Annotated in this window: 109 protein-coding genes (2 of these 109 only partly in view); 60 read left to right on the plus strand and 49 right to left on the minus strand. The window is 74.5% G+C overall.

The window, feature by feature from the left end:
• The 5 genes from ACIO9K_RS24015 to ACIO9K_RS24035 all read left to right on the plus strand — a co-directional run.
• Positions 1-197 carry the 3' portion of an STM4014 family protein gene (locus ACIO9K_RS24015; RefSeq protein ID WP_363617101.1) on the plus strand. Its footprint begins 943 nt before the window's first position, so 197 of the gene's 1,140 nt are visible here — the last part of the coding sequence; its start codon lies off the left edge, out of view; it ends in the stop codon at positions 195-197.
• Between the two features lie 47 nt (positions 198-244).
• Positions 245-1,138 (plus strand): STM4013/SEN3800 family hydrolase, encoded by an 894-nt coding sequence (locus ACIO9K_RS24020; protein ID WP_400333132.1) that lies wholly within the window; start codon positions 245-247, stop codon positions 1,136-1,138.
• The gene (locus ACIO9K_RS24025; RefSeq protein ID WP_400332877.1) at positions 1,135-2,466 is read left to right on the plus strand and encodes an STM4012 family radical SAM protein; all 1,332 of its coding nucleotides are present in this window, start codon (positions 1,135-1,137) and stop codon (positions 2,464-2,466) included. The genes ACIO9K_RS24020 and ACIO9K_RS24025 overlap by 4 nt, the downstream gene beginning before the upstream one ends.
• Positions 2,463-3,416, plus strand: a complete 954-nt coding sequence (locus tag ACIO9K_RS24030; protein ID WP_400332880.1) for an STM4011 family radical SAM protein — start codon at positions 2,463-2,465, stop codon at positions 3,414-3,416. Before ACIO9K_RS24025 ends, ACIO9K_RS24030 begins: the two co-directional genes overlap by 4 nt.
• Before the next feature lie 279 nt (positions 3,417-3,695).
• Positions 3,696-4,076, plus strand: coding sequence for a VOC family protein (locus ACIO9K_RS24035; protein WP_363582641.1), 381 nt, complete (start codon positions 3,696-3,698; stop codon positions 4,074-4,076).
• Positions 4,077-4,238: 162 nt separating this feature from the next.
• On the opposite strand, the gene ACIO9K_RS24040 is transcribed toward ACIO9K_RS24035, so the two are convergent.
• Entirely contained in the window at positions 4,239-5,858 is a 1,620-nt protein-coding gene (locus tag ACIO9K_RS24040; RefSeq protein WP_400332883.1) for a YDG/SRA domain-containing protein, read from the minus strand.
• A 285-nt stretch (positions 5,859-6,143) separates the two neighbouring features.
• On the opposite strand from ACIO9K_RS24040, the gene ACIO9K_RS24045 reads away from it, so the two are divergent.
• Both ACIO9K_RS24045 and ACIO9K_RS24050 read left to right on the plus strand, forming a co-directional pair.
• The gene (locus ACIO9K_RS24045; RefSeq protein ID WP_400332886.1) at positions 6,144-6,449 is read left to right on the plus strand and encodes a hypothetical protein; all 306 of its coding nucleotides are present in this window, start codon (positions 6,144-6,146) and stop codon (positions 6,447-6,449) included.
• Positions 6,450-6,622: 173 nt separating this feature from the next.
• On the plus strand, positions 6,623-7,513 hold the full coding sequence (locus ACIO9K_RS24050) for a YhjD/YihY/BrkB family envelope integrity protein (RefSeq protein WP_363582637.1): 891 nt from the start codon (positions 6,623-6,625) through the stop codon (positions 7,511-7,513).
• 67 nt (positions 7,514-7,580) lie between these two features.
• Here ACIO9K_RS24050 and ACIO9K_RS24055 read toward each other — a convergent pair whose 3' ends face one another.
• Positions 7,581-8,288: a rhomboid-like protein gene (locus ACIO9K_RS24055; protein WP_400332889.1), complete on the minus strand. Its 708-nt coding sequence runs from the start codon at positions 8,286-8,288 to the stop codon at positions 7,581-7,583.
• Here ACIO9K_RS24055 and ACIO9K_RS24060 point away from each other — a divergent pair.
• The 5 genes from ACIO9K_RS24060 (at position 8,275) to ACIO9K_RS24080 (ending at position 12,754) form a co-directional block, all read left to right on the plus strand.
• Entirely contained in the window at positions 8,275-8,673 is a 399-nt protein-coding gene (locus ACIO9K_RS24060; RefSeq protein ID WP_363617115.1) for a hypothetical protein, read from the plus strand. The two genes, ACIO9K_RS24055 and ACIO9K_RS24060, sit on opposite strands and share 14 nt — an antisense overlap.
• Positions 8,674-8,833: 160 nt before the next feature.
• Positions 8,834-9,517, plus strand: a complete 684-nt coding sequence (locus tag ACIO9K_RS24065; protein WP_363617117.1) for a rhomboid-like protein — start codon at positions 8,834-8,836, stop codon at positions 9,515-9,517.
• A gap of 74 nt (positions 9,518-9,591) precedes the next feature.
• Positions 9,592-10,122: a hypothetical protein gene (locus tag ACIO9K_RS24070; RefSeq protein WP_400332893.1), complete on the plus strand. Its 531-nt coding sequence runs from the start codon at positions 9,592-9,594 to the stop codon at positions 10,120-10,122.
• A gap of 238 nt (positions 10,123-10,360) precedes the next feature.
• Positions 10,361-11,785 (plus strand): argininosuccinate synthase, encoded by a 1,425-nt coding sequence (argG, locus tag ACIO9K_RS24075; protein WP_063350707.1) that lies wholly within the window; start codon positions 10,361-10,363, stop codon positions 11,783-11,785.
• Between the two features lie 300 nt (positions 11,786-12,085).
• Entirely contained in the window at positions 12,086-12,754 is a 669-nt protein-coding gene (locus ACIO9K_RS24080; protein ID WP_400332897.1) for a GAP family protein, read from the plus strand.
• Between the two features lie 108 nt (positions 12,755-12,862).
• Here the strand turns inward: ACIO9K_RS24080 and ACIO9K_RS24085 are convergent, their stop codons facing one another.
• The 3 genes from ACIO9K_RS24085 to ACIO9K_RS24095 form a co-directional block, all read right to left on the minus strand.
• Positions 12,863-13,552 carry a hypothetical protein gene (locus ACIO9K_RS24085; protein WP_400332900.1) on the minus strand — a complete coding sequence of 230 codons (690 nt, stop codon included), beginning with the start codon at positions 13,550-13,552 and terminating at the stop codon, positions 12,863-12,865.
• Positions 13,549-14,121 (minus strand): sigma-70 family RNA polymerase sigma factor, encoded by a 573-nt coding sequence (locus ACIO9K_RS24090; RefSeq protein ID WP_350882705.1) that lies wholly within the window; start codon positions 14,119-14,121, stop codon positions 13,549-13,551. Before ACIO9K_RS24090 ends, ACIO9K_RS24085 begins: the two co-directional genes overlap by 4 nt.
• Before the next feature lie 256 nt (positions 14,122-14,377).
• Complete coding sequence (locus ACIO9K_RS24095) at positions 14,378-14,851, minus strand: MarR family transcriptional regulator (RefSeq protein ID WP_363582623.1); 474 nt, start codon at positions 14,849-14,851, stop codon at positions 14,378-14,380.
• A gap of 117 nt (positions 14,852-14,968) precedes the next feature.
• On the opposite strand from ACIO9K_RS24095, the gene ACIO9K_RS24100 reads away from it, so the two are divergent.
• A complete protein-coding gene (locus tag ACIO9K_RS24100; RefSeq protein ID WP_363582621.1) occupies positions 14,969-15,379 on the plus strand; it encodes an organic hydroperoxide resistance protein in 411 nt (136 codons plus the stop codon).
• 119 nt (positions 15,380-15,498) lie between these two features.
• Here ACIO9K_RS24100 and ACIO9K_RS24105 read toward each other — a convergent pair whose 3' ends face one another.
• Entirely contained in the window at positions 15,499-15,861 is a 363-nt protein-coding gene (locus ACIO9K_RS24105) for a hypothetical protein (RefSeq protein WP_400332905.1), read from the minus strand.
• 156 nt (positions 15,862-16,017) lie between these two features.
• Here ACIO9K_RS24105 and ACIO9K_RS24110 point away from each other — a divergent pair, with 156 nt between their 5' ends.
• Positions 16,018-16,389, plus strand: a complete 372-nt coding sequence (locus ACIO9K_RS24110; protein ID WP_400332908.1) for a hypothetical protein — start codon at positions 16,018-16,020, stop codon at positions 16,387-16,389.
• Positions 16,390-16,399: 10 nt separating this feature from the next.
• Here ACIO9K_RS24110 and ACIO9K_RS24115 read toward each other — a convergent pair whose 3' ends face one another.
• Both ACIO9K_RS24115 and ACIO9K_RS24120 read right to left on the minus strand, forming a co-directional pair.
• The gene (locus ACIO9K_RS24115; RefSeq protein WP_363617127.1) at positions 16,400-17,050 is read right to left on the minus strand and encodes a beta-glucanase; all 651 of its coding nucleotides are present in this window, start codon (positions 17,048-17,050) and stop codon (positions 16,400-16,402) included.
• Positions 17,051-17,224: 174 nt separating this feature from the next.
• Positions 17,225-17,854, minus strand: coding sequence for a CBS domain-containing protein (locus ACIO9K_RS24120; RefSeq protein WP_400332911.1), 630 nt, complete (start codon positions 17,852-17,854; stop codon positions 17,225-17,227).
• Positions 17,855-18,204: 350 nt separating this feature from the next.
• On the opposite strand from ACIO9K_RS24120, the gene ACIO9K_RS24125 reads away from it, so the two are divergent.
• Positions 18,205-20,055 (plus strand): hypothetical protein, encoded by a 1,851-nt coding sequence (locus ACIO9K_RS24125; RefSeq protein WP_363617131.1) that lies wholly within the window; start codon positions 18,205-18,207, stop codon positions 20,053-20,055.
• Here ACIO9K_RS24125 and ACIO9K_RS24130 read toward each other — a convergent pair.
• Positions 20,039-21,298, minus strand: coding sequence for an FAD-dependent monooxygenase (locus ACIO9K_RS24130; RefSeq protein WP_400332914.1), 1,260 nt, complete (start codon positions 21,296-21,298; stop codon positions 20,039-20,041). The genes ACIO9K_RS24125 and ACIO9K_RS24130 overlap by 17 nt on opposite strands.
• A gap of 135 nt (positions 21,299-21,433) precedes the next feature.
• Here ACIO9K_RS24130 and ACIO9K_RS24135 point away from each other — a divergent pair, with 135 nt between their 5' ends.
• The 3 genes from ACIO9K_RS24135 to ACIO9K_RS24145 all read left to right on the plus strand — a co-directional run bounded on the left by ACIO9K_RS24135 (position 21,434) and on the right by ACIO9K_RS24145 (position 23,460).
• Positions 21,434-22,123, plus strand: coding sequence for a TetR/AcrR family transcriptional regulator (locus tag ACIO9K_RS24135; protein ID WP_400333135.1), 690 nt, complete (start codon positions 21,434-21,436; stop codon positions 22,121-22,123).
• A 75-nt stretch (positions 22,124-22,198) separates the two neighbouring features.
• Complete coding sequence (locus ACIO9K_RS24140; protein WP_363617137.1) at positions 22,199-22,999, plus strand: HEAT repeat domain-containing protein; 801 nt, start codon at positions 22,199-22,201, stop codon at positions 22,997-22,999.
• A gap of 191 nt (positions 23,000-23,190) precedes the next feature.
• Positions 23,191-23,460 carry a GlsB/YeaQ/YmgE family stress response membrane protein gene (locus ACIO9K_RS24145; protein ID WP_363582603.1) on the plus strand — a complete coding sequence of 90 codons (270 nt, stop codon included), beginning with the start codon at positions 23,191-23,193 and terminating at the stop codon, positions 23,458-23,460.
• A gap of 92 nt (positions 23,461-23,552) precedes the next feature.
• On the opposite strand, the gene ACIO9K_RS24150 is transcribed toward ACIO9K_RS24145, so the two are convergent.
• Positions 23,553-25,454 carry an amino acid transporter gene (locus ACIO9K_RS24150; protein ID WP_363617139.1) on the minus strand — a complete coding sequence of 634 codons (1,902 nt, stop codon included), beginning with the start codon at positions 25,452-25,454 and terminating at the stop codon, positions 23,553-23,555.
• Positions 25,455-25,769: 315 nt separating this feature from the next.
• Between ACIO9K_RS24150 and ACIO9K_RS24155 the strand changes: the two genes are divergently transcribed.
• From ACIO9K_RS24155 to ACIO9K_RS24165, 3 genes are all read left to right on the plus strand, one after another.
• Complete coding sequence (locus ACIO9K_RS24155) at positions 25,770-27,386, plus strand: N,N-dimethylformamidase beta subunit family domain-containing protein (RefSeq protein WP_400332919.1); 1,617 nt, start codon at positions 25,770-25,772, stop codon at positions 27,384-27,386.
• Positions 27,387-27,656: 270 nt separating this feature from the next.
• Positions 27,657-28,397: a polyprenol monophosphomannose synthase gene (locus ACIO9K_RS24160; protein ID WP_363617143.1), complete on the plus strand. Its 741-nt coding sequence runs from the start codon at positions 27,657-27,659 to the stop codon at positions 28,395-28,397.
• A 109-nt stretch (positions 28,398-28,506) separates the two neighbouring features.
• Positions 28,507-29,742: an aromatic acid exporter family protein gene (locus ACIO9K_RS24165; RefSeq protein WP_363617145.1), complete on the plus strand. Its 1,236-nt coding sequence runs from the start codon at positions 28,507-28,509 to the stop codon at positions 29,740-29,742.
• A gap of 53 nt (positions 29,743-29,795) precedes the next feature.
• On the opposite strand, the gene ACIO9K_RS24170 is transcribed toward ACIO9K_RS24165, so the two are convergent.
• From ACIO9K_RS24170 to ACIO9K_RS24195, 6 genes are all read right to left on the minus strand, one after another.
• Positions 29,796-30,245 (minus strand): SRPBCC family protein, encoded by a 450-nt coding sequence (locus tag ACIO9K_RS24170; protein WP_400332923.1) that lies wholly within the window; start codon positions 30,243-30,245, stop codon positions 29,796-29,798.
• A gap of 4 nt (positions 30,246-30,249) precedes the next feature.
• On the minus strand, positions 30,250-30,723 hold the full coding sequence (locus tag ACIO9K_RS24175; RefSeq protein ID WP_400332926.1) for a VOC family protein: 474 nt from the start codon (positions 30,721-30,723) through the stop codon (positions 30,250-30,252).
• 97 nt (positions 30,724-30,820) lie between these two features.
• Positions 30,821-32,812 carry a phosphocholine-specific phospholipase C gene (locus ACIO9K_RS24180; RefSeq protein WP_363582593.1) on the minus strand — a complete coding sequence of 664 codons (1,992 nt, stop codon included), beginning with the start codon at positions 32,810-32,812 and terminating at the stop codon, positions 30,821-30,823.
• 14 nt (positions 32,813-32,826) lie between these two features.
• Positions 32,827-34,260, minus strand: a complete 1,434-nt coding sequence (locus ACIO9K_RS24185) for an endonuclease/exonuclease/phosphatase family protein (RefSeq protein ID WP_400332930.1) — start codon at positions 34,258-34,260, stop codon at positions 32,827-32,829.
• Between the two features lie 324 nt (positions 34,261-34,584).
• Entirely contained in the window at positions 34,585-34,851 is a 267-nt protein-coding gene (locus ACIO9K_RS24190) for a metal-sensitive transcriptional regulator (protein WP_363582589.1), read from the minus strand.
• A 209-nt stretch (positions 34,852-35,060) separates the two neighbouring features.
• The gene (locus tag ACIO9K_RS24195; protein WP_363617605.1) at positions 35,061-35,417 is read right to left on the minus strand and encodes a PRC-barrel domain-containing protein; all 357 of its coding nucleotides are present in this window, start codon (positions 35,415-35,417) and stop codon (positions 35,061-35,063) included.
• Between the two features lie 235 nt (positions 35,418-35,652).
• On the opposite strand from ACIO9K_RS24195, the gene ACIO9K_RS24200 reads away from it, so the two are divergent.
• On the plus strand, positions 35,653-36,483 hold the full coding sequence (locus ACIO9K_RS24200; RefSeq protein WP_363617153.1) for an SAM-dependent methyltransferase: 831 nt from the start codon (positions 35,653-35,655) through the stop codon (positions 36,481-36,483).
• A 255-nt stretch (positions 36,484-36,738) separates the two neighbouring features.
• The gene (locus ACIO9K_RS24205; RefSeq protein ID WP_363582585.1) at positions 36,739-37,464 is read left to right on the plus strand and encodes a DUF4097 family beta strand repeat-containing protein; all 726 of its coding nucleotides are present in this window, start codon (positions 36,739-36,741) and stop codon (positions 37,462-37,464) included.
• Between the two features lie 60 nt (positions 37,465-37,524).
• Here the strand turns inward: ACIO9K_RS24205 and ACIO9K_RS24210 are convergent, their stop codons facing one another.
• The 4 genes from ACIO9K_RS24210 to ACIO9K_RS24225 form a co-directional block, all read right to left on the minus strand.
• Positions 37,525-38,175, minus strand: a complete 651-nt coding sequence (locus ACIO9K_RS24210; RefSeq protein WP_363582583.1) for a hypothetical protein — start codon at positions 38,173-38,175, stop codon at positions 37,525-37,527.
• Positions 38,176-38,383: 208 nt separating this feature from the next.
• Positions 38,384-39,058, minus strand: a complete 675-nt coding sequence (locus ACIO9K_RS24215) for a response regulator transcription factor (RefSeq protein WP_350885603.1) — start codon at positions 39,056-39,058, stop codon at positions 38,384-38,386.
• Complete coding sequence (locus ACIO9K_RS24220; protein ID WP_363617156.1) at positions 39,055-40,344, minus strand: histidine kinase; 1,290 nt, start codon at positions 40,342-40,344, stop codon at positions 39,055-39,057. Before ACIO9K_RS24220 ends, ACIO9K_RS24215 begins: the two co-directional genes overlap by 4 nt.
• A 244-nt stretch (positions 40,345-40,588) precedes the next feature.
• Entirely contained in the window at positions 40,589-42,778 is a 2,190-nt protein-coding gene (locus ACIO9K_RS24225; protein WP_400332937.1) for an MMPL family transporter, read from the minus strand.
• 403 nt (positions 42,779-43,181) lie between these two features.
• Between ACIO9K_RS24225 and ACIO9K_RS24230 the strand changes: the two genes are divergently transcribed.
• The 3 genes from ACIO9K_RS24230 (at position 43,182) to ACIO9K_RS24240 (ending at position 46,438) form a co-directional block, all read left to right on the plus strand.
• Complete coding sequence (locus tag ACIO9K_RS24230) at positions 43,182-44,306, plus strand: DegT/DnrJ/EryC1/StrS family aminotransferase (protein ID WP_363617160.1); 1,125 nt, start codon at positions 43,182-43,184, stop codon at positions 44,304-44,306.
• A gap of 95 nt (positions 44,307-44,401) precedes the next feature.
• The gene (locus ACIO9K_RS24235; protein ID WP_400332941.1) at positions 44,402-45,346 is read left to right on the plus strand and encodes an NAD-dependent epimerase/dehydratase family protein; all 945 of its coding nucleotides are present in this window, start codon (positions 44,402-44,404) and stop codon (positions 45,344-45,346) included.
• A gap of 12 nt (positions 45,347-45,358) precedes the next feature.
• The gene (locus tag ACIO9K_RS24240; protein ID WP_400332945.1) at positions 45,359-46,438 is read left to right on the plus strand and encodes a hypothetical protein; all 1,080 of its coding nucleotides are present in this window, start codon (positions 45,359-45,361) and stop codon (positions 46,436-46,438) included.
• 107 nt (positions 46,439-46,545) lie between these two features.
• On the opposite strand, the gene ACIO9K_RS24245 is transcribed toward ACIO9K_RS24240, so the two are convergent.
• The 4 genes from ACIO9K_RS24245 to ACIO9K_RS24260 all read right to left on the minus strand — a co-directional run bounded on the left by ACIO9K_RS24245 (position 46,546) and on the right by ACIO9K_RS24260 (position 50,016).
• On the minus strand, positions 46,546-47,304 hold the full coding sequence (locus ACIO9K_RS24245; protein WP_400332948.1) for a polysaccharide deacetylase family protein: 759 nt from the start codon (positions 47,302-47,304) through the stop codon (positions 46,546-46,548).
• Positions 47,301-48,032, minus strand: a complete 732-nt coding sequence (locus tag ACIO9K_RS24250; protein ID WP_363617168.1) for an SDR family NAD(P)-dependent oxidoreductase — start codon at positions 48,030-48,032, stop codon at positions 47,301-47,303. The genes ACIO9K_RS24245 and ACIO9K_RS24250 overlap by 4 nt, the downstream gene beginning before the upstream one ends.
• Before the next feature lie 135 nt (positions 48,033-48,167).
• Entirely contained in the window at positions 48,168-49,094 is a 927-nt protein-coding gene (locus ACIO9K_RS24255) for a hypothetical protein (protein ID WP_400332951.1), read from the minus strand.
• A gap of 118 nt (positions 49,095-49,212) precedes the next feature.
• Positions 49,213-50,016, minus strand: a complete 804-nt coding sequence (locus ACIO9K_RS24260) for an SAM-dependent methyltransferase (RefSeq protein WP_363617172.1) — start codon at positions 50,014-50,016, stop codon at positions 49,213-49,215.
• Positions 50,017-50,240: 224 nt separating this feature from the next.
• Between ACIO9K_RS24260 and ACIO9K_RS24265 the strand changes: the two genes are divergently transcribed.
• Both ACIO9K_RS24265 and ACIO9K_RS24270 read left to right on the plus strand, forming a co-directional pair.
• A complete protein-coding gene (locus tag ACIO9K_RS24265) occupies positions 50,241-50,915 on the plus strand; it encodes an RNA polymerase sigma factor (protein ID WP_400332954.1) in 675 nt (224 codons plus the stop codon).
• Positions 50,916-51,010: 95 nt separating this feature from the next.
• The gene (locus ACIO9K_RS24270; RefSeq protein WP_363617176.1) at positions 51,011-51,667 is read left to right on the plus strand and encodes a hypothetical protein; all 657 of its coding nucleotides are present in this window, start codon (positions 51,011-51,013) and stop codon (positions 51,665-51,667) included.
• Between the two features lie 30 nt (positions 51,668-51,697).
• Here the strand turns inward: ACIO9K_RS24270 and ACIO9K_RS24275 are convergent, their stop codons facing one another.
• The 4 genes from ACIO9K_RS24275 to ACIO9K_RS24290 form a co-directional block, all read right to left on the minus strand.
• Entirely contained in the window at positions 51,698-53,440 is a 1,743-nt protein-coding gene (locus ACIO9K_RS24275) for a condensation domain-containing protein (RefSeq protein WP_400332957.1), read from the minus strand.
• Between the two features lie 159 nt (positions 53,441-53,599).
• Positions 53,600-54,379 carry a hypothetical protein gene (locus tag ACIO9K_RS24280; protein ID WP_400332960.1) on the minus strand — a complete coding sequence of 260 codons (780 nt, stop codon included), beginning with the start codon at positions 54,377-54,379 and terminating at the stop codon, positions 53,600-53,602.
• A gap of 4 nt (positions 54,380-54,383) precedes the next feature.
• A complete protein-coding gene (locus tag ACIO9K_RS24285) occupies positions 54,384-54,674 on the minus strand; it encodes a phosphopantetheine-binding protein (RefSeq protein WP_079136143.1) in 291 nt (96 codons plus the stop codon).
• A 69-nt stretch (positions 54,675-54,743) separates the two neighbouring features.
• Complete coding sequence (locus tag ACIO9K_RS24290) at positions 54,744-55,676, minus strand: 3-oxoacyl-[acyl-carrier-protein] synthase III C-terminal domain-containing protein (RefSeq protein ID WP_363582555.1); 933 nt, start codon at positions 55,674-55,676, stop codon at positions 54,744-54,746.
• Positions 55,677-55,819: 143 nt separating this feature from the next.
• Here ACIO9K_RS24290 and ACIO9K_RS24295 point away from each other — a divergent pair, with 143 nt between their 5' ends.
• The 4 genes from ACIO9K_RS24295 to ACIO9K_RS24310 all read left to right on the plus strand — a co-directional run bounded on the left by ACIO9K_RS24295 (position 55,820) and on the right by ACIO9K_RS24310 (position 59,241).
• A complete protein-coding gene (locus tag ACIO9K_RS24295) occupies positions 55,820-56,143 on the plus strand; it encodes a hypothetical protein (RefSeq protein ID WP_400332964.1) in 324 nt (107 codons plus the stop codon).
• Positions 56,140-57,333 (plus strand): glycosyltransferase, encoded by a 1,194-nt coding sequence (locus ACIO9K_RS24300; protein WP_363617187.1) that lies wholly within the window; start codon positions 56,140-56,142, stop codon positions 57,331-57,333. Before ACIO9K_RS24295 ends, ACIO9K_RS24300 begins: the two co-directional genes overlap by 4 nt.
• Positions 57,334-57,479: 146 nt before the next feature.
• Complete coding sequence (locus ACIO9K_RS24305; RefSeq protein WP_063350668.1) at positions 57,480-58,454, plus strand: ATP-binding cassette domain-containing protein; 975 nt, start codon at positions 57,480-57,482, stop codon at positions 58,452-58,454.
• Positions 58,455-58,476: 22 nt separating this feature from the next.
• Positions 58,477-59,241, plus strand: a complete 765-nt coding sequence (locus tag ACIO9K_RS24310; protein WP_400332969.1) for an ABC transporter permease — start codon at positions 58,477-58,479, stop codon at positions 59,239-59,241.
• An 84-nt stretch (positions 59,242-59,325) separates the two neighbouring features.
• On the opposite strand, the gene ACIO9K_RS24315 is transcribed toward ACIO9K_RS24310, so the two are convergent.
• From ACIO9K_RS24315 to ACIO9K_RS24330, 4 genes are all read right to left on the minus strand, one after another.
• Positions 59,326-60,624 (minus strand): PLP-dependent aminotransferase family protein, encoded by a 1,299-nt coding sequence (locus ACIO9K_RS24315; protein ID WP_400332972.1) that lies wholly within the window; start codon positions 60,622-60,624, stop codon positions 59,326-59,328.
• A complete protein-coding gene (locus tag ACIO9K_RS24320) occupies positions 60,621-61,556 on the minus strand; it encodes an alpha/beta hydrolase (protein ID WP_400332975.1) in 936 nt (311 codons plus the stop codon). Before ACIO9K_RS24320 ends, ACIO9K_RS24315 begins: the two co-directional genes overlap by 4 nt.
• A gap of 105 nt (positions 61,557-61,661) precedes the next feature.
• On the minus strand, positions 61,662-62,456 hold the full coding sequence (locus ACIO9K_RS24325; protein ID WP_400332978.1) for a class I SAM-dependent methyltransferase: 795 nt from the start codon (positions 62,454-62,456) through the stop codon (positions 61,662-61,664).
• A gap of 49 nt (positions 62,457-62,505) precedes the next feature.
• Positions 62,506-63,606: an alpha-hydroxy acid oxidase gene (locus ACIO9K_RS24330; protein WP_400332981.1), complete on the minus strand. Its 1,101-nt coding sequence runs from the start codon at positions 63,604-63,606 to the stop codon at positions 62,506-62,508.
• 174 nt (positions 63,607-63,780) lie between these two features.
• On the opposite strand from ACIO9K_RS24330, the gene ACIO9K_RS24335 reads away from it, so the two are divergent.
• The 12 genes from ACIO9K_RS24335 (at position 63,781) to ACIO9K_RS24390 (ending at position 75,500) form a co-directional block, all read left to right on the plus strand.
• Complete coding sequence (locus ACIO9K_RS24335; protein ID WP_363632644.1) at positions 63,781-65,217, plus strand: AMP-binding protein; 1,437 nt, start codon at positions 63,781-63,783, stop codon at positions 65,215-65,217.
• 33 nt (positions 65,218-65,250) lie between these two features.
• On the plus strand, positions 65,251-65,544 hold the full coding sequence (locus tag ACIO9K_RS24340; RefSeq protein WP_400332985.1) for a phosphopantetheine-binding protein: 294 nt from the start codon (positions 65,251-65,253) through the stop codon (positions 65,542-65,544).
• A complete protein-coding gene (locus ACIO9K_RS24345) occupies positions 65,541-65,795 on the plus strand; it encodes an acyl carrier protein (RefSeq protein WP_363617203.1) in 255 nt (84 codons plus the stop codon). Before ACIO9K_RS24340 ends, ACIO9K_RS24345 begins: the two co-directional genes overlap by 4 nt.
• Positions 65,792-66,940 (plus strand): beta-ketoacyl synthase N-terminal-like domain-containing protein, encoded by a 1,149-nt coding sequence (locus ACIO9K_RS24350; protein WP_400332989.1) that lies wholly within the window; start codon positions 65,792-65,794, stop codon positions 66,938-66,940. The genes ACIO9K_RS24345 and ACIO9K_RS24350 overlap by 4 nt, the downstream gene beginning before the upstream one ends.
• Positions 66,941-67,001: 61 nt before the next feature.
• Positions 67,002-67,589, plus strand: a complete 588-nt coding sequence (locus ACIO9K_RS24355; RefSeq protein WP_400332992.1) for a hypothetical protein — start codon at positions 67,002-67,004, stop codon at positions 67,587-67,589.
• Positions 67,590-67,856: 267 nt separating this feature from the next.
• The gene (locus tag ACIO9K_RS24360) at positions 67,857-69,479 is read left to right on the plus strand and encodes a class I adenylate-forming enzyme family protein (protein ID WP_400332995.1); all 1,623 of its coding nucleotides are present in this window, start codon (positions 67,857-67,859) and stop codon (positions 69,477-69,479) included.
• Entirely contained in the window at positions 69,476-70,732 is a 1,257-nt protein-coding gene (locus ACIO9K_RS24365; RefSeq protein ID WP_363617211.1) for a beta-ketoacyl-[acyl-carrier-protein] synthase family protein, read from the plus strand. Before ACIO9K_RS24360 ends, ACIO9K_RS24365 begins: the two co-directional genes overlap by 4 nt.
• Positions 70,733-70,774: 42 nt before the next feature.
• A complete protein-coding gene (gene hppD, locus ACIO9K_RS24370; RefSeq protein ID WP_400332998.1) occupies positions 70,775-71,761 on the plus strand; it encodes a 4-hydroxyphenylpyruvate dioxygenase in 987 nt (328 codons plus the stop codon).
• Positions 71,762-71,794: 33 nt separating this feature from the next.
• On the plus strand, positions 71,795-72,709 hold the full coding sequence (locus ACIO9K_RS24375; RefSeq protein WP_400333001.1) for a phytanoyl-CoA dioxygenase family protein: 915 nt from the start codon (positions 71,795-71,797) through the stop codon (positions 72,707-72,709).
• Positions 72,706-73,731, plus strand: a complete 1,026-nt coding sequence (locus ACIO9K_RS24380; RefSeq protein ID WP_400333004.1) for a thiamine pyrophosphate-dependent dehydrogenase E1 component subunit alpha — start codon at positions 72,706-72,708, stop codon at positions 73,729-73,731. The genes ACIO9K_RS24375 and ACIO9K_RS24380 overlap by 4 nt, the downstream gene beginning before the upstream one ends.
• Positions 73,728-74,696 carry a transketolase C-terminal domain-containing protein gene (locus tag ACIO9K_RS24385; RefSeq protein WP_363617221.1) on the plus strand — a complete coding sequence of 323 codons (969 nt, stop codon included), beginning with the start codon at positions 73,728-73,730 and terminating at the stop codon, positions 74,694-74,696. The genes ACIO9K_RS24380 and ACIO9K_RS24385 overlap by 4 nt, the downstream gene beginning before the upstream one ends.
• Positions 74,697-74,711: 15 nt before the next feature.
• A complete protein-coding gene (locus ACIO9K_RS24390) occupies positions 74,712-75,500 on the plus strand; it encodes a DUF3050 domain-containing protein (RefSeq protein ID WP_363582518.1) in 789 nt (262 codons plus the stop codon).
• 74 nt (positions 75,501-75,574) lie between these two features.
• Here ACIO9K_RS24390 and ACIO9K_RS24395 read toward each other — a convergent pair whose 3' ends face one another.
• On the minus strand, positions 75,575-76,846 hold the full coding sequence (locus ACIO9K_RS24395) for an acyltransferase (protein WP_400333008.1): 1,272 nt from the start codon (positions 76,844-76,846) through the stop codon (positions 75,575-75,577).
• A 214-nt stretch (positions 76,847-77,060) separates the two neighbouring features.
• On the opposite strand from ACIO9K_RS24395, the gene ACIO9K_RS24400 reads away from it, so the two are divergent.
• The 4 genes from ACIO9K_RS24400 (at position 77,061) to ACIO9K_RS24415 (ending at position 81,781) form a co-directional block, all read left to right on the plus strand.
• The gene (locus ACIO9K_RS24400) at positions 77,061-79,454 is read left to right on the plus strand and encodes an FHA domain-containing protein (RefSeq protein WP_400333011.1); all 2,394 of its coding nucleotides are present in this window, start codon (positions 77,061-77,063) and stop codon (positions 79,452-79,454) included.
• Positions 79,455-79,583: 129 nt separating this feature from the next.
• A complete protein-coding gene (locus ACIO9K_RS24405; RefSeq protein ID WP_400333013.1) occupies positions 79,584-80,174 on the plus strand; it encodes a hypothetical protein in 591 nt (196 codons plus the stop codon).
• A gap of 179 nt (positions 80,175-80,353) precedes the next feature.
• Positions 80,354-81,346, plus strand: coding sequence for a serine/threonine-protein kinase (locus ACIO9K_RS24410; RefSeq protein WP_363617607.1), 993 nt, complete (start codon positions 80,354-80,356; stop codon positions 81,344-81,346).
• A 60-nt stretch (positions 81,347-81,406) separates the two neighbouring features.
• Entirely contained in the window at positions 81,407-81,781 is a 375-nt protein-coding gene (locus ACIO9K_RS24415) for a DUF1304 family protein (RefSeq protein ID WP_363617229.1), read from the plus strand.
• 21 nt (positions 81,782-81,802) lie between these two features.
• Here ACIO9K_RS24415 and ACIO9K_RS24420 read toward each other — a convergent pair whose 3' ends face one another.
• The gene (locus ACIO9K_RS24420) at positions 81,803-83,203 is read right to left on the minus strand and encodes a streptophobe family protein (protein ID WP_400333017.1); all 1,401 of its coding nucleotides are present in this window, start codon (positions 83,201-83,203) and stop codon (positions 81,803-81,805) included.
• A 422-nt stretch (positions 83,204-83,625) separates the two neighbouring features.
• Between ACIO9K_RS24420 and ACIO9K_RS24425 the strand changes: the two genes are divergently transcribed.
• The gene (locus tag ACIO9K_RS24425; RefSeq protein WP_400333019.1) at positions 83,626-84,879 is read left to right on the plus strand and encodes a DUF6777 domain-containing protein; all 1,254 of its coding nucleotides are present in this window, start codon (positions 83,626-83,628) and stop codon (positions 84,877-84,879) included.
• A gap of 56 nt (positions 84,880-84,935) precedes the next feature.
• Here the strand turns inward: ACIO9K_RS24425 and ACIO9K_RS24430 are convergent, their stop codons facing one another.
• Entirely contained in the window at positions 84,936-85,379 is a 444-nt protein-coding gene (locus tag ACIO9K_RS24430; RefSeq protein WP_400333021.1) for a winged helix-turn-helix transcriptional regulator, read from the minus strand.
• Positions 85,380-85,515: 136 nt separating this feature from the next.
• Between ACIO9K_RS24430 and ACIO9K_RS24435 the strand changes: the two genes are divergently transcribed.
• Together ACIO9K_RS24435 and ACIO9K_RS24440 are read left to right on the plus strand one after the other, a co-directional pair.
• Entirely contained in the window at positions 85,516-86,754 is a 1,239-nt protein-coding gene (locus tag ACIO9K_RS24435; RefSeq protein WP_400333024.1) for an MFS transporter, read from the plus strand.
• A 66-nt stretch (positions 86,755-86,820) separates the two neighbouring features.
• Positions 86,821-87,273, plus strand: a complete 453-nt coding sequence (locus ACIO9K_RS24440) for a hypothetical protein (RefSeq protein ID WP_400333026.1) — start codon at positions 86,821-86,823, stop codon at positions 87,271-87,273.
• 73 nt (positions 87,274-87,346) lie between these two features.
• On the opposite strand, the gene ACIO9K_RS24445 is transcribed toward ACIO9K_RS24440, so the two are convergent.
• A complete protein-coding gene (locus ACIO9K_RS24445) occupies positions 87,347-88,939 on the minus strand; it encodes an LCP family protein (RefSeq protein WP_400333028.1) in 1,593 nt (530 codons plus the stop codon).
• Complete coding sequence (locus tag ACIO9K_RS24450; protein WP_400333030.1) at positions 88,932-89,507, minus strand: DUF6542 domain-containing protein; 576 nt, start codon at positions 89,505-89,507, stop codon at positions 88,932-88,934. The genes ACIO9K_RS24445 and ACIO9K_RS24450 overlap by 8 nt, the downstream gene beginning before the upstream one ends.
• 259 nt (positions 89,508-89,766) lie before the next feature.
• Here ACIO9K_RS24450 and ACIO9K_RS24455 point away from each other — a divergent pair, with 259 nt between their 5' ends.
• Positions 89,767-89,973, plus strand: coding sequence for an antitoxin (locus tag ACIO9K_RS24455; RefSeq protein WP_280680643.1), 207 nt, complete (start codon positions 89,767-89,769; stop codon positions 89,971-89,973).
• A gap of 84 nt (positions 89,974-90,057) precedes the next feature.
• A complete protein-coding gene (locus ACIO9K_RS24460; protein WP_400333033.1) occupies positions 90,058-90,768 on the plus strand; it encodes a lytic transglycosylase domain-containing protein in 711 nt (236 codons plus the stop codon).
• A 33-nt stretch (positions 90,769-90,801) separates the two neighbouring features.
• On the opposite strand, the gene galE is transcribed toward ACIO9K_RS24460, so the two are convergent.
• The 4 genes from galE to ACIO9K_RS24480 all read right to left on the minus strand — a co-directional run bounded on the left by galE (position 90,802) and on the right by ACIO9K_RS24480 (position 94,580).
• Positions 90,802-91,818 (minus strand): UDP-glucose 4-epimerase GalE, encoded by a 1,017-nt coding sequence (gene galE / locus ACIO9K_RS24465; protein WP_363617247.1) that lies wholly within the window; start codon positions 91,816-91,818, stop codon positions 90,802-90,804.
• Positions 91,819-91,910: 92 nt separating this feature from the next.
• The gene (locus ACIO9K_RS24470; RefSeq protein ID WP_363617249.1) at positions 91,911-92,549 is read right to left on the minus strand and encodes a hypothetical protein; all 639 of its coding nucleotides are present in this window, start codon (positions 92,547-92,549) and stop codon (positions 91,911-91,913) included.
• 770 nt (positions 92,550-93,319) lie between these two features.
• On the minus strand, positions 93,320-93,751 hold the full coding sequence (locus ACIO9K_RS24475) for a hypothetical protein (RefSeq protein ID WP_063350641.1): 432 nt from the start codon (positions 93,749-93,751) through the stop codon (positions 93,320-93,322).
• Between the two features lie 91 nt (positions 93,752-93,842).
• Positions 93,843-94,580: a sigma 54 modulation/S30EA ribosomal C-terminal domain-containing protein gene (locus ACIO9K_RS24480; protein WP_400333038.1), complete on the minus strand. Its 738-nt coding sequence runs from the start codon at positions 94,578-94,580 to the stop codon at positions 93,843-93,845.
• A gap of 340 nt (positions 94,581-94,920) precedes the next feature.
• Between ACIO9K_RS24480 and ACIO9K_RS24485 the strand changes: the two genes are divergently transcribed.
• On the plus strand, positions 94,921-97,446 hold the full coding sequence (locus tag ACIO9K_RS24485; RefSeq protein WP_400333041.1) for a cytochrome P450: 2,526 nt from the start codon (positions 94,921-94,923) through the stop codon (positions 97,444-97,446).
• Between the two features lie 7 nt (positions 97,447-97,453).
• Here ACIO9K_RS24485 and ACIO9K_RS24490 read toward each other — a convergent pair whose 3' ends face one another.
• The 5 genes from ACIO9K_RS24490 to ACIO9K_RS24510 form a co-directional block, all read right to left on the minus strand.
• On the minus strand, positions 97,454-97,597 hold the full coding sequence (locus ACIO9K_RS24490) for a DUF6126 family protein (RefSeq protein WP_159398578.1): 144 nt from the start codon (positions 97,595-97,597) through the stop codon (positions 97,454-97,456).
• Between the two features lie 125 nt (positions 97,598-97,722).
• Positions 97,723-98,067 (minus strand): helix-turn-helix transcriptional regulator, encoded by a 345-nt coding sequence (locus ACIO9K_RS24495; RefSeq protein WP_063350638.1) that lies wholly within the window; start codon positions 98,065-98,067, stop codon positions 97,723-97,725.
• Between the two features lie 257 nt (positions 98,068-98,324).
• Positions 98,325-98,795, minus strand: a complete 471-nt coding sequence (locus ACIO9K_RS24500) for a hypothetical protein (RefSeq protein WP_400333045.1) — start codon at positions 98,793-98,795, stop codon at positions 98,325-98,327.
• 344 nt (positions 98,796-99,139) lie between these two features.
• Complete coding sequence (locus tag ACIO9K_RS24505; RefSeq protein ID WP_400333048.1) at positions 99,140-100,153, minus strand: glycoside hydrolase family 3 N-terminal domain-containing protein; 1,014 nt, start codon at positions 100,151-100,153, stop codon at positions 99,140-99,142.
• A 347-nt stretch (positions 100,154-100,500) separates the two neighbouring features.
• Positions 100,501-102,057 carry a PLP-dependent aminotransferase family protein gene (locus tag ACIO9K_RS24510; protein ID WP_400333051.1) on the minus strand — a complete coding sequence of 519 codons (1,557 nt, stop codon included), beginning with the start codon at positions 102,055-102,057 and terminating at the stop codon, positions 100,501-100,503.
• On the opposite strand from ACIO9K_RS24510, the gene ACIO9K_RS24515 reads away from it, so the two are divergent.
• Complete coding sequence (locus ACIO9K_RS24515; RefSeq protein WP_363617261.1) at positions 102,056-102,931, plus strand: L-histidine N(alpha)-methyltransferase; 876 nt, start codon at positions 102,056-102,058, stop codon at positions 102,929-102,931. The two genes, ACIO9K_RS24510 and ACIO9K_RS24515, sit on opposite strands and share 2 nt — an antisense overlap.
• Before the next feature lie 39 nt (positions 102,932-102,970).
• Here the strand turns inward: ACIO9K_RS24515 and ACIO9K_RS24520 are convergent, their stop codons facing one another.
• A complete protein-coding gene (locus ACIO9K_RS24520; RefSeq protein ID WP_400333054.1) occupies positions 102,971-103,474 on the minus strand; it encodes a MarR family winged helix-turn-helix transcriptional regulator in 504 nt (167 codons plus the stop codon).
• Positions 103,475-103,585: 111 nt separating this feature from the next.
• Between ACIO9K_RS24520 and ACIO9K_RS24525 the strand changes: the two genes are divergently transcribed.
• The 4 genes from ACIO9K_RS24525 to ACIO9K_RS24540 all read left to right on the plus strand — a co-directional run bounded on the left by ACIO9K_RS24525 (position 103,586) and on the right by ACIO9K_RS24540 (position 107,935).
• Positions 103,586-104,515 (plus strand): EamA family transporter, encoded by a 930-nt coding sequence (locus ACIO9K_RS24525; protein WP_400333057.1) that lies wholly within the window; start codon positions 103,586-103,588, stop codon positions 104,513-104,515.
• A gap of 87 nt (positions 104,516-104,602) precedes the next feature.
• On the plus strand, positions 104,603-105,244 hold the full coding sequence (locus ACIO9K_RS24530) for an NAD(P)-dependent oxidoreductase (protein WP_400333060.1): 642 nt from the start codon (positions 104,603-104,605) through the stop codon (positions 105,242-105,244).
• A gap of 100 nt (positions 105,245-105,344) precedes the next feature.
• Positions 105,345-106,994 (plus strand): alpha/beta hydrolase, encoded by a 1,650-nt coding sequence (locus tag ACIO9K_RS24535; protein WP_400333063.1) that lies wholly within the window; start codon positions 105,345-105,347, stop codon positions 106,992-106,994.
• A 242-nt stretch (positions 106,995-107,236) separates the two neighbouring features.
• On the plus strand, positions 107,237-107,935 hold the full coding sequence (locus ACIO9K_RS24540) for a DUF6585 family protein (RefSeq protein ID WP_363617270.1): 699 nt from the start codon (positions 107,237-107,239) through the stop codon (positions 107,933-107,935).
• Between the two features lie 34 nt (positions 107,936-107,969).
• Here the strand turns inward: ACIO9K_RS24540 and ACIO9K_RS24545 are convergent, their stop codons facing one another.
• Positions 107,970-108,266: a hypothetical protein gene (locus ACIO9K_RS24545; RefSeq protein ID WP_363587482.1), complete on the minus strand. Its 297-nt coding sequence runs from the start codon at positions 108,264-108,266 to the stop codon at positions 107,970-107,972.
• Positions 108,267-108,287: 21 nt separating this feature from the next.
• Positions 108,288-108,671 carry a hypothetical protein gene (locus ACIO9K_RS24550; protein WP_363587480.1) on the minus strand — a complete coding sequence of 128 codons (384 nt, stop codon included), beginning with the start codon at positions 108,669-108,671 and terminating at the stop codon, positions 108,288-108,290.
• Between the two features lie 673 nt (positions 108,672-109,344).
• Here ACIO9K_RS24550 and ACIO9K_RS24555 point away from each other — a divergent pair.
• Positions 109,345-110,656, plus strand: the 5' portion of a protein-coding gene (locus ACIO9K_RS24555) for a lytic murein transglycosylase (RefSeq protein WP_400333068.1). It continues 164 nt past the right edge of the window; the window shows 1,312 of its 1,476 coding nt (coding positions 1-1,312); its start codon is at positions 109,345-109,347; the stop codon falls past the right edge of the window.

Genomic DNA, 110,656 nt, shown 5'->3' on the forward strand with positions numbered 1-110,656 from the left:
GGCGGCGCGCCCTGGTCGGCGAGGTCAACGCCTTCGGCGACCTGCTCCCCAACCTCACCGGCCTGCCCGGCGGCCCCGCCGAGGGCCTCGACACCTACGGCGCCCAGCTCGCCGCCCTCACCGGGGCCACCGGCCGCACCACCGGAACGCCCCTCCCCACCCCGACGGACCACCAGATCACGGAACCCTCCCGATGAACCACCAGACCTCCCCCCACACCCAGGCTCCCGCTCCGACCCCCGACATGAACGCGGTCGTCGGCACGCACGACCTGCTGCTCGTCACGCTCGACACGCTCCGCTTCGACGTCGCCGAGGAGCTGGCCGCCGCAGGCCGGATCCCGCACCTCGCCGCCTTCCTCCCCGGCGGCCGCTGGGAGCGCCGGCACGCGCCCGGCAGCTTCACCTACGCCTCCCACCAGGCGATCCTGGCCGGTTTCCTGCCCACCCCGGCCTCCCCCGACGGCCCCCACCCGCGCCTGTTCGCGGCCCGCTTCGCCGGCTCCGAGAGCGCCGCCCCGCGCACCTGGGTGTTCGACGCACCGGATCTGCCGACCGCCCTCGCCGCCGCCGGGTACCGGACGGTCTGCATCGGCGGCGTGGGCTTCTTCAACAAGCAGGGCCCGCTCGGCTCGGTACTGCCCGGCCTGTTCCAGGAGAGCCACTGGGATCCCGGGATGGGCGTGCCGTCCCCGACGTCCTTCGAGGAGCAGGTCGCCCGGGCGGAGCGGGTCGCCGCCGAACAGCCCGCCGGGCAACCGCTGTTCCTGTTCCTGAACGTCTCGGCGCTGCACCAGCCCAACTGGTTCCACCTGCCCGGCGCCACCCGTGAGCACGGCGACTCCCGGGCCAGCCACGCCGCCGCCCTGGAGTACGTGGACGCCCACATCGGCCGGCTCTTCGCGGCGATGAGCTCCCGCCGCCCCTGCTTCGCGATCGTCTGCTCCGACCACGGCACGGCGTACGGCGAGGACGGCTACACCGGGCACCGGATCGGCCACGAGGTGGTCTGGACCGTCCCGTACGCCCACTTCACCATCCCCGCGGCCGTCCCCGATGCCGCCCCCGCAGCTCCCGCTGCCGTCCCTGCCACCGCCACCGCCACCGCCACCACCACCACCACCGAGGAGCGCGCATGACCACCGCACCCCCGCGCCCCGACTCGCCCTACCAGTCCTACGTCTACGCCTACCCGCACAAGACCGCCTACCGCCCGCTGCCCGAGCGCCCAGGGCTGCGCGAGCTGTGGGCCGGCGAGGCGCAGGACGCGCTCTCGCTCTACCTGCACATCCCGTTCTGCGAGGTCCGCTGCGGCTTCTGCAACCTGTTCACCAGGATCGGCAGCCCCGAGGGCCTGACCACCGCGTACCTGGACGCCCTGGAGCGCCAGGCGGTGGCCGTCCGCACCGCGCTGGACGAAGGCGCGCGCTTCGCGCTGGCCGCCTTCGGCGGCGGCACCCCCACCTACCTGACGGCCCTCGAGCTGGAGCGGCTGTGCGACATCGCCGAGCGGCGGATGGGCGCCGACCTGCGGGCGATACCGCTCTCGGTGGAGGCCTCCCCCGCCACCTCGACCGCCGACCGGCTGGAGGTCCTGGCCGCCCGGGGCACCACCCGGCTGAGCCTGGGCGTACAGTCCTTCGTCGACGCCGAGGCCCGCTCCGCCGTGCGCCCGCAGAAGCGGGCCGAGGTGGAGGCCGCCCTCGACCGGATCCGTGCCGCCGGGTTCCCGGTGCTCAACATCGACCTCATCTACGGCATCGACGGCCAGTCCGAGGCCAGTTGGCTGCACTCGCTGGACGCCGCGCTCGCCTGGCAGCCCGAGGAGCTGTACCTCTACCCGCTCTACGTGCGCCCGCTCACCGGCCTGGCCCGACGCGGCGAGCAGGAGAGCCACTCCGCCTGGGACACCCGCCGGCTCGCGCTCTACCGCACCGGCCGCGACCACCTGCTGGCCCGGGGCTATCAGCAGGTGTCGATGCGGATGTTCCGCCGCGCCGCTTCCCCGCAGGCCGGGGCGAGCGAGTACGCCTGCCAGACGGACGGCATGGTCGGCCTGGGCTGCGGCGCCCGCTCCTACACCTCGCGGCTGCACTACTCCTTCGACTACGCGGTGAACGCCACCGAGGTGCGCGGAATCATCGACGACTTCGTCGCCACCGAGGACTTCCACCACGCCGAGGTGGGGCACCGGATGAGCGGCGGGGAACCACGCCGGCGGCACCTGGTGCAGTCGCTGCTCCAGGCCGAGGGCATGCCGCTGGCCGACTACCGGGCCCGGTTCGGCAGCACACCGGCCGCCGACTTCCCGGCGGAGCTGGCCGAGTTCACCGCGCGCGGCTGGCTCGCCGATGACCGGGACCGCCTGGTGCTCAGCCCGGAGGGCCTGGCGCACTCGGACGCGGCCGGGCCGATGCTGTTCTCGCCCGAGGTCCGGGCCCTGATGACGGCCTACGAGGCGAAATGACCTTCCTCGGCCTGCCGTCCGCCACCCCGCCCGCACCGCGCACACCGAGCGCCGAGAGCGCACCGACCGACGCGGCCGACCGCGGGCGCGACCTCACCCTGCTCTACCGTGGCCCGCTCGCCTCCTGCGACTACGACTGCCCCTACTGCCCGTTCGCCAAGCGCCGCGACACACCCGATCAACTGCGCGCCGACCGCGCGGCCTTGGAGCGGTTCACCGGCTGGGCGGCCGGCCGGACGGGCAGCGGTGACACCCTCGCCCTGCTGTTCACGCCCTGGGGCGAGGGCCTGGTGCGGTCCTGGTACCGACGGGCGCTGGTCGAGCTGAGTCGGCTCCCGCACGTACGCCGGGTGGCGATCCAGACCAACCTCAGCTGCCGGACCGACTGGCTCGCCGAGGCCGATCCCGACACCCTCGCGCTCTGGGTGACGTACCACCCCGGCCAGGTCACCCGGGAGCGTTTCCTCGCCAAGTGCCGGGAGCTGAACGCCATGGGCGTGCGCTACAGCGTCGGCGTGGTCGGCCAGCCCGAGCACCTGGCCGAGGCCCGCCGGCTGCGCGCCGAACTCGCCGCAGGCGTCTACCTCTGGGTCAACGCCGCCGAGGGCCGCACCTACACCGACGCCGAGGCCGCAGACTGGGCGGCCGTCGACCCGCACTTCGGCTACAGCCGGCACGCCCACCCCAGCGCCGACCGCCCCTGCCGAACCGGCGAGTCCGTGCTCTCCGTGGACGGCGACGGCACCGTCCGCCGCTGCCACTTCGTCCGGGACGTCCTCGGCAACCTGTACGACGGCTCCTACCGCACCCAGCTGCGGGCGCGCGGCTGCCCGTTGCCGGTCTGCGACTGCCACATCGGCTACGTCCACCTGGAGACCCTGCCGCTGTACGAGCTGTTCGGCGCCGGCGTGCTGGAGCGGGTGCCACACGACTGGCCACAGCGCGGCTGAGACCGGGCGGCGGGACGCGACAACCCGATTGCCGGACGGGGCCGCCACCCGCGAAAGCACACGAACGACCGTGCAGGACCCTCCGCGCCCCGCTCGTCCCGCTCGACCGCACCTCTCCGAGCGCGGCGACACCCGGCGACCGCCCGCACACGCCCCGGCTCCGCCGGCTCCAGCCCGGCCCGCCCCGCCGGCGCCCACCGCCACCCATCGCCGCCCCCGCCCCCGTGGGCGCCCGCCCGCCAACATCCCTAGCCTGGAAGCAGGAGGAGGCGAAGCACCATGCTTGGAGACGCACCACTGCAGGCCGTCATCCCCGCCGCCGACCTCGCCCGCGCGAGGAGTTTCTACACCGACACCCTCGGCCTCAAGCTCGCCGAGGAGACCGACGAGGAACTGGTCTGCGACTGCGGCGGCACCCAGTTCACGATCTACCACACCCCCAGCGGCGGACAGGCCGCCCACACCCTCGCCAGCTTCAAGGTCGCCGACCTCGACGGCGCGATGTCCGCCCTGCGTGAGCGCGGCATCACGTTCGAGGAGTACGACTTCCCCGGACTGAAGACCGTCAACGGCATCGCCGAACGCGACAACCTGCGCGCCGCCTGGTTCAAGGACAGCGAGGGCAACATCCTCTGCCTGGCCCAGTCCGTCAGCCGGTAGCGCAACCCCCCATCCCCACCCCCCCCCGGGCCGAACCCGCTGCCCCGCCCGCTCACCACGAGCAGACGGGGCAGCAGCCTCGCGACCGCCGGACGACCGGCCCCCACCCGCAACGGCTGGGCCAGCACAACCGGTTCTGCTCCTGCCCGGCCCGGACAGGGGTCAGCGCATGCCCTCGTGCCGGGGAACCCCGTGCCGTAGCCGGTGCTCCGCGAGGCGCTTCCGGTCGACGACGTGATCCGCCGCCTCTCGCAGCCGGCCCAGCACGGAGCTGTCGTCGCGGCTCACCACCGTGAGGTCGTCGTTGACGATCAGCATGCCGAAGTCGAACAGCACGTGGTGGTTGGCACACAGGCAGAGAACGTTGTCGACGGTGTCCGACCCGTGGTGCGGTCTCCCCAGGGGTGTGATGTGTGCGGCCTCGGCGTAGGCGCCGCCCGGGACCACCATGCGGACACCGCACACCTGACAGGTGTAGTCGTGCGCACGTTTCACATGGGTGGCGATCGCGGTGTTCCGGACGACGCGCTCGATCGATGTCGCGGATCGGACCGGCCCCGTCTCCCGGCCGTCCTCATCCGTCGGAGCCGTCACCCGATCCGATACCCGATCCGTCACCCGATCCGTCACCGGAGCCGCTACCTGAGCCGTCACCCGATCCGATACCCGGGCGACTGCCGCAGCCTGTTCGGCCGGGGGAAGGGCGACCAGGCGGAACCGCCACACGAGGAAACCGTCGGAGGAGGTCTCGGACCAGAGGTCCTCGACCCGGAAGAGCCCGTCGTAGCGGTAGAAGGAGCGGGTCGCGGTGGTGACTCCCCGGACCACGCGAACCGGGGCCCCGGTCGCCGCGCTCGTCGCCAGGGCCGCGTTGCCGCGCGTCAGCTGCTGGTTCCGGGCCGGCTGCCCCGTCTGCGGGCTTCGCCCGCCCTCCCCGGTGTAGAGGATCACATCACCGAGGTCCTCGTCCTCCTCGTACCCACCGGAGACCACGATCGATTCCGCGCCGAGCTCTCGCAGACCGCAGATACCGGCCTGGAGCGGCCGGTGCACACCGGCCAGCGAGAGCGTCCGCCGGTTGTCGAACTCCTGGCCCAGTCGTACGCCCGGCACCGGCCCGATGCCGTCGGGGAACGGGCCGAACTCGACGGGAGCCTGCCCTTCCGGGAGGGCCGTGGCCAGTTCCCTGACCCTCGCCCGCTCCTCCTGCCGCGCCGTCTGGGCGCGGAAGAGCACCTCCCCGATGAAGGTGTCCCGGGTGGCCGCCAGCCAGGCACTGTCATCGGCGCGCAGCGCGGACAGCCCGTCGAAGAGTTCGCGAAGCCGCGACTCCGTCGGAATGGTCCGTCCGTCCAGGTAGGAGTCGAGGGTTCGCGCGCTCAGGTCGCAGTGGCGCGCCACCCGTTCGGTCGACGGGTCGCCGACCTTGCTCCACAGTCCGCGCAGCGCGCGGGTGAAGTCCTCCTCCTCGGGTGTGCGGCCGGCCGTCGCCGCGCCCTGCCGCCGGGCCGCCTCCGCGAGGCCTTCCTCGGCGGAACGTCGCCGGTCGTGCCACTGCCGCCGTTCGAGCTCGCTGCCGCTGCCCCACGCCTCGACCATGGCGTCCAGGTTCTTGGCGCTCGGCAGGCGGGATCCGTTCAGGGCGGCGTAGACCGCCGTCCGCGAGGCGCCTCGCGCGACGACCGTCTCGACCGTGCCCCGGGAGCGTTCCTTGAGTTCGCGGAGCTCGCGGGCGAAGGAGACCAGCGGGCCCGTTCCACTCAGCGGGAGCCTGCGCGCCATATCCCCACCGTGAGATTCCTCACAGTTCCTCTCCCATTTCCTGTGATGCGAGTCACATCGATGACGCCAGTGCGCCTCTAACCTGGACCAACATCAACTTTCCCAAGTCCCGCGATGTTTTCTGCGGTTTTTCTGCCTTCCACGGCTCTGTCATCGTAGCCACTGTCGGTACGAGCCGTACGCCCCACAACGGAGCGACGGCTCCCTGCGTCAACAGGAAGCCGTCATCACTCGTAGCCCCATCAACACCCGGAGAACTACATGCACGAGGGTACGGGGATTCCCGTGTCGGGCGGAAGCGTCCAGGCCACGGGCACCGCACCGCCCGCACCGGGCCCCCGCTGGCTCGCTCCGGCCGGAGTCGCCGCGACCGGCGCAGGCCCGGTCGCGGCCGGATTCCAGAGCAACAACACCATCGCGATCATCTCGGCGACCCCGAGCCTCGTCGTGGTGCTGCTGTTCTTCTTCGGGGTCGTCTGCCCGGCGGTCTGGTCGCGCAAGGCCCAGCGCAAGAAGGCGGCCCTCAACGTGCTCAACACGCTCATCGGGCGGAGTCCCACGAGCCCCATGAGCCCGCCGCCCCGACGGTAGACCCACGACCACGCCACGCCACACCCGTTCCCCGTCCCCGTTCCCGATCCCCACACCCGATGCCGCCGCCCGACGCCGCCCACCCGCCTACGGACGGACACCTCCGGTGGCGGGACGGGCCGGACTGGCCTTGACTGGGGCGGATCGTTGCCCCGCTGCGGGAGGACCGAGGGATGAGGTCGGTGAGGGAGGCCGCCGGCCGTTGGGGGGAGCGGCTGGCCCGGGGCCGCGGGCAGTGGGAGCGGGCACGGGTCGAGGCCGAGCGGCGCTTCCCGGTCATCACCGAGCTGACGGCCCGGCTGCTCTCCCCCGGACTGCTGGACGCCGCCACCCGAATGGCCTCCCAGATCTTCCTGACCTCCGTACCACTGCTGTTCGCGGTGGCCGCGTTCGCCCCGCCCGATGTGCGGGACCAACTGGTGGCCTCGCTCCGCGCGCTGTTCGGCGTCTCCGGCGCCTCGGATCAGGAGCTGCGCCAGGCGCTGTACGGCACCGGGGACCTGCGAGGCACCACCGGAATCATCGGCGTGCTGATGGCACTGCTGTCGGCGACCAGTTGCAGCCGCGCGGTGGCCCGGGTCTGCGAGCACGCCTGGCGGCTGCCGAAGGCCGGTACCCGGGCGGCGGCCTGGCGGTGGCTGCTGTGGATCGTGGCCTGGCTGACGGTGCTGCTCTTCCAGGGCTCGCTGCGGGACGGTTTCGGTGTCGGCTTCTGGCTGGGCCTGCCGCTCACCTTCGCGGCGTCCTTGGTGGTCTGGTGGTGGACCACCCACCTGCTGTTGAGCGCCCGGGTCGGCTGGCTGCCGCTGCTGCCCGGCGCGCTGCTGACGGCCGCCGCGGCCACCGCGATGTCACTGACCGCCCGGGTCTACATGCCGGGCGCGCTGAACCGCAGTCTGGCCCAGTACGGTTCGCTGGGGCTGGTGCTGATACTGCTGTCCTGGCTGATCGCGCTCTGCGCCGCCGTCACCTTCTCCGTCACGGCGGGGGCGGTGCTGGCCCAGGGGCCCCCGCTGAACGTCTACCTGGGCACGCCCGCCCCGGACCCCCCGCGCACCGGCTGATCCGTCGACGCCGCCACCACCACGGAGCAGCCACCAAGCACCACCGCCGCCGCCACCACCACCACCGTCAACGCCGGCGCAGCCGCCGTCGGACGAGCCGGCCCGTGGCAACCGGGTCCCAGGAGCCCGGGCGGTCCCGGGTCAGCGGGTAGCAGGCCAGGCCGATCAGCACGGCGCTGAAGTGGCCGATGCTGGTGTAGTCCCGGCTCTGCGCGACGCCCAGGCCGTAGAAGACCAGCACACCGGCCACGTACAGGCACCGCCAGGGCCGCACGATCAGGTAGGTGAGCACCGCAACCACCCCGGCGAGCGCGTAGCTGACGCCGTAGTCGAGGGTGTAGACGGCCCTCGGCGGGGCGATGCCGCGGTGGATCGCCCACCCGAGCAGGCCCTCGCTGAGGTAGGTCGCGCCGACGTGCGCGACCATCGCCACCGAGATCCAGCGCAGGGTGCCGAGCCAGCGTTCGGCGGGCACGTGGAAGAGGTTGTAGAGCAGGAAGTAGCTCAGCCACCCGCCGCCCGCGATCCACAGCGCACTGGTGATCAGCACGCGCACCGGTGAGACCTGGAGGTGGTGCAGGTTGGTCGAGCGCCGCTCCAGGATCCGGTCGGCGGTCGCGCTGTCGACGTGGCGGATCACCTGTGTGGTGGCGAGCAGGATCGCCAGCCAGACGTAGGTACCCGGGGCCCGGCGGACGTAGGTCCGGACCGCGTGCGCGAGGCGTGCCCACCAGGGGCGCCGGTGTCCGGGCGCGTTGGTGGTGCCACCGGTCATCGGCGCCTCCTCGACGGTTCCCTTCACCCTCACCCGGGGCGGCCCCCGGCGCGTCTACGCGGTGCGCCCTTCGAGTGACCGGGTCTCGCGGACGGTCTACGCACCGGCCGCCGGGGCCCAGCAACCCCCGGCGCACGTCCCGACCCAGGCCGACCCGGCGCACGTCCCGACCCAGGCCGACCCGGCGCACGGCCCCAGCCCGTTCGCGGCGACCAGCACGGGCGCGGTGATCCGGCGGATCGTGGACACCGGGCCCGAGCCCGCCGCGCCGGCCGCCGTCCACGCCCTGGACCCGGCGCCGGCCGCCGTGGTGGTCCGCGCGCTGAACGCCGACCCGACCCGGCCCGGCGCCCGGCGGGCGGCGCGGCGCTGCTGGAGCTGCTGACGGCCGCTCCGGCCCCGGGCGTCCCGGCGCCGAACGCGAGTTCGGTCCGCGAGGAGATCACCCGGGGCTGGCGTACGCTGGCGCTCTGACCGCCCGGAACGGGCCGCCGGGGGCTGCCGGGCGGCACCACCGGGACCGCACAGCGAGGGCGACGGGCACGATGAGCGAGCGCGGCACGACGACCGCACCTGCGGGTATCGACGCCGGCCCCGGAGCGCGGCACCCGGCGCTGCGCGTGGCGGACCGACTGCGGCTGACCACGGCGTACGTGCTGCTGCTGACCGCGACGGCCTGCTGGCTGGCCGGCCAGAGCCACGGCGCCCGGGCCCGGTTCGTCCGGCACAACAGCAGCAACGTCCACCACATGGAGGTCGGCAAGTGGTGGACGATGTTCACCAGCGGGCTGGTGGTCGACGGGGTGCCCGCCTGGGCGGGCATCGCGGCGGTGGCCGTGGTGCTGGGCCTGGCCGAGTGGCGCTGGGGCCCGGCCCGGGCCGGCGCGGTCTTCGTCTTCGGCCACCTGGGCGCCACCCTGCTCACCGAGGGCGCCATGTGGGTGATGCTCACCGCCCGGATCCCGGGGGCGCTGTCCCGGGCGCGTGACGTCGGGATCAGCTACGGGCTGGTCGGCACCGCCGGCTGCCTGCTGGCCCTGGGCCCGGCCCCGCTGCGCCGGTTCGGGCTGCCCGCGCTCGGGCTGGGGCTGGCCGTGACCTGGGCGCTGGACCAGCAACTGGCCGACGCCGGGCACCTGGTGGCGCTAGGCCTCGGCGCACTGGCCGCCCGGACGCCCTGGCTGCGCATCCGGGCCCGGGCCCGGATGCCGGTCTCCGCCGCGCGCTGACGGCCCTCCGACAGTCCCCCGACGTTCCTCCCCGGGGTCTTGCGATCACCCCCACCCCGAGTAATGCTGATTACATGATTACAACCTCACCCGAAGAGCTCCGGGGGTGGTTCACCGGCCGCCTCCCCGCCGACCTGTTCACCGATCTCGTCGAGATCACCGCGGACCGCGAAGAGATCACCGTCGTCGGCCGCATCACCGAGCCCACCCTCGACCGGACGGCCTCGGACGCCGAGCGCGGAGCGGCGTTCGAGGGCCGGATCGCCGAGTTCCGCGACCGGACCAGGGACGCCCGGATCGCCGTCGCCCGGGAGGCCGAGCGTCGCTACGGCCGCAAGGTCTCCTGGGGCGCCGAGTGCGGCGACCTGAGGGGCATGTTCACCACCGTCTCCGCCCCCGTCATGACCCGGCTGCGCCAGCCCGAGCGGCAGGTGCTCGACACCCTGGTGGAGGCGGGCGTCGCCCGCAGCCGCAGCGAGGCGCTCGCCTGGTGCGTCCGCCTGGTGCAGCGCCACTCCGACACCTGGCTCACCGAACTGCGCGAGTCGCTGGAGAACGTCCGCCGCCTGCGCGCCCAGGGGCCGGACGCCGACAGCGCCTCCTGACTCCTCTCCCCGGCATCCGGCCACCCAACGCGCCTGGAAGAAAGCCGGGTTGAGGCCAGGCGACCACCGATCGGCCACGGCGAGTGGCGGCAACAGGAGCGGCCACCCCTCGCCGAGCCGATCGTATGCTCTTGCGATACTCTGCAAACCTATGCCAGAGTGCGGGCATCGGATACGCCGAATCCCCTCACACGTCGCTAAGTCAGGAGCCCGCGCCTCGCGGGTCAAGGGTGCATGCATGTCGAAGGTCTTGAGCAAGCTGCCGGTCGGTGAACGGATCGGCATCGCATTCTCCGGTGGATTGGACACCTCCGTCGCCGTCGCGTGGATGCGCGAGCACGGCGCCGTCCCCTATGCCTACACGGCCGACATCGGCCAGTACGACGAGCCGAACCTCGCCGACGTCCCGGCCCGCGGCCGCGCCTACGGCGCCGAGCAGGCCCGGCTGGTCGACTGCCGGGCGGCGCTGGTCGAGGAGGGCCTGGCCGCCCTCGCCTGCGGTGCCTTCCACATCCGCTCCGCCGGGCAGACGTACTTCAACACCACCCCGCTCGGCCGCGCCGTGACCGGCACCCTGCTGGTCCGCGCGATGCGCGAGGACGAGGTCTCCATCTGGGGCGACGGCTCCACCTACAAGGGCAACGACATCGAGCGGTTCTACCGCTACGGCCTGCTCGCCAACCCCAGCCTGCGGATCTACAAGCCGTGGCTGGACCAGCGGTTCGTCACCGAACTCGGCGGCCGCAAGGAGATGTCCGCCTGGCTCTCCGAGCGCGACCTGCCGTACCGAGACTCCGCCGAGAAGGCCTACTCCACCGACGCCAACATCTGGGGCGCCACCCACGAGGCCAAGCGGCTGGAGTACCTGGACACCTCGATGGAGATCGTCAGCCCGATCATGGGCGTGGCCTTCTGGGACCCGGCGGTCGAGATCCAGACCGAGGACGTGACGATCGAGTTCGAGTTCGGCCGTCCGGTCCGCATCAACGGCCGGGCGTTCGCCGACGCCGTCGAGCTGGTGCACGAGGCCAACCGGATCGGCGGGCGCCACGGCCTGGGCATGTCGGACCAGATCGAGAACCGCATCATCGAGGCCAAGAGCCGCGGCATCTACGAGGCCCCCGGCATGGCGCTGCTGCACACCGCCTACGAGCGGCTGCTCAACGCGATCCACAACGAGGACACCGTCGCCACCTACCACACCCAGGGCCGCCGGCTCGGGCGGCTGCTGTACGAGGGCCGCTGGTTCGACCCCCAGTCGCTGATGCTCCGCGACAGCCTCCAGCGCTGGGTCGGCCAGCCGGTCACCGGCAGCGTCACGCTGCGACTGCGCCGCGGCCAGGACTACTCGGTGCTCGACACCCAGGGCCCGAACCTCAGCTACCACCCCGAGAAGCTGTCCATGGAGCGCAGCGTCGACGCCGCGTTCGTCCCGGACGACCGCATCGGCCAGCTGACCATGCGCAACCTCGACATCGCCGACTCGCGCAGCAAGCTGGAGCAGTACGCGGTGCACGGCCAGCTGGCACCGTGGAGCGGCCTGATCGGCGAGCTGGCGCCCGGCGGGGCGGCACCGATCGCCGCCGCCGGCCCCGACGCCGAGGCGCTGGCGGCCAAGTCCACCGCGCTCGACAGCGCCGCGATCGAGTCGGGCAACGACTGATCCGCTGCCGTGACCACGTCCGAGGGCCGCCGCACCACACCGGTGCGGCGGCCCTCGGCGGTTCCGGGCGAGCTGCGGCCGTTCCGGGCCCGAGCCCTCCGGTCCGGACTCACCCGCACAGCGGCCCCGGCCGTGCACGGCGGCCCCGGGCGTAGCTGAATGGGGCAGACGTGTGTCCGGCGGGAGCAGGGCCCAGGCGACGGCTTCACCGGACGCCCCGGGCAGCGGCTCCACCGGAGGCGGGCCCGGGCGACGGCCCCGCCGGGCGAGCCCGGGCGACGGCGAGGAGGCGGGAGCGGGATGGGCGAGGCGGTCGGTTCGATGCTGGCGTCGGCGGTGGGAATCGCGATCAGCCCGCAGGCGCTGGTCGCGGTGGTCCTGATGCTGGCCGCACCGCGCGGGCGGACCATCGGGCTCGCCTTCGCGGCCGGCTGGGCGGCCGGCCTGGCGGCGGTGGTGGCGGTCGTGGTGGCGGCGGGCAGAGCACTGGTTTCGGGTGGCGGCCGGCCGGCGTGGCCGTACTGGCTGGAGCTCGCGCTGGGCGTCCTGTTCGTCCTGATGACCTGGAAGCGGTGGCGCGACCGGCCCCGCGCGGGGCACGTCACCGCGCCGCCGAGGTGGATGCGGGAGGTGGGCCGCTTCAGCGCGGGCCGGGCGGCCGGTCTCGCGCTGGCCCTGGTCACGACCGGCCCGAAGAACCTGGCGCTGGCCGTCGGCGGCGCGGCCTCGATCGCCGCCAGTACGGCCGGGATCGGCGGCACGGTGGTGGCCGCCGCGCTGATGGTGCTGATCGGCTCGCTGTGCACGCTGCTTCCGCTCGGGGTCCACCTGGTCCGCGGGGACCGCTCGGCGCGGACCCTCGGGGAGTGGAAGGCCTGGCTGGCCACCCACAGCACGGCGATCACGACCACCGTGCTGGCCGTGATCGGGGCCGAGTACGTCGGCGACGCCATCACCGGGCTCGCGTGAACCCGCCCCCATCACCGGGCTCGCGTGAGCCCGCCCCTCGGCGGCCGGCCCGCCGTCAGAGCCGCCGGGCCCCGCGCCACCACAGCCCTCCACCCACCAGCGCCCGGCTCACCGGATGCGCACCACCCCCCTCCCCCGCACCGACCGCAGGCCCAGCCGTCCGCCGTCCGCCGCCGGGCGCACCGCCAGCACGTCCCTGAGCGTCAGCAGGATCTCGCCGTCGTAGCGCTCGGCCAGCTCCCGCGCCAGCTGCGCGGCGCCGCCCGGCCCGGCGTCCGGGGCCAGGGCGGGCAGGTGGCCGGGGGCGCTGAGGTCCTCGGCCTGGGCGGCCCAGCGGGCCGCGTCCCGGGTCTCGCCCTCGGCCGCGTAGTGGACGGCCAGGCAGTGCACGGCCAGCCGGTCGCCGTACTGCGTCGCGATCCGCCACCAGAAGACGCCGTCCGCGGTGCGGCCCATCCCGTAGAGCAGGCAGCCGAGGGTGCGGAAGGCCGTCTTCTCGGCGAGTTCGAGGTCCAGCGCCAGTTCGCCCGGTTCCACCGCGCCCGCCACGGTGGCGCACAGGTGCCGCAGGTCGCGTCGGAGCTCCGTCCGGCCGCCGGCCCACGGGGGCTCGCCGAAGGCGTGCGGCGGCCGGGCGTTCGCGGGCGGGCGGGCCGGGCGTTCGCGGGCGGGCGGCGCGGGCCGGCGGGCGGCGGCGAGCCGCTCGGCCAGCCGACGGGTGAAGGCGGCCGGGTCGTGGTCGCGGAACTCGCGTTCCAGCAGGGCGGCGTCCGCCCGCAGCAGTTCGGTGACCTTCACGGCGCCTGCCCGTCGTCCGGCTGCTCCAGCAGGTACTCCAGGTGGCGCCGCCCGAGGCTGTAGTAGGTGCGGGCGGTGGTGTGCGCGATGCCGAGGCTGCGGCCGATGTCCGGGTAGGACAGGCCCGCCTGGCGCAGCCGGACGACGTCGGCCTGGACCGGGGCGGCGCGCGCGAGTTCCTCCATCGCCCAGTCCAGCGCATCGAGTTCGGCGAGCTGGTCCAGTTCGTCCTGGCTGGTGTCGGGCCGGCGCTGCGCGATGACGCGCAGCCGTTTGCGTTCGGCGCGGCGGCGCTCGCGCAGGAGGTCCACCACCGCGTCCTTGACGACCTTGAAGGCGAAGGCCTGCGGGTCGGCGCTGGCCAGGGCGCGGCGCCAGTTCTTGTAGAGCGTGGCGCCCGCGTTCTGGACGGCGTCCTGCGCGTCCTCGCGATGTCGCAGGCGCTGCTGGGCGTACCGGAGGTAGCCCGGGTGCTCGCGGGTGAAGAAGGCCTCGAAGTCGGCCGGCAGCGCGCCGAGCGGGTCCGCCCGCAGGTCCCGCTTCTCGCCCGGCCCGGGGGTGTTCAGCACACGCGCCCCCCTTTCGTGGGTCAGCTGGCCGGCCCACCGGGTGGCACGCCGACGGCCCCTGGGGGCTCGTGGTGTAACCGTCCGGGCGGCCCGGGTTGTTGACCGGATCGGGCGGACAATTGGCGACCGTTTCCGTTCACTTTCGAACACCGGCGCTGACCTGCCGGTTCGGCCCCGGCAGGAGCCCGGGACCCAGGCGCACGTGACCCACGTCACAGGCTGCGGGCCGTCCGATTTGACAGGGCGAATGCCGCGACTACGGCGCCGGCTCCACCACCGCCGAGTCGAGCGCGGCGGTCACCCGCTCCAGCAGCACGCGCAGCGCGGCCAGGTCCTCGACCGGCAGCCCGGTCGCGTCGAACAGCCGGCGCGGCACCTGTCCGGCCCGCTCGCGCAGGGCGGAGCCCTCGGCGGTGAGGCTGACGGTGACCGACCGCTCGTCCTCCGGGCTGCGCTCGCGCCGTACCAGCCCGGCCGCCTCCAGCCGCTTGAGCAGCGGGGAGAGCGTGCCGGAGTCGAGCCGCAGGCGCTCGCCGATCCGCTTGACGGGCAGGTCGCCGTCCTCCCAGAGCACGAGCAGGACGAGGTACTGGGGGTAGGTGAGCCCGAGGTCGCGCAGCAGCACCCGGTAGACGCCGCCGAAGGCGCGGGAGGCCGCGTTCAGCGAGAAGCAGATCTGCTGGTCGAGGCGGAGCAGTTCCTCGTCCGCCATGCCGGGGAGCGTGGTCATGGCTCCATGGTACCGATCACCCTCACACCATTTAGTTGTGCGCAATTGAATTGCGTGCTCTACTTATCTCCGGAGGGCGGCCCAGGCGGCCGCCGGAACACACGAAGGGAACCGACCATGGACGCGCTCTACACCGCAGCCGCCACCGCCAACGGCCGGGAGGGCCGCGCCGTCAGCTCCGACGGGCAGCTGGACCTCGCGCTGGCGATGCCGCCCGCGCTCGGCGGCAGCGGCCAGGGCACCAACCCGGAGCAGCTGTTCGCGGCCGGCTACGCGGCCTGCTTCGCCAGCGCCCTCGGCCTGGTCGGCCGCCAGGCCCGGGTCGACACCAGCGAGGTCTCGGTCACCGCCGAGGTGTCCATCGGCAAGGACGGCGCCGGTTTCGGCCTGGCCGTCGTGCTGCGCGTCGAACTGCCCGAGGCACTCGCGGACGGGACCGGCGAGCAGCTGGTCAAGCAGGCGCACGACGTCTGCCCGTACTCGCGCGCCACCCGCGGCAACATCCCGGTCGAGCTGGTCGTCGAATAGGCCCAGCAGGCCACGCACGCCGAGTAGGCCGAACGGGCTGCTCAAACGCCGGCCAGGCCGCCACCGCAGACGGGCCCGCCACACGCACCACCGTGTGGCGGGCCCGCCCGCGCCCCGGCTCAGCCGTCACCCGGCCCGTTCACCGAGCGCAGCGTGTCGAGCCTGTGCCGGTACTCCTCGGTGTCGATCTCGCCACGCGCGAACCGCTCCGCGAGCAGTTGCTCGGGCGTCGGCCCGGCCACCGCGCCGTGCGGCGCGCCCCACCCCGGCCCCGCCGCACCCGAAGCCGCCGAGCCCGAGCCCGGACCCGCCGCACCCGGACCCGCCGGGCCGTGCGGCAGCGGCCTGCGCGACCGCGACACGTACCGGAACAGGGCGATGGCGGCGAGCACCAGCACCAGCAGGACCAGCAGAGTCAAGATCGCCATCACGCCGATGCCCCAGCCACCCAGGACGTGGCCGTGTCCGTGCCAGTACCTCATCGGGACCTCCTCCTCCGGCCCCGTAGCCGGGGCCCGCCGAGGTGACCAGCGCCTCACCACCATCGTGCGCCCGCACCGGACCGAAGCGCCCTGAAGAAAGCCTGAGAAAACGTTCCGGCGCTCAGCGCCCGGCCCACCGGGGTAGCGTTGCCGCCCATGAACCACCACCCGCCGGCCGACGACCGCTCGCCCGAGCAACTCGTCGCGGCCGGGGTGCTGCGGCGCCACGGGGACCACCGCCCCCACCCCGCGCTCGGCCACTCCCCGATCAGCTACGTCTCCACCACGCTCTGGGCCGAACTCACCGCGCTCGCCATCGCACCGCCCGCGGCCGAAGCGACCGCCACCGCCCTGCTGCACGCCATCGCCGCACGCGCCGTGGACGCGGCCCTGGCCCCCGGCAACGAACGCGCCCCGCGCGACGACCTGTACGTGGCCCACCCCGCGCACATCGGTGCGCACCGCCGGACGGTCTGGTTCCAGCGCTCCGGCCCGCGCGGCCCGGTCACCGCCGCCTTCGCCCCGTGAGACGGGACGCTCAGCGCTCGACCTGAAGGCTGTGGCAGACCCAGCTGAGCCGGTCCGGCCCCTGAAGCGGCGGCCGGTCGTGGTACGTGCCGTCCGCGACCGACAGGTTGACGATCAGGTACGCCTGCCAGGCGGGACCGACCCCGTGCAGGTCCGCGTAGACCAGCTCGTCCTCGACGTACCAGTCCACCGAGTTCGCGCCGAGCACGACCCGCAGGTCGAAGGTCGCCCCGGGCGCGATCCCCGAACCGGCGCCGTGCCAGTACCGGTACCCGCCCCGGACGTGGTTGGAGAACTCCAACAGGTCCGGATGGTCGGGGTGGTACTCGAAGAGGTCGACCTCGTTGCCGCCGCCCCGCCAGGTCCAGACGGCCGGCCAGGCACCCAGCCCGACGGGCAGCGTGATGCGCGCCGACAGCTGGTCGCCGGTGCGTGCCTGGAAGCCGTCCGGACTGCCCTCGGTGGTGAGCAGGTTGCACGTCCAGAGCCCGCCGACGAGCCGCCGGGTGGCGCTGAACACGCCGCCCGGGCAGTAGCCGCGGCCGAGGTAGTCGAGTTTGTGGTCGCTCCGGTTGGTCGGCCCCATCCGGGGGTAGGCACTGCTGCGCCCGGCGGTCCACTGTCTCGCCGAAGTGAAGTCCGCGTCGAACACGACCGCCACGGCCGCCTCCCCTGTGCTCCGGCGCCCCGGCAGTTCGGCCCGCCAGGCACACAGGGTGAGTTACCCGATACGATCCGCAGTATGCGGAGCTGAGCGCCCGGGCCGGAGCAGCGCGCAACGGTCGGATCGCAGGATCTCGGGATCGACGGATCGACGGATCGACGGATCGACGGATCAGCCCACCGGAGCGGCCGTCCCGCCCGCACCGAGCCGGTCGGTGACCGAGACCACGCCATCCACCGAGCGGCACAGGTTGAGCACGATCGGGACCAGGTGCGGCTCGGGCACCGTACCGCTGAGCACCACCCGGCCCTGATCGACCTCGACGCCGATCTCCGCCGGGCTCACCCCGTCGATCCGGCCGAGCACCTCCTCGACGATCTCCCGCCGGATCACCACGTCCTCGCGCAGGAAGACCCGCAGCAGGTCCCCGCGGCTGACCATGCCGGTCACCCGCCCGTCCTCGTCCAGCACCGGCAGCCGCTTCAGCCCGTGCCGGCTCATCAACCGGGCCGCCGCGACCACGCTGGTCCCGGGGGTCGTGCAGACCGGCTGCCCGGTCATCAGGTCGGCCGCGGTCACGGCACCGCCCGGGCCGGCCTGCGCCGCCTCGGGGGCGGGCAGCAGCGCGCCCGGATCCTCCTGCGCGGCCAGCGTGCGCAGCAGGTCGGCCTCGGAGACGATCCCGAGCGGCCGCCCCTCCTCGTCCACCACCGGCACCCCGGTGATGTCGTACTCGGTCAGCAGCGCGACGATCTCCCGGAAGCCGGTCTCGGGCGCGACCCGGACCACGGGGCTGGTCATCACAGATTCGACGGTGGCATGCCGCACGCCGGTTCACCTCGTCCACGACACTCTTGCGGCCGGGCGCGGATCGTCCCGGCCGGTACCGGCAGCATCGCGCCCGGCGGCACGGGCCGCCAGGGGCCAAGGGGCTGAACGGGTGGGACCTTGGGCCCGCCCGCCGAACGCGGATCCGACACCGTGCCGAACCACCGCCAGCCCGGCGCCTCGCCGAAACCACCGACCCTGCGATCCGGCGATCCAGCGACCCGGTGACCCGGACGGCGCAACCATCACATGATCGACTCGTTGGACCGTCCACCACGACAGCACGCACGGCATCCGGGGAGGGCACGTTGGCAGGACGGACGATGGGCGCGGCATCGTCGGCGCAGGGCGCCGCGGCGCGCCCGGTGGCCCAGGCCGAAGCCGCGCTGGTGCGCCACTACCGCAGGCTGGCCCGGCTGGCGTACCTCGCGCTGCCCGCCGACCGGGACCGGCACAGCCGGGTGCTGGCCGCGCACGCGACCGTCCAGCGCGCCCTGCCCTCCCGCTGGACCCGCCCGGCCGGTCCGCCGGCGGCGGACGAGGACCCGGTGTACGCCGCACTGCGCCTGCGGGTGCTGCGCGCCGCGCTGCGGCCGCACCCCGCGCGGCGGCTACCCGCTCCCCGGATCTGGGGACTGCGACTGTTCACCCCGCACGGCGGCGAGGAGGACGCGGCGCTGGACCGCGCACTCGCGGCCCTCGACGCCCCCGCCCGGGCGGCCTTCGCCCTGCGCGCGGTGGAGGGGCTGACGCCGGAGCAGACGGCCGGGGCGCTGCGACGGGCCGGGGTCGAGCACCCCGAGGAGGCCGTCGCGGCGGCGGCCGGCGTGACCGCCGGGGCGGACCCGGAGCCCCCCGCCTTCGACCCGTGCGCGGTGCGGGTCCAGCCCACCGACCTGCTGCGCCGCCGCCGGACCTGGAGCGCCGCGCTGCTGGTCGGCCTGCTCGGACTCAGCACGACGGCGGCCGTGGTGGCCGACTCCGGGCCGGCCGCGCCCGCGGCCCGCCCCGCGCCCACCCCGTCCGGCACCGCGGCCGACCCGGCCCGCCTGACCCGGGTCGAGCCGGACCGGTGGCAGCACACCGCGCGGGTCGACTTCACCGCCTGGCCCGCCCGCGGCGACCGCCGCGACGACGGCGCGCTGCTCGGCCGCGCCCTGGCCGCCTGGGAGCGGCCCGGCCCGCAGACCCGCGCCGAGCCGGGCGTGGACGCCACGCCGCCCGTCGCCCCGCCGGCCCTGCTGTTCGCCGGGACGGTCGACGGCACCGCCCTGGTGGTGCTGTTCGACGGCCGGCGGCTCGCCCGCTACACCGACGGGCGCGACGGCGGCCTGGACCTCGCCCGGGCCGACGACTCGGACGTGACCACGGCGGGCGCGGTGGTGCTGCGCCGCCAGGGCACCGCCGTGCGCTATCTGCTGGCCCCCTGGGTGGACGCCGCCGAGACCCGCCGGATCGACCAACCCGACTCCCCCGCACGGCCGTTGGACCACCCTGACGGGGTCACGGCGGCGGTCCCGGGCGGCGGGCTCGCGGACTGCCACGGCGCCACGGTGCTCCAGCTGCGCTCCTCCCCCGCCATCGCCGAGAAGCACGCCTTCCTGCTGACCGACCTCGGCGGGCTCGTCCCCGCGCACCTCACCTACTCCCCGCCGCCGGACCGCGCCCAGCCGGCCCGCGAGCCGCGCGAGGCCACCGGCCAGGACGCGCTGCTGGCCTGGGCCCGCGCGGGCTGCGCCGTCCCGGACGGCACGCCGGGCGTCAAGCAGCTCAACCTGTGGGCCTTCGCGGTGCAGCCGCTGCCGCAGAACGCGGGCTCGGCGTCCTGGGTCTGCCTGCGCGCCGACCGCTGGACCGGTGAGGGCAGCGCCACCACCGCCGTCCTGCTGCCGACCGCCCGCGGCCCGCAGCGCACCGGCGGCGGCCCGGGGCGGGCGTGCAGCCGCTTCGAGCAGGACGTCGTCGGCTGGGCCTGGTGGCGCTCCCCGCAGGGAGCGGAGTTCCTGCTCGCGGCGGGCAGCCGGCGGGTCACCCGGCTCGCCGTCAAGGGCCCGGACTGGTCCGCCGACCGGCCCGTCCCGGACCACACGCTGGCCGTCGAGCGGCCGGCCCGGGCGACCGTCCAGGTGGAGGCGGCCCTGGACGGCGGCACCCGGATCAGCCCGCCGCGCTGAACCGGCCGGCCGACTCGCGCGCGTACTCCGGCAGCTCGTTGCCCGGCAGCTCACTCTTCGGCAGCTCGTAGTCCGGCAGCTCGTAGTCCGGCAGCTCGACGCTGGAGACCTGCTTGCCGAGCTCCAGCATCCGGTTCAGCACCCAGCGCCGGTTCAGCAGCCCGTTGCGCACGCGCAGGCCGGTGGCGGTGCGCGGCGCCAGGAACGGTCCGGTGCGGTCCCCGCCCTTCTGGCAGCCCTCGGCGTAGCCGCGCAGCAGCCGCTCGTACCGGGCGAAGGCGGTGCGGTGGTCGCCGCGGGCCCGGGCCAGTTCGCCGGCCAGGACGTACGCGGCCACCACGGCGGTGCCGGTGCCCATGCCGCCGATGGTGGCGCCGCAGGCCGCGTCGCCGAGCAGGGCGATCCGGCCGCTGGACCAGGTGGGGACGTCGGCGCGGCTGATCGAGTCGAAGTAGAGCTCGGGGGCGTGCCGCAGGCTCTCCAGCAGGCGCGGCACCTCCCAGCCGAGGCCCGCGAAGGCGTCCCGCACCAGGGCCTTCTGCTGCTCCGGGTCATGGCGGTCGTAGCGCAGTTCGGGCGAGGCGAAGAGGCAGAAGGCGCCCGCGCGGGCCGGGTCGCGGTGGTCGGCGCCGATCGAGGCGAGCCGGCCGGGGACGTTGAGGCCGACCGAACCGGGCGCCAGGCCGAGGTCGTCGGGGAACTGCCAGGTGGCCGCGTAGTAGCCGAGGTGGCGGACGTAGCGCTGCTCGGGGCCGAAGGCGAGCCGGCGGACGTTGGAGTGCAGCCCGTCGGCGCCGATCACCAGGTCGAACTCGCGCGGCGCGCCGTGCCGGAAGGCGGCCCGCACACCGCTCGGGGTCTCCTCCAGGGCGGTGATGGAGTCGCCGAAGACGTACTCGGCGCGGGCGCGGCTGTGCCGGTACAGCAGCTGGGCGAGTTCGCCGCGCGGGATCTCCAGCTCGCCGCCCGCGAACTCGGCGGGCAGGTGCAGGAGTCGACGGCCGTCTGCGCCGAGGAAGGTCATCGGGCTGCCGCCGGTGTCGAGCGCGCGCAGTTCGTCGAGGACGCCCATCCGCTCCAGCACCGTCAGGTGGGTGCGGCCGCGGAAGTCGACGTTCTGGCCGCCGCCGCGCAGCGCCGGGGCGAGTTCGACGACGGTGGCCTCGAAGCCGTACCGGCCGAGCCAGTGGGCCAGGGCGGGGCCGGCGATGCTCGCGCCCGAGATCAGGACCTTGGTGCTCATGGGAACCACTCCGTCCGAGAGGGTCGAGAAACTGTGTCCGGTGGATACTGTTTGCTGCTGTGTACGGTAGACGCAGTTAGGTCGGACGAGCAACCCCCAGAACGGGAGCGGACTGTGAGCGAGGCGGCGAACGACATGGTGCGGCTGCTCTGGGGCCCCCCGACCAAGCCCACCCGCGGGCCGAAACCGGCCCTCAGCCTGGAGCGGATCGCGGCGGCGGGCGTCGAGATCGCGGACGCCGAAGGCCTGGGCGCGGTCTCGATGCAGAAGGTCGCCGGACTGCTCGACTTCACCAAGATGTCGCTCTACCGCTACGTGCCCGGCAAGGCCGAACTCGTCGCCCTGATGGTCGAGGCCGCCGTCGGCGAGCCCCCGCAGGACCGGCACGCCCACGACTGGCGGGCCCAACTCACCGCCTGGGCACACCACTTGACCGAGTCGTTCGGCCGCCACCCGTGGCTGCTCGATGCCACCGTCGGCCCCCGGGTGATGGGCCCGAAGGAACTCACCTGGCTGGAACGGGTGGTGACCGCCCTCGACGGCCACGGACTGACCGGCCCCGAGCGGATGGACGCCGCCGTCCTGCTCGCCGGACACGTCCGCAGCATCGCTCAGCAGTCCCGCGCCGCCGGGCCCGACGGCTCCCCCGAAGCCGAACTCCTCACCACCCTCGGCACACTGGTGCACCAGCACGCCGACCGCTACCCCGCCCTGGCCGCCGCCATGACCGGGGAGGACGGGCGCGACCAGGCCCTGGACTTCGGCCTGGACCGCATCCTGGACGGCCTCGCCGCCCTGATCACCCGCCGCACGGGCACCGCCTGACGCCACCTGCCCCGCCGCGCCTCGCGAGGGAAATCCGATGGGCCCGCGTTCGGTCAGCCGCTAGCATCCCGGGCCATGGCGATGTTCGTGCACCTGACCACCGCGGCGAACGCGCCGCGGATCCGCCGCGCCGGGATCCGGGCCGACAGCCGGGGGCAGGGCGGGGTGCGCGGGCTGTACTGCTTCCCGGTACTGCCCTCGTACCCGCTGACCCACCAGTGGCTGCGCGAACTGGCCCGGTTCGGCACCGGGGGCTCCCTGGTCGCGGTGCACCTCCGGCTGGACGACGCACAGCAGGTGCTGGCCGGGCACTACCGGGACCGCGCGAGGGACGCCCAGCAGTGGGTGCCCGCCGCCGAGGCGGTGCGGCGGGTCGCCGAGCTGGCGGACCCGCGCGGCTGGGAGGTGTTCGTGCCGCGCGCGGTGGGCGCCCGCGAGGTCCACCGGATCCGCGGCGTGCCGCAGGTCTCCGGCTGGCGCTACCAGCCGAACGCCCACGGCACCCGGCCGTGCCCCTGCATGGGCTGCCAGCCCGTCGGCGGGTACGGCAGCCGTCGGCTGCGCGAGCGCCACCAGCACCCGCTGGACGCCCCGCCGCCGCCCGTGCCCGTCCTGCTCGCCCGGATCGAGGCCGCCGGCGAGCCGGGCGACCCCGCCGAACTGCTCGCCGCCCTGCAGAGCTTCGGGCGCCGCCGCCGCGGCCCACTGGACCGCCTCGCCCGGTTGGCCGCCCACCCGGACCCGGCCGTGCGCGAGGAACTGGTGTGGGCCGTCGCCGGCTGGTCCACCCCGGGCGTCGCCGCCCTGCTCGACGGCCTCGCGAACGACCCGCACCCGGACGTCCGCGAGGCCGTCGAGGCGGCGCTGGAGCGCTGAGGGCCGGCCGTCAGGAGACGCGCTTCGCGGCCAGGAGTCGTCGATGAAGCTCGGGACCGAGCAGGTGCGGCCGGAGCCGTAGAAGCTCCCGACGTGCCCGTTCGGCCGATCCGGGCGATCATGGGACGAACCGCGTCTCGGCGATTCGGCGCACCGGTGTCAGTCCGGCCGCGCCCGGAAGGTGGACTGCGATGTTCCAGCTCCTGTGGATTCTGCTCATCGGCTTCGTGCTGGGCGTACTGGCCAAGCTGATCCTGCGCGGGCCGCAGTCGATCCCCTGGTGGCTGACGATGCTGCTCGGCGCCGCCGGGGCCTGGCTCGGCAACGCCGTCTCCGGATGGATCGGCGTCCGCCACACCTCGGGCATCGACTGGATCCGGCACCTACTCCAACTCGGCTTCGCCGTCGCCCTGGTGGCCTTCGTCGCCCCGGCCTGGAGCAAGTCCCACCCGAGCCGCTGACCCGGACGACCCGGACGACCCGGGCTGCCGCCGCCCCGGACCGCCGGTGGCAGGAGGCGGAGGCGGCCGACCCGTTCGGCGGGGAGGCGCCGTCAGCCGACGTGGACGGCCGGGCGGCGGCTGCGGTCCGGTTCCGCCTCGCGCAGGACCTCGCGGGTGACGGGGGCGATCTCGCCCTGGCCGAAGAGGAAGAACCTGAGGAACTGGGCGAAGGGATTGCCCTCGGTCCACTCGAAGTAGATGTGCGGCTGCTGCCCGGTGAGGTCCCGCACCCGCAGCAGCAGGGCGGCCAGCGCGTTCGGCACGCTGGAGCTCTGTAGCGTCAGCACCCGGTAGCGGTCGTGCAGCACCTCGCCGCGCACGGTCAGTTCGGCCTCGAAGTCGGACGGGTCGAGCACGGTGACCTCGACGAAGACCAGGTCGTCCTCGGTCGGGATGTCGTTGTCGGCGCGGATCTGGCGGATCTTGTCGCGGTACTCGGCGAGGTCCCGGCTGTTCGGCTCGTTGGCGATCAGCCGCAGCGGGCGGTACGTGTAGTCCCGGACGAAGCGTTCCGCGACGACGTCGAGCACCACGTCGGTGACGCGCAGTTCGAAGGCCCGCTTGAGCCGGGAGAGGAACGAGACCAGCATGATGCCGGCGATGAAGCAGCCGCCGATCTTGACGCCGTCCGGCCGCTCGGCGATGTTCACGGCCGTGGTGTAGAGGAAGACGCCGGCGATCGCGGCGAAGCCGACCGTCCTGCGACGCTGCCCCGACTTGTGGGCGGCGATGGTGACGGCGATGGCGGCCGAGCTGATCAGCACCAGCACGCCGGTCGCGTACGCGCCGCCCTGGGCGTCCACGTTGGCGTCGAACAGCCAGGTGACCAGGAAGGCGATCAGGGTGAGGACGATCACGGTGGGCCGCACCGCGCGGGCCCAGTGCGGGGCCATGCCGTAACGGGGAAGGTAGCGCGGCATCAGGTTGAGCAGTCCGGCCATCGCGGAGGCGCCGGCGAACCAGAGGATGGCGATCGTGGACAGGTCGTAGACGCTGCCGAAGGTGTTGCCGAGGTTCTGGTGGGCGAGGTAGGCGAGCGCCCGCCCGTTGGCCTGGCCGCCGGCCTTGAAGGCGTCCGCGGGGATCAGCAGGGTGGTGATGAGGCTGGTGGTGATCAGGAAGCAGCTCATGATCGCGGCCGCGGTGGTGAGCAGCTTGCGGGCGCCGCGGATCCGGCCGGTGGGCTTCTCCTCGGTGTCGTCCGGGTCCCCCTCGATGTGCGGCATCACGGCGACGCCGGTCTCGAAGCCGGACAGGCCGAGTGCCAGCTTCGGGAAGACGATCAGCGCGACGCCGATCATCGCGATCACGTTGCCGTGCTCGGCGGTGAGCGCGTCGGTCCAGTCGCCGACGACGTGCGGGGCCTTCAGCACGTGCCAGAGCCCGTTGGTCACCACCACGACGTTCAGCGCGAGGTAGACCGCGACCAGGACGACGGCGATGCCGATCGCCTCGCTGAAGCCCTTGAGGAAGACCCCGCCGAGCAGGGCCACCATGATGAGGGTGATCGTCACCTGCTTGCCGGTCAGCAGGCTGTGCAGATGCGGGTTCTCCACCAGGTGCGCGGTCGCGTCGGCAGCCGACAGGGTGATGGTGATCATGAAGTCGGTGGCCGCGAAGCCGAGCAGCGTGAGCACGAAGAGCTTGCCCTGCCAGAACGACAGCAGCCGCTCCAGCATCGCGATCGAGCCCTGGCCGTGCGGGCTCTCCTGGGCGACCCGCCGGTAGACGGGCAGGGCGCCGAGCAGGGTGACGACCACCAGCACGATGGTCGCCAGCGGCGAGAGCAGGCCGGCGGCGAGGGCGGCGATGCCGGGCTGGTAGCCGAGCGTGGAGAAGTAGTCCAGGCCGGTCAGGCACATCACCCGCCACCAGCGCTGGCCCTTGACGTGCGGCGCCTCGGCGTGCGGGCCGGGGTGCTGCTTGGCCATGTCCGACAGGCCTTCCAGCATCCACGCCCGGAACCTCGCGCCGCGGGTCGCGGGTGCCACCCCCGGATCGGCCGAACCCGACGACACCACGTGCACCCCTGTCCACCAGTCGGCCGGCCGCGCTCGGCTCCGGCCCCCCAAAGGCCGCCGGACGGCGGGCCTGGTCAGGCTAGGGGACCGGACCGGTGCCGCCGGGGAGCAGCGCGTCCGGACACGCCAGGGGTGCCCCGGACGGCCCTCAGCGGTGGCGGACGGCGCCCCGTCGTGCCGGCCGTCCCGGCGCGGCGGGCCGCACGCACTGCCCGGAACGGGCGAGGATATCCGCGCGATCGACGGATGCGTGCAGGTTTGCCGAGAACGGACACCAGGGAGGCAGCGGTGGCGGAACCGAGTCGGCGGGGCATTCTGGGCCTGGGCCTGCTGGCGGCGGCCACCGCCTCCTGCGGCACCCACCGCCCGGACCCCGCCCCGCGCTCCTCGTCCGACGGCCCCGCCCCGCGCCCCTCCCCCGACGACGCCGCCCCGACCGCCGCCCAGCGCGTGGGCGTCCCGCCGGAGCAGTCCCTACCCGGCGCGCCCGACTGGGAGATCACCGACCCCGGCCCCGCCGACGCCATCGAGGGCTTCGCCGACCGGGTCAGCGTGCTGCCCGGTGAGCAGTTCGGCCTGCACGTCTCCACCCCGGCCGCCGCCTTCACCGTCTCCGCCTACCGCACCGGCTGGTACGACGGCGCCCGCGCCCGCCTGGTCTGGCGCCGTGAGCACGTCCCGGGCGGCCGGCAGCCCGCCCCGCGCGTGGACCCCGCGACCAGGACCGTGCTGACCGGCTGGCAGCGCACCCTCGCCGTGGACACCACCGGCTGGCCCGAGGGCGCCTACCTGCTGCGCCTGGACGCCGAGGACGGCTCCGGCCAGCGCTACGTCCCGCTCACCGTCCGCTCCGCCGTCACCGCCGGGCGGACGGTCGTGATGAGCGCCCCCGCCACCTGGCAGGCGTACAACGAGTGGGGCGGGTACAGCCTCTACAACGGCCCCACCGGCGGTCTGGCCACCCGCTCGCTGCGGGTGGTCTTCGACCGGCCCTACGACTACGACCACGGCGCCGGGCTGTTCCTGGTGTACGAGGCGCCGCTGGTCGCGCTCGCCGAGCGGCTCGGGCTGCCGCTCGCCTACACCACCGGGATCGACGTGGCCCGGGAGCCCGGGCTGCTGCACGGCGCGAGCGCCGTCCTCTCCCTCGGCCACGACGAGTACTGGTCCCCCGAGCAGCGCGCCCAGGTGGTCGCGGCCCGGGACGCCGGCACCAACCTGGCGGTCCTGGGTGCCAATTGCTGCTTCCGCCGGGTCCGCTTCGAGCCCTCGGAGCTGGGCCCGGACCGGACGGTGGTCTGCTACAAGGACGCGTGGGCGCAGGACCCGGGCCACCAGGCCGGCGCCCCGGCGACCACCGACTTCCGGGCCGGCCCGGGCGCCGACCCGGAGAGCTCGATGCTCGGCGTGATCTACGACGGCTACCCGGTGGACGCCCCGTACGTGGTCGGCTCTCCGGAGCACTGGGCGTTCGAGGGCACCGGCGTCGCCGCCGGGGCGTCGTTCCCGCACCTGGTCGGCGTCGAGTACGACCGGGTGGACACCGCCTTCCCCACCCCGCGTCCGATCGAGGTGATCGCGCACTCCCCCGTGGTCTGCGAGGGCCGCCGCTCGCACTCCGACACCGCGTACTACACCGTGCCGGGCGGCGCCGGGGTGTTCGCCTCCGGGACGATGCGCTGGGTGGAGGCCCTGGACGCGCACGGGCCCGGGGGCGGCAGCGCCGACCACGGGATCGACGCCCGGGCCGGGGACCTGGTCCGCCGGGTCACCGAGAACGTCCTGCGCACCTTCGCCGCCGGCCCGGCCGGCCTGACCCACCCGGCCCGGGACAACCTCGCGACCGTCTACGGCGGGGCGTAGCCCGCCGGGGGCTGCGAGGGGCCGCCTGCGAGGGGCCGTCGAGGAAATTTCCCGGAACGACGGATCGGGGCGGTGACGCGGTGCCCCGGGCACGCATCGCGGTCGAACGGATTTCCGGGCCGTGGCCGGCCGTGCCCAGCCCGTCACCCGGGGCGAGGAACCGTCCGCCGCACCGATACACTCACACGGTCTCATCCACAGCAGGTCGTCAAGGACAACCGTCCGGCGTGGCACGGGTGCCGGCCGGAAAGGGCACGAGGGAAACAGAACATGGTCGAGGCCTCCCCGAAGGTCGTTGTCGTCGTCCCCACGTACAACGAGCGGGAGAACCTTCCGGTCCTCGCGGGTCTTCTCGCGGACCTCCCGGTACCGGGCCTGCACCTGCTGGTGGTCGACGACAACTCGCCGGACGGCACCGGCGAGATCGCGGACAAGCTCGCCGCGGAGTCCGGCGGCACCGTCGGCGTCCTGCACCGCACCGAGAAGGACGGCCTCGGCCGCGCCTACCTGGCCGGCATGGCCCGGGCCCTGGACGAGGACGCCGACGTCGTGGTCCAGATGGACGCCGACCTCTCGCACCCGGCCTCGGCGATACCCGCGATGGTCCAGGCCCTGCTGGCCGACGACACCGCCGTGGTGCTCGGCTCCCGCTACGTGCCCGGCGGTTCGACCGCCGCGGAGTGGCCCTGGCACCGCAAGGCCCTCTCCGCCTGGGCCAACCTCTACGTCAACACCATCCTCGGCCTGGGCGTCCGGGACGCCACCGCCGGTTTCAAGGCCTGGCGGGCGAGCACCCTGCGGGCGATCGACCTGCCGAGCGTGCAGAGCAGCGGGTACTCGTTCCAGGTCGAGATGAACTACCGGGTCGTCCAGCGCGGCCTGACGATCCGCGAGGTGCCGATCCGCTTCGAGGAGCGGATCGAGGGCGCGTCGAAGATGAGCATCGGGGTGCAGGTCGAGTCGGCGCTGGCGCCCTGGAAGCTGCGGCTGAACCGCCAGGACCCGCGGTAGGCCGTAGCCCGCCGGGCCGTGCCCCTCGCCCGGGTCAGGGCCAGGGCATACGGGTGCCGGTCGGACGGCTCGGCGGTGTGAAGGGCGACCACGGGGAAAGAAGGGCGACATGGCCCTTCTCCCGGAGTCCCTCACGGCCCTGATCCGCCGCGGTGCCCGAGAACCCTTCGTCGTCCAGACCGTGCGGGCCACCGTGGCCGCCACCCTCGCCTTCGCGGTGGCCACCCGGCTCAGCAGCGAGCCGGCCCCGCTGACGGCCCCGCTCACCGCGCTGCTGGTGGTGCAGGTCACCGTCTACTCGACGCTCAAGACCAGCATCCGCCGGGTCAACTCGGTGGTGGTCGGCGTGCTGATCGCGACCGGGTTCAGCGCCGTGGTGGGGCTCTCCTGGTGGAGCCTCGGGCTGATCATCCTGGCCTCGCTGGTCGTCGGCCGGTTCGTCCGGGTCGAGGAGTTCGTCCAGGAGGTCGCGATCAGCGCCATGCTGATCCTCGGCGTCAGCGGGCTCGCCTCGCAGGCCTGGGACCGGGTGCTGGAGACGCTGATCGGCGCCGCCGTCGGCCTGCTGTTCAACCTGCTGTTCGCCCCGCCGGTCTGGGTGGACACCGCCGGGGAATCGATCGAGGACCTCGCCCGGCGGGCCCGCCAGCTGCTGCTGGACATCGCCGAGCAGTTGGGCCGTCCGACCCCGGTCGCCCGGGCCGCCGAGCAGCTGCACGAGGCCCGCCGGCTCGACCACGCCATCGCCGACGTGGACGTGGCACTGCGCCAGGCGGAGGACAGCCTGCGGCTCAATCCACGGATCAACGACGGGCTGCTGTCCCGGCTGGTGCTGCGCACCGGGCTGGACACCCTGGAGATCTGCGTGGTGGTGATCCGGGTGCTGGCGCGCTCGCTGACCGACCTGGCCAAGCGGCGCGCGCCCGGCGAGCGGCTGTTCCCGCCGGACGTCGCGGTGGGCCTGGAGGAACTGCTGGCGCACGTCGGCGGGGCCATGGTCAGCTTCGCGGTGCTGGTCACCACCCAGGTGAGCCGCAGTGCCGAGGAGGCGGAGCGGCGGCTGACCGCCGAGCTGGCCGCGGCCTGGACCTGCCGGGAGAACGTCGCCCAGGTGCTGCTGCGGAAGGTGCGGGAGCACCCCGAGGCGTGGCAGTTGCACGGTTCGATACTGGCCGAGGTGGACCGGATCCTGGACGAACTGGACCTGGAGCACCGCAGCCGGCGACTGATGGAGGAGCTGGACCGGGCCTCGGTGGCGAGCCGGGAGCGGTTCTCGCGGTTCGCCGGGCTGCGCCGGTTCGTCCGGGGCGAGCGGGCGCGCCCGGCGGTGCGGGCCGGGCGCTGAGCCTGCGTCGGACTCCGGGGGCGGGGGTTTGGGGGCTTGGGGGGCTTGGGGGCTCAGGGCATCGACCAGGGTTCCTGCGGGAGCGGGTGGCCGGTCTCCAGGTAGGTCTTCAGGTTGGACAGCACCGCCGACCAGCCCCGCTCGACGTCCGCCCGCTCGGCCTCGTCGGCCAGCTGGTCGTGGGTGACGGTGAGCCGGGTGAGGTCGTGCCAGCCCCGGAGCTCGAAGGTGACCTTGGAGGGACCGCCCGGGCGCCGCTCCCCGGGCGCCGCCCAGGTGGTGACCAGCCGGTGCGGGCGGTCGGCGGCCTCGACGACGCCGATCACCTCGGCCGTCCCGGAGCCGTCGGCGCGCTGGTGCTCCCAGGGCGCGCCGGGCAGCCAGGTGGAGACGTTGCGGTGGCCCCAGTAGAGGCCGGACTCGTCGGCGTTGGTGAGGGCGTGCCAGACCCGCTCGGGGGTGGCGCGCAGGTAGAGGGTGCTGTGGAGGGCGGGCGCGGCCATCGCGTCAGCCCCTGGCCGCGTCGAGCAGCGGCTGGACCTCGATCTTCTGCATCCGCATCATCGTCGCCATCACCCGGCCGGCCTTGGCCCGGTCCTCGTCGGCGATCAGGTCGAGCAGGACGCGCGGGGTGATCTGCCAGGAGAGGCCGAAGCGGTCCTTGAGCCAGCCGCACGGGCCCGCCTGGCCGCCGTCGGCGGTGAGCTTGGCCCAGAGCTCGTCGACCTCCTGCTGGCCGTCGCACTCCACCTGTAGCGACATGGCCTCGGAGAAGTGGAACTCGGGGCCGCCGTTGAGGGCCGCGTACTCCCGCCCGGCGAGTTCGAAGGCGACGGTCATGACCGAGCCGGCTCCGCCGGGGCCGGTCTCGGGGTAGCGGGTGACCTGCGTGATGCGGGAGTTGGGGAAGAGCGAGGTGTAGAAGGTGGCGGCCGCTTCGGCCTGGTCGTCGAACCAGAGGAAGGTGGTGATCTTCTGCATGCGCCCGACGGTAGCCCCGGGCCCCGCCCGGACGGCCGAGCCACGGCCGGGGGTCACCGGTTCGGCGCCCCCGGCCCGCGGCCCGCCCGCCACCGGGTCAGTGCACCCAGCCCGCGTAGCGCTGTACGAAGCGCAGGCCGGTGTGGGCGGTGACGACGACGTCGTAGCGGCCCTGCTTGTCCAGCGGCCAGGACAGGTTCGCCTGTTGCCCGGGCTTGACCCGGACGGTCTGCGCGGTGCCCGCGAAGTCGTTGGGCGCGGCGGTGAAGGAGACGTCGGTCATGCCGTCGTTGGCCACCTGCAAGGTGAGCCGCACGCTGCCGTGCAGGTCGGCGGTGACGATCGGCACGCCGATGTCGTTCTGGCCGTCCTGCCCGTCCCGGACCACGGTGCCGGCGAAGCGGCGGACGAAGCCGTCCGGGCCGTGGACGGTGAAGTCGTAGCGGCCGTTGGTGGCGGCGGCGTCCCAGACGTACCGGGCGGTGGCGCCGGGGGCGACGGTGTACGGGGTGCCCGCGAAGGGCAGCGCGATGTTCGGGTAGACGGTGTACGGGAAGGCCACCGAACCGTCGTTGCTCATCGTGCAGGTGACCTTGCCGGTCTTGCGGTCCACCTCCACGTCGGCCCACGGCTGGTAGGGCAGCGGGCGGTGCGGGCGCTCGCCGCGCTCCTGGACGGGCATCGCCTGGGCTCCGACCGCCGGGAGGGCGACGCCGGGCAGCTTGGTGCCCGCGTCGGCCCTGGCCATCAGGGCCGTGGTGTCGGGCAGCGACGGGACGGACGGGTTCGGCGCGGCGAAGTCGAAGCAACTGGTGAGGTCGCCGCAGACGGACCGGCGCCAGGCCGAGATGTTCGGCTCGGCGACGCCCGTGACCAGCTCCATGAAGCGCAGCACGGAAGTGTGGTCGAAGACCTGGGAGTTGACCCAACCGCCGCGCGACCAGGGCGAGACGACCCACAGCGGGACGCGGTTGCCGAGGCCGATGGCGCGGCCCTGGGTGAACTCCTCGGGGGTGCCGGGCTCGGGGGTGGGCGGGACCATGTGGTCGAAGTAGCCGTCGTTCTCGTCGTACATGACCAGGAAGACGGTGTGCTGCCACACGGCCGGGTTGGACATCAGCGACTGGAGGGCCTGGTCGACCCAGTGCGCCCCGTACGCCGGGCCGGCCTCCGGGTGCTCGGAGAAGAGGTAGGGGGCGACCAGCCACGAGATGGTCGGCAGGGTGCCGTCCTTGCAGTGGCGGTCGAAGGCGGCCGGGTCGAACTTGGTCATCGCGTTGATGTAACGCGGGTCGGTGGGCGGGAAGTTGTGGAACTGCTTGAAGTAGGAGAGGGCGTTGTCGTCGTAGTCGCCGGTGCGGTCGTCCTTGCTGGGGTTGTGGTAGACCCGCCAGCTGACGCCGGCCTGCTCCAGGCGCTCGGCGTAGGTGGTCCAGTCGGCGACGGGGTTGTCGGTGACCGGGGTGTTGTCGATCCAGGGCCCGGTGGTGCCGTCGCGGCCGGGACCGGAGGTGCCCGTCCAGAGGTAGAGCCGGTTGGGGTCGGTCGGGCCGGCGAGGGAGGTGAAGTAGGCGTCGCAGAGGGTGAACGCGTCGGCCAGGGCGTACTGGTAGGGGATGTCGTCCCGGGTGAAGTAGCCCATGGTGCGCTCGCCCTTGGCGGCGATCCACTTGTTCATCGCGCCGTTGTTGATCGCCTGGTGGCCGGTCGCCCAGTCGTGGGGCAGGCCGCCGGCGTTCTGCGCGTTGTACTTCGAGGTGTCCATCCGGTACGGCAGCATGGCGCCGCCGTCGCTGCGACGGCTGTCCGGCTGGCGGAACACGTCTGCGCCGTCCGGGAATTGGAGCGCCTGCTTGTCGCCGAAGCCGCGGACGCCGCTGAGCGTGCCGAAGTAGTGGTCGAAGCTGCGGTTCTCCTGCATCAGCACGACGACGTGCTTGACGTCCTTGATGGTGCCCGTCAGCCGGCCGGAGGCGGCAGGGGCGGCGGCGGGGGCTGCCTCGGCGGGGGCGGCGCCCAGTCCGGTCAGGGCGGTGGCGCCGACGGCCGCGGTGGCGCCGACGAAGGTGCGGCGGGAGAGCTCGGACATCACGAACTGGCCTCTCAGAGCTGGAAAGTGGCGACGGCGGCGGCGGTGTCGGAGGGCCACTCGTTGGCGGCGGTGTTCGGCTCGGGCTGCGGCCAGTCGGCGACCAGGGTGTGCGCCTCGACCAGCTTCAGCGGGCCGGCGTACTGGACGTAGTCGATGCGGTCCTGCGGCTCGGGCTTGGCGCCGCGCTGCTTGCGGGTGGGCGACCAGGTCGCGCCGGGGAACTTGACCGGGTCGCGGTGCTCCTCGCGGAAGGTGTCGGTCAGCCCCGCGCCCTGAAGGGCCACGCTGACGGGCCAGTTGAGCACCCCGACGCCGCCGTGCGCGGCGGCGGTGGCGGCCGTCCAGTCCAGGTGGGACGGCGAGGAGAGGGCGCCGGCGAGCACCACCGGGGTGCGCCGGGCGATGTCCGCGCGCACCGCGGCGGCCAGGGCCCTGGCCTGCTTCAGGCGGAGCGAGGCGGCCTCGGCGGCCTCCGTCTGGGCGGCCGTCCGGCCGTCCTGGAGCGCGTACGGGCCGTAGCCGGCCTCGTCGAGGTGCGCGGTCCAGAAGCGGACGGCCCGGCCGCCGGGGAGCTGCACGGTGGCCCCGGCGGCGGGCAGGTCGGCGGTCGGCGGGGTGACGTCGGCGAGCGGGTAGCGGCTCAGGATGCCGACGCTGCCGGGGCTCTGGTAGGCGTACCAGCCGAGCGCGTCGGCCAGGGTCTTCGCCCGCTCACCGGCGGTCTCCTGGAGGGCGAGGACGTCCAGGCCCTGGGTGAGGACGACCCGTAGCTGCTTCTCCAGGGCGTCGGTGTACCCGGCGCCGGCGTCGTGCAGGTTCCAGCTGGCGGCCTTGAGGCGCGGCGGCGCGGCGGGGTCGACCACGGGGATGAGGACGGTGACGGTGTCGACGGCACCCGCGCTGTCCTTGACGCCGACGACGGCCAGCTCGGGGCTCTTGCCCGCCGCGGGCGCGGTGCCGGTGAGCGTGCCGTCGGCGGTGACGTTCAGCCAGGACGGCCCGCTGACCTTGCGGAAGACGGCGGTCCCCGCCGGGTTGCCGACCGGGCGGGACCAGAGGCCGCCGAGCTTGACGGAGACCGCCGCGCCGGGGGCGACGGGCGCGGTGGTGAGGGCGTCCACGGCGCTGTGCGGGCGGACGACGGCCGGCTTGGCGCGGAAGCTGAACGGGGCCGTCCGGGCGAGGACGCCGTAGCCGTCCTTGGCGAGCAGGTAGGCGGTGTACGGGCCGCCGGTCAGCGCGGAGGTGTCGAGCTGGAGGTCGCCGGAGGTGCCCGGGACGTACTTCCAGAGGAGGGAGCCGCCGTTGCCGGGCTGGCGTCCGCCGTCGTACACGCCGACCCAGTTCTTGGCGTCGGGGGCGTCGGTCGTCCAGTGGAAGGTGAGCCGGTCGCCTTCGGTGGGGTTGGCGGAGGAGGTGAGGGTCAGGGCGCTGCCTGCGGCCACGGTTGTCCTGTCCGCCGCCCGGGGCCCGGTCCGCCGGGGGTCGGCGCCGGGTCCGCGCGCGGCTGGTCACGGAGGCTGGGGAAGGGAGGGCCCGACAGTTGGCTGTACAACTGTGGGCGGCCCTCATTCATCCGAAAGTCAGCGACCGGGACGTGAACGGCGTGTGACGGCCCATCGGGCGGTTCGGGAACTCCGTGGCGGGCGGCGGGAATTCTCGGCGGAGACGCCGGGGGGCCGGAAGCGCCGTGAGGGCCGCGACGGGATCCGTCGCGGCCCTCACGCGCTGCTGCGCCTCTCGGCTGCTGCGCTTCTTGACTTCTCGGCTTATGCCAGGGCGAGGAACAGCTTCTCCAGCTCGGCCTCGCTCATCGGCGGGGTGTCCTCGTCGGACGCGGCCATGCACTGGCGCATGCCGCTGGCCACGATCTTGAACCCGGCCCGGTCCAGGGCACGCGAGACCGCCGCGAGCTGGGTGACCACGTCCTTGCAGTCACGGCCCGCCTCGATCATCGCGATCACCCCGGCCAGCTGGCCCTGGGCACGGCGCAGCCGGTTCAGGACCGCGCCGACCGACTCCTCGTCCACCTGCATGTCCGGGCCGCCTTTCGCATCGACTGTCGACTGACAACTGTACCCGGTGGGGTATCCATTCCCGGGCGGGGCGATGCGGGCGGGGGCACTGGGGTGTTCGGCGGTTCGGCGACGGTGTTCAGCCGCTTTGCCCAGCAGCTTTGCCCAGCAGCTTTGCTCAGTGACTTTGCTCAGTGACTTTGCTCAGTGGCTTTGGTCAGCGGCTGTGCTCAGCGGCGGGCGAGGCGGCGCTCGCCACCGGCGCCGGTCTCGTACGGGAGCCCGTAGTGCGCGAACACGGCCGGTTCGTCCTCGGCGGGCAGGACGTCGTCGGTGCCGATCGACGGCGCCTGCTTGACCTGGTTCTTCGGGAACGCCACCTGGACGTAGTCCGGCCCGACGACCGCCCCGTCGAGCGGGACGAACACCAGGCGGCGCCTGGTCACCAGGCCGACCGTGACGGTGGCGAAGAACGGCTGGTCGGTGGCCGTCTCCACGTAAACGGACTCCAGCGAGCCGATGCGGTGGCTCTTCTCGTCGACCACGGCGTGGCCGCGCCATTCGCGGATGTCTGCCATAGCGATCACCACAGCGTCGGACCTCCTGTTCCCCGGTCTTTCCGCTTCCGTCACCCGACAACGGTTCGCCGCCGGGACCTCCCATCCTCCGCCGGGACGACCGGGGGCGCGCGATGGGCGACGAAAACGGACATACAGGGGTGACCTGACCAACCGCCACCAGGGCCGTGACCTGGGCTTTAGGCTGTCCGCCGAGGGAGTTGCAAGCAGATCACCCGATCGTCGACAGACGGAGGCAGCGGCCGTGGGACACGACGACCTGTGGGAGTCCGGCGAGGCCGGAACCCCGGCCGACCTGCGGCCCGACATCCCGCACCCGGCCCGGATGTACGACTACTACCTCGGGGGAAAGGACAACTTCCCCGCCGATCGGGCCGCCGCCGAGAAGGCGCTCGCCGCCAATCCGGAGTTCCGCTCCACCGCGCGGGCCAACCGGGGCTTCCTCACCCGCGCGGTGCGCTGCGTCGCCGACCTCGGCATCGACCAGTTCCTCGACGTCGGCACCGGCATCCCCACCGCCGGCAACACCCACGAGATCGCCCAGGCCGCCGATCCCGGGGCGCAGGTCGTCTACGTCGACAACGACCCGATCGTGCTCAGCCACGCCCGCGCCCTGATGTCCGGCACGGGCCCGGGGCGGACCGCCGTCCTCCAGGCCGACCTGCGCGAGCCGTCCGCCGTACTCGCCGTCGTCGAGGCCGCGGGGCTCCTCGACTTCTCCCGACCGGTCGGCCTCGTCCTGGCCGCCGTCCTGCACTTCCTGCGCGACGAGGACAAGCCCCATCAGGCGGTCGACACGCTGATGGACGCGCTCCCCTCCGGCAGCCACCTCGTCCTCTCGCACGGCACTGCCGACTTCATCCCCGCCGAGGTCCGCGACCGCGTCACCGGCATCTACGACAAGGCCACCGCCCCCCTCGTCGGCCGCACCCGGGACGAGGTCCGCGCCTTCTTCGCCGGCCTCGACCTCCTCGACCCCGGCATCACCACCGTCCCCCTCTGGCGCCCCGACACCGCCCCCGCCCCCGGCGCCGACCGCGTCAGCATCTACGGGGCGGTGGGTCGCAAGCCCTGACGGCTCCCCTGGGCGAATATACCGACCGGTCTACAGATTCATCCCGGGGCGAAGGCGGGGCGACGGCGGGCCCGGGCGGGCCCAGGTGGGAGCGGGTGGAGCGGCGCCGGGGGGCTGGCTGGAGTCGCTTTAGGGGGGTTAATACCACCGACCGGGGCCACCACGTGCGGTTACTGTCGTCGGGACGGCCCCGGACGGGGGCGGTCATCAGGGGCTACCGCGCAACAAGCAGCGCAGGACACATGGGGGACGAACATGGGCAGGTACCACCGTTTCGCGGGAGCTCTCGTGGTCGCCGGGCTCTCCGCCGGGGTGCTCAGCGCCTGCAACCCGATCGGGACCAACTTCACCGACGACGCCACCGTCACGGACAAGATCACCGGCATCCGCCTGGACAGCGACGCCGGGGAGGTGACCGTGCGCGGCAAGGCCGGCGCCACCCAGGCCGCCGTCCACCGCAACATCACGTACCGGAGCGGCAAGCCGGGCGCGAGCACCCGGGTGGACGGCGGCCTGCTGGTGCTCGGCGGCTGCGGACGCAACTGCTCGGTGGACTACACCGTCGAGCTGCCGCCGGGGCTGCCGATCACCGGGGGGACGTCGGCGGGCGGGATCAAGCTCACCCAGGTCGGCGACGTCTCGGTGCACACCAGCTCCGGCGACATCACGCTCGACGACGTGGCCGGGCCGGTCGACGTGCGCACCGACAACGGCGAGATCAAGGGCACCTCGCTCAAGGGCGACCGGGTCAGCGCCAAGACCGACAACGGCGGGATCAAGCTCACCCCCGGCAAGGCCCAGAACATCACGGCGAAGACCTCCAACGGCGAGATCAACGTGACCGTGCCGACCGCCTCCTACCACGTCACCGCCTCGACCGACCTGGGCGAGAAGCACATCGGCGTCCAGAACGACCCGAACGGCCAGTACAAGCTGGACCTCGGGACGAACATCGGCGAGATCACCGTCAAGACGGGCTGACCGCCCCGGCCCCGCCGGGGGGGCGTAGCGGGGCCGGGGCGGGGCCGGGGGCAGGGGTGGTCAGAGACCGACCTGGACCTCGGCGCGGTGCCGGATGTACTCGTCGGGGTGCGCCCTCGCGATGGCCACCGCGGCCTCCACCAGGGCGTGCAGCCGCGACGGGTAGGCACGCGGCACCAGGGGCAGCCCGGGGAGGATGCAGCGCCGCACGTCCAGGTCCTCGTTGGCGACGAACTCCCGCAGCGCGGCCTCGTACCAGGCGTCCCGCACGGTCGACCCCTCGTCGGCGGCAGCCGTGCTGCGGCCGTCCCCGACCGACAGGGATGTCCAGTACCAGGCCCGGGCGGCGCCGGCGCGCTCGGCGTCGGTGCCGGTGTGCAGGTAGCCGAGCAGGGTCAGCCGCACCCGGCGCTGGCCGAAAGCGAGCAGGGCCGGCTCGACGAAGCGCCGGTTGAAGCTCGGGTTGGGGTCGTAGACCGCCGCCTCCAGCAGTGCCTCGAAGTACTCCTCGGGCAGGTCGGTACGCCCGGAAAGCGCCTTGTGGACCTCCCACCGGGCCGCGCTCGGGAAGTCCGCCCCGTGCGCGGCCTCAGCCCCGAGCAGGCGGAGCAAACGCGTCAACCGCAGGTCGAACTCCTGCGATCCGTCCGCCGTGCGCCCGGGCAACGGCTGGAGAATCCGCACCTCGCCTGCCGTGTCCTTGGTTTCCACGAACACCCTCCTCATCCTGAGTCATCGGCAGACTACTCGCTGATACACCAGTTCGGAGGTCGTTTTCGGGCAGGCTGGAATTCAGATCACCGACATATGGCCGGAGTTTGACGGTCGATCAGTCCTGCTACCGCCGCAGACCAGGCGAGTTGGACGGACGGATCGGCAGGCGGGCCGGCGGACGGGTCGGCCGGCGGCCCTTCGCCGGTCAGGCCGGACGGCCCGGCGGGACCAGGCCGGACTGGTAGGCGATCGCGACGAGTTGGGCCCGGTCCCGGGCGTCCAGCTTGGCCATCGCGCGGTGGACGTGGGTGCGGACGGTGAACGGGCTGACGAACATCCGCTCGGCGATCTCCTCGTTGGTGAGGCCGGTGGCGGCCATCGACATCACCTCGCGCTCGCGCGCGGTGAGGACGGACAGCCGCTCGGCGGTGCCGCCGGCCGCCGGATCGGGCTGGGCGAGGAACTGGTCGATGACGGCCCGGGTGGCGGCGGGCGAGAGCAGGGCGTCCCCGGCGGCGACGGTGCGGACGGCCGCGAGCAGTTCCGCCGGGTCCGCGCCCTTGCCGAGGAAGCCGCCGGCGCCGGCCCGCAGCGCCTGGGCCACGTACTCGTCGATCTCGAAGGTGGTGAGGATCAGGACCCGGGTGCCGGCCAGTTCCTCGTCGCCGCAGATGGCGGCCGTCGCACCGAGGCCGTCGGCGCCGGGCATGCGGATGTCCATCAGGACGATGTCGGGGCGGGTGGCGCGGGCGAGTTCGACGGCCTGGTGGCCGTCGGCGGCCTCGCCGACCACCTCCATGTCGTCCTCGGCGTCGATCAGCACCCGGAACGCACCGCGCAGCAGCGCCTGATCGTCCGCGAGCAGTACCCGGATGGTCATGCGTGGTCCTTGTCTACTCGAACGGCACGGTCTTCCCGGCCGGCCCGGTCCGCCCGTACGGCGCAGCCACCGCGGCCGGCGCCGTCGTCCCGGGCGCCGGTGCGCAGCGGGAGTTCGGCGGTGACCAGGAAGCCGCCGTCGGGCCGGCTGTCGGCGGTGAGGCGGCCGCCGACCGCGCCGGCCCGTTCGCGCATGCCGATCAGTCCGAAGCCGCCCTCGCCGGGGGCCGGGTGGGGCAGCAGGGCCTGCCGGGGGCGGGCGCTGGTCGGCGGGCGTCCGTTGGCGACGCTGACGGCGACCCGGCTGCCGCTGTAGGCGAGGGTGATCTCGGCGCCGGCGCCCTGGGCGTGCTTGGCGACGTTGGTCAGGGACTCCTGGACGATCCGGTAGGCGGTGAGGTCCACGCCGGGCGAGAGCGCGCGAGCCTCGCCCTCCACGGTGAGCCGCACCGGCAGGCCGGTGCGTTCGAAGGCGTTGATCAGCTCGGGAAGCCGGTCGAGGCCGGGGGCCGGTTCGAGTGGCGCGGGCTCCTCGGCTCGGCGCAGCAGGCCGACGGTGGCGCGCAGCTCCTGGAGCGCGGAGCCGGTGGCGTCGGTGATGTGGCTGAGCACCTCGCGAGCCTGGGTGGGGTGGCGGTCCATGAGGTAGACGGCGATGCCGGCCTGGGCGTTGGCGAGGGCGATGTGGTGGGCGACGACGTCGTGCAGGTCGCGGGCGATCCGGATCCGCTCGTCGGCGACCCGGCGGCGGGCCTCCTCCTCGCGGGTGCGTTCGGCGCGTTCGGCGCGTTCCTCGATGGCGGCGAGGTGGGCGCGGCGGTTGCGGATGGAGTCGCCGAGGGCGCCGGGCAGCAGGGCCCAGGCCAGGACGCCGAGCCGTTGGCCGATCGGGCCGCCGCCGTCGCCGATCAGCGACGTGCCGGTGAGCAGGACGGCGGAGGCGATCGAGGCGCGCAGGGCGGTGGCGCGGTCGGTCCGGACGGCGAGGAAGTACAGGGCGAGCAGCAGCGGGGTGGCCAGCCCGGGGGTGAGGCGGGGGGTGGTGAGGATGAGGGCCATCGTGCAGATCAGCGTGATGACGACCACTGCCCGCGGGTGCCGGCGGTGGGCGAACACGGTGACGGCGGAGACCAGCGCGATGGTGGCGCTGAGCGGCCTGAAGGAGATGACGTGGCCGGTCTGGTCGACGGTGACGCCGATGCCGGTCATCGCGATCAGGACGGCGCCGCCGACGGCGTCGAGCAGCCGGGGGTGGTCGCGGCGCAGCCGCTGCCAGGTGTCGCTCATCGTGGTGCTCTCCGGGTCGGGGGTGCCCTGGCGGCACCCTCGCCGGGTTCTGCCAGTTCGTGCCGAACCGCGCCCTGCCGGGCGGGGTGGGCCGGGTCGGGGGCCGCCGTGTGCGTGGCGGACCCCGACAGCAACGGTAACGGTAGGGATCGAACCATTGTCCGGGTCGGGGCCCGTCCCGTGGATCGGGACGGGCCCCGGCTGGTCCGCGGGGGGTCGGCCCTAGACGCCGACGGATTCCCGCCTAGACGCCGACGGACTCCCGGACCGGGGCCGGTTCGGGGGCGGCGGTCTGCAGCTTGCTGCCCTCGACGTCGATGTCCGGCACGAGCCGGTCCAGCCAGCGCGGCAGCCACCAGGCGTGACGGCCGAGCAGGGCCAGGACGGCCGGGACGATGGTCATCCGGACCACGAAGGCGTCGAAGGCGACGGCCGCGGCGAGGCCCAGACCCATCATCTTGATCATCGGTTCGCCCATGCCGATGAAGCCCGCGAAGACGGCGATCATGATGAACGCGGCGGCGGTGACCACCCGGGCGTTGTGCCGGAAGCCGGTGACGATGGCCTGGTCGGGCCGCTCGCCGTGGACGAAGCCCTCGCGGATCCGGGTGACCAGGAACACCTCGTAGTCCATGGCGAGGCCGAAGACCACGCCGACCATGAAGATCGGCATCATGCTCATCACCGGGCCGGTCTGTTCGACGCCGATCAGATTGGCCAGCCAGCCCCACTGGAAGACCGCGACGACCGCGCCGAGCGCGGCGGCTACCGAGAGCAGGAAGCCGAGCGCCGCCTTCAGCGGGACGAGCACCGAGCGGAACACCACCAGCAGCAGGACGACGGCGAGGCCGACGACCACCGCGAGGTAGGGCACCAACGCGTCGGTGAGCTTCTGCGAGACGTCGATGTTCATCGCCGTCGTACCGCTGACCAGGACCGTCGCCCCGGTGGCCGTCTTGAGGCCGGCGGCGTGGCCGCGGATGGCCTGGACCAGGTCCTTGGTCTCCGCGGCGCTCGGACCGGTGGACGGGACGGCGTTCAGCAGGGCGGTGTCCCCCGCCTTGTTGAACATCGGCGGGGTGACGGAGACCACGCCGGGCAGCGCCGAGACCGTCTTGGCGACCTCGCTCGCGGCGGCCTTCGGGTCGGGCGTGCCCTTGACGTCGACCATGACGGTCAGCGGCCCGTTGAAGCCGGGGCCGAAGCCCTCGGACAGCAGGTCGTAGGCGCGGCGCTGGGTGGTGGAGGTCGGCTTCGACTCGTCCCCGGGCAGGCCGAGCCGCAGGTCGAGCGCGGGGGCGGCGAGCACCCCGAGGCCGATCACACCGCCGAGCAGCACCGCGAGCGGGCGGCGCAGCACGAACTTGGCCCAGCGGGAGCCGCCGTTCTCCTTCTTCGGCTGGACGGCGCCCTTGCGGGCCTTGCGGGGCAGCACCCGGCGGCCGATGAAGCCGAGCAGCGCGGGGACCAGGGTGAGCGCGACCAGGACGGCGATGACCACCGTGCCGGCCGCGGCCATGCCCATCTTGGCGAGCATCGGGATGCCGACCACCGAGAGCCCGGCCAGGGCGATCACCACGGTGAGCCCGGCGAACACCACGGCGGAGCCTGCGGTGCCGACGGCCCGGCCGGCCGCCTCCTGCGGGGTGCGGCCCTCGGCGAGCTCGGCCCGGTAGCGGGAGACGATGAACACCGCGTAGTCGATGCCGACCGCGAGTCCCAGCATCATCGCCAGCGTGCTGGTGGTGGAGGACAGGCCGAGCGTGCTGCCGAGCCCGGTGATCAGGGCCATGCCGAGGCCGACCCCGATCACGGCGGTGAGCAGCGGCAGGCCCGCGGCGACGAGCGAGCCGAAGGTGATCACCAGGACGACCGCGGACAGCGCCATGCCGATCATCTCGCTGCTGCCGCCGGCCTCGGGCTTGGCCATCAGCGCGTTGCCGCCGACCTCGACCTTGAGCCCGGCGTCCCGCCCGTGCTGGGCGGCCTGTTCGAGGGCGTCGGTGGCGCCCTTGGACAGCTCGCCCGCCTTCACGGAGTAGCTGACGGTCGCGTACGCGGTGGTGCCGTCCTTGGAGACGGTGTTGGCCTTGAACGGGCTGACCGCGCCGGAGACCTCGTCGGCGTGGGCGAGCTCGGCGACCGTCCGCTCCACCGCCTGCTGGTTGGGCTCGGCGGTGATCTTCTGCCCGGACGGGGCGACGAACACCAGGCGGGCCGAGGCGCCGTCGGCGTGGCCGCCGGGGAAGCGCTCGTTCATCAGGTCGAAGGCCTTCTGCGCCTCCGTACCGGGCATCGCGAAGCCGTCGTCGGGTGCGGCGGGCGCCTTGGCCGCCAGGACTCCGCAGACCGCCAGCACGGCGACCCAGAGCAGGGTCACCAGCCGACGTCGGACGAAGGCCCAGCGGCCCAGGCGGTACAGGAACGTGGCCACGGAAGAGTGGACTCCTTCGGATCTCGGTCAGAGTGCGCACCGCGGCCGCCCCGGCGCCTTTCGACGCGGACCGCCCGCAGCATGACCCATCCTTGACGGCCGGCCCCTCCTCCGTCGTCGTCCCTGCGCAGGCCGTCTGCGTACTGCGGACGCAGTACGGCCCCTCCCCGGACGGCGGAAGCGCATCAGCTGTGGTGGGAGCGGTCGGGCGCACTCCCGGCGGTGGCGACGGGGCAGCGGCAGGGCGGCGACGGGGCCGGGCGTCGTCACCCGGGCGGGCGGCGACGACGGGCCGCGGCCCGGCGGGCGAAGTAGCGTGATGTGCCGGGACCGACACTTTTCGTACGGTTCGGCCCCATCTGACCCGATCGGTGCTGACCCCAGCCCGCCGCCGGAGGTGCCCATGGGCGTTCCAGCCGCCCGCATCGTGTTCGACGAATCCGACCGCGCGGCCGTAGCCGAGGCGGTGATGGAGATGCTCACCACCGGCGCCCTCACCCTGGGCCCGTGGACCGAGCGCTTGGAGCAGGCCTTCGCCGCCGAGCACGGCGCCTCGCACGCCGTAGCGGTGAGCAGCGGCACCGCGGCGCTGGAGGTGATCCTGCGCACGGTCGACGTCCGGGGCCGCGACGTCGTCGTACCGGCCGTCACCTTCTACGCGACCGCCGGCGCCGTCCTGCACGCCGGCGGGCGCCCGGTGATCGCCGACGTCGACCCGGCCACCCTGGCGCTCTCCCCCGAGACGCTGGAGGCGGCCCTCACCCCGGATACCGCAGCCGTCGTACTCGTCCACATCGGCGGACTGATCACCCCCCGGGTCGAGGAGCTGCGCGCGCTCTGCGACCGGCACGGCGTCCCGCTGGTCGAGGACGCCGCGCACGCCCACGGCAGCAGCCTCGACGGGCGCTGCGCCGGGACGTTCGGCCTGGCCGGGGCCTTCTCGTTCTACCCGACCAAGGTCACCACCAGCGGCGAGGGCGGCCTGATCCTCACCGAGTCGCCCGAGCTGCGCGACGAGGCCCGCACCTACCGCGACCAGGGCAAGGGCTCCTTCACCACCAACCACCACGTCCGGCTCGGCCACGCCTGGCGGATGAGCGAGCTCAGCGCGGCCGTCGGCGCCGTGCACCTGCGCCGGCTCAAGGAGTTCATCGAGACCCGCCGGGCCGTCGCCCGCCGCTACGACGAGGCGCTGGCCGGGCTCGACGGCCTGGAGCCGGTGCTCGAACCGTCCGGCTGCCGCGGCAACTACTACAAGTACGTGGCGCTGCTGCCGCCCGGGGTGGAGCGCGCCGCGTTCAAGCGGGCGGTCGCCGAGGAGTACGGCGTGCGGCTTTCCGGCGAGGTGTACGACCTGCCGCTGCACCTGCAGCCCGTCCTCGCCCCCTACCGGCGCGGGCCGCTGCCGGTCGCCGAGGACGTCTGCGCGCGGCAGGTGTGCCTGCCGGTGCACTCCGACATGACCGGGGACGAGACGGAGCAGGTCATCGAGGCCGTCTCGGCGGTGCACCGGAGACTCGCCGGATAGCGGCGCGGGGTCGACCCGACCAGGCGGGCGCGCCGAGGCGCTCGACACGGAGTGCGAGAAGGCGCTCGACACGGAGCCCGACAAGGAGAGAGATCGTGCGGATAGCCGTCACCGGGGGATGCGGATTCATCGGGTCACACGTCGTGGACCACCTGATCGCGGCCGGCCACGACGTCCTCGCGGTGGACACGACCGACAAGTACCTCAACCCCGACGCCGAACACGCCCGGCTCGACATCCTCGACCTCGCGGCCCTCACCTCCGCGCTGGCCGGCAGTGAAGTGGTGTACCACCTCGCGGCGATGGCCGACGTCGAACAGGTCTCCGCCGACCCGGTGCGGGCCGTGCGGACCAACATCGACGGCACCGAGGCCGTCCTGGAGGCCGCCCGGCGCAGCGGACTGAGCCGCACCGTGCTGGCGAGCACCGTCTGGGTCTACGGCGCCGCTCTCACCGACGATCAACTTGACGGCGGAGAGCAGGAGTTGGACGAGCAGGTGCCGATCGAACTGGAACACAGCGGCCACCTCTACGTGGCCACCAAGCTCGCCGCCGAGATGCTGGTGCACAGCTACCGCGAGCTGTACGGGCAGCACTTCACCATCCTGCGCTACGGCATCCCGTACGGGCCCCGGATGCGCGACGAGCTGGTCGTCGCCCGGTTCGTCCAGGCCGCGCTCACCGGGCGGCCGATCACCATCGCCGGCGACGGGCGGCAGAGCCGCAACTTCGTCTACGTCGAGGACCTCGCCGACGCCCACGTCCGGGCCCTGTCCCCCGCCGCCGAGGACCGGACCTTCGCCCTGGAGGGCTCCACCGCCGTCTCGGTGCGCGACATCGCCGACACCGTCGACGACCTGCTGGGGCCGGTCTCGATCGAGCACATCGACGGCCGCAAGGCCGACTACACCGGGCGGCGGATCTCCTGCGCCCAGGCCAAGCGCCTGCTCGGCTGGTCTCCGCACACCAACTTCGCCGACGGCGTGCGGAGTTACGCCGACTGGTACCGGGCCGCCGCAGCCGCCTCCGCCGCCTCCTGAGCGGGCCGCCCGATGCCGCACGCCCTGCTCGTCTCCGGCTCCCTCGGCCAGGGCCACGACGTGATGGCCCAGGCCTGCGCCGACACCCTGCGGGCCCGCGGCTGGACCACCCACACGGTCGACGCGATGGCCCTGCTCGGGCAGCGCTCCGGCGCCGCCGGGGAGGCCGTTTTCCGACGGCTGCTCGACCTGCCCGGCGTGTACGACGCCTTCCACTTCTCGGCGTTGCGGCCCGGTGCCCGGCTCGCGCTGCTCGCCGACGCGGCCGCCCGCAGCCGGCTCGTCCCGGCGCTGCGCCAACTGGTCGCGGCGCAGCGGCCGCAGCTGGTGGTCTCCGTGTTCGCCACCGCCACCTCGGCCGTCAACCGGCTGCCGCGACGGGACTTCCGGCACTTCGTGTTCTGCACCGACGTGACGCCGCACCGGCTCTGGGTGCAGGAGGGCACCGACCTCTTCCTGGTCACCTCCGAGGTCGCCGCCTGCGCCGTGCGCCGCTACCGGCCGGATGCCGCCGTCACCGTCCTGCCCGCTCCACTGCGGGAACCGTTCTACCGGCCGCCCGGCCGGGCCGAGGCGCGCGCCGAACTGGGCGTCCCGGCGGGCGGGCGGTGCGTGCTGCTGATGTCCGGCGCCTGGGGGCTCGGGCCGCTCGCCCGCACCGCCGCCTCGCTCGCCGCCGCCGGTCCGCACGTGCTCGCCGTCGCCGGGCGCAACCGGGAACTGGAACGGCGGCTGCGGGCCGCCGCCCGCCGGGAGCCGCGCCTGCACCCCTTCGGCTACACCGACCGGATCCCCGCCCTGATGGCCGCCGCCGACCTCGTCGTCACCAGCTCCGGCGACACCTGCAGCGAGGCCCGCGCCCTCGGGCGGCGGTTGCTGCTGCTCGACGTCGTCCAGGGCCACGGCCGCGACAACCTCCAGCACGAGCTGGAACTCGGCCACGCCGACGTCGCCTCCGCCCACCCCGCCGAAGTGGTCCGCAACGCCCTCGCCGCCCTCGGCCGCCCCGGGCCCGCGCCCTCCCCCGGCGCCACCCCGGAGCCCTGGCGCACCGGGTTCACCGCAGCCCTGGCGCAGGTGGGGCTGGCGTAGCCGAGGGCCGGGGCAAGCAGTGCGGGAGCCGCATCGGGCGCCCGGGAAACCGCCGTCGGGGCGGGGCTTCGTCGTCCGCCCGGCGCTCGACGGCGGGCGCGGTGCCGTCAGCCGCGGGCGGCCCCCGGGACGGCGTGGTCGCGGAGCGGGCCGAGGGTGAGGGAGTGGGCGCGGCAGTGGGCGGCGATCAGCGGAAGGGCGGCGAGGGTGGCCCGCCAGGAGTCGGGGGCGGAGGTGCAGTCGGAGTCGTGCAGGAGCAGGGTCGCGCCGCCGGTGAGGCCGGGGCGGGCGGTCGCGTAGACGGAGACGCCGGTCGCCTCCGCCGTCCAGTCGCGGCCCCAGGCCGTCCACAGGACACTGCGCAGGCCCAGCCGCCGGGCGGCCAGGGCCGGGCCGGCCGTCAGCACCCCGTACGGCGGGCGGTACCAGTGCGGGCGGACCCCGCACAGCGCGGTCACCGCCTCGCTCGCGCGGCGCAGTTCGCGCAGGTCACGGGCCGGAGCCGGGTACCACTGCGGCCGGTGGTGCCAGCCGTGCACGGCCACCTCGTGGCCGCGCAGCACCAGCTCCCGGCCGAGGGCGGGGGCGCGCTCCAGCATCGAGCCCAGCAGGAAGAAGGTCGCCCGGACACCGCCCAGGGCGTCCAGCGCGTCCAGGATCTCCGGGGTGCTGCGCGGGTCGGGGCCGTCGTCGAAGGTCAGGGCGACGTGGTGCGGGTCCGCGCCGAGGCCGGCGGTTCGGCGGGCCAGCGTGCGGCGCAGCGCCGGGAGGCGCACCGCCGCCGGGGCCAGGTGCGCGAACTCCGCCGCGGCCGCCGTCACGGTCGCCGTCGCGAGCACCCGGGTGGCCGTGTTCACCGGGCTCACCCGAAGCGGGAGGCCATGCGCCGGAACACGCCCGGTGCCACGCCGTGGATCCGGGCCGGGAAGCCGAGCCAGTGCGGCACGAAGAGCCGGTCGCGCCCGGTGGTGATGGTCGCGACCACGGTGTCGGCGACCCGCTCCGCCGGGACGGGCCGTGGCCGCTCCCGCTGGTAGGGCGTGCCGCGCCGGTCGAAGAACGGGGTGTCCACCGGGCCCGGCAGCACCAGGCGCACCCCCACCCCGGTGCCGCGCAGCTCGTACCAGAGGCTCTCCGCGAACATCGCCAGCCCGCCCTTGGTCGCCGCGTACCCCGACTCGTCGCGCACGCCGACCTGGCCGGCCATCGAGCCGAGCAGCACGATCCGGCCCCGGCGGCGCTCCAGCATGCCCGGCAGGAGCAGGCGGACCAGCCGCAGCGGGGCGGCGAAGTTGACCTCGATCATCCGGTCCAGGACGTCCGAGGGGGTGTCCGCGAACGGTCCGCGCCACCCCAGGCCGGCACTGGCGACCAACGCGTCCACCCGGCCGGCCTCCGCGAGGGCCGCCTCCGCGAGCCGGCTCGGGCCGTCCGGCTTGCTCAGGTCCTCGGGCAGGACGCGGCCGCCGGTCCGGGCGGCGACCTCGTCCAGGCGGGCGCGGTCCGTACCGGACAGCAGGGTCCGCCAGCCGGCGTCGGCCAGGCGGACGGCCGTGGCCAGGCCGATGCCGGAGGACGCGCCGGTGACGAGCACGACCGGAGGGTCGGCGGGCCCCGGCCGTCGGGGGCCCGGCTGGGCTTCGTCCGCCATCGCGCACCTGCCGCTCCGTGGGCGTGTCGCCGTCCGATTTGTCCGGCAAGTCACCTTCGCACGGCGGCGCCACCCGGGCTACCGGGGCGGGACGGCCGGCTCCGCGTCCGCCTCCGGGTCCGGGCCCGGTTCAGGGTCCCGCTCCGCCGAGCCCGGCCGCGCAGCGACCACCTCCGCGGACTGCCCCTCCAACTCCCCGAACCTGGACAGCAGGAAGGTGCCGCCCACCGCCACCGCGAAGCCCGCCAGCGCGCACCACTCGAACCCCGGACGCGCCGCGTCGCCCAGCGCCGCCACGCCCACCAGCGCCGGGCCGAAGGTCTCGGCGACCGTCCCGGCGGCGGTCGCGGCCGTGACCGTGCCGCGCTGAAGCGCCAGCGCGTACGCCAGGTAGCCGCCGAGGCCGCCCACCGCGAGCGCGTACGCCGCCGGGTCGGTGAGGACGGTGACCAGACTCGACGCGTCCATCACCCGCACCGCCAGGCTCGTCACCCCGAACCCCACCCCCGCCAGCAGCCCCAGCCCAGCCGCCGCCACGGTGCCGGCCCGGCGCACCAGGACGAGGGTCAGCAGCAGCATCACGGCGGTCGTCGCGAGCAGCGCCCAGTGGAACAGCGGCGGGGCGTGCTCCCGGCCCTCCCGGCCCGACCCCGACGCCAGCAGCGTCAGGCCGACCACCACGGCGACGATTCCCGCCACGTCCCCCCGGCGCAGCCGTGCCCCGAGCAGCCGGACGGCGGCGAGCGCCGTCACGGCCAGGCTCGCGTTGGTGACGGCCTGCACGAGGAACAGGGGCAGGCTGCGCAGCGCCACGACGCTCAGCGCGAAACCGACGATGTCCAGCACCGTGCCGAGCAGGAACTCCCACGACCGCGCCAGCGCGGCCAGCAGCCCCGCCCGCACCCGGTCCGCCTGCGGCGCCGACCGCGCCCCGCGCGCCTGGAACACCGCCCCGAACCCGAAGCACACGGTCGCGACCAAGGCGGTGGTGAGTCCCAGCAGCATGCCTCTCCCAGCCTCACGGGCAGCGTCGATCCACCACCAGTCTGTCCCCGGGACGGCGAGGCCGCACGGGTGGAGGGGGTTGGGTGGCGACCGGGCGGGGGCGACCGGGCGGGCGGGGTCAGGGCTTGAGCGCCACGGCCGCGTAGGCGGCGGCCTCGGGGGCGGTGGCCGGCGGGTCGGTGGGGGTGGGCCGCCAGTGGGGGGTGGGGACGGTGCCGGGGGCGATGAGGCTCCAGCCGTCGAAGAAGCGGGTGAACTCGGGGAGCGTGCGGGCCTGGGCGTCGGTGCCGGCGGATTCGTAGATCCGGACCAGGCCGGCGATCTCGGCCGGGGCGAAGTCGGGGGTGACGTGGGTCATCACCAGGGCGCTGCCGGGGGCGAGGGCCGCTTTGAGGTGCTCGACGAGCTCGTGGGCGCCGCGGGTGTCGGGGACGAAGTGCAGGAGGGCGTTGAGGGACAGCGCGACGGGCCGGGTGAGGTCGATGGTGTCGCGCAGGCCGGGCGAGGCGAGGAGGCGGGCGGGGTCGGTGACGTCGGCCTCGACGTAGGCGGTGCGGCCTTCGGGGGTGCCGGTGAGCAGCGCCTGGGCGTGTGAGAGCACGATCGGGTCGTTGTCGGCGTAGACGACGCGGGCGGACGGTTCGACGCTCTGGGCGACCTCGTGGAGGTTGGGCGGGGTGGGGATGCCGGTGCCGATGTCGAGGAACTGGTCGATGCCGGCCCGGGCGAGGGCGCGGGTGGAGCGGTGGACGAAGGACCGGTTGGCGCGGGCGGCGACGCGCAGCCAGGGGGCGACCGCGAGGGCGTGCCCGGCGGCCTCGCGGTCGGCGGCGAAGTTGGTGAAGCCGCCGAGGTAGTAGTCGTACATCCGGGCCGAGTGCGGCATGTTGAGCCGCAGGTCGACTCCGTCGTAGAGGCTCATCGCGTTCCCCCTTGGCGTCGTGGACACCTGTCGATTGGTGCCCACCGTATCCGGAGGTCGAGCGCGGACCGCCGCGCTCCAACCAGTCGGCCGATCCCATGGGATGACGATCTGTGTTCGGGATGCGGCCTGGAGTGACGGGCCGGATGGACTGAGGATGGGCGCAGACAGCCCGACCCTCGAGTGGCCCGCCGAGCTGCCGGCGGCCACGGAAAGCAGGCTCGATGACGATCGACAGGGGCGCCCCCGTGCGCGGGTACCGGGGAGTGCCGACGCTGGAGCGCGCCGACGGCGCGGAGTCGGACCGGGAGGCCGGTGGCGACCTCGGCCTGCGGCTGGACCTCACCTACGCGTCGTTCTGCGAGACCCATGAACCCGCTTGGCACGCTCTCGCGTTGACCAGGATAGGCGGCCAGGCGGACGCCGCGCTGGTGGTCGAGGCCGTGAAGGCGGACCTGGCCCGCTGCTGGCCTCAGGTGCTGCGGTTCGAGGAGCCGGCCGCGTACGCCTGGCGGTTGGCGAACCGGCACGTCTCGGACTGGATGTCCGCCGAGGAACCGGTGGCGGTGGAGGCCGTCACCTTCGCCGCGGTGATCGGCGCGTTCAAGCAGGTCGCGAACGGGCTGCTGCACAGCGAGGCGGACGAGGTGCGGCTGTACGCGGCGATCCTCGAACTCCCTGACCGACAACGGGATGTGATCATCCTGCGGTACCTGCTGGGCCTGCACGTCAAGGTGATCGCGGCCTACCTGGGGCGGCCGGTGGCGACGGTGCACTCCAACCTGCGGCACGCGCGGGAGCGACTGGCGCGCCGGCTCGGCGTGGGCGAACTGCCCGACCGCTCGGGCGAACCGGCCGACCGAGCGGGTGAACCGCCGGACCACGCGGGTCAGCTGTGACGCCCGGGCGGGAAGCGGACCCGGCCGACGGGGCGGGCGCGAGCGACAGGACGGGTACGAGCGGCGAGGCGGGTACGAGCGGCGGGGGGCGTGCGGTGGTCCACGTGCCCCGGCCGGAGCGCGCGCACGCCGAGCGCATCGCAGCACTGCGCCAGGCCCGGCTCACGGCCGCGCCGACACACCTGCCGTCGGAGTTCGAGCAGGCCGCCTTCGAACTGGGCCTGGTGGTGGCCCTGGTACTGGGCGCACCGGACGCCTCCCGGGGGCTCGACCTCCTGGTGAACGCCCGCCGGATCCAGCCCGAGGGCGCGGAGGTGTTCGCCGCGCTGCTCTACGCGACCGGGAGGGAGGAGGGCGCCGAGTTCTGGTGGCGCTTCGCGGCCGGATCGGGCTGCGGCACGGCGGCGTACTGCCTGCACCTGCACCATCTGAAGCTCGGCGAGAACGACGACGCCGACTACTGGCGGGCCTGGTCGGACCAGCTGGCGGCGGCCGGACGCCCCTCCGGGCCGATGCCGTTGCGGATGACCAGGCCGCTGCTGCCGGACGACGTGCGGCGCGACATCCTGTCCCGGGTCCACCACGGGCTGGCGCCGCAACTGCCGCCGCGGCTGGTCGCGGTGATCGACCGGCTGCCGTTGCAGGGCGACGAGGACGAGGAGGAGGTGCCGAGCCCGTGGGGGCTCACCTCGGGGGCGACCTCGGCGTGTTCGTGGGATGTCCGGTGGGACGGCGAGGACCCGTTGGAGTGAGCCCGCCCGCGCCTGCCCGCACTCCCCCGTTCAGGTGAGCACCGCCTGCCGGGCCGCGATGTCCGGGTCGCGGCCGCCGCCGGAGGTGACGGCCTCCGCCCCGGAGCCGGTGTGCCGGACGACGTAGCGGTGCGGCGCCATCGCCGTGTCGCGGCCGGGCAGTGCGGCGACCACCGCGTGGTGGGCGACGGCCGGGGTGAGTTCGCGGTCCGCGCTGGTCAGCCTGGCGGTCAGCCTTCCCTCGTCCAGCGCCAGCTCGATCTCCGCCCGCGCGCCGAGGGCGGCCTCCAGCAGGGCGCGGACGGCGGCCAGGTCGATCCAGGAGCCGTCGACCAGGTGCCACTGCCCGCTCCGGTCGGGGGTCGGCACGCCGCCGACGCCGGGCAGGGCGTCGAGCGGCACGGGCCCGCGGGCGGCGGCGGCCAGGACGGCGAGCAGCGCCCGCCCGAACCGGTCGGTCTCGTCCGGGTCCAGCACCTGCGGGCAGCTGATCAGGGCGAAGTCGAGGCTGCCGCTGATCCGCAGGATGGTGAACATCAGCCGGACCGGCAGCTGTGGGGCGGGCAGCCGGGTCAGTTCGGGGTCGGCGGTCGCGGCGGGTTGGGCGTCGGCGACGGCGGCGGGGATGGTCAGGCTCAGGTCGTTGACCACGACATGGCGGGGGAAACGGATGCCGCGCAGGTGGGCGCAGTCCTCGATGAGCCGCCAGACCTGTTCGGCGTCCAGGGTGCTGTGCCAGTAGGCGCTCAGCGAGGCCGCCTTGGCCCGGCCGATCAGCTGGTCGAGGTCGGCAGTCCCGGTGTCGAGCAGGATCAGGGCGTCCTGCGCCAGGGTGCCGACGTGGTCGACCAGGGCGGCGCGCTGACGGTTCGCGGAGAGCGCCGAGAGCGCCAGCCCGGTGCGGCCCGACCGGTGCGCGACGAGCGCGGCGAAGGCGGCGAGCAGGACGACGGACGGGCTCGCGCCGGTGCGGCGGCAGACGGCGGCGAGGTCCTCGGCGGCGGTGCGGGAGCGGACCAGGACGGCGGAGAGGTCGTGCGGGGGGCCGGTGATCCGCGCGTCGGCGAACACCACCTGCGGGCCGGTGGCGAGGCTGCGGGCCCAGTACCGCAGGGCGGCGGCCGACTTGCGGCGGCCCTGCGCGCTCCGTTCCGCGTCCGCGATCCGCAGCGGGGTCGGGGCGGTGACCGGCGGGAGGTCCTTGCCGGCGGCGAGGTCCAGCCAGTCCTGGATCAGCAGCACGGTGGCGGCGCCGTCGGCCCCCGCGTGGCAGACCACCGCGACCAGCCGCAGCAGTCGCTCCCCGTCCGCGACGAGGGTGAAGCGCAGCCGCGGGGCGGCCGCCAGGTCGAACGGAACGGCGACGTCGGCCCGACCCAACTCCGCCGCAAAAGCGTCCAGTTGGAGGTCGCTGCGGTCGCCCGCCTCGATCACGGTGACGGTGAACCGGCCTTCCGGGTGCACCACCTGGCGCTCCGGGAAGCCGTCCGCGCCGGGGCCGGCGGGGAAGGAGGTGCGCAGCGACTCGTGCCGTTCGACGAGTCGGCGCAGGGCGGCCAGCCCGGCGGACACCGAGGTGCCGTCCGGGACGGGCCAGAGCGAATCCTTGTTGATCTGCTCGGGGGCATCGCGCCCGATGCACCGGATCATGTTGTCCTGGCCGAGCGTGAGCGGCCCCGAATCGACAGCCGCACCACCGGCCGAGCCGTCGGCCGAGGCCGCGTACCGGACCTCGATCCGTCTACTGGTCTGTGTCTCGCCGTACGGGGTCACGTCGTACGCGCCTTTCGGCTCGCCGGGGAAGGGTTCAGCGGGGGTGTGATCGGGACGCTACCAGCGACCTCACACACTGGTCCAGACCAATCGCCCACCACCCCGATGGTTCGTCAATTTCCGCACGAGACAGGAGAGTTGGCATGAACCGAACCATGACTACGGAAGGGTCAACGCGCTCAGCACGCCGAGCCTGCGGTCCAGGTCGGCGACCAAGACGGGGCGCCCCTGCGCCCGCCAGGCGGGCAGCTGCTCGGCGAGCTCCGCCCAGGCCCCGGTGAACGGCTGGGCCGCCGAGCCCTCGGCACCGGCCAGCCCGGGGCCGAGCACGAGCGCCGGGTCGGGCCCCAGCTCGGCGGCCCGGGCCCGCACCACCGCATCCGGCAGCTCGGCACCGGGCATCTGGTGGACGGTCATGTCAGGCCCGGGGGCCTCCTCGCAGACCAGCACCACCACACCGTGCCGCTCCGGCAGCGCCACCGGCGCGGCCGGCTCGTGGTGCAGCGCGGTCTGCTCGGCGAGCACCACGACCGCCCGGCGGCAGGATCCGGTGCGGTGGTAGTCGACCGCGAGGCGCAGCGCGGTGAAGGCCGCGGCGACGCCCTGGTCGCAGACCGCGAAGGCGAGCGGCGTGCCCGGACAGGACCGGCTGAGCGCCAGCGAGGACGGCGCACCCGGTCGGACGTCCGGTGTGTCGAAGGCCAGGATCAGCAGGTCGACGGGCTCGTCCTCGGCGAGCGCCTCGCGCACCAGGCCGGCGGCCAGCTCCTCGTAGGAGTGGCCGACGCCCTCGCTCAGCAGGTCCTCGCGCAGCGGCAGGCCGTAGGGGCGGACGAGGTCGGAGACGAACACCCGCAGGTCCGGGTGGAGCGAGGCCTCCGAGCGGCCGTCGAAGCGCCGCGCGAGCGCCCGGGTGATCCGCAGGCCGTGGTCGGCCACCCGGTCAGTCCTCGGGGATGACGTGTCCGGCGACGTAGTCGGCCAGCTTGGTGACCGAGCGCAGGTCGTCCTCGGTGATCTGCTCGACGTCCACCTGGATGTCGAGCGACTCCTCCAGCTCCAGGATGAGCTCGATGGTGCCGGCGGAGGTGAGGCCGAGGTCGTCGAAGAGGCAGGCGTTCTCGGGGATCTCGGGCAGTTCGCGCTTGAGGACTCGGGGCAGCAGCTCGCCGATGCCGGTGCGGATCCGCTCGCGCAGCTCGGGGTCAGTGGTCTGGACCACAGGTTCTGACATGGGTGTCCCGTCCCGTCGTACGTGGGAGAGTGGTCTGGCGTGGGAAAGACGGACGAAGCCGACGCTTCGTCAGCAGCGGACCGCCATCGCGGAGAAGGTGGCTCCGACACCGGCGGCGGCGATCAGGTAGTGGTCGCCGCGGCGCAGCAGCCCCCGCGTGGTGGCGGTGTGAAGATTGATGAGGCTGTCCGCAGCGAAACTGTGCCCCACCGACAGCACGTTGTCCAGCACCACCTTGTCGAGCGGATAGCCGATCCGGCGCGCTATCATCCGCCACGACGCCTGGTTGACGTTGTGCGGAAGCACCGCGGCCAGGTCGGAGAGGTCCAGACCGGCCTCGTCCAGGGCGGCCTCGATCGCCTCCACCATCACGTTGGGGTACTCGCGCTGGTAGCGGGCCAGGAGGTCCGCGTCCTCGGCCAGCCGGCCGTCGAACTCCGGGCGCTGGCGCACCGCGAAGGAGAGCACCCGGTGGCGCTCGCCGTCGGCGCTCACCAGACAGGCGGCCGCGCCCTCGGCGAAGATACCCGTCTCGGGCACCACCTGGGCGTCCTTGGTGAAGGTCTTCTCGCCCGCCAGGATGAGCGCCAGTGCCCGCGGGTCGGGCTCGGCGGCGAGCAGCCGGCCGGCCAGGTCGATGGCCAGCAGGCCCACCGCGCACGCGTGGTGGGTCACCGTGAAGGCGTTGGCGTGCGCGAGGCCGCGCGGGGCGAGCAGGTCGTGCAGTGGGTTGAGCGGGTAGGGCACCGCCACCGGCATGCTGCGCGCGTGGATCACGAAACGGACGTCCCGTTCGCGTCCGCGCAGCTCAGGCAGGTTGTCGAGGGCGGAGTCAAGCAGGTCGGGCAGCGTCCCGGACGGGTCCAGACGGAGCTGGTCCAGTCCGTGGAAGCGGCGGAAGAGTCGAAGTTGACGTGGGGTCAGGCCGATCCGCTCACCAACCGCCTCGATGGGCACGGCGTGCGGGGGGAGGTGAACGGCCACTGCCTCCAGTGCTGTCACGCGGGCTAGTATTCCGACGCCCGCCTGGTCGCACAAGTGATCTCGGGCCCTTCACCGTCGCGTTCGTCTCCGAGGCCGCCGGATCCGCCTGCGGGGCCTACGCGTTCACCCCCGTGCCGTCGAGCAGGTGGGAGACCCCTTCGATGTCCGATGCCATTTCTCACACGTCGTCCGACCGTGAACCGCACCACCCCGCCGCGCCGTTGCACCCCGAGCTGGCCGCGCTGCTGGCCGAGGCCGCCGGGGCACCGCCCGGCTGGGCCGACCGGCTGACCCCGGACGCCCGGCTGGACGGCGACCTGCTGCTCGACGAGGGCGAACTGGCCGCGCTCGCCGGGCGCCTGCGCGAACGCTTCGGCCCGGCGGCCGACCTGGCCCGGCTGCGCGCCGGGCTGGACCTGGCCGCCCTGGAAGCGCTGACCGTCGCCGACCTGCAGAAACTGATCTCCGAGGAGCGTGCGCGATGACCCGGTTCCTGCTGGTGATGCCCCCGTTGACCGGCCACGTCAATCCCGCGGCGGGCATCGCCGCCGAGTTGACCGCGCGCGGACACGACGTCGCCTGGACCGGCACCGAGTCGGTGCTGCGCCCGCTGCTCGGTCCCGGGGCCCAGGTGCTCGGCACCGGCACCCGGGCGTTCCGGGCGCAGGGCGGGCACGGGCTCGCCGCGCTGCGTTCGCTCTGGGAGGGCTTCATCGTCCCGTACGCGCGGTTCACCGCGAAGCCGCTGGACGCGATCGTGCGGGAGTTCCGGCCGGACGTCCTGCTCGTCGACCAGCACACCCCGGCGGGCGCGCTGGCCGCCCACCGGCACGGCCTGCCGTGGGCGAGCTTCGCGCCCGGGGCGATGGAACTGGGCCGCCCGTACCGGGCGCTGCCGCAGGTGGAGGCCTGGATGACCGGCCTGCTGCGCGGGTTGTGGGAGCGCGCCCGGCTGCCCGCGCAGGAGTACGTGGACCCGCGTTTCTCCCCCGCCCTGGTGCTGGCGACCACTGGTCCCGCGCTGACCGGTGACGACGCGCCGCCCCCGCACCACGCGCTGGTCGGGCCGGTCCACTCCGTTCGGCCGGCCGATCCGGACTTCCCGTGGGAGCGGCTGCTGCCCGGGCGCCGGCGGGTGCTGGTCACCATGGGCACACTGGCCGGCGAGCTGGGCGCGGACTTCCACGCGCGGGCCGCCCGGGCGCTGGAGCTGTGCGGCGACGACGTGCAGCCGGTGTTCGCCGCCCCGCGCGAGCTGCTGCCCGAACTGCCGCCGCAGGCCGTCGCGGTGGACCGGGCGCCGGTGCTGGAGCTGATGGCGCGCGGCGCGCTGGACGCGGTGCTGTGCCACGGCGGGATGAACACCGTCGGCGAGGCCCTGACGCACGGCCTGCCGCTGGTCACCGCACCGATCCGGCACGACCAGCCGTTCGTCGCGGCGCAGGTGGCGGCGGCCGGGGCGGGGCTGCGGGTGCCGTTCGCCCGGGTGACGCCGGAGCGGCTGGCGCGGGCCCTGCGGGCCGTCCTGGACACGGCCGACTACCGGCGCGGCGCGGTTCGGGTCGGCGAGGCGCTGCGCGCGGGCGGCGGGGCGGCCACGGCCGCGGACCGGCTGGAGGCCCTGGCGGCCCGAGCCGGGCAGGACTTCCGACAGCCGCTACCGGGGACCCTGTAGCAGACCGGAAGATCAACGTCCATTGGTCTAGGCCATTGTCTCCGGGCCGGAGTTCGGCCTAGGGTGGCGCCCAGCACCGCCTTCGCAGGTGCCGAGCACCGCCTTCCCAGGTGCCGTGGCAGCCCATCCCAGCACGGGAGTTCCGGTTGATCGAGACCACGGGACTGCGCAAGTCCTATCGCAAGAAGACCTCCCGCAAGAGCGGCGAGAACCCCACCGTCGACGCTGTGCGCGGCATCGACCTGTCCGTCGACGCGGGCGAGATCTACGGTTTCCTCGGGCCCAACGGCGCCGGGAAGACCACCACCCTGCGCATGCTGGCCACCCTGATCCGCCCGGACGGCGGTCAGGCCAGCATCGCCGGGGCCGACCTCTTCACCGACCCGGCCGGTGTACGCCGCCGGATCGGCTACGTCGCCCAGGGCGGTGGCACCACCGACACCGTCAGCGCCCGCGAGGAACTGGTGCTCCAGGCCCGGATGTACGGCGCCGCCAAGGCGCAGGCGGTCCAGGCCGCCGAGGGCGCGCTCAAGGCCTTCGACCTGGCCGAATTCGGCGACCGCCCGTGCGCCACCTACTCCGGCGGCCAGCGCCGCCGGGTGGACATCGCGCTCGGCGTCATCCACGAGCCCCGGGTGCTGTTCCTGGACGAGCCCACGGTCGGGCTGGACCCGGCCAGCCGGGCGTACGTGTGGGAGGAGATCCGCCGGCTGCGCACCGAGGGCATGACCGTCGTCGTCACCACGCACTACCTCGACGAGGCCGACGCCCTGTGCGACCGGGTCGCGATCGTCGACCACGGCCAGGTGGTGGCCGAGGGCACGCCCGAGGTGCTCAAGCGCGAGATCTCCGGCGACGTCGTGCTGCTCGGGCTGGAGCCCGGAGAGGGCGTCGCCGAGCGGGCCGCCGAGGTGCTGCGCCCGCAGCCGTACCTGCACCGGCTGGAGTTCAGCGGGGAGGACGGACTGCGGCTCTACCTGGAGGACGGCGCGGCGGCCATCCCGCAGCTGCTGCGCGCACTGGACGGGGCGGGCGTGACGCCCGGCACCGTCCAGCTCCAACGCCCCAGCCTGGACGACGTGTTCCTGGCCCGCACCGGCCGTTCGCTCCAGCAGTCCTGATCCGCCCATTCCTGGGGAGACCATGAAGCTCGCCCGCGACACCTGGCTGGTTTTCCAGCGCCAGGTGCTGCTGATGATCCGCACCCCGATCTGGATCGCCGTCGGGATCATCCAGCCCGTGTTCTACCTGCTGCTGTTCGCCCCGCTGTTGAAGAAGGTGCTCGCCCCCGACGGTGCCAGCAGCTACGCCGACGCCTACCAGGTGTACGTGCCGGGCCTGCTGGCGGTGCTGTGCATCTTCGGCGGGCTGTTCACCGGCTTCAGCCTGCTCGGCGAGCTGAGGGCCGGCATCATCGAGCGCTCCCGGGTGACGCCGGTGAGCCGGCTGGCGCTGCTGCTCGGGCGGGCGCTGCGGGAGATGGTGGCGCTGCTGGTGCAGGCCGTCCTGATCACCCTGATCGCGCTGCCGTTCGGGCTGCGGGTGAGCCCGCTGAACCTGCTGCTCGCCTACCTGCTGCTCGGGCTGCTGGCGCTGATGACCTCGGCGATCTCCTACGGCATCGCGCTGATGGTGCCGACGGACGCGGCGATGGCACCGGTGGTGAACACCATCGCGCAGCCGATCGCGCTGCTCTCGGGGGTGCTGCTGCCGCTCACCCTGGCGCCGCACTGGCTGCAGCAGACCGCCAGGTGGAACCCCTTCTACTGGGCGGTGGAGGGCATGCGCGCGCTGTTCTCCGGCCACCTCGGGGACAGTTCGGTGTGGCAGGGCCTGCTGGTCGTCGTGGTGATGACCGTGCTGTCGGTGTACTGGTCGGCCCGGCTGTTCTCCACCCGGGTGCGCTGAGACACGACGCACGAGGACGGGGACACGCGCACGAGGAGGGGCCCGGCTCACGAGCCGGGCCCCTCCCGCTGTTGCCGGCGCCGCTCAGGAGGCGATGAACGCCGCCAACTTGGCCACACCGTCGATGATCTGAGACCGCGTCAGCGAGCTGATCGAGAGCCGCAGCCGGTGCTCCCCGCCGCCCGCCGGGTAGAACGGCGCCATCGGCGTCCACAGCACCCCGTACCCGCGGGCACAGCGCTCCATCGCCGCGTCGTCGGCGGCGAACGGGACGGTCAGCACGGCGAAGAAGCCGCCCTCGGGCCGGTTCCAGGACACGCCCGAACGGCGCCGCTCGGAGGCCGGGAAGTGCCGGTCCAGCTCCCGCAGCAGGGTGTCCATGCCCGCCGCGTAGTGGGCCGTGGCGGCGGCGTTGGCGGCGCGCAGCCGGCAGTCGTGGCGCAGCAGCATGCCGCCGATGACGGCCTGGCTGAGCGCGGGCGTGTTGACCGTCGTCATGCTCTTCAGCTTGGCCAGTTCGTCCGCCAGCAGGGTGCGCCGCCCGCCGGGGCCGACCACCTCCTGGTCGGCCACGACGTAGCCGAGGCGGGCGCCGGGGAAGCAGGTCTTGGCGAAGGAGCCCAGGTAGACCACCTGGCGGCGGCGGTCGAGCGCCTTGAGCGTCGGCCGCTCCCCCGGGTCGCGGGCGAAGAAGCCGTACGGGTTGTCCTCGATGACGAGCAGGCCCTCCTCGGCGGCCGCCTCCAGCAGCCAGGTGCGGGCCGCGACGGGCATGCTGGTGCCCGAGGGGTTGGCGAAGTCCGGGACGACGTAGAGGGCGCGCGGGCGGCGGCCCTCGGCCCGCACCGCCCGGGCGGCGGCGCGCACGGCCTCCGGGTCGGGGCCGCCGGCCGGGCCCTCGGGGACGGGGAGGGTGGTCAGGTCGAGCAGCCGGGCGGCGCCGGTGACCCCGACGTAGCAGGGCGAGCTGACCAGCAGGACGTCGTCCGGGCCGGCGCACAGCGCGCGCAGGGTGAGCAGCATGCCCTCCTGGGCGCCGACCGTCAGCACCAGGGCCTCGGGGGCCACCGCCAGGCCCTCGTCGTTGGCGAGGGTGCGGGCGACCAGGTCGGCGATGATCCCCTTGGTGGGGCCGTACTGGAACAGCGCGGTGCGCACGGCGTCCCGGTCGAGGCCGCGGGCCGCCAGGTGGGCGAGGTAGGTGTCCAGGTAGGCGGGCACGTCCTCGGGTTCGAAGAAGCCCTCGTAGGGGCGGCCGGGGGCGAAGGAGACGGCGTCGGGGTAGCGGGTGGTGACCTCGTTGAGGAAGGTCATCGCGTCCAGCAGCGGGTCGGCCAGGCTGGCGTGCAGGTCGGCCAGGGGCAGGGGCTCGGGCGCGCTCACCGCAGGGCCTCGCGCAGCCGCTCGGCGGCGTAGCGCTGGGCGTCGGCGGCCGCGTCCAGGGTGCCGGTCATGGCGAAGAAGCCGTGCGGCATGCCGGCGTAGCGGCGGCTCTCCACCGGGACGCCGGCCGCGCGCAGCGCCTCGGCGTACTGCTCGCCCTCGTCGCGCAGCGGGTCGTACTCGGCGGTGATGACGGTCGCGGGCGGCAGTCCGGCCAGGCCGGGGGCGCGCAGCGGGGAGGCGTGCGGGTGGGCGCCGTCGGCGGGGTCGGCCAGGTAGTGGCCCCAGTACCAGGCCACCGAGCGGCGGTTGAAGAGCATCGGGTCGTCGTGCTCGCGCAGCGAGGGGGTGTCGGCGGCGTGGTCGGTGTTGGGGTAGACGAGCAGCTGGTGGCGCAGGGCCGGGCCGTTCTCGTCGCGGGCGATCAGGGTGAGGGCGGCGGTGAGGTTGCCGCCGGCGCTGTCGCCGCCGACGGCGAGCCGACCCGGGTCGACGCCTAGCTCGCCGGCGTGTGCGGCGAGCCAGTACAGCGCGGCGCGGCAGTCGTGGACGGCCGCGGGGAAGGGGTGTTCGGGGGCGAGCCGGTAGCCGACGGAGGCGGTGACGCAGCCGGCCGCGTTGGTCAGCCGGCGGCAGATCGCGTCGCTGGTGTCCGGCGAGCCGAGGGCCCATCCGCCACCGAACAGGTACAGCAGGGCCGGTAGTTGACGGCCGGGCGGCTCGGGGCGGTAGAGCCGCAGGGCGAGTTCGCCGCCCGGGCCGGGAATGCGGTGCTCCTCGACGGCGGCGACCGGCTCGGGGCTCCCGGCCGCGGCGCGGATGTCGGCGAGGTCGGCGGCGCGGGCCTCGGCCAGGGTGAGGGTGTAGAGCGGCGGCGCACCGCTGCTCGCGCGCCGGGCGCGCAGCGCCTCGGCCTGGGGGTGCAGGGGCATGGGTGGTCCCGTTCGGTACAGATCCGGTGCGGAGGCGTCGGCGGGCGGACTCAGGGCCTGAGGGCTTCAGGATCCAGGGGTCCATGGGCCTGAGGACACGAGGGCCTAGCGGTCGGCTTCGACGTAGACGGTCTCGTCGGTGCGGAACGCGGTGTCGAGGTCGGCGACGTCGGGGCGGGCGCCCTGGCGGTAGGCGCAGTGGCGGATCCGCTCGGGTTCGAAGCCGGCGAGGGTGAGGACGTGGCGCAGCTCGTCCAGGTCGTAGATCCACTGGTGCCCGTAGTGGCGGAAGATCTGGTTGACCAGGAAGGCCGGGCGGGCGGGCATCGGCGGGCCGAAGCCGAGGGTGGTGAGGCGGCGGCGGTGCTTGGCGAGGAAGCCGTCCCCGTTGGCGTAGCCGGCCAGGTAGCGGGCGAGGTCCGGGGTGGTGAGGCGCAGCACGCCGCCGGGGCGCAGGACGCGGCGCACCTCGCGCAGCCAGCCGACCGCGACCGGCATGGTGACGTGCTCGATCAGGTGCTCGGCGTAGACCCAGTCGACGCTGGCGTCGGCGAAGGACAGCGGCCGGCCGATGTCGAGCTGGGTGAACCAGCGGTCGCCGTCGACCCGGTAGAGGGTGCCGGGCTCGGTGGCGGCGCCGGGGCTGCGCAGGGTGGTGAGGTCGGTGCCGAGTCCTTCCGGGTGGGCGGTCCGGAAGGCGGCGAACTCGATTCCGGTGAGGCCGAGTTCGCGGAATCCGGCGTGGTCGCGGGGCAGCCCGCCGGGGTGCGCTTCGAGCGTGTCGCAGGTGGCGACCTGCTCGCTGAAGGCGTCCAGGCGGGTGGCGAGGCCGTCGGGGTCGTCCCAGTCCCAGCCGGGGAAGGGGTCGTTGCGCTCGGTCTCGGGGGTCGGTTCGGTCATCTGCTGTTCTCCATCCAGTACGGACAACGTGGTGCAGGCGGTGCGCGGTTCAGCCGGCCGGGCAGGGCCAGGGGGCGAGGGCCGTGCGGTCCAGGTCGGCGAGCCGGGGGCGGCCCAACAGGGCCATGGTGTGCTCCAGTTCGTCGCGCAGCAGGTCGAGGACGCGGTGCACGCCGGCCTCCCCCTCGGTGGCGAGGCCCCAGAACACCGGACGGCCGACCAGGACGGCGCGGGCGCCGAGGGCGAGCGCGACGGCGATGTCGGCGCCGGTGCGCACCCCGCCGTCGAGCAGCACCGGCAGGTCGGCGGGTACGGCGTCGACGACCTCGGGCAGTGCGGCCAGGGAGGGCAGAGCGCCGTCGAGTTGCCGCCCGCCGTGGTTGGAGACCACGACGGCGTCGGCGCCGTGCTCGGCGGCGAGCCGGGCGTCCTCGGCGGTCAGGATGCCCTTGAGGACCAGCGGCAGCCGGGTGCGGGCGCGCAGCCAGTCGAGGTCGGCCCAGGTCAGGGTGGGGTCGAACTGTTCGCGGGCGTGCTCGGCGATGCCCGAGCCGCCGTCCGTCGCGCGGTGGCTGGCGGACATCAGGTCCTGGTCCAGGTTGACGGCGCGGACGGCGGGCGGGATCGCGAAGCCGTTGCGCAGGTCGCGCAGGCGGCGGCCGATCCTGGGGGCGTCCACGGTCAGGACGAGCGCGCGGTAGCCGGCCGCCTCGGCGCGTTCGACCAGGGCGGCGAGCGCGGCGCGCTCGCGCAGCCAGTACAGCTGGAGCCAGAGCGGACCGGTGGCGGCGGCCGCGATCTCCTCCAGCGTGCGGCTGGCGAACATGCCGGCGACCAGCAGGGCCCCGGCGCGGCCGGCGGCGCGCGCGGTGGCGGTCTCGCCCTCCGGGTCGACCAGCCGGTGGTAGGCCATCGGGGCGATGCCGACCGGCAGGCCGAGCGGCGCGCCGAGCAGCGTGCGCGCGGGCGAGCAGTCGGAGACGTCGACCATCGTGCGCGGGCGCAGTGCATAGCGCGCGAACATTTCCCGGTTCGCCGCCACGGTACGTTCCGTGCCGCTGCCGCCTTCGATGAAGTCCCATATTTCCGGGGAAAGTTGCGCGCGCGCGGCGCGCTCCATCCCGGCCAGCGTGAGTTCTCCCACGGGCATCCTCGATTCCGGGCGGCCACGCGTGGACCAGCCCCGGTTCCGCAGCGTAGGAGCAACAACCACATTGGTATAGACCTTGATTTGACCAAACGTCTGTGCAATCGTCTGGCAACGGAATTGACCGTTTTGGTTGTGAACGGCGTCCATGTCAAATCCCCTCACTTGTGTGGAGCGGTGTTGACCGGCATTTCCCCCTCTTCACTTCCGCCTTCCTCACCGCCGCACGCCGACGCCCCGGACGCCTGGGTCGACCGGCTGTTGCTGGCCGGTCCTGGAGGCGAGGAGTGCCTGCATCTCGGCGTACCACTCGACCGGGACGCCCTGCGCGCCCTGGTCGACGAACAGGCCGCGCACCTCGCCGCGGCCGGACTCGGCCCCGGCGGCACGGCCGCGCTACGGCTGCCGCCCTCGGTGGCGTTCGTCACGGTGCTGCTGGCGTGCTGGCGGCTCGGCGCCCAAGTGGCGCTGCTCGACCACCGATTGACGGACCACGAGGTCGACGCGGCGGTGGCGCGGCTGGCCCCGCAGGTCCTGGTAGGCTCCGCCCACCGGCCCGCGGCGGCCCTGCGCGGCTTCTCCGAGGTCGAGCCGGTGGCCGTCCGGCTGCCGGAAGGGCGCCCGGCCCGCACCGGGCACGCGCTGATCCAGCTCAGCTCCGGGTCCACCGGCCCGGCCAAGGTCATCGCCCGCACGGCCTCCGACCTGCTCCGCGAACTCGACTGCTACCACAGGCTGGTGGAGTTCCCCGGCGAGGGCGAGCGGGTCGTCCTGCTGTCCTCCGTGGTGCACGTGCTCGGCCTGGTCGGCGGACTGCTCAACAGTCTGCACGCCCGGGCCTCGCTCACCGTGCCCGAGCGGATGACGGCGGCGGGCATCCTCGCCGCGGTCGCCGCCGGCGACCGGCCGACCACCGTCATCGGAGTGCCCTTCCACGCCGAACTGCTGGCCGGCGCCGTCGCTCCCCCGGCGCTGCCGGGGCTGCGGCGGATGATCGTGGCCGGCGAGCTGGTCCGCCCGGGCCTGCCCGCGCTGTTCGCCGACCGCTACGGCGTCCCGCTCGGCACCATGTACGGGATGACCGAGACCGGGGTCATCGCCACCGACCTGTCCGGCACGCTCCACCCGGCCAAGCAGCCCGTCCACGGGATGCGGCTGCGGCTGGTCGCGGGCGAGCTGCGAATCGGCGCGGAATCCTCGCCCTACCCGGGGCTGGACGACCCGACCCGCTGGTCGGACGGCTGGCTGCACACCCGCGACGCGGCCGAACTCGACCCGGCCACCGGCCTGGTCACCGTCCTCGGCCGCCTGGACTCGCAGGTCTCGATCGGCGGCCTCAAGGTCGACCTCACCGAGGTCGAGCAGACGCTCACCGCGCTGCCCGAGGTCCGCGAGGCCGTCGTGGTCTTCGAGGACGGCGCGATCGAGGCCTACCTCGCCACCGAACCCGACGCCGACCTCGCCCTCGTCCAGGACGGGCTGGCCCGCCGGCTCGCCGCCTACAAGCGGCCGCGACGGCTCGCCCTGCTGCCCCGACTCCCCCGTACCGCCACCGGAAAACTCCTGCGCGACCCGGCCGCCCTGCGCAGCACCGCCACGGCCGCCGCGCTCTGATCCACCGCACGCACCCCGACAAGGAGCCACACCATGCAGGACCGCGTCCGCGAGTTCGTCCTCGCCTCGCTCACCGAGATGCAGTACGACGTCTCCGAGGTCACCGGGGACACCGACCTCGGCCCGGCCGGGCTGGACCTCGAATCGCTCGCGCTGGCCGAGCTGTCGGTGCAGGTCGAGGACGAGTTCGGGATCAAGTTCGACCTCGACGAGATGGAGACCACCGCGCTGATGACCCTCGACGAGTTCACCGCCGACGTCGTCAAGCGGATCGCCGCCAGCGCCACCGCTGCCACCGCCACCGCCACCGCCGGCAGCCCGGCGTGAGCGGCTCCGCCCTCCCCGACCGGGCCGAGGTCCGCGCCATGCTGGCGGCGTTCGGGCAGCGCGCCGCCGACACCGTGCCCGACGACCTCGGATCGCTCGAACTCACCTGGCTCATAGCCGAGTTCGAGCAGCGCTACGGTATCCAGGTGGACCTCGACGACGACCGCTTCGGCGCCATCCGGACGGTCGACGACGCCACCGAACTGCTACGTTCGGCCGTCCTCGCCGAACGTGTGGGCGCCCGGCCATGACCACCGGCGCGCCCTCCGCACACCGGCCGCGCGGCCGGCCGGTGGTCACCGGGCTCGGCGTGCTCAGCGCCGCCGGGCGCGGACTCGGCCCGCTGACCGAGGCCGCCGCCCACGGCAAGACCGCCTTCGGCCCCGTCACCCGCTTCGACGTGAGCGCCCGCCGCACCACCCGGGCCGCCCTGCTGCCCGACGACGTGCCGCTCGCGCACACCTTCCCGCTGGCCCGCGCGGTGCTCGACGCCGTCGGCCAGGCCTGCCGCCAGGCCGGACTGACCGCCGCCGACGGCGCGGACACGCCCGTCCTGCTCGCCCTGCACAGCGACGAACGGACCAGGGGCACCGCCGACGCGGTGGCCGCCGGCGTCCGCGCCGCCTGGGGCACCGCGGGCGTCACCCGGGTGTACACCGGCGCCTGCGTGGCAGCCGCGACCGCCGTCGCGGACGCCGCGGCGCTGGTCGCCACCGGGCGGCACGAGCGGGTCCTGGTCGCGGCCGGGCACCTGGTCGAGCCGGGCGTGTTCGCCGTCTTCGACGCCGGCCGCGCGCTGGCCCGGGACGGCGAGCTGCGCCCGTTCAGCACCGGCCGCACGGGCACCCTGCTCGGCGACGCGGCCGCCGCCGTGGTGGTCGAGGCCGCCCCGGCCGCCGAACGGCGCGGCGCCACCGCCCTCGCCCGGCTGGCCGGCTGGGGCCGCGCCGGGGACGCCCACCACGTGTGCCGCCCCGAACCGGACGGCGCCGGAGTCGCCCGGGCCGTCGAGGCCGCGCTCACCCGCGCCGGCGTCGCCCCGGCCGAGGTCGGCTACGTCAACGCCAACGGCACCGGCTCCACCCTCGCCGACCAGGCCGAGGCGAGCGCGCTGCGCCGGGTCTTCGGCGCGCACACCGCCGAACTCCCGGTCAGCTCCAGCAAATCCGTCCACGGGCACGCTCTGGAAGCCTCCGCCCTGCTCGAACTCGCCGTCACCATCGGCGCGTTGGGCACCGGCCTGCTCCCGGTCAATGCCGGCTGGCTCGGCCCGGACCCGGACGTCGGCCTGGACCTCGTCCTGGACGGCCCCCGCGCCGCCCGCCCCCGCTACGCACTCAGCCTCAACTCCGCCTTCGGCGGCGCCAACACCGCCCTGCTGGTGGCCCCCGCATGACCGGCCACCGGCCCCCGCCCGCCGTTCGACGGCGCCGACCCCGTACCCCGGCACCCACACCATGACCACCGACGCCACAGACCCCGACGCCACGAGCTTCGGCGCCGCACCCGCGCCGGCCGCCGCCCGGCTGCGGGTCCTCGCCGAGGCCCGCCGACCCGACCCCGGCTCGGCCGACCCCGACCTGGCCGGCCCGCCGCCACCGCTGCCCGGCTTCGCCGCCTCCGGCTTCAACCCGCTGGTCGCCGACACCGCCGACCGCTGCCTGCGCGCCCACCACGGCGCCCCGCCCGCCCCCGGGCGGACCGCACTGCTGCTGGCCAGCGCCGGCGGCGACCGCGCCACCGCGCGGGCCATCGACCGGAGCGCCGAACCCGGACGACGCCCCGCACCCCTGTTGTTCTTCCAGTCCAACCCCAACGCCGTCCTCGGGCACATCGCCGCCCGCTGGGGCCTGACCGGCCCCGTCGTGGCGATCAGCCCGGCCCGCGCCGTCCCCGGGCAGGTGCCCTCGGACGCGCTCGACCTCGCGGCGCTGCTCCTCGCGGACGGCGACGCCGACCAGGTGCTGGTCATCGCCGCCGAACCGGGCGACGACGGACCGGGCGGGGCCGCCGGACACGCGGTGGCCGTCCTGGTCACCGGCTGACGTCCCGGTCACCGCCTCAGTCACCGACCGAGTCACCGACTGAACCGTCCGGCCACCGCCGGCCGTACCCACGAACGAGGCCCGACGACTGAAGCAGCCGCACCCGGCAGACCAGCACCCGGCCCCGTCACCCACCCAGGCCCCGTCGCACCCGCCGACAGCCCACCGACACCCGCCGACACCCTTCGCCGCCCGCGCGGCCGCCCGACCCACGCCAACCGATCAGCCGCCCGGGCCGTCTCCGGCCCCGAGGGAGGGATCCACCCCGTGACCATCCGCAGTGTCCGCAGCCTGATCGCGGACGACCCCGACGTGGGCGCCGGCAACGTCCTGACCGCCCGGCTCGCACTCGGCTTCGGCCTCGACGAACCGCTGCTGACCTTCGACACCCCGGTGGACGACCACCCCGCCTGGCGACCGCTCACCCTGCGCGAACTCGACCGCGCCGTCCGGGCCCGCGCCGCCGCGCTGCACGCCCTCGGCATCACCCGGCGCGACCCGGTGGTGGTCTTCGCGAGCGACGCCGCCGACCACGTGCTCGCCTTCCTCGCCCTGACCCGGCTCGGCGCCATCCCCGCGCTGCTCAACCCCAACGTGGACGGCGAGCGGGCCGCCCGCTACATCGCCCGCCTCGGCGCCGTCGGCGTCCTCGCCGACCCGGCCCACCTGGCCGCGCTGGCCGGCCACGACCCCGGCGCGCCGCTGCTGCCCGAGATCTCCACCCTCGGCGCGGGCGACCCGGACGCCGCCCCCGAGCCGTACCGGCACTGGTCCGGCGACCCGGTGGCGATCACCCACTCCTCCGGCACCACCGGAATGCCCAAGGCCGTCGTCCACTCGCACGCGAGCCTGTACGCGGCGATCCGCCACCGGCTGCGGCTGCCCCGCCCGCAGGGCCAGGACCGGATGCTCAGCGCACTGCCCGCGCCGCACGCCGCCACCCTGATCGCGCTCAACCTGGCACTCAGCTCGCACACCGAACTCGCCGTGCTGTCACGGCAGTCCGGCGCCGGGGTGCTGGACGCGATCGAGCAGTGGCGGCCCACCGGGGTGATCGGCTTCGCCGCCACCTGGGCCGAACTCGCCCACCACGACCTCGCCGCCCGGGACCTCGCCACCGTCGCCCTGTGGTGGAACACCGGCGACTGCGCGCACGAGGTGCACATCCGCCGCCTGATCGCCACCGGCAGCCGGGAGTCCGTCACCCGCGCGGGCCGCACCCGGACGCCGGGCTCGCTGTTCGTCGACGGCCTGGGCTCCACCGAGATGGGCCACTCGCACTTCTTCATCACCCACGGCCCCGGCACCGAGCGCTACGGGCGCTGCGTCGGGCGCCCGCACGCCTTCGTCGACTGCGAGGTGGTCGGCCCGGACGGCGAGCCGCTCGGCCCCGGCGAGGTCGGCGAACTCGCCACCTCCTCACCGACCCTGGCGCTCGGCTACTGGAACGACTCGGCCACCACCTTCCGCACCCGGATCCGCGGCCGCTTCCTCACCGGCGACCTGATGTACCGGGACGAGGAGGGCTACTACTACCACGTCGACCGGGCCGTCGACTCGGTCGAACTCGGCGACGGCAAGCGGCTGTTCACCGCCATGTCGGAGGAGCGGGTGCTGGCCGCCCGCCCGGACGTGGCGGACTGCACGGTGGTCGCCGTACGGGACGGCGAGCGCGTGGTCACCGACGTGCTGCTGATCCTCACCGCCGACGCCGACCCGACCGCCGACCGGACCAAGGACGTCATCGCCGCCCTGGACGAGGCCGCCGCCGCGACCGTACGCCAGGTGCTGGTCGTCTCCGGGGACGACATCCCGCTCGGCCCCACCGGCAAGGTCCGCAAGGTGCTGCTGCGCCAGCGCTACCTCGACGCCGCGGCCGGTGCCCGATGACCCGCCGCGAGGGCGCCGTCGTCACCGGCCTCGGCCTGGTCTCGCCGCTCGGCCGCAAGCCCGCCGAGGTGTTCGACGCGCTCAACGCCGGGCGCTCCGGACTGACCGCCGTCCCCGAGGGCCACGCCGCGCACGGCTGGCTGCCCGCCGCCGGGATCGCCCCCGCCGTGGACGGCCGCGAGGTGCTGCCACCCACCGAGACCCGCTGCGTGGACCGCTTCGTGCTGCTCGCCCTGGCCGCCGCCGACGACGCGCTCGCCGACGCCGGCCTGGTCGTCGGCCGGGACGCCGACCCGCACCGCACCGCCGTGGTGCTGGCCACCGGCGGCGGCGGACTGGAGACCTTCGAGCAGCAGTCGCACCGCCGGCTGGAACGCGGCCGCCCCGGCGTCAGCCCGTACCTGCTGCCGGGCATGCTCTCCAACATGGCCACCGCCCGGATCGCCATCAAACACGGCATCCGCGGCTACAGTTCGGCCGTGGTGACGGCCTGCGCGGCCGGCGCCCAGGCCGTCGCCGAGGGGCTGCGGCTGATCCGCTCCGGCGACGCGGACGTGGTGGTGTGCGGCGGCACCGAGTCCTCGCTGCACCCGACCATCGCCGCCGCCTTCACCAACGCCCGTGCGCTCGCGCAGGGTTGGGAGGATCCGGAGCAGGCCAGCCGGCCCTTCGACACCCGCCGCAACGGCTTCGTGCTCGGCGAGGGCAGCGCCGTCCTCGTGCTGGAACGCGCCGACCACGCCGACGCCCGCGGCGCCGCCGGGTACGCGGACGTCATCGGCTGGGGCGCCTCGACCGACGCCCACCACCCGACCATGCCCCGCCCCGACGGCTCCGGTGCCGCCGACGCGATGCGCTCCGCGCTCGCCAACGCCGGCCTGGCCCCGGGCGACATCGACTACGTGAACGCCCACGGCACCGGCACCAAGCTCGGTGACGTGGCCGAGACCGCCGCCCTGCGCGCCGTCTTCGGCGCGCACCCGCCCGCGGTCAGCTCCACCAAGGGTGCCACCGGCCATCTCCTCGGCGCCGCGGGCGCGTTGGAGGCGGCGGTGACCGCCCTGGCGGTGGCGAGGGGGACGCTGCCGCCGACACTCAACCTGACCGACCCCGACCCGGCCTGCGACCTGGACCACGTCCGGGGCGGGGCCCGGTCCGCACCGGTGCGCGCCGCGCTGAGCAACGCCTTCGCCTTCGGCGGCCACAACCTCAGCCTGATCCTCGGCCCGGCGTCCACCCGGGCCGCCAAGTAGCGCGCCGATCCACGCCCTTCCATCCCTCCGGGGGAGATCCCGTTGTCCATCCAGTCCATCACCCACGTCGAGTTCCACTGCGCGGACGCCGACAAGACCGCGGCCGGGCTCTGCGCCGACTTCGGCTTCGCCGCCGACGCCCCGGAGACCGCACCGGACGGCGCCCGCACGATCCGGCTGCGCCAGGGCTCGATCCGGATGCACCTGGCCTCCGCCGCCGACCCCGACCACCCGGTGGCCGGCTTCGTCGCCCGGCACGGGGACGGCGTCGCCGCCCTCGCCCTCGCCTGCACCGACCCGCAGGCCGCGCTGGAGCGCGCCGAGCGGCACGGCGCCCGCGTGCTGGACCGGGCCGGCCGGCTGATCGCCGGCTTCGGCGACACCGCCCTGAGGTTCGTACCGCCGCGCCCGGCCGAACCCGCCGACGAGCCGGGCCTGTTGGACGCCCTGGACCACGTCGCGATCTGCGTCCCGGCCGGCGAACTCGCCGACGCCGTACGGTTCTGCGAGGCCGCGCTCGGCTTCCACCGGATCTTCGGCGAGTACATCGAAGTCGGCCGGCAGGCCATGGACTCCAGCGTGGTGCAGAGCGCCTCCGGCGAGGTCACCTTCACCCTGATCGAGCCGGACACCACCCGGCGACCCGGCCAGATCGACGAGTTCCTGGCCTCCCACGACGGCGCCGGAGTGCAGCACCTGGCCTTCCGCACCGGCGACATCGCCACCGCCGTCCGCACCGCCCGGGCCAACGGCGTGGAGTTCCTGAGCACTCCGGGCGCCTACTTCGACGCCCTGGCCGAGCGGTTCGGCGAGACGGCGATCCCGGTGGAGACCCTGCGCGACCTGCACGTGCTCGTCGACCAGGACCACGGCGGCCAGCTGTTCCAGATCTTCGTCCGCTCCACCCACCCGCGGCGGACGTACTTCCTGGAGCTGATCGAGCGCCAGGGCGCCGGCACCTTCGGCACCGCGAACATCAAGGCCCTGTACGAGGCCGTCGAGCGGCAGAGCTCCGACGCCGCCGTCTGACCGCCGCCCACACCTCAAGAAGGGGCACACCCCATGACCACCGCCGTCGAGTTCCGCCTCAGCGAGGCCGAACACGCCCTGCTGCCCACGCCCGAGGAGGTGGCCCACTACCGCGAGCACGGCTGGTACCTGTCCCGGAAGCTGTTCAGCGACGAGGAACTGGACACCCTCCAGGCCGCCACCGAGCTCTACTACGGCGGCCACCGCGACCGCGAACTGCCCGCCCGCCCGCCGCGCCTGGCCGCCTGGGATCCCTCGCAGGGCCCGATCCAGCGGCACAACGACTACGTGCACTACGAGAGCGACGCCATCGGCGCGATCCTGCGCAAGCCGCTGATCGGCGCGGTGGCCGCCCTGCTGGCCGGCGCCGAGGAGATCCGGGTGTTCCAGGCGACCCTGATCTACAAGCCGCCGGTGCCCGGGGAGCCGAGCAACCAGGTGCCCTGGCACTTCGACAAGCACTACTGGCAGACCTCCACCTCGGAGGAGATGCTCACCGCGTTCATCCCGTTCCACGACTGCCGCGAGGAGAACGGCACCATCACCATGGTGGACGGCAGCCACCGCTGGCGGGAGCTGGACTCCGGCGAGGACTCCACCCGCCACTTCGCCGACCGCGACCGCACCCAACTCGACGGCATCCTGGCCGCCAACGCCGCCCACAACGGGCAGCAGGTGCGCACCGTCCCGATGCGCATCCCGCGCGGCCACATGTCCTTCCACCACTGCCGTACCTACCACGGCAGCGGCCCCAACCTGGCCTCCTTCCCCCGCCGGGCCGTCTCGCTGCACCTCCAGGACGGCGCCAACGAGTACCGCCACCACACCCGGGCGGACGGCGGCCCGGTGGTGTACAACCACGACGTGCTGGTGCGCCGCACCGCCGACGGCCGGCCCGACTACGCCGACCCGCAGTTCTGCCCGACCATCTGGCGGGGGACCCGGTGACGGCTCCCCCGGCGACCCTGTCCCCCGGCACCGCCGCCCCCGGCGCCGCACCGCTGGACACGCCGGCCGAGCGCTACCGGATGCTGCGGCTGATCCGCGGCTTCGAGGAGCTGGCGCTCGGCCTGGTGAAGGCCGGCGCGATCCCCGGCGGCATCCACCCGTACATCGGGCAGGAGGCCGTCGCGGTCGGCGTCTGCTCGGCGCTCGGCCCCGCCGACCGGCTCACCAGCACCCACCGCGGCCACGGCCACGTGCTCGCCCGGGGCGCCGCACCGCACCGGCTGCTCGCCGAACTCGCGGGCCGCGTCGACGGGTTGAACGGCGGCCGGGGCGGCTCGATGCACGCCGCCGACCTCTCGCTCGGCATCCTCGGCGCCAACGGCATCGTCGGCGCCGGCGCCCCGATCGCGGTCGGCGCCGCCTGGGCCGCCCGCCAGGCCGGGGACGGCCGGGTGGCCGTGGCCTTCTTCGGCGACGGCGCGCTCAACCAGGGCGTGCTGCTGGAGTCGTTCAACCTCGCCGCGATGTGGCGCCTGCCGGTGGTGTTCGTCTGCGAGAACAACGGCTACGCCACCACCCTGCCAGCCGCCACCGCGGTCGCGGGCAGCGCGACCGGGCGGGCGGCCGCCTTCGGCATCCCCGCCGAGGAGGTGGACGGCATGGACACCGAGGCCGTCCGCGCCGCCGCCCTGCGCGCGGTGGAGCGGGCCCGGTCCGGCGGCGGCCCCGGCTTCCTGGAATGCCGCACCTACCGCTACGAGGGCCACCACACCATGGAACGCCGGATGAAGCTGCACTACCGCACCCCCGAGGAGGTCGAGGCCTGGCGCGCCCGCGACCCGCTCCCCCGGGCCGCCGCCCAGCTGGAGCAGCCGGCCGTCGCCGAACTCGACGACGCGGTGGCCCGCCAGCTCGCCGCCGCCGAGGAGTTCGCCCTCGCCTCCGAACACCCCGACCCGGCCGGCGCGTTGGACCACCTGTACGCCGACGGCCTGCGGCCCCGGGCCGGGGCGGTGGCATGACCAGGCTCTCGTACACCAAGGCCCTCAACCGGGCGATCGCCGACGAACTCGCCGACGACCCGGCGGTCTGCGTCTTCGGCGAGGACATCGGCGCCGGGATGGCCGGCCCGACGCTCGGCCTGCTGGACCGCTTCGGGCCCGAGCGGATCGTCGACACCCCGCTGTCCGAGCAGGCCTTCACCGCCATGGCGATCGGCGCGGCGCTCGCCGGGCGGCGCCCGGTGCTGGAGTTCCAGATCCCCTCGCTGCTGTTCCTGGTCTTCGAGCAACTCGTCAACCAGGCACACAAGTTCTCGCTGATGACCGGCGGGCAGGCGAGCGTCCCGCTGACCTGCCTGGTGCCCGGCTCGGGCTCCCGGGACGGCTGGGCCGGGCAGCACTCCGACCACCCGTACAGCCTGTTCGCGCACGCCGGGGTGAAGACCGTGGTGCCCGCCACCCCGACCGACGCCTACGGGCTGCTGCGCTCGGCGATCCGCGACCCGGACCCGGTCGTGGTGTTCGCGCCCGCCGCCGCCCTCCCGGTGCGCGAGACCGTCACCTGGGACCTCGCGCCGATCCCGCTCGGCCGAGCCCGGATCCACCGCCCCGGCACCGACGTCACCGTGGTCGCCGTCGGACACCTGGTGCACGACGCGCTCGCCGTGGCGGACGAGGTCGCCGAGGACATCTCGGTCGAAGTCCTCGACCCCCGCACGCTGTACCCCCTAGATTGGGCCGCGCTCGCAGCCTCGCTGGAACGTACCGGCCGGCTGGTCGTCTTCGACGACTCCAACCGCAGCTGCGGCTTCGCCGCGGAGGTGCTGGCCACCGCCTCCGAGGAGATGCGCCTGATCGCCCCGCCCCGCCGGGTCACCCGCCCCGACGGCGCCGTCCTGCCGTTCGCCCCCGCCCTCGACCGCGCCCTCCAGCCCGGCCGCGAGCAACTGCGCCACGCCCTGCACGCCGTCCTCAAGCACCCCTGAGCAGAAGGAGCCGCCTTGTCCACCAACCGCTACCACTGGGACCGTTCGCACCCCGGCCTGACCAGCCTCCAGCAGGCCATCGACCCGCTGCGCCGCGAGGTCGTCGGCCACGGCGTGTACGGCGGGCTGACCAGCATCGGGCGCGTCCGCACCTTCCTGGACAGCCACGTCTTCGCGGTCTGGGACTTCATGTCGCTGCTGAAGAGCCTGCAGCGCGACCTCACCAGCGTCGAGGTCCCGTGGGTCCCGAGCGGGCCGACCGCCAGCCGCCGGCTGATCAACGAGATCGTGCTGGTCGAGGAGAGCGACGAACTCGGGGAGGGCTACACCAGCCACTTCGAGCTGTACGTCGAGGGCATGCGGCAGGCCGGCGCCGACCCGGGCCCGGTGGAGGAGTTCCTGGGGCTGCTGGGCACCGGCACCGCCGTCCCGCAGGCGCTGAAGGCCGCCGCGGTGCCGCAGGCCGCCGTCGACTTCACCGGCACCACCTGGTCGATCATCGAGAACGCGCCGGTGCACTGCCGGGCCGCCGCCTTCGCCTTCGGCCGCGAGGACCTGATCCCGGACATGTTCGCGCAGGTGGTCGGCATCGACGACCCGGACGGCGTGCTCACCGTCTTCAAGGACTACCTGGCCCGGCACATCGAGGTGGACGGCGAGCAGCACACCCCGATGGCGATGCAGATGCTGATCGACCTGTGCGGCGACGACCAGGCCAAGTGGGACGAGTGCGCCGAAACCGTCCGCACCGCGCTGCGCGCCCGGGTGCAGCTGTGGACGGCGATCGAGGCCGCCTTCGCGTAGCGCGGCCCAGGCGCGGCTCACCCCGCGGCTCACCCCGCGCGTCGCGGTACGACTCACGCCACGCGCGGTACGGCTCAGATCACCTTCGGGACGGCGGCGGCCGACGCGGGCAGTTCGTCCGCCGCCGTCCGGAAGCGGTGCAGCGCGGCCCGGCCCTCCGCCCCCCGCACCCGGGCGGCGAGCCGGGCCGGCAGCACCACGGTGGTCAGGTATCCGGCGCCGCCGAACCCCTCGACCGTCCAACTCACCCAGGGAAGCGGATAGTTGGCGGCCGGGCTGAAGAACACCGGCCGGTGCCCCTGGAAGCTCACCCGATAGGCCCCGAACCGGCTCCAGTTCGAGAAGCTGAACCGGCGCTCCTGCGGGTCGAAGCCCAGCGGCACGCAGTCCCGCAACCGGGAGCGGCCGAGCGAGGCCAGGAAGCCGAGATTGGAACGCAGGTTGAGGTGGGCGGCCGGGAACTCCTCGACCGCCGCCCGCAGCGCGCCCGCGAGCGCCGCCGGGCCGTCCTCGGGCCGGTGCGACACGTGGACGTCGCCCAGCAGGTTGCCCACCAGGGCGGGTGAAAGTCCGAGCCAGCGCCGGGCGTTGACCGGTACGGTCAGCCAGCGCTCCGCCTCGTCGCCATCCAACTCCCTTATGGTGCTGACGACATGGGCGCAGAGCACGTCACCGGAGGAGAGCCGTCGGCCGGCCGTCGCGCTGAACTCCGCGCGCATCCGCTCGACTTCGGCGTCCCCGAAGTAGATCTGGACGGTCCGGTTGGCCCGCGGACCGACCGCGACCTCGCGGGCCAGCAACTGCGCCTGCGCCGTCGAGGGCACCCGGAAGCCGGGCCGTCCGCAGTCCTCGGCGGGGAGCACCCGGTCCAGCAACTCGTTCTGATCCTCGACCAGTTCGGCCTCCGGCAGCTCCTCGTCCTCGACCGCCGCCGACCAGATCCGCAGCAGCAGCATGAAGCTGTGCAGATCGCCGATCGCGTGGTGCCAGGAGCAGCCCAGCACCGTCCCACCGTCCCCGGTGCGGGTGACCCGGACGGTGAGCAGCGGTACGCCGCCGCCGCGCGCGGCCGGGGCGTCCACCGGATCGACCAGTTCGGAGCCGGCGGCCGTCACCCGGCCCATCGCCTCGGCGAGCGTGCCGTCCACGGTGTAGACGTCCAGCGGGACGCCGGAGTCGTCGCAGACCGCTTGGAGGGCGCCTCCCCCGCCGGTGCGCAGCCGCCCGGCGAACACCGGTACCCGGTCGAGCGCGCGGGCCAGTCCGGCGGCCAGCCGGTCCTCGTCCAGCGCCTGGTCGAAGTAGAGCACGACCGAGACGGCGAGGTCCGCCAGCATGGTGTCCATCAGGCCGCAGTGCAGCACCGTTCCGGGGGCACGGCCGGCACTGACAGTCCGGGATCTTCGCAACACCGGCCAACTACTCATGCGTTCCGTCCCCGATTGTTCGGCGGGTGGCGTGCGGGCACGCCGAACGATAGTGCCGCGCCGTCACAGTGGTCCAGTCCAATCCCGGGATCCGGAAAGGCCGCTGGACTGCTGCGGCGATAGAATGCCCAGCATGGGAGAGCGCCCGGGCGCACCCACCGCGCCGCCCCTCGTCCTGGTCACCGACACCGGGTCGCTGCTGATCGACCCGGCCCTGGCCTACCACCTCGGCCGCGACCCGACCAGCGAGGTCGTCCTGGACGACCCCCGGGTCTCCTGGCACCACGCCGTGCTGCGGGCCACCGACGGGCATTGGCTGCTGGAGGACGCCGGCAGCACCAACGGCACCTACGACCAGGGCCGCCGGGTCGAGCGCGAGGACATCGGCCCCGGCACCCGGCTGCGCTTCGGCGATCCGGCCGACGGCCCGTCCGCGACCTTCGCCGGCCTGCCCCGCCCCGACCCCGGCGAACGGCCCTCCCTGCTCGCCCCGCAGGCCTCCGGCACCTTCCGCAGCCCCAGCTCGGTGCTCCAACTGCCCGGCCGCACGGTCCGAATCGGCCGCTCGCACGACAACGACCTGGTCCTGGACGACCTGGTGGTCTCCCGCCACCACGCCGAACTGCGCGAACTGCCCGGCGGCGGCCACGAGATCGTCGACCTGGACAGCCACAACGGCACCTACCACAACGGCCGCCCGGTGCAGCGGGCAGCGGTCGGCCCGGCCGACATCGTCGGCATCGGCCACTCCGCGCTCTGCCTCGCCGACGACCACCTGGTCGAGTACACCGACACCGGCGAGATCTCCCTGGACGTGCGGCACCTGGTGGTCCGGGTCGGGTCCGACCACCGGGTGCTGCTGGACGACGTGAGCTTCCCGCTCGCCGAGAAGGCGCTGCTGGCGGTGGCCGGCCCGAGCGGCGCCGGCAAGTCCACCCTGCTCAACGCACTGACCGGGCTGCGCCCCGCCGACGAGGGCACCGTGCTGTACGACGGGCGCGACCTCTACCGCGACTACGCCGAACTGCGCCGCCGGATCGGCCTGGTGCCGCAGGACGACATCCTGCACACCCAGCTCACCGTCCGCCGCGCGCTCGGCTACGCCGCCGAGCTGCGCTTCCCCGGCGACACCGCGAAGCACGAGCGGGAGGCCCGGGTCGTCGAGGTGGTCCACGAGCTGGGCCTGGCCGGCCGGGCCGACCAGGTGATCGGCAGCCTCTCCGGCGGCCAGCGCAAGCGGGTCAGCGTCGCGCTGGAGCTGCTCACCAAGCCCTCGCTGCTGTTCCTCGACGAGCCGACCTCCGGTCTGGATCCGGGCATGGAGCGCTCGGTGATGCACATGCTGCGCGGGCTGGCCGACGACGGCCGGACGGTGGTCGTGGTGACGCACAGCGTGCTGAGCCTGAACGTGTGCGACCGCCTGCTGGTGCTCGCCCCCGGCGGCCGGACGGCCTACTACGGCCCGCCGGGCGAGGCGCTGGCGTTCTTCGGCTTCGCGGAGTGGCCGGAGGCCTTCGAGGCCTTCGAGAACGAGGACCACGAGGCCTGGCAGCGCCGCTTCCGCACCTCCCCGCAGTACGAGCGGTACGTCGCCGCCGAGGCGGTGTCCCTGACTCCGGCCGCGGCACCGGGAGCGCCGGGGGCAGCGGGGCCGGCAGCGGAGCCGGCGCGGGCGCCGGTGGCCGGGCGGGACCCGATCGGCTGGGAGAAGCCGCAGGGCTGGTTCTCCCAGCTGGGCACCCTGGTACGCCGGTACACCGCGGTGCTCGCCGCCGACCGGCTGTTCCTGACCATCATGGTGGTGCTGCCCTTCGTGATCGGCCTGATGTGCCGGGTGATGGCCGGCTCCCGGCTCACCCCGGACAACGCCGTGAACTGCCTGCTCACGCTGTGCATCGGCGGCCTGCTGACCGGCGCCGCCAACTCGGTGCGCGAGGTGGTCAAGGAACGGGCGATCTACCGCCGGGAACGCGTGGTCGGACTGTCCAGATCCGCGTACCTGGTCTCCAAGGTGGTGGTACTCGGCACGGTCACGGCCGGCCAGGCCGTCGTGCTGACCGTGGTCGGCCTCGCCGGGGTGGACCTCTCCTGGGCGGTGCCGACCGGGGTGGTGATGCCGCAGCTGCCCGAACTGATCATCGCGGTCGCGCTGCTGGCGTTCTCGGCGATGATGCTCGGCCTGGTGGTCTCGGCGATCGTCGACAAGGAGGAGGCCACCATGCCGCTGCTGGTGCTCCTCTCGGTGGTGCAGATCGTCTTCAGCGGCCTGATGCTCAAGCTGCACGGCGTGCCCGGGCTGGAGCAGTTCGCCTGGCTGATCCCGTCCCGCTGGGGCATGGCCGCGATGGCCCGCACCGTCGAGCTCCACGGCATCTTCCCGAGCGCGATCACCGCCGACCCGATGTTCCGCCACGAGCGCGCCGGCTGGCTGCTCGACATCGCGGTGCTGCCCGGCCTCGCGGTCGCGTACGGGCTGCTGGTGCTGGCCCTGCTGCGGCGGCACGAGCCCGCGATCATGCGGCGCTGAGCCCTGACGAGCGGCCCCGGGCCCCGGCCGACCACCGCCGGTACAGTGGGAAGCGACCTGTGGTGCGAGTCCCATCGCTATGACCGCGCGCAGCCGCGGGCTCGCGCGGCGGAGGAAATGTAGCCGCCCATGGACGAGTTCGCGTTCCGCCCCACCCACGTCGCCCCACCGGCCGGGATGGCCACCTGGGCGGCCCCGGACCCGGCCCGGCCCGCCACCCGGCTGGACGCGCTGCTGCCGGTGCGGGTGGTCGCCCGGCAGGGCGACTGGGCGCAGATCCTCTGCTCCAACGGCTGGACGGCCTGGGTCGACGGCCGCCTGCTGGTCGCCCTCCCGGAGCCGCCGCCCACCGCCGGGGGCCCGCCCACCCGGACGGCGGACCCGCGCCCGGCGCTCGTGGAGGCCGAGGCCGCGGTGGCCCGCTACCGCGCCCTGCTGGAGGACCTCGCGGCGGGCGCCCTGGACCTGGAGGCCTTCCGGGAGCGGACCCGTGGCCTGCGGATCGGCCTGGTCGTCGACGCCGAGGCTCTCTGGGTGTTCGACGCGGTGCGCGACCGCTGGTGCTACTGCGACGGGCTCCAGCTCCAGACGTACGCGACCACCGACCGGCCGGTGCCCGGGCCGTCGCCCACACCGCCCCCCGCCCCGTCGCCCGCCCCCGCCGCCCCGCCGGGGCCCGCGCCCGGTCCGTACGCACCCACCCGGCCGGGCGCGCCGTGACCCCGGCCGAACGACCTCCCGAACGCCCCCTCGACCGTTCGGCCGCCCGGCCCGCGGCCCAGCCGGCCGAACGGGTGCCCGAAGACCGCCCCGACCGCCCCGGCCATGCCGACCAGCCGGACCACCCCGACCAGCTCGACCACCCCGACCGGCCGTCCGCGCCCGGCCTGCCGGCCGGCATGGTCGGGCGCCGGATCGCGGGCTACCGGCTGGAGCGCGAGATCGGCCGCGGCGGCATGGCCGTGGTGTACCGGGCCAAGGACCTGCGGCTCGGCCGGACCGTCGCGGTCAAACTGCTCGCCCCCGAACTGGCCCGCAACGAGGTGTTCCGGCAGCGCTTCATGCACGAGTCCGAGGCCGCCGCCGCGATCGACCACCCGCACATCATCCCGGTGTTCGAGGCCGGCGAGCACGACGGCATCCTGTTCATCGCGATGCGCCACGTCGAGGGCGGCGACCTGCGCGGGCTGATGAACCGGGGAGGCCCCTTCTCGGCCGAGCGGACCGCCCGACTGGCCCTGCAGATCGCCTCCGCGCTCGACGCCGCGCACGACCACGACCTGGTCCACCGGGACGTCAAGCCCGGCAACGTGCTGGTCGCCGCCGGGACGGACAGCGAGCACCCCGAGCACCTGTACCTGGCGGACTTCGGCCTCACCAAGAAGTCCCTCTCGCTGAGCGGCCTGACCAGCGTCGGCCAGATCGTCGGAACGCTGGACTACGCCGCGCCCGAGCAGATCTCCGGCAAGCCGCTGGACGGGCGCTGCGACCAGTACGGCCTCGGCTGCGTGGTCTTCGAGATGCTCGCGGGCTCCCCGCCGTTCCGCCGGGAGAGCGACGTGGCGCTGCTCTGGGCACACCTCAACGACCCGCCGCCCACCTTGCGCGACCACCGCCCCGACCTGCCCGCCGCCGTCGAGGCGGTGGTCGCCCGGGCGCTCGCCAAGGCCCCCCAGGACCGCTACGCCAGCTGCCTGCAGTTCGTCGCCGAGCTGCGCGCGGCCACCGCCGTCGTGCCCGGCCACGGCGCCGCGCCGAGGGCGTGGAGCGGAAGCGGGAACGGACCGCCGACCCGGGTCGTCCAGGCGGTCGTCCCCGGCCTCGCCGCAGCGGCCGTCGTGCCCGAGCCGCCCGCGTGGGCCGCCCCGGTCGTCCACCCGCCGCCGTGGTGAGCGCCGTACCGTCCACCGCCGTCCGCCCCCAGGAAGCCGACCCCCAGGAAGCCGACCGCCATGAACGCCGTGAGCCAGGTCTTCGCCGTGATCGCCGCCGCGGTCCACCTCCTCGCGTGGCCGCTGGAGAGCTTCCTGTACGGCCACCCGCGGGTGCGCTTCCTGCTCACCGGCAGCACGGCGGACGCGCCGGAGGTCCGACTGTGGCGCTTCAACGTCGGCTTCTACAACCTGTTCCTGGCGCTCGGTCTGGTCGCCGGACTGGTCCTGCTGCACACCGGGCACGCCGCCTCCGGCCGCGCCGTGATCAGCTACGTCGCCGCTTTCATGGTCGCCGGCGGGGTCACCCTCTTCGCCTCGGAGCCGAAGGTCTGGCGCGGCGCCCTCGCCCAGGCGCTGCCGGCGGCGGCGATCCTCATCGCCGAGGCGTTCTGAGCGCGCGCCGCCCGGCAGCCGTCAGCCCGCCCCGGGCACTTCCTTGCCGCCGGGCACTTCGCCACCCGAGACCTCGCCGCCGGGGACATCGCCGCTGGAGACCTCGCCCCGGCGGCCGGTGCGGGCGGCCAGCAGGGCGCCCAGCGCACCGGTCAGCAGGCCCCAGCCCGCCGCCAGCGGGACGGCCGTCCACAGCACCGGGCGCAGGGTGAGGCTGCCGCCACCGAGGCCGGCCAGCGGGTTGGCGCCGCCGAGGAGCGAGCCGATCAGGTCGCCGAGGCCGCCCTGGCCGACGCCGACGCCGAGCACCGACAGCCCGTAGTCGGCGTCCGCCCTGGTCCAGAGCCCGACCAGCAGCACCGTCACCGCGCCGGCCAGGGCGAACCGGACGGCGTGCTGCCAGAGCCGGACGGTGCGCGGCGAGCGGTACGCGGCGAGGAAGCCGGCCGCGAGCAGCAGCACGGCGGCCAGCGGCAGCAGCCACCAGCTGCGCGCGTCCTGGTCGGCGAGCGTGCCCAGGCTGATGGTGGCCTGCTGCCCGTCCGGCGCCCGCAGCACCTCGGCGAGCGGCCTGGGCACCGGCAGGCCGAGCGCGCCGCTGAGCCGCCCGTGCCACTGCGCGCCGAGCCCGACGCCGAAGGCGAGCCAGACCAGGTCGGGCAGGGCGAGCAGCAGCACGGCCAGGGTCTGCCGGGCGTTGCCGTGCACGATCGCGGTCAGCACCCCGGCCGCCAGCCCGATCACCAGGTACGCCAGCAGGACCAGCCAGAGCGCGAACGCGGCTGGGCGGACCGCGAGTTGGTAGGGCAGCAGAGCGCGCGGCAGCGGCGCCCGCCGGGACACCGCGAAGGTGCCCGCGAGGACGACGAGCAGCCAGGCCAGCCCGATGCCGACCGTGCTCGGGGCATCCGCGTGGAAGCCGACCTCCGGGGTGAGCCCGAGCGCGCCGCCGATGGTCTGCGCCAGGTCGCCGCCGAGCGGGACGTCGAAGGTGTGCCGGGCGCCGAGGGTGAGCAGCGCGAGGGCGACCAGCCAGATCACCACCGTGCGGGCGATCCGGCCGAGCAGTTCGCCGCCGCCGGCCACCGCGCGGAAACGCAGCTGACGCAGGAACACCTCGGCCATCACCACCGCGCCGGCCAGCGAGACGGACAGCGGCATGGCGCTGATCCCGGCATCCACCGCGGCGAACTGCCCAGCCCCACCGCCGAGTTGGACGGATCCGCCGACGGCCAGCGCCACCGCCCCGGCCAGCACGGCCGGGAAGCCGCCGCCCGGGAGGTCGTCGGCGCCGGCCAGCCAGAGACCGAGCGCGGCCACCGCCGCCATGGCGGCGAACCCGGCCAGCACCACGGCCAGCGCGTCCAGCCAGCCGCGCAGGGCGCCGGGCGGGCCCGCGACCCGGGTGGTGGGCTGCTGCATGGCGCCTCCTCGGTGCGTCGGGCTTCGCGTTCCAGGGTGGCCGACAGCGGGCGGGCACGCTCGGCGACGGCCCCCGCACCTGCTGTTGCGGCGGGTGGGGAGCCGGGGGGAAATGGAGGCCAGTGGCAGGAGCTTCCCGGGTCGGCGCGTCCGTCGGCCGCCTGCGAAACGGAGCCTCGATGAGTTCCCAACCGCCGCCCTCCGGCCCGCCGAGCGAACCGCCCCACGGCCCCCCGTCCGGACCGCTGGCCGGTCCCCCGTCGGGCGGCGGCCGGTTCGGGCCGCCGTCCGGGGCATCCGGCCAGTCCGGTCCGCCCGGGCCCCCGTCCGGGCCGCCTGGTCCGTCCGGGCCGTCCGGTCCGTCCTCCGGGGACGGTCGGGGGCCGCACACGCCGTGGTGGCGCTCCGGACGGGGGCTCGCGTTGGCCGCCGGCACGCTGGCGGTGGCCGCGGTGGCCACGGTGCTGATCGTGAACAGCCAGGGTGGCGGTCACCACGACACCCTGCCGGCCGCCAACGAGGTGGCCCTCCAGGCCCCGGCCGACCCGGGGCCGGACCCGTTCACCCCATCGGTGGAAACCCAGGGGGTGAGCGCCCCCGCCCCCGCCCAGGCGCCGCAGTCCGCCCAGGCACCGCGGTCCGGGCCGGGCGGCCGGTCCACGGCCGCCTCCCCCGCAGTGATCCACAGCGTCGAGGGCAGCTCCGCCGGGCTGTACGGCGGGACGATGACCAAGCCCAGCTGCGACACCGAGCGCCTGATCGGGATGGTCTCCAGCGGGGACGCCGGCCGCGCCTGGGCCTCCGCCGCGGGCATCCAGCAGTCCGACGTCCCGTCCTACCTGCGCTCGCTGACCTCGGCCTACCTGCGGGTGGACACCCGGGTCACCAACCACGACTACAAGAGCGGCGCCGTGGTCGAGTACCAGTCCGCGCTCCAGGCCGGCACCGCCGTCCTGGTGGACGCCCAGGGCGTGCCCCGGGTGCGCTGCTCCTGCGGCAACCCGCTGAAGCCGCCGGTGCTGGTGAGCGACGCCAAGTACACCGGGAAGGCATGGGCCGGCTTCCACCCGACCACGCTGGTCGTCGTGGTGCCCGCGCCGCACCCGGTGACCGAGATCATCCTGGTGAACATCGAGACGGGCGGCTGGTTCTCCCGGCTGACCGGGCGGATCGACGTGGTCGACCGGAACGTCGGACCGCCCAAGGGGCCGTTGGCACCCGGTATCCCGCCGCCGGGGAAAATGACGCCCACCACGCCGGCGGGCACGGCCTCGACGTCGCACTCGACCTCCGCCTCGTCCTCCGCCTCGTCCTCCGGGGCGTCCTCCGGGTCCGGCTCGGCGACGACCTCGGGTTCGACCTCCTCGGGGGCGACGTCCCCGGGCGCCTCAACCGGGACGGGCTCCGCCTCGGCAACGTCGTCCACCTCCTCGGGCGCCCCGACCGGGACGACCAGGTCGACCGGCACCGCGTCTGCGTCCACCGGCTCCTCGACCGGCTCGTCCACGGGGTCGTCCACCCCCAAGACGCCGACCCAGACGCCGAGCACCAAGGCCCCGGCGACCACGGCCGGCTCCACCACGACGAACACCACCAACGGCACCACCACGACGACCACCGCGACGACCACCGAGCCCTCGGAGACCGCGACGGCCGGGAGCGCCACCCCCAGCTGATCCGCCCGACTCCCCGGCACCGCCCGCCGCCCATCCGCCGCCGGTGGCGGCACGCCTCAGGGCAGCAGCACCTCGGCGTCCTCGGGCCCCAGCACCCGGCCGCCGGCCACGCGGACCTCCATCGCCTCGATCGGCGCGCCCGTCCCGCGTTCCACCAGCCGGGCGCGCGGCTCGCCCTCCGCGAAGAACCACTGGTCGCCCCACTGCCGCAGCGCGGTGATCACCGGGAAGAGGGCGCGCCCCTTCTCGGTCAGCACGTACTCCTGGTACGGGCTGCCGTCGGCGGCCGGCGCGAGCTCGAACACCCCGTTGGCGACCAGGTTGGCGAGGCGGGCCGAGAGGATGTTCCTGGCGAGGCCCAGGTTCTTCTGGAACTGGCCGAAACGGCGCAGCCCGTCGAAGGCGTCGCGGACGATCAGCAGCGTCCAGCCGTCGCCGACGACGTCGAGCGGGCGGGCGACCGGGCAGGTCGACTCCTCGTGCGTGGTGCGCTTCGGCACTTCTCCCACCTTCCACCGGTCGGCGCCCAGCCTATCGGCGAGTCGCGTGGTTGCTTATTGAAACCACAGTATGCCAGGGTGGCGTGGTAGCACTTTGAAACCAGTCGGCCGTGCCCGCCACCAGGAAGACCCGCCCATGACCTCGCCCACCCGCGCCACCGCCGCCGCCACCGCCGAAGCACCCCCACGCGGCCTGCCACCCGCCGCCGCCTGGCTCCTCTCCGTCGCCTGCGGCCTCGCCGTCGCCAACGTCTACTACTCACAGCCCCTGCTCGACCTCATCGCCGCGGACTACGACATCGACCCGGCCACCATCGGCCTCGTCGGCACCCTCACCCAGACGGGCTACGCGCTCGGCCTGCTGCTGCTCGTCCCGCTCGGCGACCGCGTCAACCGCCGCACCCTCACGACCGCCCAGCTCGGGCTCTCCGTGCTCGCCCTCGCCGCCGTCGCGCTCGCCCCCTCCGCGTTGCTGATGCTCGCCGCGATGGCCGCCGTCGGCGTCCTCGCGGTGGTCGCCCAGGTCGTCGTCGCGTACGCGGCCTCGCTCGCCGCGCCCGCCGACCGGGGCCGGGTGGTCGGCACCGTCACCAGCGGCATCGTGGTCGGCATCCTGCTCGCCCGCACCGTCGCCGGCACCATCGGCGACCTGGCCGGCTGGCGCGCCGTCTACGTGGTGTCCGCCGTCGCCACCGGCGCGATGGCCCTCGCCGTCGCGGTCGTCCTCCCGGCCGAACGCCACCGACCGTCGGCGCAGACCGAGCAGACCTCGCAGACCGCACGGATCAGCTACCCCCGGCTGATCGGCTCGGTGTTCACACTCTTCACCGAGGAGCCCGTGCTCCGCGCCCGGGCGGTCCTCGCACTGCTCACCTTCACCTCCATCACCGTCCTGCTCACCCCGATGGTGCTCCCGCTCGCCGCCCCGCCGTTCAGCCTCAGCCACACCCAGATCGGGCTGTTCGGCCTGGCCGGCGCCGCCGGAGCCCTGGGCGCCGGCCACGCGGGCCGCCAGGCCGACCGCGGCCGGGCCGAACGCACCGCCGGCATCGGCCTGTTGGCCATGCTCGCCGCCTGGATCCCGGCGGCCCTGCTGCCGCACTCGGTGTGGTGGCTGGTGCTCGCCATGGTGGTGATCGACTACGGCCTGCAGTCCGTGCACGTGGTCAACCAGCACCTGCTGTACCAGGTCCGCCCCGAGGCGCAGAGCCGGCTCACCGCCGGGTACATGCTCCTCTACTCCGCCGGCTGCGCGGCGGGCGCGATCGGCTCCACCGTCGTCTACGAGCGCTGGGGCTGGACGGCCGTCTGCCTCCTCGGCGCGGCCACCAGCCTGGCCGCACTGCTCTACTGGCTTGCCAGGAAGCAGAATTGACGAAACCCCCGAACCGCTCCTCCCCCTGATCCGACGGCGCGCCACGGGGCGGGTATCGTCCCGGCCATGAAGGCAGTGTTACGCCGGGTGTGGTCCCTTCCGTTGGCGGGCGCGGTGGTCTCGCTGCTGGTGCTCTGCTGGAGCCTGGTCGCCGCGTCCGCGCAGTGGCGGGCCGCGAGCCGGATAGACGCCGCGCCGCTGCGGGTGGACGGGACGGTCAGCGCCGTGGCCCTGCGCAAGGGCGGCTGGCTCTACACCGTCACCTACCGGGTGGGGGATCGCGACTACCGCACGTCGGCGCTCGGCCTCAAACGGGTCGAGAAGCCGCACGTCGGGATGACCGTCCCCCTGGAGGCGGCGGCGGACGACCCGGCCACCGTCCGCGTGGCCGGTGACCACTACCCCAACGACGACATGCCCGCGACCTACGTGCTGGCTGCGGTGGGCGCCACGGCGGTCCTGCTGTGGCTGGTCGGCCTGCTCGTCCAGCGCGCCCGGGGCCGGACTCCCCTCCCGTGACGGCCGGTTCGGCCGCCGGGCCGGTTCGCCCGCCGCCTCGCGGGTGCGGCCGCGCGGCGCCCGCCGCCGCCCGTCAGTCCACGCAGGGGATGCCGCCGGCCTTGACGGCGGGGCCCTGCATGGGGAGGCCGGCGGCGGGGTCGGTGGCCGCGTCGCCCGGCCCGGTGGCGGCGGCGGAGGGGCTGGGGGTGCGGGTGACGGCGAGGGTGACGACGATGTGGCCGGGGGCGACGACGGCGGCCGCGGTGGCGGTGACGCCGTAGCGGGTGGCGAGCTGCTGGGCGTCGGCCTTGGCGCCGCTGCCGTAGGTGACGGTGGTGGCCCTGGTCCTGGCGGCGGCGTCGCCGATCTTCCCCGGCTGGTAGCCGAGTTCGGTGAGGGCCTTGGACTCGGTGGCGGCCGCGCCGGCGCCCGCGACGGCGTTGACGTCCACGACGGCCCTGGTCGCGGTCTGGGAGGCCGCGGACGGCGAGGGCGTGGCGGTCTCGGCGGCCGTCTCGGTGGGCGCGGGGACGGCCTGGACGGGGGCCGGCTCGCGGTTGAACAGCTGCCGGACGATCTTCTTGATCAGCTCCGGGTTGACGGTGTTGACCTCCTGGCCGCCGACGGTCTTGAACCCGGTGATCGGCAGGGTGTTGAACTCGACGTTCCCGCCGGTGAGGTTGGGCGCCTGCTGGGCGAAGTCGAGGATGTTCCACTCGTTGTCGATGACGACGTCCTTCTTCACCACCCCGAACAGCTTCTGCATCTGCCCGAAGTCGTTGAGGATGCCCTGCTGCTTGAGCCGGTACTCGACGGAGGAGATGAACGCCTGCTGCCGGTGGGTGCGGTCGAGGTCGCCGTTGGCGAGGTGGTGGCGCTGGCGGACGAAGGAGAGGGCCTGGGCGGCGTTGAGGGAGCTGATGCCGGCGGGGAGCTTGAGGCCGGTTCCGCCGCCCTCGTGGGCGGCGGTTCGGGCGATGATCGGATCGTCGACGGGGTGATTGAGGCAGACCTGGATCGGCTCGACGGCCTTGGCGATGTCGTAGAAGCCGATCAGGTTGACCTCGGCGAAGTGGTCGATCGGGACGTCGAGGAAGCTCTGCACGGTCTGGATGGTGGCGGAGCGCCCGGCTTCGCGGCTCTGCCGTTCCAGGTCGGCCTTGGAGAGCCCCTTGCCGGCGAGTTTCTGCTCGGCGGCCACCTTGGCGATGCCGTAGGCCTCCTTGATCTTGTGCATCTTGCCGTCGGCGCCGGCGGTCTGCACGTAGTCGTCGCGCGGGACGGACAGCGCGGTGACCTTGCCGCCGTTGGCCGGGATGTGCAGGACGATCAGGGCGTTGGTGTTGTAGCCGCCGATCTCGCTCGACCCGGCGTGCAGTTCGTCCTCGACGAACTGCTTGGGCAGGTCGTTGCCGTCCATGTCCTTGCGGCTGTCGAGGCCGATCAGCAGCAGGTTGACGGACTTGTCGAGGTGGGGCGGGGCGTTCTTCTTGGCCTCGCTCAGCGCGGTGGACTTGGTCATGCCGTCGTCGAGGCTGCGGTACTCGTACCAGGTGAAGCCGCTGGCGCCGAGGACGGCGACGGAGACGGTGCAGGCGAGGGTGCGCCCGGCGACGGTCAGCGGGGCGGTGCCGCGGCGCGGGGCGCGGCCGCGCGGGCGGAGGCGGGCGGCGCGTTCAGCCACGACGGCTCCTTCCGGTCGGGGTGCCCGCACTGCGGGGCCGTCGACGGTCGAGCGCGACGCGGACCGCGACGACCAGCAGCGCGACCCCCACCGCCGCCGCCATCACCGGGAACGCCCCCACCACCCACCGCAGCGCGCCGGTGCCGAGTTGCTTGCCCCGATACGCGTCCCGGTTCGCCAGGTACTCGATGCCGGCGGCGCCGAGCAGCACCACGAGCGGCGCCGCGGTGACGACCCACCAGCGGCCGGCCCGGCTGCACAGCGCCGCCGCGGCGCCCGTCCCGCCGACCGCACCGACCGCGAAGAGCACGCCGACGCCGGGGCCGCCGAGTTCGTCCGCGACACCGCCGAGGACGGGCAGGCCGACGGCGGTGAGCAGCACCGGCAGCCGGCCTCCCCGGCGGGCCTGCGGCCGGCGGCGGGAGGCCGCGGTCCGTGGCGGGCGGGCGGCGGGTGGCGCGGCGGGCTCCGCCCGGTCGGCCGCGCGCGAGCGCTGCGCGGGCAGGGCGGGGTCCTCGGTGCGCGGTCCCGCGTCCTGGTACGGCGTTCTCGCCCGCTGCCCGGCCATGCGCACTTCCCTCGCTCGTTTCGGCTGCCGCGGCGCGTGCGCGCCGCCGTGCGTGCCGGGACGCGTTCCGTCCTGGTGGCGGTTCCCAATTTCTACAGTGCTGTAGAAGTTGGGCTGGAGCATACAAACCCATTTCAGCAAAGTCATCCGCCGTCCTTCGGCAGCGGCCGAGCGCCCGGTGGGCCGTCGTTAGGATGGTCATGATCCCCCGCCACGTCGGCACACCATCAGGAACGCGTCAGAGGAGCAGAGCGTCACCATGTTTGAGAGTCTGAAGAACCTCGCGGACAAGGCCACCGACCTCGCCCGCGAGCACAGCGACGTGCTCGGGCAGGGCCTGGACAAGGTCGGCGACGTGATCGACGACCGCACGGACGGCAAGTACAGCGGCCAGATCGACACCGGCGTCGAGAAGGCCAAGGGCTTCCTGCGCAACCTCGACGGCGAGCAGAAGCCGGCCGAGTAGCCTGCCACCGGGCACGGTCGCCGGCACGATCGGCAGTACGACGGTCGAACAAGGACACGGGCGCACGGGGAGGGGTCGGCAGCGATGAGCGAGGGGCAGCAGGGGTCGCGCTGGGGGCGCTGGCTGGTCGTCGGCGTACTCGTCGCGGCCGGGTGGGGCATCGTCCACGGCGGCGACCACCCCACCACGGCGTCGTCCGGCGCCTCCCCGTCGGCGCCCCCCTCCCCGGACGGTGCCGCGCCCTCCGCGTCCGCGCCCTCCCCGTCCGAGTCCGCCTCGACCGCGCCGTCGAAACCGTCGAAACCGTCCGGCCGCTACGACCCCGCCGACTACGCGGCCCCGGTGCGCCGGTACGCCGCCGAGGCCGGGGTCAACCCGCAGCTGCTGATGGCGATCCTCTACAACGAGTCCTACAAGCCGCACGACCCGGAGCTCGAACGGGCCTGGCAGCGCGGCAAGCCCGAAGCCTCGTTCGGCATCGCCAACATGCACCGCGCCGCCTTCGACGACACCAAACCCGGCCGCCCCTTCGCCGACCGCAAGTGGGAGGAGCTGCCGGACGACCGCGACCTGGCCGTCCAGGCGGCCGCCTGGCACCTGCACGACCTGGCCGGGCAGCTCCCGGCGCGGCCGAGCGCGCCGCTGAACCACGACGAGCTCCTCGCCCTCGGCTACAACGCCGGCGCGGGCAACATGCTGGCCTTCGCCCGCGGGGTCAAGGTGGGCTCCCAGGCGCAGTCCTACCTCGACCGGCTGCACGACAACTGGGCCAAGTCCGGCACGGCCGTCCAGTAGCGCGGGTGCCCCCGGGGGCACCCGCGCCGGGGATCAGCTGGCGCCGAGGCGGGCGGCCCACTGCGCGCGCCAGGCCAGCGCGTCGGCGACGCCCTCGGCGATGCCCCGCCGCGGCTGCCAGCCGAGCAGCTCGCGGGCGGTGTCGACGGCCGCGTAGCAGCCGATCACGTCGCCCGGCCGGGGGCCCGCCTCGCGGACGTCGAGCTTCACGCCGACGGCCTGCTCGAAGGCGGCGATCAGCTCGCGCACGGTGGTGCCGTCGCCCGTGCCCACGTTGATGACCCGGTAGCGGTCCTCGGCGCCCTCGGCGATCACCTCGTCGAAGCGGAGCAGCGCCGCGACGTGCGCCTCGGCGAGGTCCCGCACGTGGACGTAGTCGCGGATGCCGGAGCCGTCCCTGGTCGCCCAGTCGACACCGGTGACGGTGAACGGGGTGCCGTTGGTGTGCGCCTCGATCAGCTTGCCCAGGGCGTGGGTGGGGTTGAGGTCCTGGAGTCCGGTGCGCAGCCGCGGGTCGGCCCCGATCGGGTTGAAATAGCGCAGGGAGATGACCCGCTGCCGCTCGGCGCCCTCCCCCCTGGTCCAGTCCTGGAGCACCTGCTCCATCATCAGCTTGGTGCGCGCGTAGGGGCTGTTGGCCTCGACCGGGCTGCTCTCGTCGACCCGCGCGTCCGGGGTGGGCGCGTAGATGGAGGCGGAGCTGCTGAAGACGACCCGGGTGCAGCCGTGGCGCTGGAGGGCGTCGAGCAGTTCGACGGTCTTGCCGACGTTCTCCCGGTAGTAGTACAGCGGCCTGGCCACCGAGTCCGGGACGACGATCCTGGCCGCGCAGTGCACGGCGGCGTCGATGTCCGGGTGCTCGGCGAAGATCCGGTCGAGCAGGGCCGCATCGGCGACGTCGCCCTGGTAGAACACCTTGCCCTCGACGAACTCGGCCCGGCCCTTGGACAGGTCGTCCAGGATGACCGGGGTGATGCCCTGGTCGAGGAGGGCGAACACCACCGAACTGCCGATGAATCCCGCGCCGCCGGTGATCAGGACCTTCTTCATGCGCGGACGCTCCCTTGCGGTCGGCCGGGCGCCCGGTGGCGCCCGGTGGCTTGTGGGACGGTGGTTCGCGCTCGATGGTTCCGCCGCCGGGCTCACCGGCGGCGGAGCCAGAATCCGGTGGCGACCAGCACGACGGCCGCGACGGCGGTGCCGATCGCGGCCCAGGTGGCGGCGTCGGGCGTGGTGTCGGAGGGGGTGTCCCGGGCGGCGGAGCGGGCCCGGGCGGCGCTGTCGGCGGCCGTCGGGGCGGTCGGGGCCGTGGGTGTGGGAGTGGGTGTGGCCGTGGGAGCGGGCGCGGGTATCGGGGCCGGGGCGCCGGTCGTCGCGCCCGTCGCCCCCGGCAGCGGAGGATCGCCGATCACCGCGGCCTCGACGTCGAGTTCACCCTCGCCGTGCCCCGGCGAGGGGAACGCGCAGTCGACGCTCACCCGCCAGTGCCCGGCCGGAAGGATCTCCCGGGTGGTGTACGTCCCCGGCTCGCCCGGGACGGCGACCAGGCGCCAGGGGCCGACCGTGCGCCCGTCGGTGGCCGTCGCGGCCAGCGTGCCGGTGAACTCCCCGGTGACCGGGTCGTGGTCGTTCTCCCAGGTGGCGCTGGTGCTGACGCGGCCGTTCCGCTGGCCGGAGACGTCCAGGTGGACGGTGTCGCCGTGGGCGGCGACCGGCACGGCGGCGGGCAGCACGGCCGCACCGGCGAGGGCGAGGGCGACGACGAGGGGTCGGGTTCGCATGGCGGGAAATCCTCGTGAGGGGTGAGGGGCAGGGAGCGGTGACGCCGGGTGCGGGCGCCACCGGGTGGTGGCGCCCGCACCCGGCGCCGCCGGACGGTCTCAGGAGGCCTTCAGCAGCGGCCGGTTGTTGCACGGCCGGCCGTTCGGGCTGCTGGAACTCCCCCGGGGCGGGTCCGACGGTTCGCGCCCTGCGAGAATCGTCGGACCCGCCCTAGCCGACCACCGTAGTACCAGCGGCCGTCGAGCCCGAGCACCAGCGCGCCGCCACCCGCCGCGAAGTGAACCGGCCGACACCGGAGGCGAGTTGCCGCTACGGGGGGCGCGGCTCCGCGCTCCGGCGTCCCATCGCGTTTCCCCTCCTCGTACGAGGTGCGGGCGCCCCGCGGAGCGGGGCCCGAACCTTCCGGCACTCAGGAGAGCGGTGGGCCGCACGGGAATAACGAAAACCTCTTGCGGAATTCGGCCGCCCGCGCGCGGCGGGCCGGGTCGCGCGGAGCGGAGGACACCGGAGAAGCGGGCCGAGGACGGCCCGAGAGACCCCGGGGACGGCCCCGGACGTGACGGTGCCGGGAAGCGCACTCGGGGGGTGTGCGCTCCCCGGCAACGGGGTGGTGGCGGCCACCCGGCCGGAGTCCCGGGCCCTGGGCTCAGACGGCCGTGACGGAAATGCTAGGGCGTGCCACGGGGCCCTGAACAGAGTCCTGAACTGGCCAATTCCCGCCCAGGACATGCCAGCTGGGGCCGATGACCGACATTCCGTCAACCACCGGTCAGGCCGCCGCCCGCACCGGGGCCTGCTGCGCCGCCGCCCGGCCGCCGGCGCAGCCGCCGTGCAGTCGGGCCAGCCCGGCGGCCAGCCCCGCCCGGTCCCCGGCGAGCCACAGGCGCAGCGCGGCGGACAGCGCGGCGCTGGCCGGTCCGCTCGACGGGCCGCCGGTCCGCGCGATCCGCTCGCCCAGCAGCGGCAGCAGGTCCGCGATCGGGGCGGGCAGCCAGAGGGTCAGGGCGCAGGGGGCGGGTCGGGCCAGGACGCGCCGCAGCGGCAGCGCGGAGGCGTCGTCGTGCAACGCGGGGATGACCTCCAGCAGGCCGTCGACCACCACCTCGGAGACGTCCCCGCCGTGGCCGCGCGCGAGGGCCCGCAGCAGCGCGCGTTCGGCGGCGGTGATCCGGACGGTCAGCATGACCTCGTCGCAGTCCATGGTCCCGGTTCCCCTGTCGTGGAAGTCGTGGCGGTCGTGGCGGTCGTGGCCATCGGGGCCGGTGGGCCCGCCCCGGTGGTTCTCCTGCCCGTCAACGAGGCTCCGCTACCGGCGTTATCAGGCCGTAGTGGCCGTCGTAGCGGCGGTAGAGCACCCGGGCACGGCCGTCGCCGGGGTCGGCGTAGCGGACGAACGGGCCGCCGGTCAGCCAGAGCCGCCGGGCCGCCTCGGTGAGGTCGAGCGGGCCCGCCGGGTCGGCGCCCGTGGACCGGCCCACCCCGGGCTCGCCGCTGAGCGGGCAGCGGTGGACCAGCGCGTCCCGACCGGTCGCGGCGTCCACGAAGAGGTGGAACGGCCGGTCCAGCGCGAGCAGTTCGCGGGTGGCCTGCTCGGGGGTGCGGCGGGCGAGGACGACCTCCTTGCGCCGGGCGATCCGCCGTTCGGCGAGCGGGCGGGCGGCGTACTGCGGGCGGTAGGCGCTCTCGTGGGCGGCGGCGAATCCGATGTCGCCCTGCTCGCGCAGCCGACCGGCCCGGCCGGCGAGGGTGCCCAGGGCGACGTCGACGGCCTCACGGGCGGTGACGGCGGCGAGTTGCACCCGGACCTGGCCGACGCCGGCCAGGTCGACGTCGGCCTGCGCGAGGGCGGGCCGGGTCATGGCCCGGTCGCGCACGCGGGTGAGCCTGATGCGCAGCGCGCGGGTTCCGGGACCGAGCCCGGCCGCCGTGTCCAGTGCCTGCGCCCGGGCGTACTCGGCGTCCTCGCGCGGCAGCTCGCCGCGGATCTCCACCCGGACGTCGAGGGCGGGCCGGTGGCGCAGACTGGTCATCAGGGTCCTCCTTCTCCCCGACCATGCTGGCCCTCGGGCGGCCAGGCGGCGAGGGTCCAAAGACCCTGCGCGAGGGGCCCGGCCCGGATCTTTCCGGTGGGGCCTTCACCGCAGGTCAGCAGCACGTTCCGGGGCAGTCGGAGCCACTGCGGATGATCGACCGTTGGAGTGATCCGCCCGCGTTCGGCGCAACGCCCGTCGGACCGGCGCGTTTGCCATGACGTGCGCCCCTCCAGCCGGGGCACGCGCGGATCCGCGCGAGCCGGCCCCCCACCTCCCGGCCGGCCCGTCGGGGCCCCCGGTATCGTCCGCACCGGCTCCTCTGATGAGAGGTACTGACATGACCCTGCTGACCGAGACGCGGCAACGGGACCTCCCCCCGAGAACCGCACCGACCACACCCCGCACCACCCGTGCGGCCGTCCCCCCGCTCGCCCCCGGCGCGGTCCCCGGCCTCGGCCACGCGGCCGCCCTGCTCCGCGACCCGCTCGGATTCCTCGGCTCGCTCTCCCGGCACGGCGGCGTCGTCCGGATCCGGCTCGGGCCGCGCACCGTCTGCGTGGTCACCGACGCCCCGCTCGTCCACACCCTGCTCGTCGCCCTCGCCTACGACTGCCCGCGCGGCGCCGTCCAGGACACCCTCAAGACGGCGTTCGGCGACGGCCTGCTGATGTCCGAGGGCCAGGCCCACCGCGACCGCCGCCGGATCATCCAACCCGCCTTCGGGCCGGACCGAATGGCCGAGTACGTCGCCGTGATGCACCAGGTCACCGAGGAACGGGCCGGACGCTGGCACCCCGGTCAAGTCCTCGACGTGGCCAAGGAGATGAACCACCTCGCGCTGGAGATCGTCACCCGCTCGCTGTTCGACGCCCGGCTGAGCGAGGACGCCACCCTGGCCTTCCACCAGGCCCTGCCGGACCTGGTGAAGGGCCAGATCGTCCAGTCCCTCTACCCGCACCCGGCGCTCGCCCGGCTGCCGCTGCCCGTCAACCGGCGCTTCGACGCCGCCGTCCGGGTGCTCAACCGGGTCGTCGACCAGGCCGTCAGGCCGACGGGCACCCGGTCCGCCGAGCGGGGCGGCACCCTGCCCGCCCTGCTGCGCGCCGCCACCGACCCGGGCACCGGCCGGCCGCTCACCGAGGCGGACGTCCGGTCCGAGGCGATCACCATGTTCGGCGCCGGCACCGAGACCGTCTCCACCACGCTGACCTGGCTCCTCGACGAACTCCTGCGCCACCCCGAGGTGGAGGCCCGGGTGCTCGCCGAACTCGACGAGCACCTGCCCGCCGGCGCCGCCCCCACCCCCGAGGCCCTGGCCAGGCTCACCTACACCCGCAGCGTCACCCAGGAGGTGGTGCGGCTGCACGCGCCCAACGCCTTCCTGATGCGCACCGCCCAGGTGCCGGTGGACCTCGGCCCGTACCGGATCCCGGCCGGCACCGAACTGCTCTACAGCCTCACCGCGCTGCACCGCGACCCGGACCGCTACCCGGACCCGCTGCGCTTCCGCCCGGAGCGCTGGCAGTCGGGCGGGGCCGGGCGGCACTCCTTCCTCCCGTTCGGGGCCGGCAAGCACAAGTGCATCGGGGAGGCCTTCGCCTGGGCCGAGCTGACGGTCGCGGCGGCCGCGATCCTGCGCCGCTGGCGACCGGTGGCCGTCCCCGGCTCCCAGGCCCGGGAGGTGGTGTGGACGACGGTCCAGGCGCACGGACTGCGCGTGCGGCTGGCCCCGCGCGGCGCCCGGGTGCCCCGCCCGGACAGCCCGCCGGACGACCGGGCGGGGGACGACCGGGTGGGGGACGACCGGGTGCCGGACGACCGGGTGGGGGACGACGAGGTGGGCGTCGAGGCCCCGCCGGCGGCCCGCTGCCCGGTGAGCATCCCCGACCCGGCCCCCGCCGCGCCCCAACTCCCGCAGCGGTCCGGCGAACTGCGCACCGCCGCGGCCCGGCACGCCGCCTGGGTGGTCGGCCGCAACCTCCTCACCCCGCCCGAGATGACCCGCTACGGGGCCTACGCCCTGCACGAGTTGATCGGCCACGCCTTCCCCCGCGCCCACGGCGCCAACCTCGACCTGCTGGTGGACATGCTGGGCTGGTTCACCATCCTCGACGACCGCTTCGACGGCCCGCCGGGGCGCCGCCCCGCCGAAGCCCGCGACGTCGTCGACCCGCTCATCGACGCCCTGCGCCGCACCGGGGCCGATCGGACGGGCGCCTCCGCGCCGGTCGGCGAGGGCCCGGCACCGCGCTCGGGCGACCACCTGCTCCGCGCCTGGCACGACCTGTGGAGCCGCCAGGCGCAGGGCATGTCGCCCAACTGGCGCGTCCGGGCCGCCCGGGAGTGGCAGGCCTGTCTGGAGACCTTCCCCGCCGAGGCCGAACACCGCGCCCACGGCACGGTGCCCGCCCTCGGACTGCCCGAGACCATGCGGCTGCGCCGCCACGGCAGCTGCCTCTACCCGTTCATGAACATACTGGAACGGGTCCACGGCGCCGACGCCCCCGCCGCCCTCCACGCGGAGCCCGCACTGCACCGGCTGCGCGCCAACACCGCCGACGCCGCCACGCTGATCAACGACCTGTACTCACTGGAGCGGGAGGAGCGCCAGGCCGCGGCCGCCTTCAACACCGTCCTCACCCTGCAACGGATCCGCGGCTGCACCCGCAGCCGGGCCGTCGGCGCCGTCCGCGCCCGGGTCGCCCGGCTGCGGCGGGAGAACGAAGCCCTGCGCAGCGACCTGCGCCGCCGCCACCCGGCCGGGCGCTGGTACCTGGACGGCACCCGGGAGCTCATCGAGGGCGTCCAGGCCTGGACCAGCACCAGCGACCGCTACCTCGTGAAGGACGGCCCTCGGACGTAGGAGGTGCCTACTTGCGGCCGCCGAGCGCGAACAGCAGCAACACGAAGCCGGCGAACAGGTGCGTGGCGAAGATGTAGATGCCGGCCCGGATGAGCATGGCCTTGCGTCGGCGCTTCTCCTCGCGCGTGCCGTCGCTCGTGCTCTCGCTCATGGCGGGGGTCCTCCTCGGGTCGGCCGGCCGGGTCGGGCGCGGGTTCAACGGGCTGGCCGGGTTCGCCAGGTCCACCGGGCTCGCCGGGCTCCTCGGGTTCAGCCGGCCCGAGGGCCTCGGCGGGCTCAACGGTGCGGCCGGCCGCCGGGCTCGCGCAGTTCGGTGAGCAGCGCGCCCTGGTCGGTGATCAGCTCGGTCAGGATCCGGCGCGCGGCCCTCAGCAGCTCGGCCACGTCCGGGGTGCTGAGCGCGTACACCACGGTGTTGCCCTCGCGGGTGGCGGCGACCAGCTGGGTACGGCGCAGCACCGCGAGCTGCTGGGAGAGGTTGGAGGGCTCGACCTCGATCTCGGCCAGCAGCTCGCGCACCGGCCGGGGCCCGTCCTGGAGCAGTTCCAGCACCCGGATCCGGACCGGGTGGCCGAGGGTGCGGAAGAACTCCGCCTTGGCCTGGTACAGCGGGACGGGCATCGTCGGCGCCCCTCCCTCGGGTACGGCTCGCTGGGCGTGCGGCCGCGCCCTCAACGGCGGCCGGCAAGCATCATCGCCACAGATGAAGGTTTCTTCAAGTCGTCACAGTGGGCGCCCGGCCGTCGCCTGTCGGTCGCCCGGACCGCCGGGGCCGCCCCCGAGTGGTCCACGTCACATCCGGAGGGCGCTCGGGAACGCCGGAAGCCGAGTCCGGGACGCTGCCAACTCCCGGACTCGGCGGTCATGGTGAGGTTCCGTCAGCAGCCTACAGGTACATCCACCTCGACCGGGGCCGGACCCCGCGAGATCGACTCGACGGAGAAGGTCGCGTGAAGGACCGAACCGCACGGCACGGTGACGCTGATGCCGTCGACCCGCACGGTGGCGGCCGTGAACACGGCGCGCACGCTCGCCGAGCCGAGCGACTCGCCGCCGACCACCCCGGCCGACAGGCGGGTGAGCAGCTCCTGCGGCTTCGGCGGCAACGGGGTGTCCGGGGTGGGCGGACCGGCCAGGCCGATCTGCCCGTACAGCACGACACTGCCGCCGGTGACCTCGGCGCAGACCTTGGTCGACAGCCCGGCCTGGAGGCCGTTGTAGCCGCAGGTCGTCACCGTGGCGACGGTCTCGGCCGCGCCGCCGGCCGACGCGGCGAGCGCCGGCGCCGGCGCCACGAGCAGGGCGACGACACCGGCCGCGCCCGAGGCGATCCGAGTGATGCGGTTCATTGCCTTCTCCTTCGGAGGGTACGAGGAACGATCAGAACAGGTGAGGTCACATGTGACATTTCACATGTGCCATGACGGTACTTTGCCATGCGATTCCCATGCCATGACCGGGATTCTGCCTTCGAAGTGCCGAGCCGACCGAAACCAGGCCTTCGATGGCGTAATCCCACCCCGGAGGGTCGGGATCCGCGCACCTGCCACGGCCGGTCTGCCCGGCGCCCGGCGCGGGGCGGTCGCCCGCCTCGCAGGCGTCGGCCTGGGGACGGCCCGCACGGCGCCCGCGCCCACGGGCGGGCCGCTGTCGGCCACCGCCGGCCGACCACCGCCGGTCGGCCGCCGCCGGCTCAGTCCAGAGAGGCCCGCAGGGCGTCGACCCGGGTGACGGCGTCCGCGAAGGCCGCGCGGTCGAGGCGGCCGGAGTCCAGGGCGTCGGCGAGGGCCGTGGTGGCGTCCTCGGCCTGCTGCGGGTCGCGGGCGGAGCAGAGGATCAGGTCCATCCCGGCCTCGGCGGCAGCGACCGCACGGTCGCCCGCGCCGCCGTACGAGGCGAGGGCCTCGGCCTCCAGGGCATCGGTGACCGTGACGCCCTGGAAACCCAGGCGTCCGCGCAGCTCGCCCTGGACCACGGCGGGCGACATCCCGGCCGGGCGGTCCGGGTCGAGCGCCGGGTAGACCGCCCAGGAGGCCATCACCAGCCGGACACCCGCCGCGATGGCCGCCCGGTAGGGCTCCTCGCCGCGGGTGCGCAGCTCGTCCAGCGGCACGGACAGGGTGACGGGGCGGTCATCGGTGTTCTCCCCGTTGGCGGCCGAGCCCAGCCCGGGGAAGTGCTTGGCGGTGGCGGCCACGCCCAGGCCCTGCTGGGCGGCGAGGAAGGCGCTGCCCAACTCGCCTACACCGACCGGGTCCTGACCGTAGGAACGCTCATGGCGGTCGATGAAGTTGCCCGGGGTGTCGTAGACGTCCAGCACCGGCGCGAGGTTCACGTTGAGCCCCGCGTCCGCGAGCGTCCCGGCGGCGCCGACACCGGCTCGGCCCGCCGCGCCGAGCGGGTCGGGGTCCGATCCGGTCCGGCGGGCGGAGAGTTCGGGCGCGCCGGGCAGGCGGCGCACCTTGCCGCCCTCCTGGTCGGTCATCAGCAGCAGCCCCTCGGGCACCGGCGACTGCGCCGCTGCTTCCCGCAACTGGCCGACGGCCTCGGCGAGTTGCGCCGGGCTCGTGACATTCTCGGCGAACAGGATGACCCCGGCCGCCCGCCCCTCCCGGATCGTCCGCAGCACGCCCGGCGGCGGTGTCGGACCGGCGTACGAGAGTACGATCCGGCGCCCCGCGAGCTGCCGCGCGTCCTGATCGGCCATCTCCGCCGCCACCGTCCCCTCTCCCGGGGCAACTCCGCGCCCCGGTATCGACTCCGGTATCGACGCCGGCGCGGACACCGGTGCCGACGCCGGCGCGGACACCGGTGCCGACCCGGCCGGAACCGGCCCGAGCGTGGCCGCCAACACCACCAGCATCGCGCCGAACTGGACGGTGCGCCGAAGCACGGCCATCACGCCTCCCTGAGGTCGGCAGCGGGATACGGCCCGTCAAGGCACCCACGCCTGTCAAGGCACCCGAGCCCGTCGCCACCATAGCCCGGACCCCGGAGGAGCACACCCGCGCCGACGCGGACGGGGGACCCGGGCGCCGGACGCCCTCAGCAGCCCTACCGGCGCAGCAACCGCCCCAGGACGGCGATCCCCTCCGCGATCTCCCCCGGCGCACCCGCCGCGTAGCCGAGCACCAGCCCCGGCGGGTACGGCAGGCGCGCGTGCCAGGACAGCGGCTGCACCTTGACGCCCTCGGCGAGCGCCGCCGTGGCCAGTTCGGTGTCCGTGCAGCGGGCCCCGGTCGGCAGGGTGAGCATCAGGTGCAGGCCGGCCGCCGCGCCGTGGACGGTGGCGCCGGGGAGGTGGGCGTGGACGGCGGCGATCATCGCGTCCCGTCGGCGGCGGTGGCGGTGGCGCAACAGCCGTAGGTGGCGGTCGAGTTCGCCGGACTCCATCAGCCGGGCCAGCACCAGCTGCGGCAGCACCGGGTTGCCCAGGTCGGCGAACCGCTTGGCCTCCAGGACGGCCTCGCGCAGCCGCGGCGGCACCAGCAGCCAGCCGGTGCGCAGCGCGGGGGCGAGCAGCTTGGAGATGCTGCCCGCGTAGCAGACCTGCTCCGGCAGGGCGGCGCGCAGCGCGGGGACGGGCGGGCGGTCGTAGCGGTGCTCGGCGTCGTAGTCGTCCTCGATGACCAGGCCGCCCTCGCCCGCCCAGCGCAGCAGTTCGCGCCGCCGCTCGCCGCCGAGGACGACCCCGGTCGGGTACTGGTGGGCCGGGGTGAGCAGGACGGCCGGGGCGCCGGTGGCGCGCAGCGCGTCGACCCGGACGCCCTCGGCGTCGACCGGGACGGGCGGGGTCGCGGCGAGCCAGTGGGCGAGGTGCTGGCGGGCGCCGAGCGAGCCCGGGTCCTCGACGGCGACCTCGGTGACGCCCACCCGGCCGAGCGCCCGGCCGAGCAGGGCGAGGGCCTGGGCCGTCCCGGCGACGATCAGCACCTCGTCCGGGTCGGCGCGGATGCCCCGGTTGCGGGCCAGCCAGTGGGCGACGGCCTGGCGCAGTGCGGGGGTGCCGCGGACGTCTCCGTAGCCGAGGTCCGCGGCGGCGAGGCCGTCGAGGACGGCGCGTTCGGCGCGCAGCCAGGCGGCGCGGGGGAAGGCGGCGAGGTCGGGCACACCGGGGGTGAGGTCGATCCGGGCGGGCGTGCCGCGCAGCAGGTCGAACACCTCGGGGTCGGGGTCGGCGTGGAACAGGACGGGCTCCGGCCGGGCGCGCGACGAGGCCGGGGCCGGGGCCGTGTCCGACAACGGAGATGTGGCCGACCACGGGGGCGCGGGCGGCGCCGGGACCGCGACGACGACGGTGCCGCCCCTGCCCCGGCCGGCGATCTGGCCCTCCTCGGCCAGCCGCCGGTAGGCGTCGGTCACCACTCCCCGGGAGACGCCGAGTTCGGCCGCCAGCCCCCGGGTGGCGGGCAGCCGGCTGCCCGTGGGGAGACGGCCGTCGGCGATGGCCTCGCGCACCCGGCGGGCGATCCAGCCGGTCAGGCCGCCGGGCGGGGCGTCGGCGGTGTCGAGCTGGAGGAAGTCGGCGCCCGGGTCCGCCTGTTTGGACCTGCCGTCCGGCGCTTCTTTGGACCTGTTCACCGGGCCATTGTGGCGCGAGGGTGGGGCCATGACCACGGAAACGGCATCACTGAACGACCGGCAGGACGCCGCAGACCCCGGCCCCGGCCCCGACTACGCCCCGGGTTACGTCCACGGCTACTCGGAGACCGAGGCGCAACGGCTCGGCGACCAGGCGGACACCCTCGCCGAGCTACTGCACGCGGGCACCGCGTACCCGGCGGGCAGCCGGGTGCTGGAGGCGGGCTGCGGGGTGGGGGCGCAGACCGCGCACCTGCTGGCCGCCTGCCCCGGCGTGCTGCTGACGGCGGTGGACGTCTCCGCGGAGTCGCTGGCGCGGGCCCGGGCCCGGGTGGCGGCCGAGGCGCCCACCGCGCGGGTCACCTGGCACCACGGCGACCTGCACCGACTCCCCTTCCCGGACGGCTCCTTCGACCACGTCTTCGTGTGTTTCGTGCTGGAGCACCTGGCCGACCCGGTGGCCGCGCTGACCGCGCTGCGGCGGGTGCTGCGGCCGGGCGGCACGATCACGGTGATCGAGGGCGACCACGGCTCGGCCTTCTTCCACCCGCAGGGCCCGGCGGCCCGCGACGCGGTCGACCTGCTGGTGCGGCTCCAGGCGGCGGCCGGCGGTGACGCCCTGCTCGGGCGCCGCCTGTACCCGCTCCTGACCGAGGCCGGCTTCCGGGACGTGGCCGTCCGCCCCCGCACCGTCCACGCCGACGGCGCCCGCCCCGCCCTGGTCGAGGGCTTCACCCGGCGCACCTTCGTCGCGATGGTCGAGGCCGTCCGCGCCGAGGCGCTGGCCGCCGGTCTGACCACCCCCGACGCCTTCGACCACGGCATCGCCGAACTGCGCCGCACGGCCGAGCCGGGCGGGACGTTCCACTACACCTTCTTCAAGGCGGTGGCGGTCAACCCGTAGGCCGGTCGGGCGGGGAGGTCCGCCCGCGCGTCCGCCCGCTCACTCCGGGCTGTCGCCGAGGACGGCCAGGAGGGTGCGCATGGCGTCGACGAGGGCGGCGGTCCCGGGGTCGTCGAGGCCGGCGAGGAGGGCGCGCTCGGTGGCGAGGTGGTCGGGGAGGGCGCGGTCGATCAGGGCGTGGCCCTCGGGGGTGAGCGCGACCACGCGGCTGCGGCCGTCCTGGTCACTCTGGGTGCGGGTGACCAGGCCGCGGGCCTCCAGACGGTCGAGGCGCTGGGTGATGGCGCCGGAGGTGACCATGGCGGACTGCATCAGCCCGGTGGGGGTGAGGCGGTAGGGCGGGCCGCTGCGCTTGAGGGTGGCGAGGACGTCGAAGGAGGCGGCGTCCAGGCCGTGTTCGCCGAAGGTCCGGTTGAGCTCCGCGTCCACCAGGCGGTAGAGGCGCTTGAGCCGGCCGAACACCTCCATCGGAGAGACGTCCAGGTCGGGGCGCTCGACGGCCCATTGCGCGACTACTCGGTCCACATGATCTGCATCTGCCACAGGTTCAGGGTAGGGGATCCCGTCGGGATTCCTTAGCGATGAGGTAACTGTGAGCCACGTCACCCCGCCAAAGCGGTGAGAGATACCTTAGCGCTGAGATACATTTGCTTAGTGCTAAGAAATCGCCTCGGAATCGTGCTGGTGACGGCGACGGCCCCCGCCGTCTGGGGGTCGACGTACATCGTCACCACCGAACTGCTCCCGCCCCACCGTCCGCTCCTCGCAGCCGTCCTCCGGGCCCTGCCCGCGGGGCTGCTGCTGATCGCCGTCACCCGCCGGCTGCCGAAGGGCAGCTGGTGGTGGCGCGCACTGGTCCTCGGCGCGCTGAACATCGGCGCCTTCCTCGCCCTCCTCTTCATAGCCGCCTACCGCCTCCCCGGCGGGGTCGCCGCCACCGTCGGCGCCGTCCAGCCGCTGATCACCGCCGGACTCTCGGCCGCGCTGCTCGGCGACCGGCTCACGCCGCGGACGGTGATCTGCGGCATCGCGGGGATCGCGGGCGTCAGCCTGCTGGTCCTGCGGGCCGACGCCCAGCTGGACGCCGTCGGCGTGGCCGCCGCGTTCGTCGGCGCGGTCGTCATGGCCACCGGCGTCGTCCTCTCCAAGCGCTGGGTCTCCCCCGCCCCGCTGCTCGCCACCACCGGCTGGCAGCTCACCGCCGGCGGACTGCTGCTGGTGCCGGTCGCACTGTTCGTCGAGGGCGCCCCGCCGTCCCACCTCACCGGCGGCAACCTGCTCGGTTACGGCTACCTCAGCCTGATCGGCGCGGCGCTCACGTACGCGCTCTGGTTCCGCGGGATCCGGGCACTGCCGCCGACCTCGGTCTCCTTCCTCTCGCTGCTCAGCCCGGTGGTCGCCACCGCGATCGGCTGGCTGGCCCTCGGGCAGGACCTCAGCCCGCTCCAGGCGCTCGGCGCACTGATCGTCCTCGGCTCGCTGATCGCGGCCCAGACCCGGCGCCGCCCCGGCACCACCGCGCCCTCCGCGCCCTCCGCTCCGGCCGCCCCCGCCTCCGCACCGCCCGTCCGCGAGAACGCCTGACCCCGCCTCGTCTCCGCCGAAGCCCCTCCCGCACTCCCCGATCCCCGCCCAGCAGCCGCTGGCACCCACCGCACCAGGAGAACCTCCATGCACATCACCGTGTTCGGCGCCACCGGCAACGTCGGCAGCCGGGTGGTGACCGAGGCGCTCGCCCGCCGCCACCGGATCACCGCCGTCCTGCGCGACCCCGCCAAACCGCACGGTCTGCCGGCCGCCGTCGCCCTCGGTGTCGGCGACGCCCGTGACCCCGAGGACGTCGCCCGCCTCGCCGCCGGGCAGGACCTGGTGATCACCGCCACCCGCCCGGCGCCCGGCAGCGAGCACGAGCTGTCCGCCGCCACCCGGGGCCTGCTGGCCGGTCTCGCCGGAACGGGCGTGCGTCTGATGGCCGTCGGCGGCGCGGGCAGCCTCGCCCTCCCCGGCCGCGGCGGGACGGCCCTCGCCGACGACCCCGGCTTCCCCGCCGAGCTCCGGCCGATCGCCCGGGCCTGCCGCGAGCAGCTCGACCTCTACCGCGCCGCCGACCCGGACGTCGACTGGACCTACCTGAGCCCCGCCGCCCTGCTCGAACCCGGCGAGCGCACCGGCCGCTTCCGGCTCGGACGGGACGAACTGCTGGTGGACGCCGAGGGAGCCTCGGTGATCTCCATGGAGGACCTCGCCGTCGCCCTTCTCGACGAGGCCGAGCAGCCCGCGCACCGCCGCACCCGCTTCACCGCCGCCTACTGACCTGGGGCGATCCTCCGTGTCCGGGGTGTACCCAGCACCACCCCGGACACGGAACCCCGCATGATCGACCGTCAGGGCGAGCTCGGACAGGATCATTCCCGTGAACACCAACGCATCGAACACCACGGCCTCGCACCCCATCACGCCGAACACCACCGCGCCGAACACCACCGCCTCGCACACCACCGCCTCGCACACCCCGGCGGCCGGCGCCACCGCCTCCCGCACCCGGCGCGCCGCCCTGGCCGTCGCCGCCGCCGTCCTGGCCGGCCTCGCCGCGCCGGCCACCGCCAGCGCCGCCCCGGACGCCGGCCGGAACCCGGGCGACGCCGAGGTCGCCCCCGCCCGCTACACCCACCAGGCCCTCGCCTGGCAGCCCTGCGCCAAGCAGCCGGCGCTTGACTGCGCCACCATGACCGCCCCGCGCGACTGGCACCACGCCGACGCCGGCGCCGACGTGACGATCGCCGTCTCCCGGCACCGCGCCGGCGACCCGGCCAAGCGCAAGGGCACGCTGCTGATGGCCGCCGGCGGCCCCGGCGCGTCGGGCCTGCTGCGCCCGGCGAACCTGGCCACGGCCGCCCCGGCCGTCGGCGCCGCGTACGACATCGTGGGCTTCGACCAGCGCGGGGTCGGCGAGAGCACCCGGGCCGTGTGCCAGACGCCGGAGGAGTTCCAGGACTTCCTGGCCGGCGACTTCCGCGACCAGTCCCCGGCGGCGATCGACCGGGTGGTCGCCAACTCCAAGAAGCTGGCCGCCAGTTGCCAGGAGCGCACGGGCGACCTGCTGCCCTACCTGAACACCGAGCAGACCGCCCACGACATCGACCTGTTCCGCGGCCTGCTCGGCGAGCAGAAGCTCAGCTACTTCGGCCCCTCCTACGCCTCGATGATCGGGGCCTACTACGGGACGCTCTTCCCGCACCGGGTCGAGCGGATGATCCTGGACAGCAACATCGGCTTCGACGGCACCTGGGAGAAGTTCGAACTGGGCCAGCCGATGAGCTTCCAGCGCCGCTTCGACGAGGACTTCGTGCCGTGGCTGGCGGCCCGCGACGCCACCTACCACTGGGGCTCCACCCCCGAGGAGGTGCAGGCGCACTGGGAGCAACGGCGCGCCGCGCTGCACGACCAGCCCATCGTCGACGGCTCCCTGACGATCGGCCCGAACCAGCTGGACAACGGCGCGATCAGCGCGATCTACGAGCGGGACACCTTCCCCTTCCTCGCCCAGGCCCTGACCGCCGTCGACGACTGGCAGGGGGCCGGCCCCGCGGCCAGGACGATGGCCGGGCGGCTGTTCGGCCAGTACCTCAGCCCGGAGTTCCTCGCCGAGTACTTCTCGGTGACCTGCAACGACACCCCGTGGACCAAGGACATGGACACCTGGGTCCAGCGCGGCGCGGAGAACACCGCGCGCTACCCGCTGGCGGGCGCGCGCACGCTGGCCTTCAGCGCGGTCTGCGCGGCCTGGCCGACCGCGCCCGCCCCCAAGGTCAAGGTGACCGGCGCCCACCTGCCGACGGTGCTGATGCTCAACTCGGTGCACGACCCGGCGACGTACTACGAGGCCGCGCTCGGCGCGCACCGCGCGCTGCGCGGCTCCAAGCTGGTGACCGTCACCGGGAGCGGCGACCACGGCCAGTACCCCACCGCCAACTCCTGCGTCACCGACGTCGTCGAGAGCTACCTGCTGGGCGGCCGCGCCCCCGAGCGCGACCTCGTCTGCCCCACCCCGCAGGCGGGTTGAGTGCCCGGCCGCTCGACCGCGGCCGTCGGGGCGCGCGTCGGGTGAGGCACGGCGGGGCGCCGACCGTCACGGGTCGACGCCCCGCCGTGCCGGCGCCCCTCGGGGCGCGTTCGTCCAGCAGGCGGCCCGCGACTGGCCGAAAGACTGCGAAAGCCCGAGCGGGCGGCCGCTGTTGTGCCTCACGTCCCCCGGCTCCGGGGAATACTGCCATGGCCGTAGTCGCCTTACACAGGAGCGAGCCCATGGTGAAGGTCGTCGAGACCACGGATACCCAGATCACCGCCGCAGTGGCCGAGCAGGCGCAGCAGGCCGGCCTCGGCCTGCTGCGCCAGTGCTTCCTGGTGCTGACGAAGACACGGCTGTTCGGCAAGCCGCGCGACGAGGAGAAGCTCCGGGTCTACCACTTCGACCACGGCCTGGTGCACGAGGGCGGGGGCCTGGAGCTCACGGTCTTCCGCTGGGACGAGGTCTCGACCGTGATGCAGGCGACCGTCGCCCACTACTCGCACAACATCTACACCGAAACGGACTTCTCCTACCGGTTCATCCGGGACGACGGGGAGACGTTCACGATCGACGGCAAGTACCGCGACCCCCGGCGCGCCAAGCTCAGCGGCGGAGACAGGGGCACCCAGCTGGGCAGGTGGGCGGAACTGGGCGAGGTCGCCGCGCACTACGTCGCGGCCACCCAGCTGTCCGGGGCCCGGGCCTCGCTGGCGGACGGAGGGGAACTGGCCTTCGGCGACCTGCTGGTCAGCTCGGCCGGTCTGCGCACGGTGAAGCGCGGTCTGGTGCCCTGGTCCGACATCAAGTCGATCAGCGTGGTCAACGGCTACCTGGTGGTCAAGAAGGACGGCAGGTTCCTCTCGCTGTCGAACACCGCGGTCAGCCGGATCCCGAACTACGCGCTCTTCATGATGCTGCTGGGCCGTTCCGGCTGACGCACGGCCGGCCCGGACAGGCCCTGGATCGCCGTCAGGACCGCGAGTCGCTCGCCGCACGCCCCAGCCGCGACCGGAGCCAGGCGAAGGCGGCGGCGAGCCCGGCGAAGCCCCCGACGGCGAGCTTGATGCCGGCCTTGGCGACGATCCAGCCGACCCAGGGGACGCTCCAGCCCAGCCAGTGGAAGACGGCCAGCAGGACGGCGGCGCCGCAGAGGGCGGCGAGCACCGTCACGGCCACGGCGGCGGCCCGCGAGAGCTCTCGCGGGCCGTCGTCCGTCGCGTCCTGCGCCTGGTCGCCCGTCAGCTGCTTCGTGTCCCCATCACCCATGGGGATCATCCTACGGATTCCTCACCGGCGGGCGCGATGGGTGTCGCCGAGGTGCTCGCCGGTCTCGTCGTCGGGAAAGCTGACGGCGAGGGTGACGCGGTACTCGTCCACGTCCTCGCGGTGCCCCGGCACCCGGGCCCAGGCGAGCGAGTGCACCTCGGCCCCGGGGGCCTGCCGGCACCAGGCGGCGGCCTCCTCCAGTACGCGGGCGGCCGAACGCCCGGTGCACACCACCGCGGTGTACGCGGCGACGGCGAGGTCCCCACCGCTGCGGGCGACCCGCGAGACCGCCCGGACGGCGGCCGCGGCCTGGGTCAGGTCGCGGGCCAGGTCGTCGACCGCCCGAGGGGGGGCCGGAAGGACGACCGCTCCCTCGGCGACGGTCTCGGGCAGGTTCGCGCTCACAGTCCGGGCCTCCATCCGCATGGTCACGGGGCACAGCATGCCGGGCGGAGATTCCTGGCATGCCCTTTTCACCAGAACGTCACCCGTCCAGAGGCGAGTTGGGGCCGCCCCCTGGTGTCCGCACGCCCGCCCTGGTAGGGAAACGCCCGCCCGGCGGCGGACATCCACGCAGGTCAGGAGGGTCAGCGGCGGGCGCCGCCGGGGAGCCCGGAACGACGCGCACGCACCACCCCCGCGCCCCGGACCGCCGGTCCGGGCCCCTGCACGCCCGGCCCACCACCGGCACGCCCCCGGCCAACTCCCTTGGCAGAAACGGGAGATACCGCCGACGCTCGACCCACACAGCCCTCCGGTGCCGCCACCGGGCCCGCGGACGGAACCCGTGGCGGACGCGCACACGCCCCAACTCGCTTACCCGGCCGGGCCGTCGACCAGCCTGGCCGCGACGCGGATCGGGCCCCGGCCCGATCCCGAGCGGGCATTCCCCCACCCCTGCTGACCTGCGGTGTTCGACGTCGGCGCCGGGCCGCGGCAACCTCCGGCCGCCCCTGTCGCGTCAGACCGTCGTGATACTAATCGTTGCGACGGCGGGAGCCGCCGTCCGGCGGCAGGCACGATGACGACGGTTCATCCGTTCCGGCAGGGTCGGGACGGCTACGGGGAGGGGCACGGTATGACGGCGAGGTTCGGCAAGGTGCAGGGCGGGCGCGGGCTGCGGCTCGGCAAGCGGGTCACGGGGACGGCTGCGGCCTTCACCGCACTCGCCGCACTGACGGGCTCCCAGGTGACGGGCTTCGGGCTCGCCCCGGTCGCGGCCGCCGACGCCGTCACGTCGCCGGACGCCTCCGCCTCCCAGCCCGGCTCACCGGCCGGCGGCAGCCCGACCGGCGGCGCCGGCAGCGCCTTCGGCACCGGCGTCCCGGCCGACGGCGGCGGCACCGTCCAACTGCCGCAGCCGCCCGGCACGGTGCCCGGCGCGCCCGCCGCCGGCCCCTTCGCCGCCACCGGACCGGCCCTGCCCGCGACCGTGCTCGCCGCCTACCGCCAGGCCGAGGCCTCGGCCGCACAGCGCTCGCCCGGCTGCCACCTGCCGTGGCAACTGCTGGCCGCGATCGGCCAGGTCGAATCCGGCCAGGCCAACGGCGGCCAGGTGGACGCGACGGGGACGACCCTCACCCCGATCCTCGGTCCGGCGCTGGACGGCAACGGCTTCGCCGCGATACCCGACAGCGACGGCGGGCGCTACGACGGCGACGCGCGCTGGGACCGCGCCGTCGGGCCGATGCAGTTCATCCCCTCCACCTGGGCGACCTGGGGCACGGACGCCAACGGCGACGGCAAGGCCGACCCGAACAACATCTTCGACGCCGCCGAGAGCGCCGCCCGCTACCTGTGCGCGGGCGGGCGCGACCTCGCCGACCCGGCGCAGCTCGACCGGGCGATCCTCAGCTACAACAACTCGGGCGAGTACCTGCGGACGGTCCGCAACTGGATGGCGCACTACGGCAGCGGCAGCGTCACCACCGTGCCGAACCGCCCGGCCTCCTCGACCCCGCCGGCCTCGCTGCCCTCCCCGCTGCTGCCGCTCGCGCCGCTGCTGCCGCCGACCGGGACGACTCCTGGCGCCACCCCCGGGACGCCGAGCGCCCCCGGGACCACCCCGACCCCGGGCGGGCAGCCCTCGCCGAGCGCGCAGCCGACCTCGCCGGCCCCGACGCCGTCCTCCTCCGCGCAGCCGACGACGGACCCGAGCACCCCCTCGACGGGCACGCCCAGCAGCACGCCGCCGTCGACCCCGCCGGCCACGCCGTCGACCACTCCGTCGGGCACCCCCTCCGGCACCCCGTCCTCGACGGCCACCCCGACCGGCACGCCGTCCGGCACCCCCACCACGACGCCGACCACGACGCCGACCGGAACGCCCACCGACTGCCCGAGCCCGACGGCCACGACCACCCCGACGGGCAGCCCGTCCCCGACGGCCA

This window comes from Kitasatospora sp. NPDC087271 (assembly GCF_044744605.1).
Classification (GTDB): domain Bacteria; phylum Actinomycetota; class Actinomycetes; order Streptomycetales; family Streptomycetaceae; genus Kitasatospora.

Coding starts and splice junctions, on each gene's coding strand:
- ACIO9K_RS24020 (WP_400333132.1), top strand. CDS start 245: ATGAACGCGGTCGTCGGCACGCACGACCTGCTGCTCGTCACGCTCGAC.
- ACIO9K_RS24025 (WP_400332877.1), top strand. CDS start 1,135: ATGACCACCGCACCCCCGCGCCCCGACTCGCCCTACCAGTCCTACGTC.
- ACIO9K_RS24030 (WP_400332880.1), top strand. CDS start 2,463: ATGACCTTCCTCGGCCTGCCGTCCGCCACCCCGCCCGCACCGCGCACA.
- ACIO9K_RS24035 (WP_363582641.1), top strand. CDS start 3,696: ATGCTTGGAGACGCACCACTGCAGGCCGTCATCCCCGCCGCCGACCTC.
- ACIO9K_RS24040 (WP_400332883.1), bottom strand. CDS start 5,858: ATGGCGCGCAGGCTCCCGCTGAGTGGAACGGGCCCGCTGGTCTCCTTC.
- ACIO9K_RS24050 (WP_363582637.1), top strand. CDS start 6,623: ATGAGGTCGGTGAGGGAGGCCGCCGGCCGTTGGGGGGAGCGGCTGGCC.
- ACIO9K_RS24055 (WP_400332889.1), bottom strand. CDS start 8,288: ATGACCGGTGGCACCACCAACGCGCCCGGACACCGGCGCCCCTGGTGG.
- ACIO9K_RS24065 (WP_363617117.1), top strand. CDS start 8,834: ATGAGCGAGCGCGGCACGACGACCGCACCTGCGGGTATCGACGCCGGC.
- ACIO9K_RS24070 (WP_400332893.1), top strand. CDS start 9,592: ATGATTACAACCTCACCCGAAGAGCTCCGGGGGTGGTTCACCGGCCGC.
- argG (WP_063350707.1), top strand. CDS start 10,361: ATGTCGAAGGTCTTGAGCAAGCTGCCGGTCGGTGAACGGATCGGCATC.
- ACIO9K_RS24080 (WP_400332897.1), top strand. CDS start 12,086: ATGGGCGAGGCGGTCGGTTCGATGCTGGCGTCGGCGGTGGGAATCGCG.
- ACIO9K_RS24095 (WP_363582623.1), bottom strand. CDS start 14,851: ATGACCACGCTCCCCGGCATGGCGGACGAGGAACTGCTCCGCCTCGAC.
- ACIO9K_RS24100 (WP_363582621.1), top strand. CDS start 14,969: ATGGACGCGCTCTACACCGCAGCCGCCACCGCCAACGGCCGGGAGGGC.
- ACIO9K_RS24105 (WP_400332905.1), bottom strand. CDS start 15,861: ATGAGGTACTGGCACGGACACGGCCACGTCCTGGGTGGCTGGGGCATC.
- ACIO9K_RS24110 (WP_400332908.1), top strand. CDS start 16,018: ATGAACCACCACCCGCCGGCCGACGACCGCTCGCCCGAGCAACTCGTC.
- ACIO9K_RS24120 (WP_400332911.1), bottom strand. CDS start 17,854: ATGACCAGCCCCGTGGTCCGGGTCGCGCCCGAGACCGGCTTCCGGGAG.
- ACIO9K_RS24125 (WP_363617131.1), top strand. CDS start 18,205: ATGGGCGCGGCATCGTCGGCGCAGGGCGCCGCGGCGCGCCCGGTGGCC.
- ACIO9K_RS24130 (WP_400332914.1), bottom strand. CDS start 21,298: ATGAGCACCAAGGTCCTGATCTCGGGCGCGAGCATCGCCGGCCCCGCC.
- ACIO9K_RS24135 (WP_400333135.1), top strand. CDS start 21,434: ATGGTGCGGCTGCTCTGGGGCCCCCCGACCAAGCCCACCCGCGGGCCG.
- ACIO9K_RS24140 (WP_363617137.1), top strand. CDS start 22,199: ATGGCGATGTTCGTGCACCTGACCACCGCGGCGAACGCGCCGCGGATC.
- ACIO9K_RS24145 (WP_363582603.1), top strand. CDS start 23,191: ATGTTCCAGCTCCTGTGGATTCTGCTCATCGGCTTCGTGCTGGGCGTA.
- ACIO9K_RS24150 (WP_363617139.1), bottom strand. CDS start 25,454: ATGCTGGAAGGCCTGTCGGACATGGCCAAGCAGCACCCCGGCCCGCAC.
- ACIO9K_RS24155 (WP_400332919.1), top strand. CDS start 25,770: ATGCGTGCAGGTTTGCCGAGAACGGACACCAGGGAGGCAGCGGTGGCG.
- ACIO9K_RS24160 (WP_363617143.1), top strand. CDS start 27,657: ATGGTCGAGGCCTCCCCGAAGGTCGTTGTCGTCGTCCCCACGTACAAC.
- ACIO9K_RS24165 (WP_363617145.1), top strand. CDS start 28,507: ATGGCCCTTCTCCCGGAGTCCCTCACGGCCCTGATCCGCCGCGGTGCC.
- ACIO9K_RS24170 (WP_400332923.1), bottom strand. CDS start 30,245: ATGGCCGCGCCCGCCCTCCACAGCACCCTCTACCTGCGCGCCACCCCC.
- ACIO9K_RS24175 (WP_400332926.1), bottom strand. CDS start 30,723: ATGCAGAAGATCACCACCTTCCTCTGGTTCGACGACCAGGCCGAAGCG.
- ACIO9K_RS24180 (WP_363582593.1), bottom strand. CDS start 32,812: ATGTCCGAGCTCTCCCGCCGCACCTTCGTCGGCGCCACCGCGGCCGTC.
- ACIO9K_RS24190 (WP_363582589.1), bottom strand. CDS start 34,851: ATGCAGGTGGACGAGGAGTCGGTCGGCGCGGTCCTGAACCGGCTGCGC.
- ACIO9K_RS24205 (WP_363582585.1), top strand. CDS start 36,739: ATGGGCAGGTACCACCGTTTCGCGGGAGCTCTCGTGGTCGCCGGGCTC.
- ACIO9K_RS24215 (WP_350885603.1), bottom strand. CDS start 39,058: ATGACCATCCGGGTACTGCTCGCGGACGATCAGGCGCTGCTGCGCGGT.
- ACIO9K_RS24220 (WP_363617156.1), bottom strand. CDS start 40,344: ATGAGCGACACCTGGCAGCGGCTGCGCCGCGACCACCCCCGGCTGCTC.
- ACIO9K_RS24230 (WP_363617160.1), top strand. CDS start 43,182: ATGGGCGTTCCAGCCGCCCGCATCGTGTTCGACGAATCCGACCGCGCG.
- ACIO9K_RS24240 (WP_400332945.1), top strand. CDS start 45,359: ATGCCGCACGCCCTGCTCGTCTCCGGCTCCCTCGGCCAGGGCCACGAC.
- ACIO9K_RS24255 (WP_400332951.1), bottom strand. CDS start 49,094: ATGCTGCTGGGACTCACCACCGCCTTGGTCGCGACCGTGTGCTTCGGG.
- ACIO9K_RS24260 (WP_363617172.1), bottom strand. CDS start 50,016: ATGAGCCTCTACGACGGAGTCGACCTGCGGCTCAACATGCCGCACTCG.
- ACIO9K_RS24265 (WP_400332954.1), top strand. CDS start 50,241: ATGACGATCGACAGGGGCGCCCCCGTGCGCGGGTACCGGGGAGTGCCG.
- ACIO9K_RS24285 (WP_079136143.1), bottom strand. CDS start 54,674: ATGTCAGAACCTGTGGTCCAGACCACTGACCCCGAGCTGCGCGAGCGG.
- ACIO9K_RS24295 (WP_400332964.1), top strand. CDS start 55,820: ATGTCCGATGCCATTTCTCACACGTCGTCCGACCGTGAACCGCACCAC.
- ACIO9K_RS24300 (WP_363617187.1), top strand. CDS start 56,140: ATGACCCGGTTCCTGCTGGTGATGCCCCCGTTGACCGGCCACGTCAAT.
- ACIO9K_RS24310 (WP_400332969.1), top strand. CDS start 58,477: ATGAAGCTCGCCCGCGACACCTGGCTGGTTTTCCAGCGCCAGGTGCTG.
- ACIO9K_RS24320 (WP_400332975.1), bottom strand. CDS start 61,556: ATGCCCCTGCACCCCCAGGCCGAGGCGCTGCGCGCCCGGCGCGCGAGC.
- ACIO9K_RS24325 (WP_400332978.1), bottom strand. CDS start 62,456: ATGACCGAACCGACCCCCGAGACCGAGCGCAACGACCCCTTCCCCGGC.
- ACIO9K_RS24330 (WP_400332981.1), bottom strand. CDS start 63,606: ATGCCCGTGGGAGAACTCACGCTGGCCGGGATGGAGCGCGCCGCGCGC.
- ACIO9K_RS24340 (WP_400332985.1), top strand. CDS start 65,251: ATGCAGGACCGCGTCCGCGAGTTCGTCCTCGCCTCGCTCACCGAGATG.
- ACIO9K_RS24350 (WP_400332989.1), top strand. CDS start 65,792: ATGACCACCGGCGCGCCCTCCGCACACCGGCCGCGCGGCCGGCCGGTG.
- ACIO9K_RS24355 (WP_400332992.1), top strand. CDS start 67,002: ATGACCACCGACGCCACAGACCCCGACGCCACGAGCTTCGGCGCCGCA.
- ACIO9K_RS24365 (WP_363617211.1), top strand. CDS start 69,476: ATGACCCGCCGCGAGGGCGCCGTCGTCACCGGCCTCGGCCTGGTCTCG.
- ACIO9K_RS24375 (WP_400333001.1), top strand. CDS start 71,795: ATGACCACCGCCGTCGAGTTCCGCCTCAGCGAGGCCGAACACGCCCTG.
- ACIO9K_RS24385 (WP_363617221.1), top strand. CDS start 73,728: ATGACCAGGCTCTCGTACACCAAGGCCCTCAACCGGGCGATCGCCGAC.
- ACIO9K_RS24395 (WP_400333008.1), bottom strand. CDS start 76,846: ATGGACACCATGCTGGCGGACCTCGCCGTCTCGGTCGTGCTCTACTTC.
- ACIO9K_RS24400 (WP_400333011.1), top strand. CDS start 77,061: ATGGGAGAGCGCCCGGGCGCACCCACCGCGCCGCCCCTCGTCCTGGTC.
- ACIO9K_RS24405 (WP_400333013.1), top strand. CDS start 79,584: ATGGACGAGTTCGCGTTCCGCCCCACCCACGTCGCCCCACCGGCCGGG.
- ACIO9K_RS24410 (WP_363617607.1), top strand. CDS start 80,354: ATGGTCGGGCGCCGGATCGCGGGCTACCGGCTGGAGCGCGAGATCGGC.
- ACIO9K_RS24415 (WP_363617229.1), top strand. CDS start 81,407: ATGAACGCCGTGAGCCAGGTCTTCGCCGTGATCGCCGCCGCGGTCCAC.
- ACIO9K_RS24420 (WP_400333017.1), bottom strand. CDS start 83,203: ATGCAGCAGCCCACCACCCGGGTCGCGGGCCCGCCCGGCGCCCTGCGC.
- ACIO9K_RS24435 (WP_400333024.1), top strand. CDS start 85,516: ATGACCTCGCCCACCCGCGCCACCGCCGCCGCCACCGCCGAAGCACCC.
- ACIO9K_RS24440 (WP_400333026.1), top strand. CDS start 86,821: ATGAAGGCAGTGTTACGCCGGGTGTGGTCCCTTCCGTTGGCGGGCGCG.
- ACIO9K_RS24450 (WP_400333030.1), bottom strand. CDS start 89,507: ATGGCCGGGCAGCGGGCGAGAACGCCGTACCAGGACGCGGGACCGCGC.
- ACIO9K_RS24455 (WP_280680643.1), top strand. CDS start 89,767: ATGTTTGAGAGTCTGAAGAACCTCGCGGACAAGGCCACCGACCTCGCC.
- ACIO9K_RS24460 (WP_400333033.1), top strand. CDS start 90,058: ATGAGCGAGGGGCAGCAGGGGTCGCGCTGGGGGCGCTGGCTGGTCGTC.
- galE (WP_363617247.1), bottom strand. CDS start 91,818: ATGAAGAAGGTCCTGATCACCGGCGGCGCGGGATTCATCGGCAGTTCG.
- ACIO9K_RS24470 (WP_363617249.1), bottom strand. CDS start 92,549: ATGCGAACCCGACCCCTCGTCGTCGCCCTCGCCCTCGCCGGTGCGGCC.
- ACIO9K_RS24475 (WP_063350641.1), bottom strand. CDS start 93,751: ATGGACTGCGACGAGGTCATGCTGACCGTCCGGATCACCGCCGCCGAA.
- ACIO9K_RS24480 (WP_400333038.1), bottom strand. CDS start 94,580: ATGACCAGTCTGCGCCACCGGCCCGCCCTCGACGTCCGGGTGGAGATC.
- ACIO9K_RS24485 (WP_400333041.1), top strand. CDS start 94,921: ATGACCCTGCTGACCGAGACGCGGCAACGGGACCTCCCCCCGAGAACC.
- ACIO9K_RS24490 (WP_159398578.1), bottom strand. CDS start 97,597: ATGAGCGAGAGCACGAGCGACGGCACGCGCGAGGAGAAGCGCCGACGC.
- ACIO9K_RS24495 (WP_063350638.1), bottom strand. CDS start 98,067: ATGCCCGTCCCGCTGTACCAGGCCAAGGCGGAGTTCTTCCGCACCCTC.
- ACIO9K_RS24500 (WP_400333045.1), bottom strand. CDS start 98,795: ATGAACCGCATCACTCGGATCGCCTCGGGCGCGGCCGGTGTCGTCGCC.
- ACIO9K_RS24505 (WP_400333048.1), bottom strand. CDS start 100,153: ATGGCCGATCAGGACGCGCGGCAGCTCGCGGGGCGCCGGATCGTACTC.
- ACIO9K_RS24515 (WP_363617261.1), top strand. CDS start 102,056: ATGACCACGGAAACGGCATCACTGAACGACCGGCAGGACGCCGCAGAC.
- ACIO9K_RS24510 (WP_400333051.1), bottom strand. CDS start 102,057: ATGGCCCCACCCTCGCGCCACAATGGCCCGGTGAACAGGTCCAAAGAA.
- ACIO9K_RS24530 (WP_400333060.1), top strand. CDS start 104,603: ATGCACATCACCGTGTTCGGCGCCACCGGCAACGTCGGCAGCCGGGTG.
- ACIO9K_RS24540 (WP_363617270.1), top strand. CDS start 107,237: ATGGTGAAGGTCGTCGAGACCACGGATACCCAGATCACCGCCGCAGTG.
- ACIO9K_RS24545 (WP_363587482.1), bottom strand. CDS start 108,266: ATGGGTGATGGGGACACGAAGCAGCTGACGGGCGACCAGGCGCAGGAC.